Raw genomic sequence first — 115,343 nt, forward strand, 5'->3', positions numbered from 1 at the left:
CAATACGCGCAGAAGTTTGTCAGTACCGAAGGTAAGAAAGACGGTTTGTACTGGCCACTCACTCCAGGTGAAGCGCCCAGCCCACTGGGTCCAAGCTTCAGCCCAGCGCAACCAGGCATGGGGTATCACGGTTATCACTTCCGTATTCTTACAGCGCAAGGTCCAGACGCACCGGGTGGTGAGAAAAACTATATTTCAGACGGGAAAATGGTAGACGGCTTTGCGTTAATTGCCTGGCCTGTCGAGTATGGAGAAACGGGCGTCACCACCTTTATGGTAAATAACCAAGGGACGGTTTATCAGAAGGATTTGGGTGAGCAAACGGCTGAAAAAGTGATTGAGATAAAACATTTCAACCCAGACAAAAGCTGGGAAGAAGAGCAGCAATAATCCAATAAAAAAAGCGGCCTAAGCCGCTTTTTTTTATTACCATCAAGCGATTACTTCTTTTTCGCTTTCGGGTTTGGCAGGTCGGTGATGCTACCTTCGAAGATCTCGGCAGCCAGACCTACTGACTCGTGCAGAGTCGGGTGCGCGTGGATAGTGAGCGCGATATCTTCTGCGTCACAACCCATTTCGATAGCCAGACCGATTTCGCCCAACAGCTCACCGCCGTTAGTCCCGACAATCGCACCACCGATAACACGGTGAGTTTCTTTGTCGAAAATCAGTTTGGTCATACCGTCTGCGCAATCGGAAGCAATAGCACGGCCAGAAGCAGCCCACGGGAAGGTGGCGGTTTCGTAGCTGATGCCTTTTTCTTTCGCTTCTTTCTCGGTCAGACCCACCCATGCAACTTCTGGTTCGGTATAAGCAATAGAAGGAATCACTTTCGGGTCGAAGTAGTGCTTCATGCCAGCGATAACTTCCGCTGCAACGTGACCTTCGTGAACACCTTTGTGCGCAAGCATTGGCTGGCCAACGATGTCGCCGATAGCATAGATGTGCGGCACGTTAGTGCGCATTTGCTTATCGGTACGAATGAAACCACGGTCATCAACTTCAACGCCAGCAGCGCCCGCATCCAGCAGTTTACCGTTAGGTACGCGGCCGATGGCAACCAGAACCGCATCATAACGCTGTGGTTCAGCTGGGGCTTTTTTGCCTTCCATCGTGACGTAGATACCATCTTCTTTGGCTTCTACCGCGGTCACTTTGGTTTCCAGCATCAGGTTGAATTGCTTGCTGATACGTTTGGTGAAGACTTTCACCACGTCTTTGTCGGCAGCCGGGATAACCTGGTCAAACATTTCAACCACGTCAATATCTGAACCCAGCGCATGGTAGACGGTACCCATTTCCAGACCGATGATACCGCCACCCATAACCAGCAGGCGTTTCGGTACGGTTTTCAGTTCCAGTGCGTCGGTAGAATCCCATACGCGTGGATCTTCATGCGGAATGAATGGCAGTTCGATCGGACGGGAACCCGCCGCGATAATGGCGTTATCAAAGGTGATGGTCGTTGGACCATTTTCGCCTTCAACAACTAAGGTGTTAGCGCCGGTAAATTTACCCAGGCCGTTCACCACTTTAACTTTACGACCTTTCGCCATACCCGCCAGGCCACCAGTCAACTGGTTGATAACCTTTTCTTTCCAGGTACGGATTTTGTCGATGTCAGTTTTCGGCTCGCCGAAAACAATGCCATGCTCAGCTAAAGCTTTCGCTTCTTCGATAACTTTAGCAACGTGCAGCAGGGCTTTAGAAGGGATACAGCCAACGTTCAGACAAACACCACCAAGGGTGCTGTAACGCTCTACAATGACGGTCTCCAGACCTAAATCAGCGCAACGGAATGCAGCAGAGTAACCTGCCGGGCCTGCCCCAAGTACGACGACCTGAGTTTTGATTTCAGTACTCATCATGACCTCTTAATTTATTTCCGGCGGTCCCTGGTCTTTAACGCCCATTGCCACCGGGACGTTCTATCCGCCCGCAGTTTACAAAATTGTTAACAAATTTGAAACAACAAACGGCAAACGATTTGTGTTTGGCACCTGATAATCTCAAACAGCATCATGAGATTACCAGAAAAAAGCCGACCGATTGGCCGGCTTTTTGACTTACATCACCAGGCGGCGAATGTCGGCCAGCATGTTGTTGATGATGGTGATGAAGCGCGCACCATCAGCACCGTCAATCACACGGTGGTCGAAGGAAAGAGACATTGGCATCATCAGACGCGGCGTGAACTCTTTACCATTCCAGACTGGCTCCATAGAAGACTTGGAGACACCCAGGATTGCCACTTCTGGCGCGTTAACGATTGGCGCGAAGTGAGTCGTCCCGATACCGCCCAAGCTTGAGATAGTGAAGCAACCGCCCTGCATTTCGCCAGCAGTCAGCTTGCCATCGCGAGCTTTCTTCGAGATAGCCATCAGTTCGTGAGACAGCTCAACGATGCCTTTCTTGTTCACGTCTTTGAAGACCGGAACAACCAGACCGTTTGGCGTATCAACCGCAACACCGATGTTGATGTATTTTTTCAGCGTCAGCTTCTGGCCATCTTCGGACAGAGAGCTGTTGAAGCGTGGCATTTGCTCAAGAGCGGCAGCAACAGCCTTCATGATGAAGACAACTGGCGTGATTTTAACGCCCAGTTTCTTCTTCTCGGCTTCTACGTTCTGTTGTTTACGGAACGCTTCCAGCTCAGTGATATCGGTTTTGTCGAAGTGCGTAACGTGCGGGATCATCACCCAGTTACGGCTCAGGTTAGCACCAGAGATTTTCTGGATACGGCCCAGTTCAACTTCTTCGATTTCACCAAACTTGCTGAAGTCCACTTTCGGCCATGGCAGCATACCAGGAAGACCGCCGCCGGTTGCAGCAGCAGGTGCAGATTCAGCACGCTTAACCGCGTCTTTCACGTAAGTCTGAACGTCTTCGCGCAGGATACGACCTTTACGGCCAGTCCCTTTCACTTTCGCCAGGTTCACACCGAACTCACGCGCCAGGCGGCGAATCAGTGGCGTTGCGTGAACGTAAGCATCGTTCTCAGCAAACTCAGTTTTGCCGGAAGCCTGCGCTTGCGCTGCCGCTGGTTTTTGTGCTGCAGCTGCAGGAGCCGGAGCTGCTGCTTCTTGCTTAGCAGCAGGAGCTTGTGCAGCGCCTTCCACTTCAAAGACCATAATCAGAGAGCCGGTAGACACTTTGTCGCCCGCTTTGATTTTGATTTCTTTAACTACACCCGCGAACGGAGCCGGGACTTCCATAGAAGCTTTGTCGCCTTCTACGGTGATCAGTGATTGTTCAGCGGCAATTTTATCGCCCACTTTAACCATCACTTCAGTCACTTCAACTTCGTCACCACCGATGTCTGGTACGTTGACTTCTTTAGCAGCTGAGGCTGCTGGCGCAGCTGGAGCCGAAGCCTGTGCTGGAGCGGCAGCCGGTGCAGCACCCGCCACTTCGAAGACCATAATCAAGGAACCGGTAGACACTTTGTCACCAGTATTGATTTTGATTTCTTTAACGACACCCGCGAACGGAGCCGGGACTTCCATAGAAGCTTTATCGCCTTCTACGGTGATCAGGGATTGTTCAGCGGCAACGGTGTCGCCCACTTTAACCATGATCTCAGTCACTTCAACTTCGTCACCGCCGATGTCTGGTACGTTGACTTCTTTGGCCGCGGCAGCCACAGGAGCGGCCGCTGGCGCTGCTTCTTTCTTCTCTTCAGCCTGAACAGGAGCCGCTTGCGCGGCACCTTCGGCGGATTCGAAAATCATAACCAGTTTGCCGGTTTCAACTTTGTCACCTACCGCAACTTTGATCTCTTTGACCACACCTGCTTGCGGAGAAGGAACTTCCATTGAAGCCTTATCACCTTCCACGGAGATGATGGACTGGTCAACTTCAACCTTATCGCCCACTTTCACCATGATTTCGGTGACTTCAACTTCGTCTGCACCAATGTCCGGTACGTTGATTTCGATAGCCATTTTATTCTTTACCTCTTATGCCAGACGCGGGTTGACTTTATCTGCATCGATGTTGAATTTGGTGATAGCGTCAGCCACCACTTTCTTATCGATTTCGCCACGTTTAGCCAGTTCGCCAAGTGCTGCAACAACCACGTAAGATGCGTCCACTTCGAAGTGGTGACGCAGGTTTTCACGGCTGTCAGAGCGACCGAAGCCGTCGGTACCCAGTACACGGTAATCATCAGCCGGTACATAAGTACGAACCTGCTCGGCGAACAGTTTCATATAGTCAGTAGATGCCACTGCCGGAGCGTCGTTCATCACCTGAGCGATGTAAGGAACGCGCGGAGTTTCCAGTGGGTGCAGCATGTTCCAACGCTCACAATCCTGGCCATCACGCGCCAGTTCAGTGAAGGAAGTCACGCTGTACACATCGGAACCGACACCATAGTCGTTTGCCAGAATCTGCGCTGCTTCACGGACATGACGCAGGATAGAACCGGAGCCCAGCAGCTGAACTTTACCTTTGCTACCTGCAACTGTTTCCAGTTTGTAGATACCTTTACGGATGCCTTCTTCCGCGCCTTCTGGCATGGCTGGCATGTGGTAGTTTTCGTTCAGCGTGGTGATGTAGTAGTAAATGTTCTCTTGCGCTTCACCGTACATACGCACCAGACCGTCATGCATGATGACAGCGACTTCGTAAGCGTAAGATGGGTCATAAGAGATACAGTTAGGGATAGTCAGAGACTGAATATGGCTGTGACCATCTTCGTGCTGCAGACCTTCACCGTTCAATGTAGTACGACCGGAAGTCCCGCCGACCAGGAAGCCACGCGCCTGTTGGTCACCCGCTGCCCAGCACAGGTCGCCAATACGTTGGAAACCGAACATGGAGTAGTAGATGTAGAACGGGATCATTGGCAGATCGTTGGTGCTGTAAGAGGTCGCAGCAGCCAGCCAGGATGAACCTGCGCCCAGCTCGTTGATACCTTCTTGCAGGATCTGGCCTTTCTCGTCTTCTTTATAGTATGCAACCTGCTCACGGTCCTGCGGGGTGTACTGCTGGCCGTTCGGGCTGTAAATACCGATCTGACGGAACAGACCTTCCATACCGAAAGTACGCGCTTCATCGGCAATGATTGGAACCAGACGGTCTTTGATAGACGGGTTCTTCAGCATCACGTTCAGTGCACGAACGAAAGCGATAGTGGTGGAGATCTCTTTATTCTGCTCTTCTAACAGAGAGCTGAAGTCAGCCAGGGTAGGCAGATCCAATTTCTCGGTGAATTTTGGCAGGCGAGACGGCAGGTAGCCGTTCAGTTTTTCACGCTGGCCATGCAGGTATTTGTACTCTTCGCTGCCTTCTTCGAACTTAATGTATGGCAGTTTTTCGATTTCAGCATCGGTCACCGGCACATTGAAACGGTCACGCACATAACGTACGCCGTCCATGTTCATTTTCTTAACCTGATGAGCGATGTTTTTACCTTCGGCAGTTTCACCCATGCCATAACCTTTAACGGTATGGGCCAGGATGACAGTTGCTTTGCCTTTGGTTTCTTGTGCATTTTTCAGTGCAGCGTAGATTTTCTTCGGATCGTGGCCGCCACGGTTCAGAGCCCAAATCTCGTCATCGGACATATCTTTAACCAGTGCAGCAGTTTCTGGATAACGACCGAAGAAGTGCTCACGAACGTAAGCGCCATTTTTGGATTTGAAGGTCTGGTAGTCACCGTCAACGGTTTCGCCCATCAACTGCAACAGTTTGCCGCTGGTATCTTTACGCAGCAGAGCATCCCAACGAGAGCCCCAAATCACTTTAATCACGTTCCAGCCAGCACCCGCGAAGATACCTTCCAGTTCGTTAATGATTTTGCCGTTACCGGTTACTGGGCCATCCAGACGCTGGAGGTTACAGTTGATGATGAAGCACAGGTTGTCCAGTTTTTCACGGGTAGCGATAGTGATCGCACCTTTGGATTCTGGCTCATCCATCTCACCATCGCCCAGGAACGCGTAAACGCGCTGTGCGGAAGTGTCTTTCAGACCACGGTGCTCCAGGTATTTCTGGAATTTAGCCTGATAGATTGCACCGATTGGACCCAGACCCATAGATACGGTCGGGAACTGCCAGAATTCTGGCATCAGTTTAGGGTGCGGGTAAGAGGACAGACCATTACCGTGAACTTCCTGACGGAAATTGTTCATCTGCTCTTCAGTCAGGCGGCCTTCAAGGAAAGCACGTGCATAAACGCCTGGGGAGATGTGGCCCTGGAAGTACACCAGATCGCCGCCATCTTTTGCATTGCGAGCGCGGAAGAAGTGGTTGAAACACACGTCATACACGGTTGCAGAAGACTGGAAAGAGGACATATGGCCGCCCAGATCGAGGTCTTTTTTAGACGCACGCAGGACAGTCATGATGGCATTCCAACGGATAGCAGAACGAATACGGCGTTCCAGCTCCAGATTCCCCGGGTATTCCGGTTCATCTTCAACGGCGATGGAGTTTACGTACTGGCGGGCAGCAGAACCTTCTGCAACTTTTACTCCACCTTTACGGGCTTCGCTCAGTAACTGATCAATCAGGTACTGTGCGCGCTCAACACCTTCTTCACGGATGACCGATTCGATCGCCTGTTGCCAGTCGCGAGTTTCGATCGGATCCACGTCATTTGGGAAACGTTCTGACATGGGTGGTATTCCTTATCTGTGTCTAATACGTTGATTATCTGGAACCTGTCTAATTGTGCTTTCCTTGAAAAAACACAATAAGACAGGTTCTGCGTTTAGTTGCCGCGCTCTAAATAGTGGCGCTTAAAAGAACCAGAAATTTCGGGTTCTCATTCCTTACGTTGCTGTAAGCGCCGCAGAGAACGTTCTCGACGACTCTGTTCGCGGCTGCGATCCAGCAATATTTCTTCAATAAATGCCAGGTGACGGTGCGACGCTTCGCGCGCCTGCTCCGGCTGGCGAGCCATAATCGCCGCAAAAATGCTGGCGCGATGGCTGCTCACTTGCGCCAGCATTTCCCGGCGCGCATAGAGCAATTCAAAATTCTGACGAACGTTTTGTTCGAGCATCGGTGACATACAGCGCAACAAGTGTAGTAGCACCACATTGTGGGCGGCTTCGGTAACAGCGATTTGATACTGCATGACCGCATCGGATTCAGCATCCAGATCGCCGGACTCTTGTGCTTTTTGAATGGCTAAATGGCAGTCGCCAATACGTTTGAGATCTTCGTCCGTACCACGCAAGGCAGCGTAATACGCAGCGATACCTTCAAGTGCATGGCGGGTTTCAAGCAGATCAAACTGGGATTCAGGATGGTCAGACAACAGTTCGACCAGCGGGTCGCTTAAACTTTGCCAAAGGCTGTTTTGGACAAAAGTACCGCCGCCCTGACGACGAAGCAGGAGCCCTTTCGCTTCGAGACGCTGAATGGCCTCGCGTAGTGAAGGACGAGAAACGTCGAACTGTTTTGCCAATTCACGCTCTGGTGGGAGTTTTTCGCCGGGACGCAAGGTTCCCTCGAGGATGAGAAACTCCAACTGCTGCTCAATCACATCGGATAGTTTTGGTTGGCGGATTTTGCTGTAGGCCATTTATTCCCTGTCTCTGCCATTAGCGCTTATGCCCTTCAAACGTTACATCATTCGGGGCAAAGTCAATTGGTATGACCAATTTCACATTCTTGACGCTAAAGTAACAAAGTATTCACCTTCTGTCCATATTGGTTTTGATTGAAATCATTAAACCCGGCACATTTTAACAAGATTACAGAAATGATGTTTCAAGGTTGTAACTTTGCACAAATGTCACATTTACTCACACCCAGATGCATTTAACTTTTACGAAACAGTAAAAAATGGATTTTCTTGCAAATTGAACCGATTCATCAGTTTAAAATATGAATATCAATTCACTGATTATGCTTAGGCTGTAGAAATAAATGCAGAAGTAAAAGAAATGCACAGAATCAAACTGCTTTCTTTTTATTCAACTGGTCACGCCAGTAATAGAAAGCAGGTGCAAACATTTGCGCTTACCACTATTCTTTGCGCTGCGGTAGTCCACTACGCAAAATACTGGAATTAAAAACCGTAAAATAATTACTACACAATGCGGAATTACAAACTTACAGAGGCGCGTTCAGCGCCCTGAAAATAACCACACACGAGGTTAAATTATGGAAGGTCAACAGCAAGGCGACACGCTGAAACGCGGCCTTAAAAACCGCCATATCCAGCTCATCGCGCTGGGTGGAGCTATCGGAACAGGGCTGTTTTTGGGCAGTGCGTCTGTCATCCAATCCGCCGGGCCGGGGATTATTCTTGGCTACGCGATTGCAGGTTTTATTGCCTTTCTGATCATGCGCCAGTTGGGTGAAATGGTTGTTGAAGAGCCTGTAGCAGGTTCTTTTAGCCACTTTGCTTACAAATACTGGGGTGGATTTGCAGGTTTTGCGTCTGGCTGGAACTACTGGGTACTGTATGTACTCGTAGCGATGGCAGAGCTCACCGCGGTTGGTAAGTACATCCAGTTCTGGTATCCCGAGATCCCAACCTGGGCCTCTGCCGCCGTCTTTTTTGTCGTGATCAATGCCATCAACCTGACTAACGTAAAAGTGTTCGGTGAAATGGAATTTTGGTTCGCGATCATTAAAGTTATCGCCGTTGTTGCCATGATAGTGTTTGGCGCCTGGTTGCTGTTTGGCGGCCATGCAGGCCCACAAGCGACTGTTCGTAACCTTTGGGAGCAAGGTGGATTCTTGCCACACGGCTTTACCGGGTTAGTCATGATGATGGCGATTATCATGTTCTCCTTCGGCGGGCTTGAGCTGGTCGGTATTACTGCTGCGGAAGCCGATAACCCAGAAGTCAGCATTCCTAAAGCGACCAACCAGGTTATCTATCGTATTCTGATTTTCTATGTGGGCTCACTGGCTGTTCTGCTGTCTCTGATGCCATGGACTCGCGTGACTGCTGATACCAGCCCGTTCGTACTGATTTTCCACGAACTGGGTGACACCTTCGTAGCAAACGCACTTAACGTTGTGGTTCTGACCGCTGCACTGTCTGTTTATAACAGCTGTGTTTACTGTAACAGCCGTATGTTGTTCGGTCTGGCACAGCAAGGCAACGCGCCAAAAGCGTTCCAGAAAGTGGATAAACGCGGCGTGCCGGTAAATACCATTCTGGTTTCTGCACTGTTCACCGCGTTGTGTGTACTGATTAACTACTTTGCCCCGGCAGAAGCATTCGGCCTGCTGATGGCGTTGGTGGTTTCTGCACTGGTGATCAACTGGGCGATGATTAGCCTGGCACACATTAAGTTCCGCAAGGCTAAGCAACAACAAGGTGTTAAGAGTAAGTTCCCTGCCCTGTTCTATCCGTTGGGTAACTATGTTTGCCTGCTGTTTATGGCGGCTGTTCTCGTCATTATGGCAATCACCCCGGGCATGGCCATCTCTGTGTGGCTGATTCCGGTGTGGATCGTGATTCTGGGTATTGGTTACTTCATCAAACAACAGAACCTGAAGAGCGTTAAAGCTTAACGACCTTCTGCTTTGATAAGCGCCTCGGTTCGCCGGGGCGCTTTGTTATCTGCTTCACACTTCCTTTACAACGACAGTATTGTCCATCTCTGCGACGGTTTCCTGACACGCAAAATATTTCCAATGGCCCAATACTCTTGTCCATATTCAGGTCAGGAGCATTTCCAATGGAAAACAGCAAATTATCAGTTAAAGAAAAGATCGGCTATGGGATGGGTGACGCCGGATGCAACATTATCTTTGGCGCCATTATGTTGTTTGTTAACTATTTTTATACTGACATCTTTGGTCTGGCTCCGGCACTCGTGGGCGTTATGCTGCTTTCAATCAGGGTTATTGATGCCATTACCGACCCTATCATGGGCGCTATTGCCGACAGAACCCAAAGCCGCTGGGGGCGTTTTCGTCCATGGATTTTATGGATGGCAGCCCCTTTTGCCTTCTTCAGTTACCTGATGTTTACCACGCCTGACTGGGCTTACAGCAGCAAAGTTATCTATGCCTTCGTCACTTACTTCCTGCTCTCGCTGACCTATACCGCCATTAACATTCCCTATTGTTCCTTGGGAAGCGTGATTACAAACGACCCGAAAGAGCGTGTTGCTTGTCAGTCCTATCGCTTTGTCATGGTCGGTATTGCAACGCTTATCCTTTCACTCTCCTTGCTGCCAATGGTTGACTGGTTTGGCGGCGGTGATAAAGCGAAAGGCTACCAAATGGCGATGGGCGTTCTTGCGGTCCTCGGCATGTGTATGTTCCTGTTTTGCTTCTCGACTGTCAGAGAGCGCGTACGCCCTGCCGTACCCAGCAATGACGATTTAAAATCTGACCTGAAAGACGTGTGGAAAAACGACCAGTGGGTGCGGATTTTACTTCTGACACTGTGTAACGTGTGCCCAGGGTTTATCCGCATGGCTGCAACGATGTATTACGTCACCTGGGTGATGGGTCAAAGCACCAGTTTCGCCACTCTGTTTATCAGCCTTGGCGTGGTTGGCATGATGGGCGGCAGCATGTTGGCAAAAGTGCTGACCGACCGTATTTGCAAACTGAAAGTGTTCTTCTGGACCAACATCGTATTGGCAATATTCTCATGCGGTTTCTATTTCCTCGATCCGCACGCGACCACACTCATTGTTGTGATGTATTTCTTGCTGAACATTCTGCACCAGATCCCTTCACCGCTGCACTGGTCGTTGATGGCCGATGTTGATGACTACGGCGAGTGGAAAACCGGTAAACGCATCACCGGCATTAGCTTCTCTGGTAACTTATTCTTCCTGAAATTGGGTCTGGCGATTGCAGGCGCGATGGTCGGTTTCCTGCTTTCCTGGTACGGCTACGATGCGGGTGCAAAACAACAAAGCCCCGAATCCATCAACGGCATTGTGATGCTGTTTACCATCATTCCTGGCGTTGGTTACCTGATCACTGCAGGGGTCGTACGTCTGCTGAAAGTTGACCGTGAAATGATGCAGCGTATTCAGACAGACCTTGAAAAGTGCCGTCTTAACTATCGCGAATTGAACGAATATCACGACAGCAAACCCGCTGAAGCCAAATGATAAGGAAAGCGTTATGAATCAGGAGCAATGGCCTAATCCCTTTATCGAGCAGCGTGCCGACCCGTTTATTTTGCTGCATGAAAATGAGTACTACTTTGTTGCATCAGTACCCGAGTACGACAGACTGGAAATCCGCCGGGCGGCAACAATAAGCGAACTGCCAAATGCCCAACCCGCCGTGGTGTGGCGCAAGCCAAACCACGGCCCGATGAGTGAACTGATCTGGGCACCAGAGCTGCATCACATTGACGGAAAATGGTACATCTACTTTGCTGCTACCCACACACAAGCGCTGGACGAGCTCAATATGTTCCAGCACCGAATGTTTGTCCTGGAGTGTGCCGATGCCGACCCGCTAACGGGTGAGTGGGTAGAAAAAGGTCAGGTAAAAACGCAGTTCGATAGCTTCTGTCTGGATGCCACTACTTTCAGCCATCAAGGGAAACAGTGGTATTTATGGGCGCAGAAAGACCCCAGTATTGCGGGCAACTCAAATTTGTATCTCAGTGAGCTGGAAACACCATGGACGATTAAAGGCAAGCCCGTGTTGTTAAGTAAACCTGAACTGGATTGGGAATGCCGGGGTTTTCTAGTCAATGAAGGGCCCGCGGTATTGGTTCACGGCGACAAACTGTTTGTCAGCTACTCAGCAAGCGCCACCGACGAAAACTACTGCATGGGGTTGCTGTGGATCGACTTAAACGCCGATCCGACGAAAGCAGCAAACTGGCATAAATCTTCACAGCCGGTATTTACCACCAGTTATCCGAACAAGCAGTTCGGGCCAGGGCATAACAGCTTTACTAAAACCAAAGACGGGAAATATGTGCTGGTGTACCACGCACGTAACTACACGGAAATTGAAGGCGATCCACTGTATGACCCAAATCGTCATACACGTCTGAAAACACTCGAATGGGACGAAAACGGTATGCCACTGTTTGGCATACCGCCTGCTGACAACCGCTAACCTAATGCGGTGCTCTGGTTATTTTGCTTAAACCAGAGTGCCGTAAATAGTCAGTAACGCCACCACCACCAAAATCACCAAAGACGTTTTCTTTGCCATCATTACGGCAGCTTTTGGTGTTTTCACTTTATCCAGATGCGGCTCGCGTGCTAGCGAAAACTGCGCCAGCTGAGTCAACACCTGATATTGCGAAGTATGGCGGTCAGCCAGTGATGCAAACCATGCAGGAAGAGCTCGCTCACCGTGGCCCACCAGCGCATAAACCACGCCAACCAGACGCACCGGAACCCAATCCAGAACATGCAGAATCGCATCGATGCCAGAATGTAAACGCTGTTGCGGTGAATGATGGCGAGCAAGCCAGGTTTGCCATGCGCGCAGGAACGCATAACCTGCCAGCGTTACTGGTCCCCAAACTCCACCGACGATAAACCAAAAAAGCGGTGCGAGGTAAAATCGAAAATTTATCCACAAAAGCGCGTTTTGCAGCTCTTTCAGGTATTCACGTTCGTCGCAATCTGGCGGAACCCCATGGATTAGCGTCAGCTCACTCGCCATTGCATCACGTGCATGGCTGTCATCGTGGCTCGCAGCCTTTAGATAAGAGTGGTAATGCAAACGAACCTGGCCTGCGCCCATGCACAAAACGCCGAGGGCAATCCAGAACACCAACAACGGCACATTAAAGAACAAACCTTGTAGCGCACGAATCCCCAGGAAAACCACCAGCATGCACAGCGCAGTCATCAAGATCGTACGAAGCAGAGAAAAACTTTTTACCCGCCGAAAGAAAACTTCAAGGCGGTGATCCAGCTGCCAGTGCTCGCCCAGCTTGAACAGCCGTTCCCAAATCATCACCAGCAGCAACGTAAACAGCGTCATTTCATCTCCTTATTTGACGTTACCTCAACCGAGTGGCGAAAACGCGGCCAGTCAAAAACAGGACCTGGGTCCGTTTTGCGCCCCGGGGCTATATCGCAATGCCCTGTCATATGGTCTGCAATAGCCGGATAAGCCTGAATTAGTGTGTCAGTAATCACAGTAAGCTGTTGATATTGCGCATCAGTATAGGGGAGCGTATCAGTCCCCTCCAACTCAATACCAATTGAAAAATCGTTACAACGCTCACGTCCCTGATATAAAGAGATTCCTGCATGCCAGGCGCGTTTATCGAAAGGAACATACTGAACGATTTCACCGTCACGGCGAATCAAACAATGTGCGGAAACACGCAAATGAGCAATTCCCTCAAAATAGGGATGGGCGTGCGCATCAAGTGTTCCGGTAAACAGCGCATCAATCCATGGGCCACCAAACTCTCCCGGTGGCAAACTGATGTTATGCACCACCAGTAGCGAAGGTGTCTCATCCTCCGGTCGGCAATCAAAATGTGGGGAAGGAACTTGCTTAACACCCACCAGCCAGCCGTTTTTTAGCTGCATCCGCGGTCTCCTTTGAGTGGTACTTGACGTCGCATCAATGTAGCATGTTTCGACATTAACTAAGCCATTTCGGAGTTTTATCATGCCGCCTCGCCGTTATAACTCAGACCGCCGACGTGACGAGCTTCTCGACCGTATCAACCTTGATATTCCACAAGCTGTTTCGCAGGCTTTGCGCGAAGATCTTGGTGGCGAGATCGATCCTAATAACGATATCACCGCGCAATTACTGGATGCAGATCATCGTTCGCATGCCGTTGTGATCACCCGTGAAGACGGTGTGTTCTGTGGCAAACGTTGGGTCGAAGAGGTATTTATTCAGCTTGGCGGGGATGTCAAAGTCACCTGGCATGTTGAAGATGGCCAAACCGTAGTGGTAGACCAGCCTTTATTCGAACTGACAGGGCTTTCACGCGTGCTGCTCACTGGTGAACGCACCGCGCTGAACTTTGTACAAACCTTGTCAGGCGTTGCCAGCGAAGTTCGCACATATGTTGATCTGCTGGCGGGAACCAATACGCAACTGCTTGATACGCGTAAAACTCTACCAGGCCTACGTACGGCACTGAAATACGCGGTGCTATGCGGTGGTGGCAGCAACCATCGCCTGGGCCTGTCGGATGCTTTTTTAATTAAAGAAAACCACATCATATCTTCAGGTTCTATTCGCCAGGCGGTAGAAAAAGCATTCTGGTACCACCCTGATGTGCCTGTGGAAGTTGAAGTTGAGTCACTTGAAGAGCTGGAACAAGCACTGCATGCCGGCGCTGACATTATCATGCTCGATAATTTCAATGTTGAAGATATGCGCAAGGCTGTCGTGCTCACTAATGGCAAAGCACGTCTGGAAGTTTCCGGAAACGTGACGAAAGAAACCATCCGTGAATTTGCTGAAACCGGTGTCGACTTTATCTCTGTGGGCGCGCTGACTAAACATGTCCGCGCACTCGATCTCTCTATGCGCTTCCGCTAATTTCTGCCAGGCAGATGGGGTGAAACTCATCTGCCTTTTTCTTTCCCTTGCGTCAATGCTCGCATTTTCATTGTTGCTCCGTGCAAACTTCACAGAAATGCTGGAAAGCCCCTTCCTGAAGCTATAACTCACTCTCGCCTGTCTGTTTTTTACAGCGCAAAGTGCCGCCATCCCAATCAGGAGTGGCATATGAACAAACAACGTGGATTTACACTTATCGAGCTGATGGTAGTTATCGGCATTATCGCGATACTGAGTGCCATTGGAATTCCCGCCTATCAGAACTACCTGCGAAAAGCGGCACTTACCGACATGTTACAAACCTTTGTTCCCTACCGTACCGCCATTGAACTTTGCGCGATTGAACGGGGTGGGATCAGTCAGTGTAATGCGGGTAGTAACAGTATTCCTTCGCCTAAAACGACCCGTTATATCAGCGATATGAGCGTTGCAAACGGCATTGTCACGCTGACAGGGCAAGAAAGCCTGAACGGTCTTACCGTTTCGTTATCTCCACGATGGAGTGACGGTGAGGGTGTAGAAGGCTGGAGTCGGACCTGTGCCACCACCGATGGCGCTTCGCTAAAGCAGAGCTGCGAAGAAGTTTTCCGTTTTGATAATAACTCTGCGAGTCACTAAGCCATGGAAAATCGACAAATCCTGGCTCTGTGCAACCAGTATCAGGCGGTATTACTTTCTGAAGATCCCATACTGCACATCGCTATTGCTCCGAATCCATCCGCTCAGTTTTTTGAAGCATTGCGTTTTATCTGCGATACGGAAGTAAACGTTGAATACTGGTCGGCTGAACAGTTAGAAAAAGCACGGCATTCTGGTGTTTTGGTAAACACAGATGAGCAGCATGAAAACACCGCTCCCGTGGTTCAACTACTACAGGAAACGCTTCACAAAGCGATTCAGTTGCGCGCATCGGACATTCACTTTGAGCCGATAGAGCAAGGCTACCAGATTCGTTTTCGGGTCGATGGAGTACTGCAACTGCAACCTCTGCTTCCAGCTCATGTGGCCGCTCCGTTAACGGCACGACTAAAAGTACTGGGGAATCTGGATATTGCGGAGCGACGCCTGCCGCAGGACGGACAAATGGAGATTGAAGTCGAACAACATAAATGTTCATTTCGCATTGCTACGTTACCGGTGTATCACGGTGAAAAAGTTGTTTTACGTTTAATGACCCAGACCGAACAAACTTTTGAGCTTTCGGATTTAGGCATGTCACCAGATGATTGCATCCGCTTTCAGCATTGTTTAGCCAACCCGCAAGGTATGATCCTGGTCACCGGCCCCACCGGGAGCGGAAAAACCATCACGCTTTACAGCGCACTAAAAATACTAAACCAGGTTTCCAGCAACCTCCGTAGCGTAGAAGATCCTATAGAGATCCCAATGCGTGGGCTCAATCAAACGCAAATAAACAGCAAAGCAGGGCTGAGCTTCCACAGTGTATTACGCGCCTTACTGCGCCAGGATCCCGACATCATCATGGTGGGTGAGATTCGGGACGGCGATACCGCAGAAATTGCCATTAAGGCGGCACAGACCGGGCATCTTGTTCTTTCAACTCTGCACACCAACTCGACGGCTGAGAGCGTCGTTCGCATGCAACAAATGGGAGTAGAGCCCTGGATGTTAGCTTCTGCGTTGAACATGGTGGTCGCACAGCGTCTGGTTCGCAAACTCTGCCCTCACTGCAAGCAGTTGCAACCCGATGACATCCTCCTTCCGACATCACTGTGGAAACGCGCGTTACCACACTGGCAGGCGGTGGGGTGTGAACGTTGCTACGGGGGTTATTATGGAAGAAGCGCATTGTTTGAAATCCTGCTTGTTGACCCCGCCATACAGTCAGCCATTATCAAGGGGATAGCGGCTCACGAGCTCGAAACGCTCGCTCGTCATCATGGCATGATGACGCTATTCGAAAGCGGTTGCCTGGCTGTTGAACAGGGTCTGACCACGCTTGAAGAACTGTATCGTGTGCTGGGTGTGCCTCATGGCTAAATTTTTGCTCTGGCACTGGAAAGCGGTCGATCAATTCGGGCAACTCCAGAAGGGAACGTTAATTGCAGAAGATACCGCATCCGTTACCGATCAATTGTTCAATGCGGATCTTCAGCTTTTACATCTGCGCAAAACGTCGCGAACCCGCCGGGGTTGTTGGAATATTCAGCAAAAAATTCAGGTATTCCGCCAGCTGTCCACATTACTTCAGGCCGGAATTTCTTTGTCTGATGGGCTGTTGCTTATCGCGCAGCAGCATCCCTTTGAAGAATGGTCTGCATTACTAAAAGACATAGAAAAACGTGTTTCGAGTGGTACGCCATTTTCAGCCGCATTAAGCCAATGGCCGAAGATTTTCCCCGCATTGTTTATTGCCCTGATTCATATTGGTGAGTTAACGGGGAAGCTGGACGAATGTTGCAAAAGGCTGGCTGACCAACAAGAAAAACTGTATCAACTACATAAAAAGGTCATGAAAGCCTTACGTTACCCACTGTTTATTATGGCTGTCGCTCTGCTTGTCACTATCGGGATGATGGGATTTGTATTGCCGGAGTTTGCCAATATCTATCGGTCTTTTAACGCTCCTCTGCCTGCTATAACACTGGCAGTAATGGCGATTTCAAACTGGGTAACAACACACGGGTTGGGGTGGTTACTGGTGTGTACCCTCCTCTTTGCTTGCGGGTATTTTCTTCGGCAACGAAAACCCCACTGGCAAGAGCATGAACAAAATCTACTGCTCCGCATCCCTCTGGTTGCCCCGCTATGGCGCGGACAAGTTCTCAGCCAAATCTATACCACTCTTTCACTATCCCAACAGGCAGGGATCCCTTTGCTGCAAGGGCTTAGTGCAGTGGAGACAACCCTCACCTCACTGTTGTGGAAGAAGGTGATTTCACACATTAGTACCAAAGTAATACAAGGCGTCCCGTTTTGGCTTGCACTCACTGAGAGTGAGCGATTAACGCCATTGTGCTGTCAGTTGGTACGCGTGGGAGAGGAGTCAGGTGCTTTAGATTTAATGTTAGAAAAACTGGCGAGCTGGCATCACAACAATACGGAAGAGCGGGCTGATAACCTGGCCGCTGCGCTAGAACCGATAATGATGTTAATCGTTGGAGTCATTATTGGGACGTTGGTGATTGCGATGTACCTACCTATTTTCCAGCTAGGAGATGCAATGAGTGCTGGATGACGGTGCAGCGAGTGCCGCACCGTATGCGTGTATAGCTTAGAGGCTATTGAAAACGCGGTTTTCCTGCTCATTCACACGGATGAACGTAGTACGTTTGGTCAACTCTTTCAGGCGAGAAGCTCCCACATAGGTACATGCAGAACGCAATCCACCCAAGATATCACGGGCAGTGTTTTCCACAGGGCCACGTAATGGCAGTTTTACCGTTTTGCCTTCCGCTGCACGGTATTGTGCTACACCACCCACGTGGCGAGTCATTGCAGATTCAGAGCTCATGCCATAGAACAGCATGAATTTCTCACCGTTTTCTTCAACGATTGTGCCACCGCTCTCGTCATGACCTGCCAGCATACCACCCAGCATCACGAAATCTGCGCCACCGCCGAATGCCTTAGCAACATCGCCAGGCATGGTACAGCCGCCGTCGCTAACAATTTGTCCACCGAGGCCATGAGCCGCATCAGCACATTCGATAACAGCAGAAAGTTGCGGGTAGCCCACGCCAGTTTTCACACGAGTAGTACAGACAGAACCTGGGCCGATACCGACTTTAACGATGTCGGCACCAGAAAGGATAAGCTCTTCGCACATTTCGCCAGTGACAACGTTGCCTGCACAGATAACTTTATCCGGCCATGCTTCACGCGCTTTAGACAAGAACTGAGTGAAGTGTTCGGAGTAGCCGTTAGCCACGTCGATGCAGATAAATTGCAGTGCAGGATGAAGAGAAAGAATCTGCTTGGTTTTCTGGAAATCAGCGTCTGATGTACCGGTTGAAACCATAACGAACTTCAGGATGTCGTCTGACACAGACTTAACGAAGTTGCCCCACTCTTCCACAGAGTAGTGTTTATGGACCGCAGTCAGGATATCAAACGAGGCTAACGCCTGAGCCATACCGAATGTACCAACGGTGTCCATGTTAGCCGCAATGATCGGAATGCCTGACCATGCAATACCGGAGTGTTTGAAAGTGAATTGGCGCTCAAGCTCTACATCAGAGCGGCTTTTAAGAGTGGAACGTTTTGGGCGAATAAGAACGTCTTTAAAACCTAACTTCAAATCTTCTTCAATACGCATGTTGCAGATTCCTGGGTCGAATGGCGAAGGACGCGTGAACGCAATTGGCTATTTAGGCACCAATTCCAGTGACGTTATCATACGCACTATTAATGCCGCTGCAAGACTGCGAAAACACTCTTTTTTGCGCTACAATCGTTAAAATTTACCTGAGAAACAGGAAATCGCTATATGGGGTTCATTTTTCCAATGCCTCCGCGCCTTCCTGCAACATACCAGGTATAAGTTAACTTTTTATATCCTTGATAAAACGTAGATTTAGGGTCTGGTTTTTATGGTTTATACGGTGGCATTAACGGGCGGGATTGGCAGTGGTAAAAGTACTGTCGCCGATAACTTTTCCCGATTAGGTATTACCGTTGTAGACGCTGACGTGATTGCTCGTCAGGTTGTTGAGCCAGGGCAGCCTGCTCTCACCATAATCTCTGACCATTTTGGTAAAGAAATTCTTCTTCAGGACGGCTCTCTTAACCGTCGGGTTCTTCGTGAAAAGATCTTCTCCTCCCCAGAGGAAAAACAGTGGCTCAATGCGCTGTTACATCCACTTATCCATCAACGAACCCGAATTGAAATCAATCAAGCCGTTTCTCCCTACGTTTTGTGGGTTGTTCCGTTGCTAATTGAGAATAACCTTCAGCAGATGGCCGATCGCGTGCTGGTTGTGGATGTCTCGCCAGAGGTGCAAATCGCACGTACTATTGCGCGCGATAAAGTCAGTTGTGAACATGTGCAACAAATCCTTGCGGCACAGGTGACACGCGAGGCACGCTTGAGCGTTGCCGATGATGTAATTAATAATGATGGTGCCGCCGAGCAGGTGGCAGCACATGTTGACCGTCTGCACCGCCAGTATCTGGAACTGGCGGCCCAGGCCGCACAGCAGGAAAATGAATAATGAGCACCCAGATTCTTTTTGAGCACCCACTGAATGAAAAAATGCGCACCTGGTTGCGTATCGAGTTTTTAATCCAACAACTCGAATGTTCATTACCGGTAGATGAGACTTCCAAAGCCCTTCATTTTTTTCGTAATGTCGGTGACCTGCTGGACGTCTTTGAGCGCGGCGAGATCCGCACAGATATTCTCAAAGAGCTGGAACGCCAGCAGCGTAAACTATTGAACTGGGCCGAAGTTCCTGGTGTAGATATGCAGCTTATTGATTCGCTGCGTAGCCAACTTAAAGAACGCGGCAGTGTTTTAATGGCAGCACCGCGCCTCGGGCAGTCTTTGCGTGAAGATCGTCTGATTGCCCTTGTTCGTCAGCGTCTGAGTATTCCAGGTGGTTGCTGTAGTTTTGATTTACCGACTTTGCATATCTGGCTTTATTCGCCACAAGAGCAGCGCAATGCGCAAATTAATGCCTGGCTGACGAGTTTACAGCCGTTGAAACAGGCATTGGATCTGCTACTGGATATTATTCGTAATTCTGCACCATTCCGTAAGCAAACCAGCCTGAACGGTTTTTATCAGGACAATGGTGATGATGCTGATTTGCTGCGTTTACAGCTCTCTCTCTCTTCACAGCTTTATCCTCAGGTGTCCGGGCATAAAAGCCGTTTTGCGATCCGTTTCTTACCGCTTGATAGCGAAAATGGAATTATCCCTGAGCGTCTCGATTTTGAGCTGGCATGCTGTTAAGGAGCGCATATGTCTGAACCTACAAAAGTAAACTGCCCCGGTTGTGGCAAAATCGTTATCTGGAATGAAACCAGCCCGTACCGCCCGTTTTGCAGCAAACGCTGTCAGCTCATTGACTTAGGTGAATGGGCCGCCGAGGAAAAACGTATTCCTAGCAGCGGCGATTTATCAGAGAGTGATGACTGGAGTGAAGAAGACCTGCGTTAACTCTGCAGTAATTTGCTGATAATCGGTTCATTTGCTGGTGGGAAATCTGCTGCCACCAGCGAATTTTGCGCAATCCATTGGCCCGGTTGCCCTTCTTTACCCCACGGCTCGCCTTCCCAGCTTTCCACCATGAAAAACCACAAAGTGATAAACCGATCCGGGAACTGATAAGAAAGTTTTTCATACAGTGCAAACTGGTTCGCTGTAATGCCCGTCTCTTCCTGTAGTTCACGAACTAATGCTTGTTCTGGCGTTTCACCGGTTTCGATTTTCCCTCCGGGGAATTCCAGTTTATTTGCCATATGAGCGTCGGCAGCTCGTTGCGTGATAAAAATCTCCCGCTGAGAGTTGCGAATAATACCGACGGCAATTTCTAGTTGTTTCATTTTTGTGCAGGTGCTCCATAGAAAAAAGGCGCAGCAAGCTGCGCCTTCGTCGACAATACTGTTCTTAGCTTAAACGGCCATGACATTGTTTGTATTTTTTACCAGAACCGCATGGGCAAGGATCATTACGACCTACTTTGCGCTCACCCGTTTCTGCTGCCAGTGATTCTGCAGCCAACGTGTCGTCATCCTGATGGCTCAACTGTTGCATCTGTGCCAAGCGCTCAGCTTCTTCACGACGCTGTTGCTCCATTGCTTCGACTTCTTCAGGCATACGCACCTGAACTTTGCTCAGCGTACTGATCACTTCATATTTCAGCGCTTCGAGCATAGAAGCAAACATGGCAAAAGATTCACGCTTGTATTCTTGCTTAGGATCTTTTTGCGCGTAGCCACGCAAGTGAATGCCCTGACGCAAATAGTCCATTGCCGCCAGATGCTCTTTCCACAATGAATCCAGAGTCTGTAGCATCACGCCTTTTTCGAAATGACGCATCATTTCAACACCAACCACTTCTTCCTTACGCTTATACACTTCAGCAGCGTTCTGCAGAATACGCTCACGCAGAGTCTCTTCATGCAGCTCAGGTTCTTTATCCAGCCACTCTTTGATTGGCAGATCGAGGTCGAAGTCGTTTTTCAGGCGCTCTTGCAGGCCTTCAACATCCCACATTTCTTCCAGTGACTGCGGAGGAATGTGTGTATCGATAGTCACTTTAAAGACATCTTCACGGATGCTGTTGATGGTTTCACTGACGTCACTCACATCCAGCAATTCGTTACGCTGGCTGTAGATAGCACGACGCTGATCGTTTGCAACATCATCGTATTCAAGCAGTTGTTTACGGATATCAAAGTTGCGGCTTTCAACTTTACGCTGTGCGTTAGCAATCGCCTTAGTCACCCACGGGTGCTCAATCGCTTCGCCCGGCTTCATCCCCAGTTTACGCATCATGCCTGAAACACGATCCGATGCAAAAATACGCATCAGGGAATCTTCCATAGAGAGGTAGAAACGAGATGAACCCGCATCACCCTGACGACCAGAACGACCACGTAGCTGGTTATCGATACGACGAGATTCGTGGCGCTCAGTACCAATGATATGCAGACCACCCGATGCCAGAACCGCGTCATGGCGAACCTGCCAGTCTGCTTTAATCTGAGCGATTTGTTCTGGAGTTGGATTTTCCAGTTCAGCAACTTCTGCCTGCCAGCTACCACCCAATACGATATCCGTACCACGACCCGCCATGTTAGTCGCAATGGTCACTGCGGCTGGATAACCCGCCTGGGCAACAATCCCTGCTTCATTCGCGTGGAACTTAGCGTTAAGAACATTGTGCTTGATACCGGCTTTGGTCAACTCAGCAGAAACCACTTCAGATTTCTCGATGGAGATTGTCCCCACCAGCACTGGCTGGCCGTTCGCTGTACGCTCTTTAATATCTTCAATAATCGCAGTAATCTTGTCCGCTTCAGTCATATAGACCAAATCAGGCATGTCTTTACGGATCATTGGGCGGTTAGTTGGCACAACGATGGTATCGAGTTTATAAATTGAGCTAAATTCAAACGCTTCAGTATCTGCAGTACCCGTCATACCCGCCAGTTTTTCATACAGGCGGAAGTAGTTCTGGAAGGTGATGGATGCCAGCGTTTGGTTTTCGTTCTGAATGTCTACGCCTTCTTTGGCTTCAACAGCCTGGTGCAAGCCATCAGACCAACGGCGACCTTGCATAGTACGGCCGGTATGTTCATCAACGATGATGACTTCGCCATCTTTCACGATGTAGTCAACGTCACGGGTGAACAGCACATGTGCGCGCAATGCCGCTGTTACGTGGTGCATCAACATGATATTGGATGGAGAGTAAAGTGATTCACCTTCATCCATGATGCCTTCACGAACCAACAGTTCTTCGACCAATACCAGACCGCGTTCGGTAATGTTTACCTGACGAGATTTTTCGTCTACTGAGAAGTGACCTTCGCCCTGGAAAGTATCAGAATCTTCTTTTTCCTGACGAATCAGGCTTGGGATGATTTTGTTTACTTTTTTATACATCTCGGAGCTGTCTTCAGCAGGGCCAGAGATGATAAGTGGGGTACGCGCTTCATCGATAAGGATTGAGTCAACCTCATCCACCAACGCGTAGTGCAGTTTACGTTGAACACGTTCTTCAGGGCTGAATGCCATGTTGTCGCGCAGGTAGTCAAAACCATATTCGTTGTTAGTGCCGTAAGTAATATCTGCAGCGTATGCTTCGCGTTTTGCAACGGCTGGCATGTTAGGCAAGTTGATGCCCACGCTTAAACCCAGGTATTCGAACAAAGGACGGTTGTTTTCAGCATCACGCTGCGCCAGGTAGTCGTTCACGGTAACCACGTGAACACCGCGGCCGCTCAGTGCGTTCAAATACGCAGGCAGAGTTGCAGTCAGTGTTTTACCTTCACCTGTACGCATCTCTGCGATACAGCGGTCGTTTAGAACCATACCGCCAAGCAGCTGTACGTCGAAGTGACGCATACCGAATACACGCTTACTCGCTTCACGAACAACGGCGAATGCTTCAGGGATCAGATTTTCAAGCACTTCACCTTTCTCAAGACGTGCGCGAAACTCATTGGTTTTTGCTTTTAATTCGTCATCGGAAAGTTTTTCAATTTCCGGTTCCATGCTGTTGATCAGAGTAACAACTTTACGCATACGACGCAGGGTGCGGTCGTTACGGCTACCGAAAACTTTAGTTAATAATTTGATTAGCATAATAAATTCTCAAACGCCTGCCGTCAGAGCAGAGCTAAAAATAACGTTATAATTTAAGGAAATGGTTTTAGCTGAGGCGTTGCGGACCGGCGCGGATACCGTAAACCTGGCTAATCCAAATGGCAGGACTGAAAGTCTCAACCGCAGGGGATTGCCAAAGCGCAGTATGGCGCACAATTACAGGGGGTTTGCTTTCCTGAGTGAGGAGCGCCGTGAGCGTATCCAGCAAAGCAAGTTTGTGTGCCTGAAGTGGCAAGCTCTCTTGTGCTGCTGGCAACGTCTGGGGTGCCATAGCAAATGAAAGATGGCGAATGACTGTGCGAATGGCATGTTGATGCCAGTAATCGACACTAAATGATGGTCGCCGGGTACTTTCCTGCAATAATGCCAGACTATTGAAGCTGACCTTATTCAGGTAGTCATGACTGCTGGTAGACGTTTCAGCGGGTGCTGTTGGCTCAGTATTTTGGCTGAGCGCAGGCATGCCAAAACTCGCCGCGACCATCCCCAACAGGAGATGCGGCCAGAAATAACGTCTGCCAAACTGTCGCCAACGATTTAGAATACCAATCACTTTATCCGCCGGAGCATTATGTATGCGTGATAGTCGCCCACAATCTTTAGATCATTTGTTCGATGATGCTGGTGCCGAAAGCGTGCTGCAAAACGTGCAACAACGCGCAACTGCGCTACTTAAGCTCAACAGGGCGGTGAAAGGGATATTACCCGCTCAACTGCATCCCTGGTGCCGGGTAGCAAATTTCCGACAAGGCATTCTCGTACTTGAAACCGCGAATGCTAGCTGGCTGATGCGCTTACGCTATGAACAAGCCACGCTACTGAGTGCATTACGCGCACAAATATTACCATCATTGACATCAATCGACATCAGGATTAATCCATCACTGGCTGCTATTGGGCAAGAATCAGTACAAGAAAACAGCATTCAAACGATGAAAGGTAAAACTGAAGGGGTAAACAGAGAATTGAGCCAGCAAAGTGCTCAGGCATTACGGATGGTGGCTGAACGTAGCCCAGAGAAATTAAAGGCAGCAATAGAACGACTGGCATCATTGGCCGGAGAGAGTACCAATGAAACCAGTCGCAATAAATAATTCTGGTGTTAAGCCAGAACCATTTTCGGTGCTTTGAACGCTAACGGAAGTTCGGCATCGTTCTGGAAGGTTGCCCATTCCCAGGCTTCTTGCTTCGCCAGAACCGCTTGAAGCAATTTATTATTCAGCGCATGGCCAGACTTATAGGCAGTAAACGCACCAATAATGTTGTGGCCGCACATGAACAAGTCGCCAATCGCGTCGAGCATTTTGTGACGAACGAATTCATCTTCAAAACGCAGGCCGTCTTCGTTCAGTACGCGATAATCGTCAACAACGATGGCACAATCGAAGCTACCGCCCAGGCACAAACCACGGGACTGCAGATATTCGATATCACGCATAAAACCGAAGGTACGAGCACGACTAATCTGGCGCATAAATGCTTCCGCAGAGAAGTTCATGCTGTAGCGTTGGGTGCTGGCATCAATCGCCGGATGGTTAAAGTCGATGGTGAAATCCAACGAGAAACCATTATACGGTTTGAATTCAGCCCATTTATCGCCATCTTCAACGCGAACTGTTTCTTTGACGCGCACAAATTTCTTCGCACAGTTTAATTCGTCAATCCCGGCATCAAGCAGCAGGTAGACGAATGGCGCTGCACTACCGTCCATGATTGGGATTTCTGGGGCATTGACTTCAATAATGATGTTATCAATACCTAATCCCGCAAGGGCGGCATTTAAATGCTCAACGGTAGAAATCCGCACATCGTGCTCGTTCACCAGGCAAGTACAGAGCATGGTATCACGCACAGATTTGGCATCTGCCGGAAAATCTACCGGAGGATTCAAGTCGGTGCGACGATAGATGACCCCGGTATTTGCCGGCGCAGGGCGCAACGTCAGTGTGACTTTCTTGCCGGTATGTAAACCGACACCAGTCGCCTGAACGATACGTTTAAGTGTCCTTTGTTTGATCATCGTATAATCTCGCCAAATTACCTATCCAACCGAAGTGTATATCACAATCGGTGGACCAGTTTAGCACAAAGAGCGGAGATCCCCAACTTCCGGTTTATTCTTAATCAGCTTGCTTGCGCAAAAACGCTGGAATATCCAGATAATCAGGCTCTTTCGTTGTTTGTGGCGTATTGTCATTCACTACTTTAGCAACTGGCTTTTGCTCTTGTTGAAGCGGAGCCATTCCGTGCTGCTGGTAGCGATCCATTACAGGTTGCTGAGTTTGCTTGTTGGTCACCAGAGTGATTTCTGGACGTTTGTCCATACCAATACCGGTTGCAACAACGGTCACACGCAGTTCGTCGTTCATCTCTGGATCCAGAGATGTACCGATAACTACCGTGGCGTTATCAGATGCAAACGCACGAATGGTGTTACCCACAGTCTCGAACTCATCCAGACGCAGGTCGAAGCCAGCGGTGATGTTGACAAGAACGCCACGCGCTCCAGACAGGTCGATATCTTCCAACAGTGGGCTGGAAATCGCCATTTCTGCCGCTTCTTCTGCACGGTCTTCGCCACTTGCCACACCGGAACCCATCATGGCATATCCCATTTCGGACATTACGGTGCGCACGTCAGCAAAGTCGACGTTCATCAGACCCGGACGGGTAATCAATTCAGCGATACCCTGCACTGCGCCTTTCAGTACGTCGTTAGCTGCGCCAAAAGCGTCAAGCAAAGAGATACCGCGGCCCAGAACTTTCAGCAGTTTGTCATTCGGGATGGTGATCAATGAGTCAACATGCTTAGACAGTTCGGCAATACCCTGCTCCGCGAATGCCATGCGCTTCTTGCCTTCAAAGTTGAAAGGCTTTGTCACAACAGCTACGGTCAGGATGCCCAGATCTTTAGCGACTTCTGCAACTACAGGTGCCGCACCTGTACCTGTACCGCCACCCATACCTGCGGCGATAAATACCATGTCTGCGCCTTCCAGTGCAGCACGTAATGCATCACGGTCTTCTTCCGCAGCAGTACGGCCCACTTCAGGGTTAGCCCCAGCACCCAGACCTTTGGTAATACCATTACCAATCTGAATAGTCTGGCCTACCGCAGTTTTACGTAACGCTTGAGCGTCAGTATTCACTGCAAAGAATTCAACACCTTCGATGCGTTCGCGCACCATGTGCTCAACGGCATTGCCGCCGCCACCACCGACGCCGATGACTTTAATCACCGCGTCGTTGGTCAGTTCCATAGGTTCAAACATAGTTTCTCTCCGTTTTGTGCCTGTCGCCTGAGACCACTAATTTTGTCTGGTCTCTTATAAAATTTAAAACTCTTTTCTCAGCCAGCTGTTGATTCGCTTAATCCATGAGCCGACAGAGGTCCTTTTTTCCACTTCTGCTTCACCACTGAGATGTGTTTCTTTCCCGTAGTGCAGCAAGCCGACTGCTGTGGAGTAATAAGACTCCTGGGCATAATCAGTCAGGCCAGTAATATTTAACGGTTGTCCGATACGCACTTGCGTATGGAATACACGTTGCGCACAGGCTGCCAGGCCTTCAATTTGCGCCGCGCCACCCGTTAGCACAATCCCCGCCGCCAGGTGGTGCTTCACACCTTGCTGGCGAAGTTGCTCTTGTAATTGCAAAATCTCTTCGTTTACCAGGTTCAACAATTCGGTATAACGAGGCTCGATAACTTCAGCGAGCGTCTGGCGTTGCAGGCTACGTGGTGGACGTCCACCGACGCTTGGCACTTCAACGTTTTCATCTTTGCCAACAATCGAACCTAGTGCGCAGCCATGGCGTACTTTAATAGCTTCGGCATCACTCGGCGGTGTGCCGAAGGCATAAGCGATGTCACTGGTCACCACGTTCCCTGCATATGGGATAACTTTGGTGTGGCGCAACGCGCCTCCAGTGTAGACCGCGATGTCCATAGTACCACCACCGACATCGACTACGCAGACACCTAACTCACGTTCATCTTCGGTCAATACTGCGTAGCTTGCCGCAAGCCCTGCAAAGATCAGTTGGTCAACTTTAAGGCCGCAGCGTTCAACGGCTTTAACGATGTTTTTCGCCATATCGTTATGGCAGGTAATCAAATGCACCTTAGCCTGCATGCGGACACCCGATAAACCTACAGGATTTTTGATGCCTTCCTGGTAGTCAATTGCATATTCTTGCGGGATAACGTGTAAAACACGATGCTCGTCACGTACACGCACCGATTTCGCGGTGTGAACGACGTTTTCAACGTCTTCCTGCGTCACTTCTTCTTCAGAAATTGGCACCATGCCAATCTCGTTTTGACAGCTAATGTGCTTACCTGACAGCGCAAGGTAGACCGAAGAAATCTGGCAATCAGCCATTAATTCGGCCTGGTCAATCGCGCGCTGAACGCATTTCACGACTGACTCGAGATCGTTTACGCCACCTTTGTCCATACCACGCGATGGGCAACTGCCCACGCCAATAATATTGACCATACCGTCAGGCAGAACTTCCCCTACTAAAGCGGCAACCTTTGCGGTACCGATCTCCAGTCCTACTACCAGTTTTCTGTCCGTCGCCTTGATCATTGTTATTCTGCCTGTGCCTGATTCTGTTGCTGATTAGGATTAGGTTCTTCTACGGGAGCAGGTTGCCATCCCACTGCTGCACCTGAGTCGTAACGCAAATCGACATAGCTAATCCTTTTATTGTCGGCTTGCTCTTGCTGCTGCAGAACAGGGTAAAGCTCCACAAAGCGACTCAAGCGTTTCATCGTATCGCCCCGGCCCAAGTTAAGCTTAATGCCATTATTCAACGTCAATTGCCAGGAACGACGAGCGGTCATTGCCGCTTCTTTCAATGTAAATTTATCCTTTGCCAGCACATCGCCCATTGCGCGAAAGCCTTGCAATACTTCACCTTCACTGCCTTCCGGCCCAGATAACATAGGTAAAGTCTGCTTTACAGCACGTTCGGCTGGAACACTGAACGCATTTCCTTGCGCATCAATCATATGCTGATCATTCCAGCGCGCGATGGGCACATATTCAACCAGATGAATCTTCAATTCATCAGGCCACTGCTTTCTAACACTCGCCTGCTTAATCCATGGCAAACGTTCAATTTGCTGTTGGATAATATTCACATCCTGGGTCATAAAGGTGCCAGGCGGACCCAGTGCCAGAATTGACTGACGAATATCATCGTTACGGGTGTAATGCCGTTCACCAGTAACCACCAACTTAGACAGTGGAAGGCGCTGCGCATCCTCCATCCAGCCTACGACAATCCAGCCGCCAATAAATACCGTAAACAGTACTGCGCTCAGGAAAATTATCCCGGCCAGTCGCCCACCGTTACTGCGACGAGAACTGGTTTCTTCTTCTTCCTGGCGATTACGCGTATTCAGAGCTGCTTGCGACATATCAGTCTGCCAACTCCAGAATACGCACAACCAGTTGAGAGAATGTCATCCCAGCCTGACGAGCTGCCATCGGCACCAGGCTATGGCTGGTCATGCCTGGAGAGGTATTAACCTCCAGCAGGTAAAACTGTCCGTCGCTATCTAACATGACATCTACACGTCCCCAACCACTGCAACCCAAAACTTGCCAGGCTTGCAGCACTAAAGCCTGCAATTCTTGCTCGCGCTGCTCAATTAAACCGCTTGGGCAAAAATACTGAGTCTCATCAGAGAGATACTTCGCCTCATAATCATAGAAAATTCCGGCGGGTTGGATACGAATAGACGGTAAAATTTCTTCGCCCAGGATAGCGACTGTGTATTCAGGGCCGCTTAACCATTTTTCGATCAACACTTCGTCATCATGCTTGAAGGCAAGTTCAAGTGCTGCGGGCAGTGCCGCAACATTGTCGACCTTCGACATACCGACGCTTGAGCCTTCGCGACTAGGCTTAACGATGACTGGCATCCCCAGGCCTGCAATACGTTCTACCGTGGCTGCACAGATGCCCGCTTCCACATCACGTCGCGTTAATGCGACCGATGGAGCCACAGGTAAATTTGCACCTTGCCACAGCAATTTAGTACGCAGCTTATCCATGGTGATAGCTGAAGCCATCACGCCACTACCGGTGTAAGGCAGTTTTAGGAAATCCAGCAGCCCTTGAAGGGTACCGTCTTCACCGCCACGACCATGTAAGGCAATAAATACTTTGTCAAAACCCTGTGCTTTTAGCTCTGTAACCGGCGTATTTTTCGGGTCGACTTCATGTGCGTCAATTCCAGCTTCTCTCAGGCCAGCCAGAACCGCAGCACCTGATTGCAAAGACACCTCACGTTCAGCGGAAGTTCCGCCCAGCAGGACAGCAATTTTATCAGCCATGTTGGTCTCCTTCCTTAGTGTGAGACTGCAATCTATATTCAGCCAGGTTTCTGGCAACTTTCCCAACATTTCCTGCACCTTGCACCAGAATCAGGTCATTTCCAGACAAAACCGGTGCTAAAACATCCGCAATCTGACTTGCGTCAGGAACCAGAATTGGGTCGACTTTTCCACGCCCACGAATCGTGCGGCACAGTGAACGGCTATCAGCACCAGGAATCGCCGCTTCGCCAGCAGAATAAACATCCAGCATCAGCAAAGAATCAACTTGTGACAATACGTTAGCAAAATCATCGTACAAATCACGAGTACGAGTGAAACGGTGTGGCTGGAAAATCATAACCAGATTTTTATCCGGCCAGCCCGCACGTGCCGCTTTAATGGTGGCATCCACTTCAGTTGGATGGTGACCATAGTCATCAACCAGCATGGCGGTGCCTTCTTTGCCATTCACTTCGGCAAGCGGATACTCGCCGAGGAAATCAAAGCGACGCCCTGTACCCTGGAAGCTCTCCAGTGCACGCAAGATGTCAGCATCATCAATGCCTTCTTCTGTCGCCACTGACACCGCCGCAGCAGCGTTTAATGCATTGTGGCGACCTGGCGCATTCAGCGTGACTTGCAATGCAGGCTTGCCCTGACGCGCAATAGTGAAATGCCCCTGCGGTCCTTTCTGGTGATAATTTTCTACACGAACGTCAGCATCTTCGCTAAAACCGTAAGTGGTAGTTTTACGGCCAACACGTGGCAGTAGCTCACGGATAACCGGATCGTCCACACACATGACCGCCAAACCGTAAAACGGCAAGTTGTGCAGGAAGTTAATAAACGTCTGTTTTAAATTTTCGAAGTCGCCCTGGTAGGTATCCATATGATCGGCTTCGATATTCGTCACCACGGAAACCATTGGCTGCAGATGGAGGAATGATGCGTCACTCTCATCAGCTTCAGCAATCAGGTAACGACTATTACCTAAACGAGCATGCGTTCCTGCGGCTTTAACCAGGCCACCGTTAACAAAAGTAGGATCAAGACCTGCTTCTGCATAAATACTAGAAACCATCGCCGTGGTTGTGGTTTTACCGTGCGTACCGGCAATCGCGATGCCATGACGAAAACGCATCAACTCTGCCAGCATTTCAGCACGACGGATAACAGGGATGCGCGCTTCGTGAGCCGCGACAATTTCCGGGTTATCCATGGAGATTGCGGTAGAAACCACCACAACACTCGCATCAAGCACGTTTTCCGGGCGATGGTTGAAATAAATCGTGGCGCCCAGCGCCGACAACTGCTGAGTAACCGGGTTCGGAGCCAAATCAGACCCGCTGATCTGGTAACCTTCGTTAGCTAAAACTTCGGCAATACCGCCCATACCGGCGCCGCCGATGCCAACAAAGTGAATGTGCCGGACGCGACGCATCTCGGGCACGATAGAACGCAGTTTCGCCAGTTGTTGTGTATTCATTCTCTAACCTGCAGCGTCAAACGCCATTACTTCAAATATTCATGGGCAAAACAGCCACCCACAATGATTACGCCAGTGCTGCGGCGCTCACTTCTTTTGCTACCCGCTCTGTGGCATCGGGAATGGAAACAGCACGCGCACGTTCGGCCATTGCCAATAACGTTGCTCTGTCCCACCCGGCGAGCGTTTGGGTAACGGCATCCACGGTAAACTGCGGTTGCTCCAGTATTTTTGCCGCTCCAGCTTTTTCCAGTGGCAGTGCATTCCAGTACTGCTGTCGGTCTTTATGCTGGAAGGGAACAAACAGTGCAGGTAATCCTGCTGCCGCGATTTCGCTTACGGTTAACGCGCCGGAACGACATACCACGACATCGGCCCACGCGTAAGCAGCGGCCATATCATCAATAAATTCAGTGACTTTATGCTGTGGCTGTGCGGCTTGTACGTAAGCCTGCTGCACCGCTTCCTGGCCACCTTTGCCACACTGGTGCCAAATGGTGACAGCGTCGCCCAGGCGACCAGCAACTTGCGGTATGGTCTGGTTCAGCACGCGTGCGCCCTGAGAACCACCGACAACCAACACCCGAACCGGACCTTCACGCCCCGCGAAACGTTCTTGCGGCAAAGGCAGAGCCAACACATCGGTACGAACCGGGTTGCCTACTACATCAGCATTCGGGAATGCACCTGGAAATGCCTGCATCACTTTTTTGGCAATTTTTGACAACCATTTGTTGGTCAGCCCAGCAATCCCGTTTTGCTCATGCAGCACGACCGGAATGCCAAGTGACCAGGCCGCCAGCCCGCCAGGGCCAGAGACATAACCGCCCATCCCCAGAACAACGTCAGGGCGATAAGCCTTCATGATTGCACGAGCCTGGCGCCAGGCGTTGAAAATCCGCACGGGGGCCAGCAACATGGCTTTAAGGCCTTTACCACGCAAACCTGAAATACGAATAAAATCGATCTCAATTCCATGTTTAGGAACTAAATCTGCTTCCATACGATCAGCGGTTCCCAGCCAGCGTACTTGCCAGCCCTGAGCCATTAAGTGATGCGCTACGGCAAGACCCGGGAACACATGCCCACCGGTCCCACCAGCCATCACCATTAACCGCCGGGTTTGATTACTCATCGCACACCTTTCGTAAACGCCTGAGCTTTAGCCAGACGTGTTTCATAATCAATACGCAGCAACATCATGATTGCTGTAGACATAATTAACAGACTTGAACCACCGTAACTGATTAGGGGTAATGTCAGACCTTTGGTTGGTAACATCCCCGCCGCAGCACCCACGTTTACCAGCGCCTGGAAACTAAACCAGACCCCGATGGAACAGCCTAAGAAACCAGCAAAGCGCTGGTCCATTTCGAGCGCCCGCTTACCGATGGACATCGCACGAAAAGCCACGAAGAATACCATCAATAATGCCAGCACCACACCGATATATCCCAGCTCTTCTCCGATAATTGAGAAGATGAAGTCGGTGTGAGCTTCCGGTAAATATTCGAGTTTTTGTACCGAATTGCCCAACCCCTGCCCCCACAATTCACCGCGACCAAATGCCATCAGAGATTGTGTTAGCTGGTAGCCGCTACCAAACGGGTCATCCCACGGATTCCAGAAGGATGTTACGCGGCGAATACGATAAGGCTCAGCAAGGATTAACAGCACAACTGCGGAAATGCCCATACCTATGATGGCGAGGAACTGCCAGAGTTTGGCACCCGCCAGGAACAACATCGCCAGCGTAGTAACAAACAGTACAACTACCGTACCAAGATCGGGCTGTGCCAGCAGTAACACGGCCAGAACCAGGATAACACCCATCGGTTTGAGGAAGCCACGAAGGTTATTGCGCACCTCATCAACCTTACGAACCAGGTAGTTAGCGAGATAACAGAACAGCGACAACTTAGTGAACTCGGCGGGCTGAATACGCAATGGACCAAAAGCAATCCAACGTGACGCACCGTTAACAGAGCTACCCACAACCAACACAATCAACAACATAGCAATAGATAACAGCAACAGCGCGGTACTGTGACGCTGCCAGAAATCCATCGGCAAACGCAGGGTGAACAACGCCAGCACAAACGCCAGAATGATGTACAGACCGTCACGCTTAGCAAACAAGAATGGGTCATTCGCCAGACGTTGCCCGACAGGCATTGACGCGGATGTCACCATAATAAAACCAACCGCAGCTAGCCCGAAAGTCAGCCATAGCATGGTGCGGTCATACATTACGATGTTATTTGAGTCGGCCTCGCGGGAGCCCATCACCCAGCCTTTAATTGCTGACGCAAGCCAACTCAGGACGGCAAATCCCGGAAATCTTGGCATACGCAGACGAGGCAGAGAGAAGCGCATCAGCCAAGCTCCTTCGCAAGTAAGGTGAATTGGTCACCGCGTTGCTCAAAGTTTTTGAACTGATCGAGGCTAGCGCACGCCGGAGAGAGCAGAACCATGTCGCCAGGTTGCACACGAGCGGCAATTAATTTCATCGCCTGCGCCATCGTTTCAGTTTGCTCAGCAACGTCAGGACGCAACGCAGCAAGCTCCGCACCATCACGACCGAAACAATACAGCCGAATCGCTGGCCCTTGCAGGTATTGAGCAAGTGAGGAGAAATCAGCAGATTTACCGTCACCGCCCAACAGCAGGTGCAGTGTCCCTTCGACCTGCAAACCGTTCAGCGCCGCTTCAGTGCTACCCACGTTGGTCGCTTTGGAATCGTTAATCCAACGTACGCCGTTACGCTCCCAAGCAAGCTGGAAGCGGTGAGCAAGACCGGTGAAGGTCGTCAGGGCTTTCAGACTGCTGGAGCGTGGTAGTTTCACCGCATCCGCTAACGCCAATGCAGCAAGTGCGTTGGTGTAGTTATGGCGACCCACCACTTTCATCTCTTTGGTGTTCAGGATTTTCTCACCTTTCACCCGCAGCCAGGTATCGCCCTGCTGATGGTTGAGATGATAGTCACCGACATCTACGCCGAAGCTAACGCAACGATCGTCTGCACCACGTACTGGCATCGTCAATGCGTCATCCGCGTTCACGACACACACCGCAGCGTTTTCATAAACACGCAGTTTGGCCGCACGGTACTGCTGCAGACCAAACGGATAGCGGTCCATATGATCTTCAGTCACGTTGAGAATGGTTGCTGCCGCTGCTTTCAAGCTATGAGTGGTTTCCAGTTGGAAGCTGGAAAGCTCCAGTACATATAGCTCGCAGTTTTGATCAAGCAGCATCAAGGCAGGCAAGCCGATATTTCCGCCTACGCCTACATTTACGCCCGCCATTTTGGCCATTTCACCAACCAAAGTGGTGACAGTACTCTTACCGTTCGAACCGGTGATCGCCACAATCGGTGCTGTCGCTTCACGGCAGAAGAGTTCGATATCACCGATTATCTCAACGCCCGCATCTGCAGCACGACTCAGCGCTGGATGGGCAATAGCAATACCAGGGCTGGCAATAATCAAGTCAGCCGTTAACAACCAATCTTCATTGAGTGAGCCAGTATGTCGTTCCACCGCTTCTGGCAGTTTTTCAAGCCCAGGCGGTGTCAAGCGGGTGTCCATCACGCGTGGCGTCACACCACGTGCAAGGAAGAAATCCACGCAGGAAAGGCCGGTGAGGCCCAACCCGATAATAACGACTTTTTTACCCTGGTAATCAGCCATGGTTAACGCACCTTCAGGGTAGCCAGGCCAATCAGGACCAGCATGAGCGAAATAATCCAGAAGCGCACAATGACTCGCGGCTCCGGCCAACCTTTCAATTCATAATGGTGATGAATCGGGGCCATACGGAAAATGCGCTGCCCGCGCAATTTGAATGAGCCAACCTGCAAGATGACCGAAAGTGTCTCAACAACAAACACCCCGCCCATAATCACTAACAGGAATTCCTGGCGCAGCAATACGGCGATAGTCCCGAGCGCACCGCCCAGTGCCAGAGAGCCAACGTCGCCCATAAACACTTGCGCTGGATAGGTGTTGAACCATAAGAAACCAAGCCCAGCCCCCACGATCGCCGTACAGACGATAACCAGTTCGCCGGAGTGGCGCAGATAAGGAATATGCAGATATTCAGCGAACTTGATGTTACCTGTTGCCCAAGCGACTAGCGCAAAACCGGATGCCACCAGCACAGTAGGCATGATAGCCAAGCCATCGAGGCCATCGGTCAGGTTTACCGCATTGCCGGTGCCGACAATAACGAAATACGCCAGCAGCACATAAAACAGGCCAAGCTGAGGCATCACGTCTTTAAAGAACGGCACAACCAGCTCGGTGGCTGGCGTTCCTTTCCCTGCGCTGTACATCGTGAAGGCCACTGCCAACGCGATGACGGACATCCAGAAATACTTCCAGCGGGCAATCAAGCCTTTAGTATCTTTGCGCACCACTTTACGGTAATCATCGACAAAGCCAATCGCACCATAGCCGACCAGTACGAACAATACGCACCAGACATAAGGGTTGGACGGGTATGCCCACATCAAGACAGAAATCACGATAGAAGTCAGGATCATAATCCCGCCCATCGTTGGTGTTCCGCGCTTACTGAAATGGGATTCAGGACCGTCATTACGCACGACCTGACCGAAAGAAAGTTGCTGCAAACGGGCAATCATACGCGGCCCCATCCATAACGAGATGAACAGAGCAGTCAGCAGGCTGACGATGGCGCGAAACGTCAAATAGGAAAAGACGTTAAAGCCGGAATAATATTTGACCAAGTGTTCGGCCAGCCAAACTAACATGTTCCATTCTCCTGTAATGCGCGTACTACCTGTTCCATGGCGGCACTACGTGAACCCTTCACTAAAATAGTCATCATTGAATGCTCGGCGAGTAACGCCTTCAAGTGAGCGATTAAAGAGGGTTTATCGGTAAAATGTTGCCCTACTTCAGAGGACAGACTGATTATTTCGCTCAGCGTGCCCACGCTCAGTACGCAATCAATGCCGGACGCTTTCGCGGCTTCGCCAACCTGACGATGGCACTCTACAGATTCATCACCAAGCTCAGCCATATCCCCAACAACCATCACGCGGAAACCCGGCATTTCTGACAGTACCTGTGCTGCAGCGGTCATCGACCCCACATTGGCGTTGTAACTGTCATCGAGCAGAAGTTGGTTTTCAGAAAGTTGAATCGGGAACAAACGTCCAGGAACAGCTTTTAAGTCGGCAAGACCGGCTTTAACCGCTTCAAGCGAAGCACCTACCGCCATTGCAAGTGACGTTGCCGCCAGTGCGTTAGCAATGTTATGCCGTCCAGGTAGCGGTAAATTCACATCAATGTCGCCAGTTGGCGTTTTGATGGTGAACTCTGTGCCATGGGCAGTGATATGCACATTGGTCGCGGTGAAATCGCTGCCCGTTGCATTGGGTGAGAAGCGCCAGGTTTTGCGCTCACCAATAATCTTTTGCCAGTTCAGCCAATCATTATTATCGGCATTGAGAATGGCGATGCCGTTTGCAGGCAGACCGGCGAAAATCTCACCTTTTGCTTTCGCGACACCGGCAAGCGAACCAAAGCCTTCAAGGTGAGCTGCCGCCAAATTGTTGACTAATGCCGCTTCCGGGCGAGTCAGACCCACCGTCCAGGCGATTTCACCTTGATGATTTGCACCCAGTTCGATGACCGCATACTCATATTCTGGTGTGAGGCGTAATAACGTCATTGGCACGCCAATATCGTTATTCAGGTTTCCGGCTGTATATAAAGTGCTACCGCACTCGCGCAGAATCGCGGCAGTCATCTCTTTTACGGAGGTTTTGCCAGAAGAACCGGTCAACGCAACAATACGCGTCGGAACCTGTTGACGAACCCAGGCAGCCAGTTCGCCGAATGCTTGATGTGTATCGGCTACCACGAGCTGTGGAACATTAACATCCAGCTTACGGGAAACCAGCAGCGCCCCTGCCCCACCGCTGACCGCATCTTGCGCAAAATCGTGCGCATCGAAGCGTTCACCTTTTAATGCAACAAACAGGCAGCCAGGGGTTAATTTGCGCGTGTCAGTGGTGACATCAATGATGTCGGCATCAGCCCCGTGCAATTCACCCTGCAAAACAGTGGCGAGTTGGCTTAACGAAACGCGGATCATGCCACAACCCCCAGCAAGCGGGCGGCAGTGACACGGTCGGAGTAGTCCAGACGGCGAACCCCAACAATCTGATAGTCCTCGTGGCCTTTACCTGCCAGCAGAACGACATCATTTTCTTTCGCCTGCATAATTGCGTTAGTTACCGCTTCAGCACGGCCTGCAACCACATGCGCACGGCCTGCATCCAGCATGCCAACCAAAATGTCAGCCACAATCGCACCTGGCTCTTCGGTACGCGGATTGTCATCGGTGACAACCACAACATCAGCATACTGTTCAGCAATACCACCCATGATTGGACGCTTGCCTTTATCCCTGTCACCACCACAGCCGAAGACGCACCACAGCTTACCGCTGCAATGTAAACGCGCCGCTTGCAGTGCTTTTTCCAGAGCATCCGGCGTGTGGGCATAATCCACCACTACCGTCGGTTTACCCGGTGCGCTGAAAACTTCCATACGCCCACAAACGGGTTGCAGGCTCGGTGCCGTTTTCAGCAGCTCCTCAAGGGGATAATCCAGCACTAACAGGGTTGCCAATGCTAACAGCAAGTTGCTGACGTTAAATGCGCCCATCAGGCGGCTTTCGATTTCACCATCGCCCCAGGAAGAGCTAAAGCGAATGGTCGCTCCGCCATCGTGATACTGCACATCGGTTGCTTTCAACCAACGGCCACGACAACCAGGCTGTAAATTATCTTCCATCGTGACCGCAACGGCGTCAGGTAAACGCGTTAACCAATTGCGTCCGACTTCATCATCAGCATTGATGATGGCATTGCCGTAATCGTGTTCAGAAAACAGCAGCCATTTGGCCGCTTCGTAGCCTGCCATATCACCGTGGTAATCGAGGTGGTCACGACTTAAGTTGGTGAACACGCTGGCGGCAAATTTCAGAGCGGAAACACGATGCTGTACCAGACCATGTGAGGAAACTTCCATGGCGGCGAAGCTCGCCCCTTGATCTGCAAGGTTAGCAAGCACTTGCTGTACATCAACGGCAGAACCGGTGGTGTTTTCAGTTGGTTTCACGTTGCCGAGCAGGCCATTACCCACAGTGCCCATCACGGCACTGGTTTCGCCTAACAACTGGCTCCATTGGGCAAGCAGTTGCGCAGTCGTGGTTTTACCGTTAGTCCCGGTCACACCAACCAAACGTAATGCACTTGAAGGCTCGTTGTAAAAACGCCCTGCGAGAGCAGAAAGACGTTGATGCAATTGGCTCAGATAAATAACCGGCACACCGTGCATTTCACGGACTTCGCCATCCGTTGCTTCGCCTTCAGCTTCAGCAACGACAGCGGCTACGCCTTGCGCTATTGCCTGCGGGATATATCGACGCCCGTCCGCCTGATGACCGACTACAGCCACAAAAAGGTCGCCCGATGCCGCCACGCGACTATCGAGTGTCATTTCTCGCAGAGCTCTCGCAGGTAGCGCTGGTACCCACGGAGCGAGAAGGTCGCGCAAATTACGATCTGCCACCTGATCCCTCTTTTTGATTAATTACAAATTCACTTTTTTCACCTGTCGCCAGAGCATCCGGTTCGATATTCATGGTGCGCAGAACGCCGCCCATGATGGCACCGAACACAGGTGCAGAGACGGCACCACCGTAATATTTACCTGCTTGAGGATCGTTAATTACCACTACCAATGCGAATCGCGGATTACTGGCTGGTGCTACGCCTGCGGTATAAGCAATGTATTTGTTAACATAACGTCCATCCGGACCGACTTTTTTCGCAGTACCGGTTTTAATTGCGATGCGGTAGCCCTTGATAGCCGCTTTCACGCCACCACCACCAGGCAATGCCACACTTTCCATCATATGAACGACGGTACGAACCAACGGTTCAGGGAAAATACGCTCGCCTGGAACCGGAGGATCAACCTTCGTAATCGACAGCGGGCGATATACGCCGTAGCTGCCTATCGTTGCGTAGACACGCGCTAACTGTAACGGCGTTACCATTAGCCCGTAGCCGAAAGAGAAGGTGGCCCTCTCTATGTCAGACCACCGTTGTTTTTGCGGATATAAGCCACTGCGTTCTCCGACCAACCCCAAATTGGTCGCTTTTCCCAATCCAAAACGTGAGTAAGTATCTACCAACGCTGAGGAGGGCATCGCTAACGCCAGTTTGGAAACCCCGACGTTACTCGACTTCTGTAGTACCCCGGTAAGGGTCAATTCGCTGTAGCGCGCCACATCTTTGATCTCATGACCATTGATGCGGTACGGCACGGTATTCAGGACAGTATTTTCACGCACGACGCCACGTTGCAGCGCCGTCATGACCACCATTGGCTTAACTGTTGAACCCGGTTCGAAAACGTCCGTAATGGTACGGTTTCGCATGATGTCTTTCGGGGTTCCACTTAAATTATTTGGGTTATAGGACGGGCTGTTTGCCATCGCCAATACTTCACCGGTATTCACATCTACCAGTACCGCACTGCCCGATTCGGCCTTGTTGAAAGCCACGGCGTTGTTTAGCTCACGATAAACCAGTGCCTGCAGGCGCTCATCAATGCTCAAAGCCAGGTTATGAGCGGCCTGGCTGTCGGTTGAGGAGATATCTTCGATGACGCGACCAAAGCGGTCTTTACGTACGATTCGCTCGCCAGGTTGACCGGTCAGCCATTTATCGAAGCTTTTTTCAACACCTTCAATCCCCTGACTATCGACGTTCGTGAAGCCAATAAGATGAGCGGTGACTTCGCCAGAAGGATAGTAGCGACGAGATTCCTCGCGCAGATGAATCCCTGGGAGTTTGAGTTTTTTGATGTAGTCGCCAATATCTGGATTCACCTGACGCGCCAGATAAATAAAGCGACCTTTAGGGTTGCTGTTCACACGGGAAGCGAGCTGATCAAGAGGGATTTTCAGTGCATCGGCCAGCGCTTTCCAGCGGTTATCCAGCGTAATACCACCCGCGTCATGCAATTCTTTCGGATCGGCCCAAATGGCTTTAACCGGCACACTAACTGCCAATGGTCGGCCCGCGCGGTCACTAATCATGCCTCGAGAAGTCGAAACTTCCTGCACACGCAAGGAACGCATATCTCCCTGACGTACCAACATGTCCGGCGCGATGATTTGCAGCCAGGCAACGCGCCCCAACAGGAAAACCAGCGCCAGCAAAATGCAACCGCAAAGCAACGCAAAACGCCAACTTACAAAGTTGGCCTGTTCTTCCTGGCGTTTCGGTTTAAGCGTTTTTGCCGCTGCTCTCATCTGTCACGCGATTCCTTATTGCTGAACTACGATGTTTTCCTGCGATGGGTCAACATGCTGCAATTGCAGCTTTTCCGTCGCGACCCGCTCCACCCGGCTATGATCGCCCAGTGCGTTTTCTTCCAGAATCAGGTTACGCCACTCGATATCTAACGCATCACGCTCCACCACCATTTGCTCACGCTGTGCGGTGAGCAGACGGGTATGGTGCGCGGTCGTTACAACGAAAATGGCTGTTACGATAATGGCGGTAAACAAAATCAGTGGCATTTTCCCATGACGCAACAAGTCACCACCAATTACTGCTGGTAGTGCATGGCGTTCGCCACTGCTCAATTGGCCAGTAACTTTAGTGAGGGCTTCTGCCACTTTGTTGATCATGCGTTTGTCCTTTCAGCGATGCGCAGTACCGAACTACGCGCGCGCGGGTTTTCCGCCACTTCTTCTTCACCAGGCATCATTTTGCCAATGGATTTTAAATACCTGCCGCCGAGCTTATTCAGTTGTGCTTCAGTCATTGGCAGCCCCGCAGGAACTTGCGGCCCACGGGTGTTTTCACGCATAAAGCGCTTAACAATTCGGTCTTCTAAAGAGTGGAAACTGATGATCGACAGACGACCACCTGGTGACAGTGTTGGAATTGAACCTTTGAGCGCCTGTTCAATTTCTTCAAGTTCACTGTTGATCCAGATTCGGATAGCCTGAAACGTACGCGTCGCCGGGTGTTTGAACTTGTCTTTGACCGGCATTGCCGCAGCTACAACCGTTGCCAGTTCTTTGGTACGCGTCATTGGCTGTTCACGGTTACGCTCGATAATGGCGCGCGCAATACGTTTGCCGAATTTTTCTTCACCGAAGGTTTTGATAACCCAGGCGATATCCGCTTCATCAGCGCTAAGCAACCATTCTGCCGCAGATTGGCCGCGAGTCGGGTCCATGCGCATATCCAACGGGCCATCACGCATAAACGAGAAGCCACGCTCGGCATCATCTAGCTGAGGCGAGGAGACACCCAGATCCAAAAGAATACCGTCAATTTTGCCCAGCAAATCGCGTTCGCTTGCGTATTGAGCTAATTCAGAGAAAGGTCCATGAATGATGGAGAAGCGCGGGTCATCAATTGCTTGTGCTGCTGCAATGGCTTGCGGGTCACGGTCGATAGCCAGCAGGCGTCCTTCTGGTCCCAGTTGGGAAAGAATCAATCGAGAGTGTCCGCCACGACCAAACGTGCCATCAATGTAGATGCCATCCTGACGAATGTTGAGACCATTCACGGCCTCATCAAGCAGCACCGAAGTATGTTTAAAATTTTCCATCATTATTTATAGTGACAAGTCCTGCAGCCTATCCGACAACGTAGTCGTCGTGGCCTGCTCAGCGTCGATGTCTTCCTTGACCTGTTGATGCCAGGTTGTTTCATCCCACAGTTCAAACTTATTGAACTGCCCAACCAGCATCACTTCTTTGGTTAGCCCGGCGTGTTGGCGTAAAACAGGTGCCAATAACAAACGCCCGGCACTATCCATCTGACATTCACTGGCATGGCCCAATAACAGTCGCTGCACGCGACGTTCTACAGGGTTCATACTCGACAGACGAGCTAGCTTTTGTTCAATAATTTCCCACTCGGGGAGGGTATAAAGCAGCAGGCATGGGTGATGGATGTCGATGGTACAAACCATCTGACCTTCAGAGGTTTCGACAAGCGCATCCCGGTAACGGGTAGGTACGGCGAGCCGCCCTTTGCTGTCGAGATTGACTAATGTTGCCCCACGGAACATGCCAGCCTCACCCTTAAAATCCCCTTTCCACCACTTTCACCCACAAAATCCCACCTAAAGGAGTTTACGGAGCGGAGGAAAACCTTGTCAAGCAAGCTACAACGCTGATGGAAATAATTTTCATCTCATAAGCGATTGATAAATGACTGGCGTGAAAAGGCGCTACATTCACGATGCAAAATTAACGTTATGAATATTTGAAAGAAAAATGGTCAATAAGCATAAATATCGTTAAATCGACTGAAAACCTGACAGGTAAAATATGAAGTGTTCAGTTTGCGACGCGGTCGGCATTTTAAGGTATTTCTTGTCAGGATAACAGCGTCAGATGCAGGCGAAGCGCGGGCTGGAGGGAAGTTTGATTCTTATCAGATAGCTATTGTTTAATTATCCGGCATTTTTACACAATGCTATGTAACAAAATAATTCTGAAGTAGTCTTATATCGATTAAGGAATTAAAGATTCATCTTTTACCAAAGAAAAATAATTACCTGAATAACCAATAAAAATAAAGCGAGAATATTCTTAATTAAGAATGGCAGCCGTAACTGCCATCTCTTGTTAGTGGCGACTTAAACTTCCGCGGCGGTATAGATTACGGCGAATACGGGTCAGGCCTGCTTTCGGCTTACGTGGCTCATCAAGACTGGCAAGAACGAGTTCCAGTACACGTTCCGCAACGTCACGGTGGCGCTGCGCGACTGCCAAAACTGGGCATTGCAGGAAATCGAGCAGTTCATGGTCCCCGAAGGTGGCAATCGCCAACTCAGTCGGTAATCGCCCTTCACGTCGCAACGTGACATCCATAACACCTTGTAATAATGCAAATGAAGTGGTGTACAGAGCCTGCGGCATTGGATGGGTTTCCAGCCATTTATCAAACAACTGCGCTGCGGCTTCGCGCTCGTAGCTGTTGGCATAAAGGAAATGTACTTCACGAGGGTCGTCTTTCCATGCACTGCGGAAACCTTGCTCACGCAAATAGCTGACGGAAAGTTCCGGCAACGCACCAAGGTAAAGTACGGTTTCGGCTGGGAAAGTACGAAGCTCACTGGCCAGCATTTCCGCGTCTTCCTGATCCGCACCGACGACGCTGATGAAGTTTTCACGGTCTAAGGCACGATCGAGCGCAATGATTGGGAAGGAGTCGTTCGCCCAACGCTGGTAGAAAGGGTGCTCAGGCGGCAGTGAAGTGGAAACAATGATGGCATCCACCTGGCGTTGCAAGAGATGTTCTATGCAGCGCATTTCATTATCTGGCTGATCTTCAGAACAGGCAATTAGCAGCTGGTATCCGCGCTGACGGGCCTGCCGCTCAAGATAGTTAGCAATACGGGTATAACTCGTGTTCTCAAGGTCTGGAATAACTAATCCGATAGAACGCGTACGCCCGGCCCGCAACCCTGCGGCCACCGCATTCGGGTGGTAGTTATGCTCGCGAACAACCGCCATGACTTTCTCAACGGTTTTATCGCTGACACGATACTGCTTTGCCTTGCCGTTGATGACGTAGCTCGCCGTGGTGCGCGAAACTCCAGCCAGGCGCGCGATTTCATCCAATTTCACAGTAGCCCCTTAATTTATAGGATTGCCATATCCATACTCTGGTCATGGTTTCATTTTTATCATCTAAGCGCAGAATAATAACTCGGGCAACCGCTTTTACTGGCAGTTGTTGTGTGATTTGCAAAAAAAAACCCGGCACGAGTTAACCGGGTTTATTATTTAGCCACCTTTCAAGGCTAACGCATAATCTTGTCACCGCGTGAAACGCCCACGATCCCAGAGCGCGCCACTTCGACAATTTTTGCCACTTCACGAATGGTATTCAGGAATGCGTCCAGCTTATCACTGGTTCCTGCCAACTGAACCGTGTAGAGCGTAGGAGTCACGTCAATGATTTGCCCGCGGAAGATTTCTGCGTTGCGCTTCACTTCTTCGCGCCCATAACCACTCGCCTGAATTTTTACGAGCATGATTTCACGCTCAACATGCGCACCCTGCCCCAGTTCGCTCACCCGCAGCACATCCACCAACTTATGCAGTTGCTTCTCAATCTGTTCAAGGACTTTCGCGTCCCCTACCGTCTGGATAGTCATACGTGAAAGCGTTGGATCTTCAGTCGGCGCCACAGTCAGGCTTTCGATGTTGTAACCACGCTGAGAGAACAAACCAATAACACGGGACAGCGCCCCGGACTCATTTTCGAGTAATACAGATAATATCCGGCGCATAATCAGGTTCTCTCCGTTTTACTTAACCACATCTCATCCATACCGCCGCCACGGATCTGCATTGGGTACACATGTTCAGTGCCATCAACTGTGACATCAACGAAGACCAGGCGCTGATTACGCACCGCTTCCAGTGCTTCAATCAGTTTGCTTTCCAGCTCTTCAGGTTTGCTAATACCAATCCCTACGTGCCCATAAGCTTCTGCGACGCGCACAAAGTCAGGCAACGATTCCATATAAGATTGGGAGTGACGACCGGAATAGATCATGTCCTGCCACTGCTTAACCATTCCGAGATAGCGGTTGTTGAGGTTTAACACCAGCACCGGCAATCCATACTGCAGCGCTGTGGAAAGCTCCTGGATATTCATCTGAATACTGCCATCACCGGTGACACAGACGACGGTTTCGTCCGGTAATGCCAATTTCACACCGAGTGCCGCTGGCAAACCAAAGCCCATGGTGCCCAGGCCGCCGGAGTTAATCCAACGCCGTGGTTTATCAAAGGTGTAATAGAGTGCGGCAAACATCTGATGCTGACCGACATCCGAAGTGACGTAAGCTTCGCCTTTCGTCAGTCGATAGATTGTTTCAATAACCGCCTGTGGCTTAATTTTATCGCTGGTTCTGTCAAATTCGAGGCACTGGCGTGCACGCCAATGCTCAATCTGTTGCCACCAGTCACGAATGTCATCACAAGACTGCGGCGTATCTTCCTGCTCGAGCAGTTCCAACATTTGCTGTAGAACCTGTCGCGCATCACCCACAATTGGGATATCCGCACCGACGGTTTTGGATATAGAAGTCGGATCGATATCAATATGCAGCACGGTCGCGTTCGGGCAGTACTTCGCCAGATTGTTGGTGGTGCGGTCATCAAAGCGCACACCGACGCCGAAAATAACGTCAGAGTTGTGCATCACCATATTGGCTTCGTATGTGCCGTGCATGCCCAGCATGCCTAATGCCTGTCGATGTGTTCCAGGAAATGCCCCCAATCCCATCAAGGAAGAGACAACGGGAATATTGAGTTTCTCCGCCAACTCGCGTAATTCGTCATGGCAGGCAGATGTAATCGCACCACCGCCAACGTACATCACCGGTTTTTTCGCGGCCAGCAAAGTTTGCAGTGCGCGTTTAATCTGCCCTTTGTGACCCTGAGTGGTGGGATTATAAGAGCGCATGCTAACGGATTCAGGGTAGCTATACGGCAGTTTGTTAGCCGGGCTCATGATGTCTTTCGGTAAATCCACCACAACCGGCCCTGGTCGACCACTTGCAGCGAGCCAGAAAGCTTTTTTGATAATGGCCGGAATATCTTCCGCCTGCTTGACTAAAAAGCTGTGCTTCACGACCGGGCGAGAAATTCCCACCATGTCGCATTCCTGGAAAGCATCGTAACCAATGAGGGACGTCGCGACCTGGCCTGACAGCACCACCATCGGAATTGAATCCATATAAGCTGTGGCAATACCGGTGATCGCGTTTGTGGCCCCTGGACCTGACGTTACCAGTACGACACCCACTTCCCCCGTCGCACGTGCCAGACCGTCGGCCATATGCACTGCTGCTTGTTCATGGCGCACCAGCACATGATCAATGCCGCCAATAGTATGAAGCGCATCGTAAATATCGAGTACCGCGCCTCCGGGATAACCGAATACATGTTTAACGCCCTGATCGATAAGCGATCGGACGACCATCTCGGCTCCTGACAACATCTCCATGGTTTGCCTCCAGGCTTACGTGTTTGACCGACCGCTGAAATCATTTCGGCTAAGTCGTTGAGGCAGGTTGTTGCGCCCTGCATATCTCTTTTTATTTTTGATAGTCCGCCTAACATAACCGTTGAAAATCAGGCAATCAATTGTCAATCTTCAACCGTCATTACGCGGATTCCTTACGAACACTACAAAACCCTTATCTGGCAAAGTAAAACTCTAAGCATAAGGAAATAGTATGATTGGAAATGTTATAAAAAGATGTTTTGCAGGTTAAATCTAATTCGCGGGAGGGTTCATTGATTCACTCGGTGATTAAGAGACAAATCAATAACAGCTGAAAAAACTACAAAATGAAAAAAATGAAGAATAACCGGATGGTTTTCACCACCCGGATGAATCAAGGCTAACAGTCTGTATCTATTTACTACATACCGTGGTCAAAAGTTTTTCCATCCACTGATGCCCTTTATCCCGCCCGGCAGCTTCATGCCATGATAAATAGCAGGTCGCTATATTATCTTTTAGCGGTAATGCGAAGGTTTGCAAATGAAGTGAATCAGCAAACTCTTCAGCTAACCAACGTGGCGCGATAGCGACCAAGTGAGTTTGTGACACGACATTTAAAACACTGGTCAATGCCATTCCCTGATAAGCAATGCTGGCTTGCTTTTCCGGAGTTTGATACCACGGTGCACTAAATGATGCAAAACGCTCAAGAGAGACAACCGCATGTTTTTCGTTATAGACGTCTTCTTCGGTTATCGGTTTAATTAAACGTGGATGTTTCTGATTAGCCACCAGCACCATTTCATCTTCAAACAATGGGATACAAGTGAACTCTGGACGACGAAATTCACTGTAACTAATAACAAACTCGGTCTCCTGATAACGCAGTTGATGTTCAATGTCTTTATTTAAAGCTGATTTAAACAGTAATTGAATACCCGGAGCAAAGCGCTTCATATTATTGAAAATGACTGAGGTCAACATATTATCTAAAGGGCTACTGACGCAGATGTTAAATACTCTTTCACTACTACCTGGGTCGAAGCCTGCTCCAGGTAATTCATTCTGCACCAATTGCAATGCCTGGCGAATTGCACCAAACAACTGAAACGCACGCGCTGTAGGCTGGATACCCCGCCCGTAGCGAACAAACAACTCATCGTTGAACATCACTTTCAGTCTGGCTACTGCATTACTCACTGCGGGTTGAGACATTCCCAGGGATTGAGCGGCACGGGTAATATTCTGCATTTGCATAACCGCATCAAATACAGTTAATAAATTTAAGTCAACAGAACGCAGTTGAGGTTTAAACCCATCATGTACTGCCGGTTGTTCTACATAATCTTCAGACATGTCAGACTCCACTAAGATTGCATTTCCTTCTTCGCAGATTAACTCTGCGAGCTTCCCCTATTATCATTTGCTAAGCAGAACATGCTGATTACTGCAATTAAAAACGTTATTTAAACAATTTGAATATAAATCAATAAACTTACGTTTTCTAATGTACCAACACGACTTCAGCTACTGACAAGTCTGATAAATCTATAAAATTCATATGATTTTATTTCGTCAGTTGACTTCTGGATCGTGCTAATCAAATCACAAAATGACTTAACACACAATGATTCGCCAAATGAATAATATATTAAGTATGGATAACATATCCTATTCAGAAACAGCCGACTTACTAAAAAAACCCCAATAAAAAAAGAGGCCAAATTCCTAAAAAACAATCCAGATAATGAATAACCCTGCCAAATCATAACCATGATGAATACTACATATAATAAACATCATATTTATAATTGTTTCTGATGATTTCATTTCTACATGCAAGGGTAAACAATCCTTTTTCATACTTTTTATATATATTATGAATCCTCCGTATACCAGCATGATTTGCTACGACATAACCCAGACTGACTCAGCATTGCCTCTATCTAAAAGAATCGAGTGTTGACACAGCAGGGCAGATCAAGTACCAATAAATGCATAACGAATTTACTTGGGACTTGAAACATGATTCGCACCATTCGTCTACTAGGTCTACTACTAAACGCAACTTCATTGCGCGGTAGACTGGTGGGCGAAATCAAGCGTTGATTCAAGCCTCCAGACAAAAAACCCGCGCCACTGCGCGGGTTTTTTTTTGCTCGTAGCAACGGCCCCCAAGACAAGAAAGGACCACAACATGAGCCAACAAGTCATTATTTTCGATACGACCTTACGTGATGGTGAGCAGGCGTTACAGGCAAGTCTGAGTGTTAAAGAGAAACTGCAAATTGCGATGGCACTGGAACGTATGGGTGTTGACGTAATGGAAGTGGGTTTCCCAGTCTCCTCCCCTGGTGATTTCGAATCTGTACAAACCATCGCCCGCAATATCAAAAATAGCCGTGTGTGTGGCCTCGCTCGTTGTGTGGATAAAGATATTGATGTTGCCGCGGAAGCGTTGAAAATTGCCGAAGCGTTTCGTATCCACGTTTTCCTGGCAACATCCACCATGCACATCGAAACCAAATTGCGCAGTACCTTCGATGATGTTTTAGCCCGTGCAGTTCATTCCGTAAAACGCGCCCGTCAATACACCGACGACGTTGAGTTCTCTTGTGAAGACGCTGGCCGAACCCCCATCGACAACTTGTGCCGCATTGTAGAAGCTGCGATTGGTGCGGGCGCGACAACCATTAACATCCCTGACACTGTGGGCTACACCACCCCAGTCCAATTCGGTGGCATCATCCAGACGCTGTACAACCGTGTGCCAAACATTGATAAAGCCATTATCTCCGTTCACTGCCACGACGATTTAGGGATGGCGACCGGAAACTCCATCGCCGCAATTCAGGCTGGTGCACGCCAGGTTGAAGGCACGCTGAACGGCATCGGCGAACGCGCCGGTAACACTGCGCTGGAAGAAGTCATCATGGCGATTAAAGTACGCAGCCAAATGCTGGGGGTGCATACCAATATCAATCACCATGAAATTTACCGTACCAGCCAAATTGTCAGCCAGTTGTGCAATATGCCCATTCCGGCCAACAAAGCGGTTGTTGGCTCCAATGCTTTCGCTCACTCCTCTGGTATTCACCAGGATGGCGTGCTGAAAAACCGCGAAAACTACGAAATCATGACCCCGGAAACTATCGGTCTGAATCAGGTGCAGCTGAACTTAACTTCACGCTCAGGTCGTGCGGCCGTGAAACACCGTATGGAAGAGATGGGTTATAAAGAAGACGATTACAACCTGGATTCTTTGTACGACGCCTTCCTGAAACTGGCAGACAAAAAAGGTCAGATCTTCGATTACGATTTGGAAGCGCTGGCCTTCATCGGTAAACAACAAGAAGAGCCAGAACATTTCCGCATGGAATATTTCAACGTGCAATCCGGTTCAAGCGTGATTTCTACCGCTTCCGTCCAGTTGCAGTGTGGTGAAGAAACACAGTCTGAAGCGGCAACAGGCAACGGCCCGGTCGATGCGGTCTACCAGGCAATTAACCGCATCACAAATTACGATGTTGAGCTGGTTAAATATCAGCTGTCTGCGAAAGGCCAGGGTAAAGACGCGCTGGGTCAGGTAGATATCGTCGTGACTCATAAAGGTCGTCGCTTCCATGGTGTAGGTCTGGCGACCGATATTGTGGAATCTTCTGCGAAAGCGATGGTAAATGTGCTGAATAACATCTGGCGCGCAGGCATCGTCGAAAAAGAATTGCAACGCAAAGCTCATAATAAAGAAAATAATCAGGAAACCGTGTGACATGTCAAAAACTCATCATATAGCAGTATTGCCGGGTGACGGCATTGGCCCAGAAGTTATGGCTCAGGCGCTGAAAGTGCTGGATGCAGTTCGTACGCGCTTCGATATGCGTATTACCACCAGTCAATATGACGTGGGCGGTATTGCTATTGACCGTCACGGTAACCCGCTGCCACCGGTGACTGTTGAAGGCTGTGAACAAGCCGATGCGATTCTGTTCGGCTCCGTCGGTGGTCCAAAATGGGAACACCTGCCGCCCGCTCAACAACCTGAACGTGGTGCGCTGTTGCCACTGCGCAAGCACTTTAAATTATTCAGCAACTTGCGCCCAGCGCGCTTGTACCAAGGCCTGGAAGAGTTTTGTCCACTGCGCGCTGACATCGCAGCTAACGGCTTCGATATTCTGTGCGTTCGTGAATTAACTGGCGGTATCTATTTCGGCCAGCCAAAAGGCCGCGAAGGCTCCGGCGCGCACGAGAAAGCGTTTGATACTGAAGTCTATTACCGCTTCGAGATCGAGCGTATTGCGCACATAGCCTTCCAGTCAGCGCGCAAACGTCGCCATAAAGTGACATCGATTGATAAAGCCAACGTATTGCAGAGTTCTGTGATGTGGCGCGAAATCGTGGGTGAAATCGCGAAAGAATATCCGGACGTTGAGTTGTCCCACATGTACATCGACAACGCCACGATGCAGCTGATCAAAGATCCATCCCAGTTTGACGTACTGCTGTGTTCCAACCTGTTTGGCGACATTCTGTCAGATGAATGCGCAATGATCACAGGCTCAATGGGCATGCTGCCATCCGCCAGCCTGAACGAACAAGGTTTTGGCCTGTACGAACCTGCTGGTGGTTCTGCACCAGATATCGCAGGTAAAAATATTGCTAACCCAATTGCGCAAATCCTGTCTTTGGCTCTGTTACTGCGCTACAGCCTGGATGCTGAAGAGGCCGCTCAGGCTATCGAAAACGCTATCAACCTTGCGCTGGAAGAAGGCTTCCGTACTGGCGATTTAGCGCGTGATGGCAACGCAATCAGCACCGATGAAATGGGCGATACCATTGCTCGTTTTGTTGCAGAGGGGAAATAATCATGGCGAAGACGTTATATCAGAAATTGTACGATGCCCATGTCGTCTACGAAGCAGTGGATGAAACTCCTCTGCTGTATATCGACCGTCATCTGGTGCATGAAGTCACCTCTCCGCAGGCATTTGATGGCCTGCGCGCGCATAAGCGCCCGGTGCGTCAGCCAGGCAAAACATTTGCCACCATGGACCACAACGTTTCTACGCAGACCAAAGACATCAACGCCTCCGGCGAGATGGCCCGCATTCAAATGCAGGAATTAATGAAAAACTGCAAAGAATTCGGCGTTGAGCTGTATGACCTGAACCATCCATTCCAGGGTATCGTCCACGTGATGGGCCCTGAGCAAGGCATTACTTTGCCGGGCATGACAATCGTTTGTGGCGATTCCCACACCGCGACTCACGGCGCATTTGGTGCACTGGCGTTTGGTATTGGGACTTCTGAAGTTGAGCATGTTCTGGCCACGCAAACCCTGAAACAGGGCCGTGCCAAAACCATGAAAATTGAAGTCACAGGCCACGCAGCACCCGGCATCACGGCGAAAGATATTGTGCTGGCGATCATCGGCAAAACCGGCAGCGCTGGCGGTACCGGGCATGTCGTGGAATTCTGCGGTAGCGCGATTCAGGCGCTGTCGATGGAAGGACGAATGACGTTGTGCAACATGGCAATCGAAATGGGTGCCAAAGCCGGTATCGTTGCGCCAGACGACACAACCTTCAACTATGTGAAGGGCCGTCTGCACGCTCCGAAAGCTGCCGATTGGGACGATGCGGTTGCGTACTGGAAAACCTTCAGCACAGATGAAGGAGCAAAATTCGATACCGTTGTCACCCTGGATGCGGCAGATATCGCACCGCAAGTGACCTGGGGCACAAACCCAGGCCAGGTGATTTCAGTGACTGAAAACATCCCAAACCCTGAATCCTTCTCCGACCCGGTAGAACGTGCATCCGCTGAAAAAGCACTGGCGTACATGGGCTTGAAACCAGGGATCCCGCTGACCGAAGTGGCTATCGATAAAGTATTTATCGGATCTTGTACTAACTCACGCATTGAAGATTTGCGTGCTGCGGCTGAAATTGCCAAAGGTCGTAAAGTCGCCCCCGGCGTTCAGGCGTTAGTCGTTCCAGGATCTGGTCCGGTTAAAGCGCAGGCTGAAGCTGAAGGCCTGGATAAAATTTTCATCGAAGCAGGTTTTGAATGGCGCTTGCCTGGCTGCTCTATGTGCCTGGCGATGAACAATGACCGTCTGGAGCCAGGCGAACGTTGCGCCTCCACCAGCAACCGTAACTTTGAAGGCCGTCAGGGCCGTGGTGGTCGCACGCATCTGGTGAGCCCGGCAATGGCCGCCGCCGCTGCTGTTTCTGGTCATTTTGCTGACATCCGCACGTTGAAATAAGGGAAAACACCATGGCAGAGAAATTTATCCAACATACCGGCCTGGTCGTTCCGCTGGATGCCGCAAACGTTGATACCGACGCAATCATCCCTAAGCAGTTTTTGCAGAAGGTGACGCGCACCGGTTTTGGCGCACATTTGTTTAATGACTGGCGTTTTCTGGACGATGCAGGCCAAAAGCCGAATCCAGAATTTGTGCTGAACTTCCCGGAGTTTAAAGGTGCTTCTATTTTGCTGGCACGTGAAAACTTTGGCTGCGGATCTTCACGCGAACACGCGCCGTGGGCGTTAACCGATTACGGTTTTAAAGTGGTTATCGCACCAAGTTTTGCAGATATCTTCTACGGCAACTCATTCAACAACCAGCTGCTGCCGGTGACGTTGAGCGAAGAAGAGGTGGATGAACTGTTCAAACTGGTCGCGGCAAATCCGGGGATTACGTTCGTTGTCGATCTGGAAGCGCAAACGGTGAAAGCGGGCGAGAAAAACTACTCGTTTAACATCGATACCTTCCGCCGCCACTGCATGCTGGAAGGGCTGGATAGCATCGGCCTGACGCTGCAACACGAAGGTTCAATTTCTGCTTACGAGCAGAAACAACCGGTGTTTATGCGTTAAAACCATGGCGGGTTCGCATTTCGCGCACCCGCTATTTTATTACTTTAACGTTCCAACCAATTCTTTACGCTGCCCTTCCAGCGTCACCACTTTGCTACAAACATCGTGACCAAACTGCTCGAAATCTTGTTCCTGATTCTTCCACTCTTTTTGGATAGCTGTCTGTAACCCACCGAGGCTACCCAACACGCCTTGCAACGGATTGCCGCCACCTTTCAGAACGGCTTTAGCACCCATTTCATTGATGCTGTCCTGCAAGATGCCACCCATTGCCTGATTCACCAGTTGTTGCCCATCGGCACGAACCTGATCAATCGCTTTATAGTGGAACGTTAAGCCATCCTGACGCGTTTCAATAATGCGGCTCATTTGCTCTTTAAGCTGTGCGTCGAGTTTAGTCAGACGGCCACGCATATTGCTGCTCTCACCGACTTCCTGAGCGATGATTTTATCCAGCGCGACACGGCCTTTTTCCACGCGAGTCAGCGCGCCGTTGTTGATCCACGGCAGGTCAGTGCGTAACGCTTGTTGATAATTCACCGCCAACTGGCGCTGAGTTGCGTTTAAAGTATGTGGCTTGCCGTTAAATTGCAGGCTGCCATCCGGGGCAATGACCAGATTGCCGTTCTCGCCCACAACCTGAACCGATTGCGGGCTGATGACCACGTCATCGCGAGGCGTGACGCTGCATTTATAGTCAGCTTGCGCCTGCATCGCGGTAAGCAGCAAAACGCCCATTAGAGCCTTACGAATCATATTTATTCCTATAAAAAAGGCCGGTTTTCACCGACCTGTTTATGCTGCAAATATCAATCCCACCAAACATCAAACAAATCGCTGGTGCGAATGTCTTCAGCTTTGTGTTCTTCGAGCCATTTGCGCACCAGAGCCTGATGCTCCTCGGTGCATTTACCGATTTCCTGCATGCAGATCAAACCTTCCCAGGAAAGGTGGCCGCCGCCATCAAAAGCCAGACCGTTTTTATCGATAACATCGTCAATAAACGCATCAACGATTTTATCAATTTGTTCTTCGGAGGTGCCTTCCGGGAAACGCCATGCAACAGAGAACCCCAACTCCTGGAATTCGTCGATGTGCATTTTCTTACGCAAACGACGGCTACGATTTTTTGCCATTACTTTATCCTCTCGAACATTAAGTCCCATACGCCGTGACCAAGACGATGGCCACGTTGTTCAAATTTGGTCACCGGACGTGAATCCGGGCGCGGTACGTAGTCGTTACTCTGCGACTGGTTTTGATAACCGTCGATAGAGGACATCACTTCGAGCATGTGTTCTGCATAAGGTTCCCAGTCGGTTGCCATATGGAACACACCGCCCAGTTTCAATTTGCTTTTCACCAACTCGGCAAACGGCACTTGAACGATACGGCGTTTATTATGACGTGCTTTGTGCCATGGATCAGGGAAAAAGAGCTGAACCATAGATAAAGAATTGTCAGGAATCATTTTTTGCAACACTTCTACTGCGTCGTGACACATGACTCGCAGGTTCTCAACGCCCTCTTCATGGGCTGTCGCGAGACATGCCCCGACGCCTGGCGAGTGTACTTCAATACCCAAAAAATTCTGCTGTGGATTTGCCTGTGCCATTGCAACAAGCGACGTCCCCATGCCAAAACCAATTTCCAGCGTGACTGGCGCTTCGCGACCAAATAGTGCTGCAAAATCAACAGGTGCGGTTTCATATTCAACGCCCATCACCGGCCAATAGTTTTCCAGTGCGAACTCTTGCCCCTTAGTCAGGCGGCCCTGGCGGCGCACAAAACTACGAATCCGGCGCATTGCGCGGCCTTCTTCATTAAATTCCGGTGAGATGACGTCATTTTTCATGGTGTTCAGGCTTTGAGTTAGTGTTCGGGAAACGGGCATTATCCAAAGTTAATGATGAGAAGCAAGCACCAGAAAGTTCCGGTTTACAGCACGGAGCCGTCTGTGCTGGAATCAGCCCCCTAAATCACACATTTATCGGATGCTGGGCAACAATGATACAAGCGCCGCAATTCGCCAACCAGGTTCTTGACTGGTATCAAAAATACGGGCGCAAAACCCTGCCATGGCAACTCGAAAAAACGCCTTATAAAGTATGGCTGTCTGAGGTGATGTTGCAACAAACGCAAGTTGCCACCGTCATTCCTTACTTTGAGCGCTTTATGGAGCGCTTCCCAACGGTAACCGATCTTGCCAACGCTCCACTGGATGAAGTTCTGCATTTGTGGACCGGCCTGGGCTATTACGCGCGAGCCAGAAACCTGCACAAAGCTGCGCAAATGGTGGCAAACCAGCACCACGGCGTGTTCCCGGAAACCTTTGAAGAAGTCGCGGCACTTCCCGGCGTTGGGCGTTCTACCGCAGGTGCCATTCTTTCACTTTCACTCGGCAAACATTTCCCTATTCTGGATGGCAACGTCAAACGCGTGCTCGCACGTTGTTACGCAGTCTCTGGTTGGCCGGGTAAAAAAGACGTAGAGAAGAGGCTTTGGGATATAGCCGAACAAGTCACGCCAGCGCAAGGTGTTAGCCAATTTAACCAGGCGATGATGGATCTGGGCGCGATGGTTTGTACCCGCTCGAAACCCAAATGCGAACTGTGCCCGGTTAATAATATTTGTCTGGCATATGCCAATAATAGCTGGGCGAACTATCCAGGAAAAAAACCGAAGGTGACAATACCGGAGCGTACTGGCTATTTCCTGATGATGCAGCATCAGCAAAGTATTTTGCTATCCCAGCGCCCTGCCGTTGGTCTTTGGGGCGGTTTGTATTGCTTCCCACAGTTCGAAACCGAAGCTGAGTTACGCGACTGGTTAGCACAACGCCAAATCCCTGCGGAAAATCTCACGCAATTAACCGCCTTCCGCCATACATTCAGCCACTTCCATTTGGATATTGTTCCAATGTGGCTCCCGGTGCTTTCGTTTAGCGGGTGCATGGATGAAGGAACCGCTCTCTGGTATAACTTAGCGCAGCCTCCGTCCGTAGGACTGGCCGCTCCGGTAGAGCGTTTATTACAGCAATTACATGCCGAGCCGGTGGTATTGAAACCCGCCCGCATCGTTGAAGAGGAATAATGATGAGCAGAACTATTTTTTGTACTTACCTGCAACGTGACGCAGAAGGCCAGGATTTCCAGTTTTATCCGGGTGAACTGGGCAAACGTATTTACAACGAGATCTCTAAAGAAGCCTGGGCGTTGTGGCAAACCAAACAAACCATGCTGATTAACGAACGTAAAATGAGCATGATGAATCCTGAGCACCGTAAAGAGCTGGAAGCTGAAATGGTTAACTTCCTGTTCGAAGGCAAAGAAGTCCATATCGAAGGCTACACGCCGCCAGAAAAATAAAAATACAGGGGCCACTGGCCCTTTTGCACAACACATCACGCACAACACATACACGGAACGATGAAAAAATTTCTCGCGCTAGCTCTGGTTGTCCCCTTGCTCATTTCATGTTCGAGCAAAAAAGACGATGCCTATAACGAGGCTTTTGTTAAGGACACCAATGGCTTCGATATCTTGATGGGGCAATTTGCTCATAACATCGAAAATATCTGGGGCATGAAGGAAGTGTTGATTGCGGGTCCAAAAGACTACGTAAAATATACCGACCAATACCTGACCCGTAGCCACATCAACTTTGACGACGGTACGATTACCATCGAAACCATTGCCGGCACTGAACCTGCCGCGCACTTGCGTCAGGCTATTATCAACACCTTACTGATGGGTGACGATCCGGGCTCTATCGATCTTTATTCTGATGCCAACGATGTGGTTATCTCCAAAGAACCGTTCCTGTATGGTCAGGTTGTGGATAACACCGGCCAGCCCATTCGCTGGGAAGGGCGTGCGTCAAAATTTGCTGATTACCTGCTGCAAACACGCATGAAAAGCCGCAGTACCGGGCTGAAAATTGTTTATAGCGTGACCATCAACCTGGTCCCCAACCACCTTGATAAACGTGCGCATAAATACCTTGGCATGGTGCGCAAAGCATCGAAGAAATATGGCGTCGATGAATCCCTGATTCTGGCAATTATGCAAACCGAATCAAGCTTTAACCCGTATGCAGTGAGCCACGCTGATGCACTGGGTCTGATGCAGGTTGTACAGCACAGCGCAGGGGTTGATGTCTTTAAATCGCAAGGGAAATGGGGCAAACCGAGCCGCAGCTTCTTGTTTGATCCTGAAAGCAATATCGATACCGGTACGGCTTATCTGGCAATTTTGCAAGAGAGCTATTTGGGCGGAATTGATAACCCAACCTCACGCCGCTATGCAGTGATCACCGCGTATAACGGTGGTGCGGGTAGTGTGCTGCGTGTGTTCAACAACGACAAGAACCGCGCCTTCAGTATTATCAACAGCATGACGCCAGGTGATGTGTATCAGGTACTGACAACACGCCATCCTTCAGCGGAATCACGTCATTATCTGTACAAAGTGAATACCGCTCAGAAGAGCTATCGTCGGCGTTAACTCTCTGTTTGTTGTCTCTCCTGCCACTCTTTTTGGCGGTGGGAGAGACAACTCCCTTCTGCTTTCACATTTCAACACCCAAAAAATGCAACCCAGGTCACTATTTTCGAATGTAACTTGAGGATGTTTTCATTTATTTGCTGAATGTACCAAAAATTACCCCGCAGCACTGCTAATGTTACGATTACAACATATCGAAAGAGATATGTTAGAAATGCAACATCCGATAATAAAATCCTGTGAGGTAATTTTCATGAACCTTAAGCTGCAGCTTAAAGTACTTTCGTTTCTGCAGTTCTGCTTGTGGGGAAGCTGGCTGACTACGCTCGGCTCATATATGTTCGTCACCCTCAAGTTCGATGGTGCGGCCATTGGCGCGGTCTACAGTTCATTGGGTATTGCTGCGGTATTTATGCCAACGCTGCTTGGTATTATTGCGGACAAATGGATTAGTGCGCGCTGGCTCTACGCGGCCTGTCATCTGGTAGGCGCCATCACATTGTATTTCGCAGCACAGGTTACCTCACCCAGTGCGATGTTCATTGTGATCCTGCTGAACTCGCTCGCCTACATGCCAACACTTGGACTGGTTAACACGATTTCTTACTATCGCCTGCAATCCGCAGGGATGAATATCGTCACCGACTTCCCGCCTATTCGTATTTGGGGAACCATCGGCTTCATCTTCGCCATGTGGGGCGTAAGCTTCTCAGGCTTTGAACTCAGCCATATGCAGCTTTATATCGGTGCAACGCTGTCAGTCGTGTTAGCGCTTTTCACCCTAACACTGCCACATATTCCAGTCGCCAATGCACAAAAAAATCAGAGCTGGAGCTCAATGTTAGGACTGGATGCTTTCGCACTGTTTAAAAACAAGCGCATGGCTATTTTCTTCATCTTTTCCATGCTGTTAGGTGCAGAACTGCAAATTACCAATATGTTTGGTAATACCTTCCTTCACAGCTTTGATCAGAATCCATTGTTCGCCAGCAGCTTTATTGTCGAACATGCGTCAGTGTTGATGTCTATTTCGCAGATTTCTGAAACCGTATTTATCCTGACGATTCCGTTCTTCCTGATTCGCTACGGCATCAAGAACGTGATGCTTATCAGTATCGTCGCGTGGATGCTGCGTTTTGGATTGTTTGCCTACGGCGACCCAACACCAATGGGCACAATACTGCTGGTATTGTCGATGATCGTCTACGGTTGCGCCTTCGACTTCTTCAACATCTCCGGTTCTGTGTTCGTGGAACAAGAGGTGAAACCAGAAATTCGCGCCAGCGCCCAGGGTATGTTCCTGATGATGACCAACGGGTTTGGTTGCATCCTGGGTGGGATTGTCAGTGGGAAAGTGGTGGAAAACTACACGACGGCGGGTGTAACCGACTGGCAAACAGTGTGGCTGATTTTCGCCGGTTATTCACTGGTTCTGGCCTTTGCGTTTGTCGCACTCTTCAAATATAAACACGTCAGAACACCAACGGCAGCCCAGCCAGCAGCCTGATAGTTAATATTCCCCGTTTCACCAGAAACGGGGAATATTTGTTTAGGCCTTCACCATATAGCCGTACAGTCGCTTAATCCCGTCCGCATCCGTTTCGCTATAAACGCCCTGCAATTCCGGCGAGAACCCCGGCAGCATGTTCACACCTTCTTCCAGTGCGAGGAAATAACGCTGCGCAGCGCTGCCCCACACTTCCCCCGGCACCACACATAACACGCCCGGCGGGTATGGCAACGCGCCTTCAGCAGCAATACGCCCTTCAGACTCACTCAAACGCACCAGCTCGACGTTACCGCGAATAAACTCACTGTTTGCATCCTGTGGATTCATTGCAACGGCAGGCAGGCTGGCACTGCGGAACATCGCTTTTTGCAGATCCTTCACGGCAAAGCTGACGTAAAGATCGTGCATTTCCTGGCAAAGTTGACGCAGCGTGTAGCCGTGATAGCGCTGTGAATGCTTCTGATAGATTGACGGCAGTACGTCCGCCAAAGGCGCATCGTCTTCAATATGCCGCTCAAACTGCGCCAACATCGCGACCAGATGCGCCATTTTCTCAGTACTTTCCGCAGGAGTGAGCAAGAACAGAATCGAATTTAGATCCGACTTCTCAGGCACAATGCCGTTCTCACGCAGATAGTTTGCGAGGATCGCCGCAGGCACGCCAAATTTCGTGTAGTGACCGGTTTGTGGATCAATGCCCGGCGTGGTCAGCAGCAGTTTGCAGGGATCAACAAAGTATTCATCTGGTTCATAACCTTCAAAACCATGCCATTTTTCGCCCGGCTCAAAGCTAAAGAAACGGCGTTCCTGCGCAATGACATCCGTTGGATGTTCCTGCCACGGCTTACCCGCAACCACGGGTGGAATAAACGGTTTGATCATCGTGCAACGATTGATAATCGCTTTGCGGGCTTCAATCCCCTGCACCACGCATTCAGCCCACAAACGGCGGCCACTCTCCCCTTCGTGAATTTTCGCATTCACATCGAGTGCAGCAAAAAGCGGATAAAACGGGCTGGTTGACGCATGCAGCATAAACGCATTGTTCAGGCGCTTATGCGGGCAAAAACGCGCTTGACCGCGCAGATGGTTATCTTTTTTGTGGATCTGAGAGGTCTGTGAGAAACCCGCCTGCTGTTTATGCACCGATTGCGTCACAAAGATCCCCGGATCGTTCTCATTGAGATCCAACAGCAGTGGAGAACAGTCTGCCATCATCGGGATAAATTGCTCGTAACCCACCCATGCGGAATCAAACAGGATGTAATCGCAAAGATGACCGATGTTATCCACCACCTGACGCGCGTTATAAATCGTGCCGTCATAAGTGCCAAGCTGGATAATGGCGAGACGGAACGGACGTTTTTCCTGCGCACGTTCAGGTGCAACTTCCGCAATCAATTCACGTAAATACGTTTCATTAAAACAGTGCGCATCTATCCCGCCAATAAAACCAAACGGATTGCGAGCCGCCTCAAGATAAACCGGCGTCGCGCCAGCCTGAATCAACGCGCCATGATGGTTGGATTTATGATTGTTGCGGTCAAAAAGCACCAGGTCGCCACGAGTCAGCAGCGCGTTGGTAACGACTTTGTTCGCCGCCGAGGTGCCGTTTAAGACGAAATAGGTTTTGTCGGCGTTAAAGACTTTGGCTGCAAACTTCTGCGCATGTTTGGCAGAGCCTTCATGAATCAGCAAATCACCGAGTTTTACGTCCGCATTGCACATATCCGCGCGGAAAAGATTCTCACCGAAGAATTCATAGAACTGACGTCCTGCCGGGTGCTTTTTGAAAAACTCACCGTGCTGGTGCCCCGGACAAGCAAAGGTGCTGTTTTCCATCGCCACATACTTCGTCAGCGTATCGAAGAACGGCGGTAGCAGACCTTCTTCATAGCCAGAGGCCGCCGTTTCCAGCTCCAGATAATCCTGCGCATTACCCGTTATCAGCCCTGCGATACCTTCTTGCTCACTTGACCCGCTTTCAGCCACTAAAAAAACAGGAATCGAAAAGCCTGTGCGTTTAAGTAACGCCAGAATGCCGCTACGGCTATCCGCCACAGAAAGGACAACGGCAGCAATATCGGTAAAGTCAGTGCTATCAAGCGCAACCACTTCACGATGTGTTTCTAGTGTGGCAACCACATCGTGGCTGGCGGCAATTTTCAAAGATTTCATATGCACAAATCCCAGAGGTCAAGGATGAGTGGGTGCCTTGTGGCACGGCAAAGGGAGCATTCCCCGGCGAATGTGTCTTGATGGTCTGATGGATGATACCCACTCCGACCGCCAGACATCAGTAAAACCAGGCATCACCTGATTTTACTGTTGTCCTGCAGTGAGCATGCGTTGCCCTCACCGCATGGTGAGCAAGGGTCTTCGGGATACAGCAGAAAGGTGAACGAGCGCCATCGAGAGATGTCGGTGAACATTGACTGTAAACATCAATAAGCGCCCCGTTTCGGATGAGTGAAATTTCGCGCAATCATGGCACCTTCTGCATGACGGTTCAAGGCGATGCTGCTACCTGGAGCACATTATTCGTGCAAACGCACGGCTTATTAATACAAAACCATTGACGCCAAACGGCCTTTACGGTTTAATGCGCCCCGTTGCCCGGATAGCTCAGTCGGTAGAGCAGGGGATTGAAAATCCCCGTGTCCTTGGTTCGATTCCGAGTCCGGGCACCACTATTTAGAAAAACCAGCCTTAGGGCTGGTTTTTTGCTTTCTGGCGTTCCGGTAGATTTCTAGTTGTGCTGACCATTGATGTCGCTGCCCTACCTCTTCCATCCAGCCTGAGCATTTCCCTTCACCATCAATTCAGGGGACTACTTTTCCCAAATCTGGTTTATACAACAACGCCTTATTCTCCCTCACTCATACTTTCTTTGCTGTGAATGAACCGGAGCGCCAAATAGAGGTCTGGCGCCAGAATAATGTCATCATCTTTCATTGTTGGCCGACTTTCCTTAAACCAGCGTGTTAATTCCGTTTTCCTGCCTGCAAGGATTAACTTAATTTGTCGACCTTTCAGGTCACGCTTCAACTCATTAATTGTTGCTAAGACGCTTATATCTGAATAGGTAAAGCAAGCAACGGCATCAATAACCACCCATTTCGGTTGTAGCGCTGCACCATCGACTAAATTCAATACGCGGCGCTTAAAATAAGCCACATTAAAATAGGTCAGCGGGGAGTTAAATCGATACATCAGCACGCCGGGGATCATTTTTACATTGGTGGTATTACCTAATGAGTGAATCATTCCATTTTCGTCAGTTCCCAACAAGTGTTCAGAGGGACGAAAGACTGTGCGCAGGAACTGTAACAAGCCAAGCAACACCGCAAGGCCGATCCCCTGGATAACACCGATAATTAAAACACAGCCAAAAGTGAAGAAGGCCAGGCGAAAAGCTGATTTATTTCTTCGCTTCAGACTCCAGAGCCCACGTAAATCAATCAATGACCACGATGCATAAATTAGAACAACACCTAATGCAGATACCGGAATAAATTGTAATGGCTGTGTGAAAAATACCACAACTATTCCAATGATTAAGGCTGCGACAACGGAAACCAGCTGGCTTTTCCCCCCTGTGGAATCATTAACCGCAGTCCGGGAATCGGCTCCACTAATCGCAAACCCCTGAGATAATCCAGACATGAGATTCGCAATACCCAGAGCTCTGAACTCAGCATCAGCATTAATTTCATATCCATTTTTCGCGGCGAAACTGCGAGCGGTCAGCATCAGACTGACAAAACTGACCAAAGCCAAGTTCAGCGCGGGGATCACTAAATCACGCATCAGACCAAGTTGGAATTCTCCCCAGTGAACGACGGGTAAACCAGACTGGAAGCCTGCTGCTCCCCCAATAGTGGCAATACCATACTGTTGCGCAGATGTGCCCCATACCAGTGCCGTTGTTATCACAATGGCAATCAACGGTGCTGGCCATTGGCTGCGAAACGTTTTGATAACCATTAAAATAACTAGCGTTAAGACTGATATCCCTAAGGTTAATAAATGGCTGTCTGAGATTCGGCCTGGCAGCGCAATGATTTTCTCGATGACTTGCTCTTCATTAAGCGTAATCCCCAATACTTTACCTAATTGCCCGACAATAATCGTCACGGCAACGCCGTTAAGCAAACCAGTAAGAATGGGATGGGAAAGCAAGTCGGCAAGAGCGCCCAGGCGAAATTTACTGGCAAGCAGGCACCATCCTCCCATCATCAATGTCATGACAATAGTCAGTTGCCAGTGAAGTTCTGAATTTCCAGCAGACAGAGGAACCACAACGGCCGCAATAACCGCGCAGGTCGTTGCATCAGGGCCAACAATAAGCTGACGGGAAGAACCAAACAGCGCATAAGCTATCATCGGTAAAACGCAGGAATAGAGCCCTACGATAGCCCCTACACCCGCCAACTCGGCATAAGCAATAGCAACCGGAAGTGCTACGGCTGCAACGGATAGCCCAGCTTTAACATCGTGTTTTAACCAGCTTTTATCGTACGCTAGTAGATTTTTTAACCCTGGCATGTAGTTTAATAAAATTTTTCCGAACACTTTATTCTCCGGATATACCCTTAATCAGAGATAAAGGTACACGGAACCGCCGCGGCAGATCCTAATATTTTCGGGGTAAAAAAGGATATTCAGACGGAGTGTAAAAGGGGTTGAGCCGAAAGGCTGGTTTCTTGCTTTCTGGCGTTAAAATATTAACGCTTCCCCGTATTCACTACTTGTCCAAACCCCTTCCCTTCAAGTTCTGCATCCGGTGCGGCGAAGAAATCGATATTGAAATAAGTATCTTCTGTTAGCAATTCAATGCGATGCCAGTACTGCGGCGGGCTAACTCCAAAGCGCCCTTCTTCGATAATCACTTCGATTTCAGCAACCGTGTCATTTTCATTTTTAAAACCGATGTATTTGACCGCGCCGCGCATCACAGACAGGCGCCCGTAAACATCTTTTTTGGTGTTGTGATGCGTGAGCAGTGCTTTTGGAACGGAGTCTTTGTTCCAGAAAGGTGTGGAACGAGTGTGTTTGTAATCAGCCGGGATGCGATGTGCCATGATGTTCTCCAGATTTAAAAGTGTCTGGGTTAGATAGAGCAACATACATGCCAGTTATTTATTATATTGTTATTTAAGCACTTATAAGAATTTAGTTAATCTTATAAGTCATTATGACAATACAAAAAACAGTCAAAACGACAACGTAATGTCATTTTGACTGTTTTAATCATTAACTACTGCGCCACCTGAATAACCTCTTCAGACTCTTTATGCGCAGTTACCTCGTCATGAGTTAGCCACAGTGGTTTACGACCAAACGTTTTATACATCTCAAGCTGATCGCGATAATGCTTCGCAGGTGTACCGTCAGGTGCGATGAACCCACTTTGCCCAGGCGCAACAACATCCCACGCTTGTACTTCCTCACCCTGCGCACCAAATACAATCATATCGTTTTCGGTACCCCGGTTTTGATACTCCGCCTGGTGCACGGCTTCATCGGCGTTTGCCTGTGGGACACCAAAGAAGTTGTTCGCTCTAAAGGTCAGCGGCATCGCCGGAGTTTTCCAGCTTCCCGGTTCGGTTCCGTAACGTTGTGAGAGTTGCTGCCAGGATTCTTCCAGAGCGTTTCTGACAACTTCATCCGGTGACTTTCCGCCAAAGATATCGACCGCCTGCGGAACTGGCGAACGCGAGCCTTGTAATGCCTCATACAGAATTTTGGCTCCCACGCTGATATTCAGTGACCCCGTCGGGCCATCTTGCGTAGTTTCATAACCGCTTGCGCTGTACCACTTGTTAAACGGCGCCGGAACGGCTGCGACAACGGTTTGCTTCAGCATGCTGGTCAGCCAGGCGTTTAATATCGCAGAGCCTGGATGTTGCCAGGTTTTGTCATCTGCATTCATTTGATTGCTGCCATTCCAACTTGCAAGCATGTCAGCAAGCTGGCGGCGAGGATCATTGCCAGGCAATTCCTGAACCGCATGTTGGATCGACGGCAAGAACAAACGCAAATTCAGATCCTGGCGGCTGGTCTTCGCAATAATACCCCACGCCTGTTCATGGGTGAGTTTCGGCTGTTCATCGATAAGCTTTTTGATCTCATCAACGCGATCTGCACCGCCCCACAGGAAAGCAAAAAGATCCGACGCCGGATAACCCTCTTCTGGCGCATTGTTCCAGTTTGCAATGTATCCCGATTTTGGATTGTAGATTTGTGGATTGCTGGAGAAAGGCAAGATGCCATCCCAGTCCCATTCACCCGTTCCTGGGACCGGCAGACGAGGATCGTGACCAGGCTTGCGCTGCGGATATGCACCAGTGTGGACATAACCGATATTTCCTTCTTTATCGGCGTAATACCAGTTGATGGTTAGAGCCTGATTGGCTGCTTGATGAGTCCACTGCGACCAGTTTTTTGCCTGCATCTGATGCGTCCAGGCCAGCAATGAAGCGACTTCTTTGCCTTCCCAGGCGCGGGATTTTGCATATGCGGTGGAGGTTTGCAGATCATTTTGGATGACGTTGCCGTGAACGGTCCGGTAGAAGGTCATCGAAACCGGTGCCGCATCTTTCACATTGAAAGTCTCGGTGCGGCTGAGCATTTTCACCCACTGACCTTGATGCTGGTAATAATCAGGCCGTTTGGGATCGATTTTCTCCGCGAAGATATCTACGTCATCCCCAAACCCTGCAGTTGCTCCCCATGAAATCGTGCCGTTGTGCCCAAACACCAGGCCGGGATAGGCAAATGGTGTATTGCCGACAACATCATATCCCGCTCCGTGCAGGCCAATACCGTAGGTGTATGCAGGTGCGTACCAGCCAAACTGCGGTCCGTTAACCATAATCGACTTTGCATCCGCAGCTTTTGCTTTGCCAATTACCCACATATTACTGGTGGTTGGAAAACCCGCGAGGCCATTCGCGCCACTTCGAGCAAATTGTTCTTCGATAACCTGCTTATTTTGCTCACGACTCAGCGCAAGCAAGGCACCATCATTGCCTTTCGCCAGCCTTTCAAGCATCGGTGGGGTTTGGTCGTAACGCGGTAAATTATAGGCAAGCTGCGTGGCCTGATTGGTAAGCTTATACGGATAGCGATGCTCTGCGGGTTCGATGGTTGTTGCCGCCGAAGGGTTAACTAACCATTTGATTTGGTTAAACACCCCCATCCCCTGCTTTTCACCATATTTATCTTTCAGCGCGTTATACAGCGCAAGGTTATCAATCTCACTGGTGCTGTCAGAGAAGCGGTTAGCCATCGTGCCAACAAAGATCATCGCCACATCAAAAGGTTGCCAGTGCTGGGGTTTAAAGCCGAGCGTGGAAAACTCTTTTGGCAGAAGTTTGCCAGGCTCGGCGTTGATCTTATCGATCCAGGCGTTCATGCCATCAGCATAGCCCTGAAGAATCGCTTTTTCTTCGGCAGGTAACGCTTCAATCTGAGCATGAATACTGGCAGGCCAGTAGTTAAGTCGGATGTCCTTATCAAAATCGAGATACTTTTTGCCCAGCACTTCCGCGACGGTTCCCTGCGTGCTGCGGCGCGCCATTTCCATCTGAAAAAGCCTGTCCTGTGCCACGACGTAGCCATAGCCATAAAACAGGTTTCGAGTGTCATTGGCATAAATATGGGGAACCCCATATTCATCACGAATGATTTTTACCTCCTTGCTTTGTTCCGCTGCCATCCCTTGTGCACTCCACAACGCAGCCGCTCCTGCCATAAAGCAACTCACAATAAGGCCATTTTTATTTTTCATTGTATCCTCTTACGGGTGAAAGACTCGCAAAACGATACTAGCAACGGAGCGAGTAATATCCATTTACAGTACCCAGTTTTAGATAAAATCGTGAGCGTGGTAACTAAATTTGTCATTCATATTTTTTAATTTATAGAATAAATATGAATCATTAATTTTTGTTCCTGACGAGAAATTCTGTCATTTCTGGATATGTCGTACTTGCGCCTGGTGGGCTATATATTGGGTGGAGTGATTAACGGAAATCCCCCCATGATGCGGCTTACGATGATCCTGCTTGGCGTTGATTTTCTGCGTTCCCATTGGCGTGGGCTACGCCGTTTCGGTTGGATTACACTGATTGCCGGAGTGGTCGTTATTGTTGATGCTTTAGACGACTCGCTGTTTTTCCCTCTCGAACCATTTGCCTGTCTGTTGCTTTTAGAAGGCGCGGCCACATTGATGGTGGCCCACAGTGGCATGGGTGGCCAACGCCTGTTGCGCTACGTTAAAGGCGCGGCATTTACCGTTGCGGCGCTATTGATTCTGGCGGGTCATCACCACGGTAACTTCGTGTTGTCGATGATCTTTGGTTTGTTGTTTTTATTCGATGGCGCTTTGCAAATCGCTTCAGCCGTGGTCGTACGTTATCGACGATGGCGACCTGCTTTATGGGGAGGTATTGTCGAAATTTTACTGGCGATATTTTTCTTCCAGCCATGGCCTACATACTATGAAGGGACGGTTCCTTATTGCCTGGGTTTAGGTTTAGCATTTGCGGGCTGGAACCTGTTTATTCTCGCCAATCGCGTTAAAAATGCCGCAGAAAATCCAGGTCTCAAAGGCGCTGTATTTATGGAAGAAGCCGATCATCTTCCACCTGACATTGTGGAGTGGGACGGTCCGCCGGACGACGACGAAAAAGCGCTGACGGTGCATGTCTGGACTCCCGTAGGCTCGGCACCCGGTGAGACGCTTCCCCGTCCCGTCATTAACCGCTATATCGCAGCGGTAGACCGCAATGGCGTTATCTCGACGGGTCACGCGGCACTTGAGTCCCCAGGGGGCATTTACATCAGCCTCTATCCTGCTGAACTCATTGATCAGTCTCCCGATGAGTTCGCTCGCCTGTTACGGGCTACGCCAGAAAACAATGTCCCGGGAATTTTCCAACCGGATTATGCGACCGAGGCCGCAAAGTGGTGCCCATCGACAAGGAAGGTCCGCATTCGCAATTACAGCGAAGCACGGCTTAAAGATTTTTGGGAAACCTATCGGCAGAATGAATCCTACAACTTGACCCACAGAAACTGTTCGAGCAGCGTGGCGCGTGCATTAGAAGCGGCGCTTGAGGGTGCGGTTGGCAGGCTGTGGCATAAACGTGGGTTCTGGGCTGCGATGGGAAAACTGATGTCGACACCGGAGCTTTGGGTCGCGTTGCAACTTCGTAAACGCGCCGAAACAATGGCCTGGACGCCGGGTCTGGTACTGGATTATGCCCGCGCTCTGAGCATGCTCGCCGACCCACGCCCAACCGGTTGGTTAAATACCACAGGCCGAGCGGTGAAAAAAATGCTCCATCGCCGCATTGCGTGGGGAAAAGGCAAAAGCGGCGAAGACGTGGCAAAAGATTAGCGTTAATTATCAGCCCATCACTTTAAGGCGGCGTGCCGTTTCGTAATGATCAACCCAATAATGATTTGCCAGCGATGACATCGTCACACCTTCACTGCTCGACGCATGGATAAACTTATTATCCCCCACGTAAACCCCTACGTGTCGCTGCCCTGGGGACGTTTTAAAAAAGACTAAATCACCAGGCTTGAGCGTTTCCTTACTGACCTGCTGGCCATTATGAATTTGCTGTGTGGTCGTTCTTGGCAGCGACTGACCAAATGAAGCACTGAATATTTTCTGCATCAACGCTGAACAATCCACACCATTGTGCGTCGTTCCGCCAAGGTGATAACGCGTTCCTTTCCAGTTTGAATATTGCGACAATATTGCCGAGCGTATATTTTCTGTATCACGAATATTATTGTTATTCATAAATTTGTCGTTTTCAGAAAAACTATTTCTGTGAGAAACAGTCTTTATTCCCAATGATGCAAATTCCTTTGGCATATTAAAAGCAAAGGAATTTGTACTAACAATTAAAGGCGAGAAAAGAAATACCAGGGCAATGATTTTTTTAAAACGAGGCATAAGTCATATCTTTCAAATTCGGGCAAACAAACCATTGCCTGATTAATGGCAACGGGACGAACAACTCCTTTTGGGTGAGCAAATAATAACCACTGAGTGAAATTTATCCAACGTTCATTCGGTCCAATAATAGACCTTGATTTTTTAACCTTAAAAACAGCTTGATAGGGATTCAAGCTACTTGTCAAAATGCTTACACGTTGGCCAGATCGACTTCGGGACGTTGATAATGCGGCCACACCAAAGCCACCAACTCTGGATAAGCATGATGACTGAACTCATCGAAGCACTGGCGTAAATTCAGGACTTCAATATCAGCAAACGGTACTTTTTCACCTTCAGCGCAGCGTTTGCGCAGGTTATCGTAGTAACGATAAATGGCGGAGTTTAAGTCACTGCAACGCCGCTGGGCATTAAACAGTTCACGATTCGCACTCAGCTCATCGATTCGCATCTGCTTAATCGTGGCATAGGCGAAATCAACATATTCATGACTCACTCGCCAATAATAGTCCGGGGTAATTTTCGAAATGAGCGTTGCAAAGTAATCTTCACGTTCGTCATTGTCAGAGAAATTTAATTTAGGGGAAACGGGTGGGATTGGATTCACTCTGGCGCGGGATTTCTCACGCATTAACACTAATACGCCGCACAGCAACAACAGTATTAATACAATAGAATAAATGACGCTTTGCATGGAGGCTCCTGTTTTTTTTATAGTAATTTTGAGGCAATATATTGTCAACGTCACACGTCGTTTCTATAAACTTCATTCTGTTGATTTAAAAGGATATCGTTAATGCTGCCCAACAACCTGGTGCCAGTAATCCTCCCTGTTCTACAGGTTGAAATTACTCCACCAGCAGAAGATAGCGCCCTAACTCCAATTCCTCGGGATAATCTTTTAGATCTAGAGAAAACGATTCTCAGCGCCAATCATTACGCTGGGCAGGCAAAAAACACCCTGCTTGAAGAAAACGATCGCCATTTAAAAGACCATTTATTTTGTGCGGTAAAAATTGAAGCAATGGTGACTGTGTTAAATGAACTCATAGAACAAGAAAAAATCAGCCCTGCCGATTTGCAAATGCTAATAGAAGATAAAAAATTGCAGATAAGTCAGCATTCACAGCAAATCTGGGTCAATCAGTTAACCCAGGAAAAAAGCTGGCCGGTATTTTATTCCCTCGACGAGTAAGCTCAATGTCAGATGTACAGCAACCCACTCAGCACGATACCGCTGCTTCGAATGATGCATCACCTGAGAACACGTTATTGCGTGATAATATCGCTGCTCTGGTGGCCATAAAAAATGAAAATATTGCTCGTTTCACCGAAGGGAAAATTAACATTACTTCAGCGCTGGTTGAGCAAAAGTGGCACAACCGCCATCAAATGTTTCCTTATCGCATGAAAGAAGAAATTTACGGCTCTGTACTCAGTGAAATTCTGGCCCATCAACCGCGGATGAAAAATGTGATTCTTGCCCGGCTGGAGGCGGTTTATCAGCAACTGAGAAATGAGGAAGCCCAAACGCTGTCGCGGACTCGTGCCCTGCTGGAAAACAGCTATAAAACACCGAATTTGTAATGAAAAGCGGCCTGGTTAGTACAACTAACAGGCCGCTTAAAAATAGTGATATTTGACGAGGTTACTGAGGTTTCGTGACTTCTTGCCCAACCAGACCAATCTTCAGATACCCTGCCTGATGCAGCGTATCCATCACATTCATCATCGTTTCGTAATCAACCGATTTGTCTGCGCGGAAGAAAATCGTCGTGTCTTTCTTACCTTCGGTCGCCGCCATCAACGCATTGATCATACTTTCTTTGGTCACTTCATCGTTGCCGATAAACATAGTGCGATCGGCTTTGACAGAAAGATAGACCGGCTTTTCAGGACGCGGTTGTGGTTGGCTTGAAGAGGCAGGAAGGTTAACCTTCACATCGACTGTTGCAAGCGGCGCGGCCACCATGAAGATAATCAGCAGCACCAACATGACATCGATAAACGGTGTCACGTTGATTTCATGCATTTCACCGTTATCGTCGAGATTTTCGTTAAGACGCAAAGCCATGGTATCAACCTACACGCAGTTTCTGAGCCGTACGTACCGGGCGAGCGTGAGAACTGGCTTCTAAATCCAGGTCACGGCTTTGCAGCAGTAAAACTTGAGCCGCAACGTCACCCAGAGAAGCTTTATAGCCGCCAATCACACGGGCAAACACGTTGTAGATAACCACCGCAGGAATCGCTGCAACCAGGCCGATAGCCGTTGCCAACAATGCTTCCGCGATACCCGGTGCAACAACAGCAAGGTTAGTGGTTTGCGATTGTGCAATACCAATAAAGCTGTTCATGATGCCCCAGACCGTACCAAACAGACCGACGAACGGCGAAATTGCACCGATGGTCGCGAGAAAACCGTTACCGCGTCCCATGTGTCGACCCACCGCCGCAACGCGACGCTCAAGGCGGAAACCGGTACGCTCTTTTATGCCTTCGTTATCTTCGCTGCCAGTGGAAAGCTCAAGCTCATTCTGCGCTTCATTAATCAGCATCGTGCTCAGGCTTTTCGCATCAAACGCTTCAGCCATATCACTGGCTTCATCCAGAGAGCGGGCATTAGCCAGTTGCTGCTGCTCACGCTTCAGACGGCGCTTTTGCGACATCAACTCAACACTTTTGCTAAAGAAGATGGCCCAGGTGACGACAGAAGCCAGAATCAGGCCGATCATCACAATTTTTACCACGATGTCAGCATGCTGATACATGCCCCAGACAGAGAGGTCTGTCTGCATCAAATTATTCGTCACTCTTACTCTCCACCACGAAATAATACAAAAACTGTGCGCAATAATATCAAAACGACATCGAATTGATAGTAGTTCTCATTAGTATTTAAAGAGTGCCTGAAATTGTCCATGGATTCCTTGCGCTTACGCAGCAAAAGCATGATAAGTTAGTTTTGGACATCCAGATGGGTAAATAGGGCAACGTGAAGATGACTAAAAAACACATTGAAACGGCGCTGGTGAATGCCGGGCGCGATAAGAAATTCACTCAGGGTTCTGTTAACAGCGTCATTCAACGCGCTTCATCATTGGTTTTTGAAACTGTCGAAGCGAAAAAACACGCCACCGCCAACCGCGCAAAAGGCGAGCTGTTTTATGGCCGTCGTGGCACCCTCACCCATTTCTCGCTGCAAGAAGCGATGTGCGAACTGGAAGGCGGCGCGGGTTGCGCACTTTATCCTTGTGGCGCTGCAGCCGTGGCCAATGCGATTCTGGCTTTTGTTGAGCAGGGCGATAATGTGCTGATGACTGGCACCGCCTATGAGCCGAGCCAGGATTTCTGTACCAAGATCCTCGCAAAACTCGGCGTCAGCACCACCTGGTTTGACCCGATGATTGGCGCGGACATCGCTCAACTCATTAAACCCAATACTAAAGTCGTATTTCTGGAATCCCCTGGCTCACTCACAATGGAAGTACATGACGTCCCCGCCATAGTTCAGGCGGTGCGCAGCGTTGCTCCAGAAGCCATCATCATGATTGATAACACTTGGGCTGCTGGGGTTTTGTTTAAAGCGCTGGATTTCGGCATTGATATTTCGATTCAGGCAGGAACCAAGTATTTGATTGGCCATTCTGACGCAATGGTCGGAACGGCGGTGTCAAATGCCCGTTGCTGGGATCAATTGCGTGAGAATTCTTATCTGATGGGTCAAATGCTGGATGCAGATACTGCTTATATGACCAGCCGCGGGTTACGTACTTTAGGGGTACGCCTGCGCCAACATCATGAAAGCAGCCTGAAAGTAGCCGAATGGCTGGCACAACATCCGCAAGTTGAACGCGTCAATCACCCTGCATTGCCCGGCAGTAAAGGCCATGAATTTTGGAAACGAGACTTTACAGGTAGCAGCGGTTTGTTCTCATTCGTGCTCAAAAAACGCTTAAGTCATGATCAGTATCAGCACTACCTGGACAATTTTAACTATTTTAGTATGGCCTATTCATGGGGAGGGTTTGAATCACTGATCCTCGCCAACCAGCCGGAAGAAGTGGCAGAGATTCGCCCGGCAGGGGGAGTTGATTTCTCCGGTACGTTAGTTCGGCTTCATATCGGCCTGGAGAATGTTGACGATTTGATTGCCGATCTCGATGCAGGTTTCCAGCGTATTGCCTGAATTTTCCAGAAGTGGATACCTGAAAGGACAGTTTTTCTAAATTCATGATGATTAGTTGAGCCTGTGATCAAGGTGTCGCAGGCCATTTAGCGTTACACTATGCTTTCAAAAAAAGGTACGCCGAGAAATTAAGGTGTACCTAATCTAACTACTATAGATTTAGACGCGCCGAATAAAGCGGTTCCACAGGATTTGCCATGGCTGTTATACATCATATCGTTCAGGCGCTTTGGCAACATGACTTTGCTGCACTCGCGGACCCTCATGTTGTTGGAGTGGTTTATTGCGTCATGTTTGCGACGCTGTTTCTCGAAAATGGATTACTGCCCGCCTCATTTTTGCCGGGCGACAGTCTTTTGTTACTCGCGGGAGCGCTGGTGGCAAAAGGGGTCATGAATTTTGTCCCGACATTACTCATTCTCACGACAGCGGCAAGCCTTGGCTGTTGGTTAAGTTATGCGCAAGGTCGCTGGCTCGGTAATACCAAAACAGTTAAAAGTTGGCTGCAACAGTTGCCGCCGCAATATCACCAACGTGCGACGCATATGTTTGACCGACATGGGTTATTTGCCTTGCTGGCCGGGCGTTTTTTAGCATTTGTCCGCACTCTGCTGCCAACCATGGCGGGTATTTCAGGTCTCAGCAATCGCCGCTTTCAGGTGTTTAACTGGTTAAGCGGGCTGTTATGGGTGGGTAGCGTGTCCAGTCTGGGCTATGCCCTGAGCATGATCCCGTTTGTAAAACGCCACGAAGATCAGGTGATGACTTGTCTGATGGTATTGCCGATGGTGCTTCTGGTGGCAGGCTTAATCGGAACGTTGTTTGTCCTCATCAAGAAAAGATTAAATCCTGCATAAGTAAAGACCGCCTCTTAAAGAGCAACCCTGGGTAGCCATTTCTGAGCACTACCCAGGGGCAAAATGGCAAATACAACCCCCTACACCCGCATCCGCGCGGCATCCTCCCCCGGCGTAACGCCAAAGTATCGCTTAAACTCACGGCTAAACTGCGACGCACTTTCATATCCGACACGAATTGCCGCAGTACTGGCTTTAATCCCATCGTGCAAAATCAGCATGCGCGCTTTGTGTAAACGGTAGCTCTTGAGATATTGCAGCGGCGAGGTGCTGGTCACCGATTTAAAGTTATGGTGAAACGCCGAAACACTCATGTTCGCTTCCGCAGCGAGTTGGTCTACAGAAAGGTTTTCTGTGTACTGTGTTTCAATGCGCCTGAGCACGCGGCTTATCAGGCTGAAATGTGTCTGCCGGCTGACCAGTGCTAAAAGCGCGGCACCGCACGACCCCATCAGAATGTGATAGAGGATTTCGCGGATAATTTGCTTGCCCAAAATACGCGCGTCGAGCGGGTTTTCCAGCACGTCCAGTAAACGCTCGGCAGCACAGAGGATCTCTTCGGATAGCTCAGCGGAGTTAATCCCGGTTGAGCAGGTTTGCGGGTGCGATACATCATCTTCGCCGATATCCATCAGCAAGTCCTGAAGCTGCAAAATATCGATCTTAATGCGCAGTCCAGCCAACGGCACTTCAGGTGTGGCAAAGGTTTCACATTCAAAAGGTAGCGGCACGGTCAGCAACAGGTACTCGTTGGCATCGTAGCGAAACACACGATCGTTCAGATAACCCGTTTTATGCCCGGAAAAGAGAATAATGATCCCCGGCTCATACATCACTGGCGTACGCGCATAGGGTTGGGTGCCATACAGCAAACTGACATTAGGCAGTGAAATGAGGCCACTATTTTCTTTTTGTATCAGATAATTAATCTTGTTAGTTAACTGCTGACAAATCGCTTTCCGCTTCATTTTCCCGCTCTCTTGCTGACTTTACTGACGATCTCAGTGTGCATTGAATCTTTTCATTTCTCCAGCCCCCTGGAGGAATAGGCAAGATAAAGGCAGGAATAAGCATTGAGCGATAGCCACCCTGAGCCGACAATGGCTACCATCAAATGCGATAAGCAATGTTATTAATCACCCACAAAACGGGAATCCGATAATGAACAATTTCAACCTACACACCCCGACCCGCATCCTGTTTGGTAAAGGTGCCATTTCCGAACTGCGTGCTCAAATCCCAGCAGATGCTCGCGTGCTGGTTACCTACGGCGGCGGCAGCGTGAAGAAAAATGGCGTGCTGGACCAGGTTTATGCCGCGCTTGAAGGTCTGGATGTTCTGGAGTTTGGTGGTATCGAACCTAACCCGACTTACGAAACGCTGATGAAAGCGGTTGACGTGGTTCGCCAACAGAAAGTGACTTTCCTGTTAGCGGTAGGGGGTGGTTCAGTGCTGGATGGTACTAAGTTCATCGCAGCAGCAGCTAATTACCCTGCCGATATCGACCCATGGAATATCCTGCTGACTCACGGTAATGACGTGAAAAGCGCCATCCCAATGGGCTCTGTTCTGACTCTGCCAGCAACCGGTTCTGAATCCAACAAAGGTGCCGTCGTTTCTCGTCGCGCTACCGGTGACAAACAGGCGTTTATGTCTGAGCACGTGCAACCGGTCTTCGCTGTTCTTGATCCGGTTTACACCTACACCCTGCCACCACGTCAGGTCGCAAACGGTGTTGTGGACGCGTTTGTCCATACCGTTGAGCAATACATTACTTATCCGGTGAACGCAAAAGTCCAGGATCGTTTTGCTGAAGGCATTCTGTTAACACTGGTTGAAGACGGCCCAAAAGCGTTGAAAGAACCGGAAAACTACGATGTGCGTGCCAACATCATGTGGGCGGCGACCATGGCGTTAAACGGCCTGATCGGTGCTGGCGTACCGCAAGACTGGGCAACGCATATGTTGGGCCATGAACTGACCGCGATGCACGGTCTGGATCACGCGCAAACTCTGGCGGTAGTGCTGCCATCTTTGCTGAATGAAAAGCGTAACGAGAAACGCGGCAAACTGCTGCAATATGCAGAGCGCGTGTGGAATATCACAGAAGGCAGCGAAGAAGAGCGTATCGATGCCGCAATCGCTGCGACGCGTAATTTCTTCGAGCAAATGGGTGCACCAACTCGCCTCTCCGCCTATGGTCTGGATGGCAGTTCTATCCCGGCATTACTGGTGAAACTCGAAGAGAAAGGCATGACGCAATTAGGTGAACACCAGGACATTACTTTGGACGTTAGCCGTCGTATTTACGAAGCTGCACGCTAAGTAATTTAGTCATTTGGTTCTCGTTTTTGAGTATTTGGTCCAGACTTAAACCCTAAATTATTCAAGTTGCAGGAAAGCCAACGCCCCTGCAATTTGAATTTTTCGGGTTTAATCATTAAGGAGGAATACATGACAACTCCAACTGTAATCAAGCTCCAGGATGGGAATGTAATGCCGCAATTGGGCCTCGGTGTCTGGCAAGCCAGCAACGAACAGGTCCAGATTGCAATCGAAAAAGCGCTGGAAGTCGGCTATCGATCTATCGATACCGCTGCCGCGTATAAGAATGAAGACGGCGTAGGCAGTGCGCTAAAAAGCGCGGGCATCCCGCGTGAAGAACTGTTTATCACCACTAAACTGTGGAACGACGATCAGCAACGTCCACGTCAGGCGCTTGAAGACAGCCTCGAAAAACTCCAACTGGATTATGTTGATCTCTATCTAATGCATTGGCCCGTGCCGAGCAAAGATCATTATGTTGAAGCCTGGAAAGGGATCATTGAGCTGCAAAAACAGGGCCTGGTCAAAAGCATCGGTGTGTGTAATTTCCAGCTCAACCATCTTCAGCGTTTGATTGATGAAACGGGTGTCTCACCGGTTATCAACCAGATAGAACTCCATCCATTACTGCAACAACGCCAGCTTCATTCCTGGAATGCCACACACAAGATTCAGACCGAATCGTGGAGCCCGTTGGCTCAGGGCGGTGAAGGCGTGTTTGATAAGAAAATCATCCGCGATCTGGCCGACAAATACGGCAAAACACCGGCACAAATTGTGATTCGCTGGCACCTGGACAGCGGCCTAGTGGTTATCCCGAAATCGGTGACGCCATCGCGTATTGCTGAGAACTTTAACGTGTTTGATTTCCGTCTTGATAAAGACGAGTTAAGCGAGATTGCGAAGTTGGATAGCAATAAGCGTCTGGGACCAGACCCGGATGTTTTTGGTGCGTAATAGCTAAAGTAGCCCTCACCCCGACCCTCTCCCTCAGGGAGAGGGAGAAAACCAGGCAATCCCCTCTCCTGTGGGAGAGGGTTAGGGTGAGTGCATTACTACCTTACAACGCCCATTAAACCGGGCGTTTTTTCGTCGCAGGTTTCCCGGCCTTTTTCTGTGCGGCATTCGCTACTACTGCCGGTTTTGCCGTACTTTTCGCGCCCGCAGGAGCCGGTTTACGCTGATGCGCAATCGGCGTGTGTTTCGTCAAAGCCGGACGAGCCCCACGATTATAGCGACGCGCTTCACGCATCTCTTCAAGCGTTGGCGAAGGCACCAGACATTCACGACGGCCACCGATCAGGTGTTTTTTACCCATCTCTTCCAGTGCTTCACGAATCATCGGCCAGTTAGCCGGATCGTGATAACGCAACAGCGCTTTATGCAGACGACGCTGGCGGTCACCTTTCGGCACCACGACATCTTCACTCTTATAGCTAATCTTACCGAGCGGGTTTTTACCGGTGTAATACATGGTGGTGGAGTTCGCCAGCGGCGATGGATAGAAGTTCTGCACCTGATCCAAACGGAAGCGGTTTTTCTTCAGCCACAGCGCCAAATTCACCATGTCTTCATCACGCGTACCTGGGTGTGCGGAGATGAAATAAGGAATCAGATACTGCTCTTTGCCAGCCTGTTTAGAGTAGGTATCAAACAGCTCTTTAAAGCGCTGATAGCTGCCCATTCCCGGCTTCATCATCTTAGAAAGTGGCCCTTCTTCGGTATGTTCCGGGGCAATCTTCAGATAACCACCTACGTGGTGCGTCGCCAGCTCTTTGATATAACGTGGATCTTCCACGGCGATGTCGTAACGAACACCGGAAGCGATGAGGATCTTCTTAACGCCTTTGATCTCACGGGCGCGGCGATACAAGTTAATCGTCGGCTCATGGTTAGTGTCCATGTGCGGGCAAATGTCCGGGTAAACGCAAGACAGACGGCGACAAGTTTGTTCTGCACGTGGCGATTTACAGCGCAGCATATACATGTTGGCTGTTGGGCCACCCAGATCCGAAACCACGCCGGTAAAGCCTGGAACGGTGTCGCGCATCGCTTCAATTTCGCTGATGATCGAGTCTTCTGAACGACTCTGAATAATGCGCCCTTCGTGTTCGGTGATAGAACAGAACGAGCAACCACCAAAGCAGCCGCGCATGATGTTCACCGAGAAGCGGATCATCTCATATGCAGGGATACGCGCCTTACCATATGCGGGATGTGGAACGCGCTTATAAGGCAGCGCAAACACGCTATCCATCTCTTCAGTGGAAAGCGGAATCGCTGGCGGGTTGATCCAGATGTAACGATCGCCGTGTTTTTGCATTAATGCACGCGCGCAACCCGGGTTGGTTTCGTGGTGCAGAATACGTGATGCGTGCGCGTAGAGAACTTTGTCGTTTTTAACTTTTTCATACGACGGCAGCAACACGTAGGTTTTTTCCCACGGCTTCATTGGCGCAGGCTTCACCACGATGGCTTTCGCTTCATCCACAGGCTTACTTGGCTTGCCGGTTTCTGCACACGGTAAATCTTCACCGTATGGGTGTGGAATCGGGTCGATACGGCCAGGCATATCCAGACGCGTAGAATCCACACCAGACCAGCCTGGCATCGCTTCTTTACGCATCATCGCGGTGTTACGCACATCGCAAATTTCGTCGATTTTCTCACCCATCGCCAGGCGATGAGCCACTTCCACCAGCGGGCGTTCGCCGTTGCCGAAAATCAGCATGTCGGCTTTGGCATCCACCAGAATGGAGCGACGAACGGTATCAGACCAGTAATCGTAGTGCGCAGTACGACGCAAGCTCGCTTCAATACCACCCAGGATCACCGGCACATCACGCCAGGCTTCTTTACAACGTTGGGTATAGGCAAGCGAGGCACGATCCGGGCGTTTACCCGCTACGTTATCAGGCGTGTAGGCATCGTCATGACGCAGTTTACGGTCCGCGGTATAACGGTTGATCATTGAATCCATATTGCCCGCAGTCACACCGAAGAACAGGTTCGGTTTACCCAGACGCATGAAGTCTTCTTTGCTGTTCCAGTCAGGCTGAGCGATGATCCCCACGCGGAAACCTTGCGCTTCCAGCATACGGCCACAAATCGCCATACCAAAACTTGGATGGTCAACGTAAGCATCTCCCGTAACCAGAATGATGTCACAGCTGTCCCAGCCTAATTCGTCCATTTCCTTGCGTGACATGGGTAAAAACGGTGCCGGGCCAAAACAGGCTGCCCAGTATTGTGGCCACGAAAAGAGTTCGCGATCGGGCTGGATCAGGCTAATAGAGCTCATAATGCTTCCGAAAAAATGAATATACCCATCGACCTTCAGGATGCAGCCAGGCGGCTTCCCGAAGTCACATGGGTATAAAAAATGATTTAAAAATAACCAAAGCCGGCGATTATACGCTGGTATTGGGTCAAAAATGAAGTGTTATTGCAATGTTAAAACCCAGGCCCTCACCCCGGCCCTCTCCCTCAGGGAGAGGGTTAGGGTGGTTTATGGCGCGGGTTGAACCAACAATTGCCCAATAGAGCCACGGTCCGCCATTTCCAGTGTTTGGCTGGAATAGAGGAACGGGAAATGTTCCCAGGAAGGCTGGCCAAAGTACACGAGTAGCTCGACTTGCCCATCAACCCAAACGGTATCTTTCCAGCCACGGTCCTCACCAAACGGTGCCGCGCCATTAACGTTTTTAATCAGGAAGCTCACACCTTCGATATGGAAAGATTGCGGCATATCCGCTCGCACTGTCCAACGCTCCCAGGTGCCTTGCTGAGTCTGAATATCAATACGCTTCATATCCCAGAGTTGGCCGTTAATCCCGGGGTCATCGCCAAGCGCAATATCACGGCTGCGCGACGGATTGCCGCTGATAATTTCCTCCGGCAGCAAGCGCATTGGCAGGGTATCTGTCACCAAAGGCAGCAGCCCGGTGGCCCGCAGCGTGAGTACCAGCGTAGAGACAAGAATGCTCGAAGGTTCAAAGAAGCCACGGATCCTGTCCATGATACCCGCAGCCTCACCGCAGGTTATCGACACTTCTTTGCCGTCGGTCATATCCACCAGAATCTCGCGACGCTCACCTGGCGCCAGGGATAATTGCTTCACGGAAACAGGTGCAGGAAGGAAACCCTGGTCGCTTGAAATCACGTGCATCGCCCGACCATCGCTCATTTGCAGCAAATAGCGGCGCGAGTTAGAGGCGTTGAGCAAACGCAAACGCACCCAGCCGCGTGAAACCTCGACATACGGCCCCTGCACACCATTCACCAGCAGCGTGTCACCGACAAAGCCACCGCTACCCGGTTCTTCATATTCAGGCGCACCGAAGTTATCCAGGCGCTTATCCTGAATGATGACCGGGAAGTCATCGACACCATAATGATTTGGGATCGGCAACGACTTACTGACTTCATCTTCGATAAGCCACATACCCGCCAGGCCGTTGTAGACCTGTTTCGCGGTACGGTTTGGGGTATTGGCGTGGTACCACAACGTAGCGGCCTGCTGGCGTATCGGCAGAACGGGCGCCCAGTCAACATTAGGAGACATCATGCGCGCCGCGCCGCCCATGAGCGGGCCGGGCACCTGCAATCCGGCAATTGTCATAGCGATGTTTTCTTGCAGACGATTACTGTAAATCATCTTCACATCATCGCCGCTCCACACGCGAATGGTCGGCCCAAGATAACGCCCGTTGAAGCCCCAGACTGGTGCCTTAGCGCCGCCAGTAAATGACCAGTGCGCCCGTTGTAACGTCAGGAACAAAGGCTGGCCACGGCGAGATTCCAGTAACGGAGGAACGGGTAAAGGTTGCTGCATTCCTGCGGCATTTGCCCTCAGTGGCACCGAGCCTGCACAAAGTGCGACTCCGGATGCCTGTAGAAACTGACGCCGACTGAGTGACATATAAACTCCATGTGAAACTGACTAACGTGGGGCTGCACAAAACGTACCGCCAAAATAAAAGCGATTAATTCGCTTGCTTGCTTTCAACTCGACCGGAGGCTTCGCGCTCCGCGACTTCTTTATTTAGTTCGTCGATTTTTGCCATCATAATTTCACGGCAATCAGTGGCAAGTTTACGCACCTGGTCTTTGCCGTAATGGCTGATATCAATCGGCGGCAACATTTCTACAATGACTAAACCGTTATTCAAACGGTTGAGTTTAATTTTATTACTGGTATTCGAAACGCACACCGGAATAATTGGGACGCCCGCAGCAATTGCGGCATGGAATGCACCCGTTTTAAATGGCAACAGGCCACGGCCACGGCTACGAGTCCCTTCCGGGAACATCCAGACCGACACATTACGTTTCTTAATTTGCGTCACAACCTGGGAAATGGTGCTAAGCGCTTTGGAACGGTTATCACGATCGATAAGCATATTCCCGGTTAACCAATAAATTTGGCCAAAGAACGGGATCCACAGCAGGCTTTTTTTCCCGACGGTGACCGTTGGCGGCTGCACAATATTCGCAGCAGTCACCATGTCGTAGTTATTCTGGTGATTACAAATATAAATCGCCGTTGGATGATTTTCGGCACCCTCAGGTAAACGGGTTTCAACTTTCAAACCGAAGACGGGTGCAAGACGCCCAAAGAGATGACCAAACGTCGCAACATGGCGTGGGTTGCGTGGGCTGAACAGGCAATAAATGCAGCCAAAAATGCACACCAACAGGCAATAAATTACAACGATTATAAAACGTACGATGGATAGCATAACAACCTCAAAAACCAAAACCGCTGATAATTATATATAAAACACGCCAGTCTGGCGGCATTACTGCCGCCAGATTTCAATTACTCTTCGCTGTCACCTGCACTGGCACGAAGCGGTGAATCCACTTCAACGCGATCAATACGTTGCAAACCACGCATCAGCGTACCGCGACGGCCACGCTCACCGGTGATTTTCTGCAACTCTTCCGGGCGGAGTTTAATTTTGCGTTTACCCACGTGCAGAGTCACGGTGCTTTGCGGCGGCAAGACAAACAAATGCGCCAGTTTGTCTTCGCCTTTTGCCGCTTCCGCTGAAGGAATCGAGATGATTTTATTCCCTTTCCCTTTGGAAAGTTGCGGCAAATCAGCCACCGGGAACATCAACATTCGCCCTGCCGCGGTAATGGCCAACAGCATATCGTCAGCGCTTGAGATTTCCATCGGCGGCATCACTTTCGCGTTTTCCGGCAATGAAATAAGCGTTTTACCCGCACGGTTACGGGCAACTAAATCATTGAAGGTACAAACGAAACCATATCCTGCATCAGAAGCCATCAGCAGTTTTTGGTCATCTGGTGCCATTAAGACGTGTTCAACAACAGCCCCCGGCGGCGGCGTAAGTTTGCCCGTTAGCGGCTCGCCCTGCCCACGCGCCGATGGCAACGTAATAGGGTCAAGCGCGTAACTGCGCCCGGTGGAGTCGATAAACGCCACTGGCTGGTTGCTCTTACCTTTGGCAGAACCCAGATAATTGTCGCCCGCTTTGTAGTTAAGCCCTTGTGCGTCAATGTCATGGCCTTTGGCGCTACGCACCCAACCCATTTGTGAGAGCACAATGGTGACCGGTTCAGACGGGGTCATATCATGTTCGCTCATGGCTTTCGCTTCGCCACGCTCACGCAATGGTGAACGGCGATCGTCGCTATAAGCATCTGAATCAGCCTGCAATTCTTTCTTCAGCAACGTATTCATTTTGCGTTCGGACGCCAGAATACCCTGCAATTGGTCACGCTCTTTTTCCAGTTCGCTCTGCTCGCCGCGAATTTTCATCTCTTCGAGTTTTGCGAGGTGGCGTAATTTCAGCTCGAGGATGGACTCGGCTTGCGTTTCGCTTAATTCGAAGCGCGACATCAGCACCGGCTTCGGCTCATCCTCGGTACGAATAATATGAATCACTTCGTCAATGTTGAGGAACGCCACCAGCAAACCTTCGAGGATATGCAGGCGTTTGAGCACTTTCTCCAGACGATAACTCAGGCGACGGCGCACCGTTTCACGACGATAAACCAGCCATTCAGTCAGAATTTCCAGCAGGTTTTTCACCGATGGACGATTATCCAGACCGATCATATTGAGGTTAATACGATAGCTTTTTTCAAGATCGGTGGTGGCAAACAGGTGGTTCATCACCTGCTCTACGTCGATACGGTTAGAACGTGGAACAATCACCAGACGGGTCGGGTTTTCGTGGTTCGACTCATCACGCAAATCTTCAACCATTGGCAGCTTTTTAGCTCGCATTTGGCTGGCGATTTGCTCAAGCACGCGAGCCCCGGAAACCTGATGAGGCAATGCGGTAATAACCACATCGCCATCTTCTTTTTTCCATACTGCGCGCATGCGCACAGAGCCACGACCATTCTGGTAGATTTTACGAATCTCAGCACGCGGGGTGATGATTTCGGCTTCGGTTGGGTAATCCGGTCCCTGAACGATATCCAGCACTTCATCGAGCGTGGTTTTCGGGTGGTCAATCAGGGTCATTGCCGCTTGCGCTACTTCGCGCAAGTTGTGCGGAGGAATGTCTGTTGCCATCCCGACCGCGATACCGGTGGTGCCATTGAGCAGAATATTCGGCAGACGCGCAGGCAGCATTTTCGGCTCCTGCATCGTGCCGTCAAAGTTCGGCACGTAATCGACCGTCCCCTGCCCTAACTCACCCAGCAAGACTTCTGCGTATTTTGACAGTCGCGATTCGGTATAACGCATCGCGGCAAAGGATTTCGGGTCATCCGGTGCACCCCAGTTCCCCTGCCCGTCAACCAACGGATAACGGTAAGAGAACGGCTGTGCCATCAGCACCATCGCTTCATAACAGGCGCTGTCGCCGTGTGGATGGTATTTACCCAGCACATCACCGACGGTACGGGCTGATTTTTTGAATTTAGCGCTGGCGCTTAATCCCAACTCTGACATCGCATAGACGATACGACGCTGTACGGGCTTTAACCCATCACCAATGAACGGCAGCGCGCGGTCCATAATGACGTACATGGAATAGTTGAGATACGCATTTTCTGTGAATTCGTGCAGCGCAAGGCGTTCTGCACCATCATGAGTTAAATCACTCATTAATTATTCATCCTCAAACTGACGAGCCGGGTCTAGTCATAGACGGCGTAATTGCCGCCGATAGTACCTTATCTGGCCTTCGTAGTCACAGAGGAGTGAGTATCTTTAGGAAGTGAGGAGATATGAAATGAGCCGCAAATTGCGGCTCATTGAGGGGGTTATTTTACGAGGGTAATTTGCTTCACATCGATTTCAACGGAGTTCCAGTCTTTGTCGACTTCACCTTGAATTTCAACGGTGTCTTTCGGTGTGATGGTCTGCCCATTCCAGCGTTTATGATCGATATCGACATTAATCGTGCCGGCTGCATCACGGAAAATGTAGTGATCTCCGCCGATACGCGATTCAATCTTACCGCGCAAGGTCACCCACGTGTCGTCAGAAAGTGATTTCGCTTGTGCCGTGGTTGTGTTGCTACCACTTGGTCCAACAAAACCACCAGCAGTCTGAGTTGGGGTGGTTTGTGCGGCTGGAGCATTAGGATCCGAGAATCCACCTTGTTGTGCAGCCAGTGCTGGGGCTGCGGTAATTGCAAGAATAGTCAGAATAGCGGCTATTTTTTTCATCGTTAATTTTCCCTATATGAATGAACGTTTTCTGAGTGCTATTTAACTCGAGAGATCTTAACGCGATCTTAATTTTTCACCGTAACAACGTATATTTTATAAAAATGCCATTCAGCATCAACCCCGGCATTTTTCCTCTGTACAAGGCGGTTGCAAACGTTATTTACTTGCCGGTAATGGTCAATGGAAAGGCAACAATATGCGCATATTACTGATTGAGGACGATAAGCTCATCGGTGACGGATTAAAAGCCGGGTTAACCAAAATGGGATTTATCGTCGACTGGTTTACCGATGGCCTTCAGGGCCAGGCGGCGCTGAGCCTGGCACCTTATGATGCTGTGATACTGGATTTAAGCCTGCCGGGAATCGACGGGCTGGATATTCTAAAAACCTGGCGTCGTAACGGCCAAACCGAACCCGTGTTGATTCTCACCGCGCGTGACGCGCTGGAACAACGTGTCGAGGGGTTGCAACTCGGTGCAGATGATTATTTGTGTAAACCCTTTGCGTTAATAGAAGTTGCCACCCGGCTTCAGGTTTTAATTCGCCGTAATCATGGGCAGGTTCAATCGACATTGAATCACGCGGGGGTAGAGCTTGATCCCATTAAATTAACCGTGACTCGCGAGGGTGAAGCGTTGCACTTAAAACCCAAAGAGTTTGCGCTACTGGAATTATTTATGCGTAACGCCGGGCGTGTATTACCGCGCTCGCTTATCGAAGAAAAACTCTATAACTGGGATAACGATATCTCCAGAAATGCGCTGGAAGTCCATATCCACCATTTGCGCCGTAAACTCGGCAGCGGGTTTATTCGCACAGTGCACGGAATTGGTTATACGTTGGGCGAAGAATGATAAAAGCACTGACTCAAAGTTTACGCGCCAGATTAATTGCCGGATATGTTTTGCTGACGCTGTTGGCATGGGTTGGCGCAAGCGTCGCAGCCTGGCATCAAACCAGCAAAAACCTCAACAAACTGTTTGATACTCAGCAGGTGCTGTTTGCCAAGCGTCTGAGTGCATTAAAGCTGGATAATATGCAGGGGGAAACGGAACTTCCGCGTACTAAAAGCCTGATTTCCCATCATCGCGGCAAACAAGACGACGATACGCTGGCTTTCGCCATTTACACCGCCGATGGAAGACTGTTACTCAATGATGGCGACAATGGCCGCAACCTCACTTATCGCTACCAACGCGATGGTTTTACCGACGGTAAACTTGCGGGCGACGACGATATGTGGCGCATGGTGTGGGTCACCACGCCGGATGGTAAGTACCGCATCGTCGTCGGCCAGGAATGGGAGTACCGGGAAGATCTGGCACTGGATATTGTGTTGTCGCAGCTCACACCATGGCTTATCGCGCTACCGCTTATTTTGCTACTTCTGGTGTGGTTGGTGAGTCGCGCCCTCGCCCCGCTTCACAAGCTGGCGCACCAATTACGCAGCCGCAAACCTGACGACGGCAGCGAACTGCCAACACAAACGCTGCCGCAGGAAATTCGCCCATTGGTCGTCGCGCTCAATCAGCTATTTTCTCGCACCGGGGAATTAATGCAGCGCGAGCGACGTTTTACCTCTGACGCTGCACACGAACTACGCAGCCCGCTTGCCGCGTTAAAAGTGCAGGCCGAAGTGGCACAACTTGCGCAAAACGACGAGCCGGTACGCGATCATGCTCTCAATAATCTCAGTGCGGGTATCGATCGTGCCACGCGTCTGGTCGATCAGTTACTGACGTTATCACGCCTGGATTCTTTAGCTGGTCTGGATGATGTGCAGGAAGTCGAACTTCAATCATTACTGCAAAATGCCGTGATGGATGCGTACCACGAGGCGCTGCGCGAAGGCATCGATATTCGTCTTGAGGTAAAAAATGCGGATGTGAAACGCCAGGGGCAACCGTTACTACTGAGTTTAATGGTGAGAAATGTGCTGGATAACGCCGTGCGTTATAGTCCGCGTGGCAGCGTGGTAGATGTCGTTTTGCAAAGCCGGGAAATAACGATTACCGACAACGGCCCAGGGGTCGGCCCGGAGTTTTTAACGTCGCTGGGTGAGCGATTCTTCCGCCCGCCAGGACAGGAAAAAACCGGCAGCGGATTGGGGCTGTCCATCGTACGACGCATTGCCGCTTTGCATGGGATGCAGGCGCTATTTTTGAACAGCGACCAGGGCGGTTTCCAGGTCAGGATTCGTTGGTGAATGCTCACTTATTCATTCGATTATTGCAGCTGGAGCAAAAGTCTTTGCCCGTTTATGGCATTTAACCGTGATGGCATTCACATTAAACTTCGCGCCAGACGCAATAATTCGAGAGTTAACTATGAGCAACATCCTGATTATCAATGGTGCGAAAAAATTCGCCCACTCTAACGGCCAACTTAATGACACCCTGACCGACGTCGCGGAAAGCTTTTTGCGCGACCTCGGGCATGATGTTCTGGTCACCCGAACCGACAGCGAGTACGACGTAAAAGAAGAAGTCGAAAAGTACCTGTGGGCCGATACCGTGATTTACCAAATGCCAGGTTGGTGGATGGGCGCACCGTGGACCATGAAGAAATACATCGATGATGTGTTCACTGAAGGTCATGGTTCGTTGTATGCAAGCGATGGCCGTACCCGCTCAGACGCTGAGAAAAAGTATGGCTCCGGCGGTTTGATTCAGGGCAAAACCTATATGCTTTCCCTGACCTGGAACGCCCCACTGCAAGCCTTTGAAGATAAAGAACAGTTCTTCCATGGCGTGGGTGTTGATGGCGTTTATCTGCCATTCCATAAAGCGAACCAGTTCCTTGGAATGGAAGGTCTGCCGACCTTTATCGCTAACGATGTGATGAAAGTGCCTGACGTTCCACGTTTTATCGCAGAATACCGCGAGCATCTCGGCCAGATTTTTGCTTAACTGTTAAGTAATTATCGAAAGGAGTAAGTCATGCTAACAGTGATAGCTGAAATTCGTACCCGTCCAGGTGCGCATCATCGCCAGGCGGTTTTAGATGCCTTCGCAAAAATTATTCCTACCGTGCTGGAGGAAGAAGGCTGCTTCGGTTACGCGCCATTAGTCGACCATAACGCACAAGTGGCGTTCCAGACGACAGCACCCGCTTCCGTATTTATGCTGGAAAAATGGGAGAGTGTTGCTCATCTCGAAGCTCACCTTCAAACCCAGCATATGAAAGATCACAGTGCTGCTGTAAAAGACGATGTGCTGGATGTGCATATCCATATTCTGGAAGACGCAATCAAGTAATCGGTTTGCGGAAAAACAAAAGGGAGCGGTGTAAACATCCGCTCCCTTTTTTTATGGATAAAATTCATAGTCATTAAACGCTGCTAAACTACTCTTTACTCAGAGTTTTCACCGGGAGTAAGAGATGGCAACGAATATGGTTTCCGATAAGGTTTTAAAACTTTCCAGTTTTAATCTTAATTTGCTAACCACATTCTGTTTGATCTATTCCACTCGTAGCATCACCGAAGTCTCTGAGATTCTGGATGTTACCCCGCCTTCTATTAGCCATTCCCTGCGCAAACTCCGCCTGCACTTTGAAGACCCTTTATTTATCCGTCATGGAAATACGATATCGCCAACGGTATTTGCTGATGATCTTTATCTACAGTTAAAGCAAACGCTGGAAATAATGAGTGATTCAATAGACACGAGTCATAAAAATCGCCATCGGGAAACGCTGGTAATCTATTCCCCATTTTCAGTGGCAGTACATGATTTGTCTGTCACATTATTAAAAATAAAATCTGAAAACATTAATTATAAAATAAAGTATATCGAAACCAATCTGGATATTCCTGATGCGGTCGAATTACTTAACTTACGCAAAGCAGATATTGTTTTTTCCGCCACGCCCATCACCAATGCAAGTCTGAGCTGTATTTTGCATCATCAATTAACCCCAACGCTAGTGTGTCGCCAGGATAACCCACTACTGCAAAGTGAAGTCAGTATTGAGCAGTTAAAGTGCCTTGATATGGTCAGCCATTTAACTGCCGATGAGATGATCCACCAGAAAAAGCAGACCCTACATGCCACAATGAGAAAAACGCCCCCAGCGTTTGAAACGAATTCATTACTGATGCTGCTCACTGTTTTGTCAGAAACGGACAGCGTTGGGTTCATTTCACATGAGGCTTTTAACCGCTACGAACACGCTTTCGGGCTGCGAAAACTCACGCCATTATTCCCGGTACAACAACTGAGTGTGTATCTGATCTACCGAAAAGAAATGGAACAAAAAACCAGTTTCAGACAATTTCTGGCGACCATTCTCGACAATTAACCGCCCTCTGCAATAAAACTAAATCCGCACTTAGGCCTGAGTAATAGGCAGGTCATTATTTACCCGTACAATATTTAAACGCACAAGGCAGTTAAACGTTATAAATTATATTTACACCACGTCACATAGTGATCTTATATTTCCTGAAGAGTTAGCTGCCTCTGCGATGAATAAACATATTCACGTTATAGAGGCTTCAAAATGAAAATCATTAAGATATCTCCCCAACATAATCAATACAATCGTCGCAAAATAATTCTTAAAACCTCAGCGGGAATAGTTGCAGGTGTATTGAGTTTTGGCTGCGTGGATGCAAATGCAGAGAGACTGGTCAACACCGCGGGAAGCGTGGGTATTTGCACCCGTGGTACTTACTCAGATGAAACGATAAAAATGAATGTGGCAAATACTGCCGGAATAAAAATCGGCGATGGGGGAACCATCACCCTGAGCCGGGGCAGTATTAAAAATAATGCCGTGTCCGGCGCAGGCTCTAAAGACCAGTTCGGTGTACACGTCTCTGGCGGTAGCCGCGTTGAGTTGTATGAAGTGGAAGTTGCTCTCGATCCAAAAACAGGAGCCGGGGTTGCTATAACAGCCAGTGATATGACGGGGATGTTCGTAGAGTCAGGTGGATCACTGTCACTGAAAAATACCGAGCTAACCGTTGGCGGCAATGCTAAGGGAAATAATAACCGTGGAATTGTGGTATCAGGCGATCACTCCCAGGTCTCTCTGGATAATTCCAGCGTGCAGACAAACTCCTGGGGAGCGGTGGGTATTTCCGCGACACAAGGCGGCAAAATAGACCTTTCGAAAAATACAAAAATCGAGACGGTGGGAGCCAGAAGCGCCACTACTGGCGGAAGCCACGGTGTTTATGTTAGTGGAGAGAGCAGCGCCCTTAATTCAGATAACGCCACAATTCGCACCACTGGCGCTTCAGCTTACGGAATCAAAGCAGAAAACGGTGGCAAGATAATTTTAAAAGAGACAGCCGTCGAGACGACCGGCAGTTACGGGCATGGCTTATTGTTAGATGGCACAACAACTGACGGCGACATTTCCGGCGGTTCGATTCTGACGTCGGGTAAAGGGGCCGTCGGGGTCTGGGCCCGCAATGGCGCGAGCGTATCGCTGCAAGATGGAACAACCATAAGCACCTCAGGTGCTGGATTATCATCAGCCTCACCGCTGGATAATGAAAAAACATTGAGTTTAAGTCACGGATTACTGGCCAGTGATAGCGCAACGTCTATTCGCGGGAAGAATCTGCATTTGACCACTTCTGCGCTAAGTGCCAGCGCTGCGAGAGCGGAGAATAGCGCACAGATTGATCTACAAGACAGCCAAATAGACAGTACCGGAGGGGCCGCCAGCACGGCTTCTACCGCCGCCCTTCACGCGCTTTCAGGTGCCGCCATTACGGGCAACAATCTTACGATTAACGTATCGGGAAATTATCAGGGGGCTGTCCGGGCAGAAGGGGCTGGCAGCTTACTTTCATTTGATAACAGCAAATTTGATGTCAGCGGAGCAGGCAGCGCGGGTGCCCTATCAACGGCGGCCAGAGCAATAGACGGAGCATCCCTTGCCTTAAAACGCTCAACAATACTGGCAACGGGCATGCAAAGCCACGGCGTGTCAGTTGAAGGCCTGGGCTCTAACGCTCAACTGGACAACGTCGCGATTGAAACCCGTGGAGCACGCAGCTCTGGGGTCAATATTATTAACGGCGCAACCGCCAATATCCTCTCCAGCCAAATCAAGACCATGGCTCCCGATAACGCCGTTGGCCCATGGGGGCCGGGCATCTTGCTTCAGGGGACGGGATCTTCGCTCACACTCACAGACAGCGACGTCACCACTACGCAAAAATCCAGCCTCGGTATCAGCGCGACCAACGGAAGTCATCTGCTGGTCAGCACCTCGGATATCACGACATCCGGCAACTACAGCACAGGAATTGCCACCGCCAATTCAACGGCTTCGATAGCGAATAGCCATATCAAAACCTCTGGTGATGATAATGCGATGGGCATCGTTGCCGACGTGGGTGCCATCGTTAATGTTATAGGAGGAAGCGTCACCACAACGGGAAATGGATCGCCGGTTCAGAGCAACCTCACCTTCCCACATGCGCTGGCTTCACGTAATGAAGGCTCACTGCTCACAGTGGAAGGAACCACTCTGCTGACACAAGGAAATCAAGCTTACGGTGCCGCCGCCGATGACGGAGGAAATATCATCCTGAAAAATTTGTCGGTCAAAACCGAGGGCGTGAGTTCAACCGGTTTATATGCAGGAATTGGCGCGGCAAAACCGGGCAGTGTCAGTCTGAGCGCGACCAATGTTTCGGTTGAGACGATTGGAGATAATGCGACTGGCGCGTTCGTTGGGCGCAAATATAAAACCGAAACGGCTGAGATGGCGCTGGATAGGGTCACGCTTACGACTCATGGTGATAATTCCCGAGGGCTTTGGGCAGAAGCGGGGGCTGAGCTTAGGGTCGAAGACTCGGTGATAAAGACCGATGGCGCACAATCTCACGGCATACTCGCCAGTAACGGAGCGCTGGTTCAAGCCAATAATGTGGTTGCCTCAACGCACGGCGATAACGCGGCAGCATTGGCCGTACAGGGCACGGCTGCGTTTACGGGGCAGGCAAATTTAAATAACAGTATTCTTTCAAGCGAGCATGGTCACGGTATTGAAACCACCGGCTTCGCCGATGTTGAACTGCAAAATAGCCGGGTTAGCGGAGAAAAGCAGTGGTTGCAGGTGCAAAATGGCCCCGCTGCTTCACAAGGTAATGCCAGCGTAAATGTGTCGGCGAGCATCGTTTCCGGCGCAGCGCTAACGGAAGCCAATGCCTACTCTGACGTTTCGTTAAGCAAAACCAGTCTGTGGTTTTTGACCGGCAATTCTGTTCTTAGCCAATTAACGAATAATCAAAGCCTTATCAATTTCAGTGCGCCGGAAAGTCATCAGTACAAAACGCTGAAAGTGAATAATTACCACGGCGATAACGCAACGATTGCGTTAAATACTCACTTACATGCCGACAATTCCCCAACCGACCAGCTCGTTATCGACGGTGGGCATGCCGATGGTTCCACCAGCCTGAAAATCACCAATACCGATGGCCAGGGCGCACTAACCCAAGGCAATGGCATTAAAGTGGTGGATGCGATAAGCGGGGCTACAACAGAAACTGAAGCCTTCAATTTGCTTAACAAGGTAAAAGCGGGGCCATACGTATATTCACTTTACCGATCAAGTCTCGATAACAGCAATGAAGAAGCATGGTATCTGCGTTCTCACAAAGTGGTTGCGCCGGAAATTGATGATAACGAGCTAACACCGCCACCCGATCCAGATCCACAGCCGGGCGTTCCTCCTGTCGATGAGCCTCCTGCGATTAATGAAGCTGATAATGCTCCACCCGCAACGCCAGCGCCTTCTCAACGACCTGTCGCTGTGCCTGATTATCGGGCAGAAACGTCGCTGTATCAGGACATCCCTCAACTGGCATTACTGTATAGCCGGATGCTGGTTGATAGCCTGCATGAGCGTACCGGGGAACAATTTGCCAGCCCGGAAAAAATCACAGCGGCAACACAATCGCCGCATATGAGCTGGGGTCGGGTGATTGTTAAAAACGGGAAATCTGATTTTGATGGGCCGCAATCGCGTTTTTCACTGAATGCCATTCAGCTCGGCATTGATTTGTACCGCGAGAGTCAGGATGACGGGAGCTCTAATTTTGCCGGCGTGCTAGGGAACATCGGTAAAATTGACAGCAAAGTCACCCATACCGATGGTGAAAATGCAGGCCGCAATACCGTGAAATCGTGGGGCCTGGGCGGTTACTGGACGCACTTTACGCCAGCGGGAAGTTATCTTGATGCCGTCGCCCAGTACAACCGGTTGTATGTGGAATCCAGCCCCACCGATCTCAGCCCAATGAAAACCAAAGGCTATGGTTTAAGTGCTTCACTGGAGGCGGGTTATCCGTGGCAGCCGGATACTGACGTTCAGCGCTTTATCGAACCTCAGGCGCAGTTGATCTACTCAACGGTGAAACTGGACAACACTCATGACGAGGCATCTGCAGTTAAATTCAGCAATGCAGATTCCCTGACTGGCCGCCTCAGCCTGCGTATCCATCAGACCTGGAATCATGATGACGAGAAAAAAGTGAAAGAGGAACGCACCAGAACGACCGCCTGGTTACGCCCGGGGATCTTGCATGAGTTCAGAGGAGACAGCAAAACAGCCTTCTCTTCTCAGCAAGGCGACATACCGTTTGTCACCAACAGCGCTGGAACATGGGGGCAATTAAATGCGGGCGTTGACCATCAGATCAATAAGTCAGTTTCGATTGCCGGTTCGTTAAGCGTTGAAAAGTCGTTTGTAGGTGACAGCATCAATTACGGCGGGATTGTCGGTTTGAAAATTAAGTTCTGATTTGTTGTTTGCACTCCGTCTAATGCCGCTAACGCGGCATTATTTTGCAATATTTAGAGCATCCATCGTGCGCAGTTTACTTTCGCGAGCCTGTTCTGGTGCGGCTTGTACCAGCAAGGTGTAGAGCAAATCCAGCACAAATAACTGCGCGGTTTTTGTCCCGATCGAATCCCCTTGTAGCATGCCCTGACGGTTGCCGTTGATCAGACTAAAGTCGGCAACTTCACACAGTGGTGAGCCCAAATTATGGGTGAGTGCCACGGTGGTTGCCCCCGCTTGTTTGGCAAGCTCAAGTGCATGGACCGTTTCTGGGGAATGCCCGGTGTGGCTAATAGCAAAGGCGACATCACCTGATTTTAATAAGGTGGCCTGCATATACATAAAGTGATTATTGGTGACAGCGTCAACCCGCATGCCAATACGCATCAGTTTATGCTTCATATCTTCGGCAGTAATCCCGGAAGAACCCACACCAAAAATATACACCGAGTTACTGGTACGTAGCGCCTTAACCACTTCACTGACCTGGCTCATGTCCAGTAAATTTAGGGTTTCGGACAGCACGTTATTAATGGTGCTTTGCAGCTTCAACCCGATGGTATGCGCATCATCAGACTCGTTAATCTCCCCTTCTAACAGCGGGCTGTTGTTATCGGACTCCGCGGTGGCAAGCTCAATGGCTAAATCCATTTTAAAGTCCTGGAAACCTTTGTAGCCAAGCGTGCGACAAAAACGAATCACGGTCGCTTCGCCAGCCTGCGTTTCGCGCGACAGCTCAGCGATAGAGAACTGAGTCACCTGCTGTGGTGAGGTCAAAATATAGTGTGCGATACGCTGAGAGACACGCGTCAGGCTATTTTGCATCGCACCAAGGGTATCGAGGATTTTACCAGGTTTAAGGCGTAGCGCTTGAGGCTGCATAAATTTCCGCTTCTTTATTTCATAAAAAATTGAAAAGAGTTTACCCCTGCAAAAGTCGGTAATGCACTTTTATCACTGCCTTGCTAATCGTCTGTGCCGTTTCACTGATGCAACCTGGTTTATGCGGTTCCCCAGGAAGAAAGATTGCAAACATACCCGGTTGTAAATGCAGTGTCTGGCAAGGGGATACGGCATCACACAGCAAATAATCATCACCCTCATGGTAAGTATCCGGTGCAATTACTGACCCAAGTGGACCAAAATCGATGCGCTCTTGCCCATTGAGTAGCACTTGAACGTCAAGATATTCGCGATGTTGCTCGTAACGTTTGCTTTGCGGATCTGCGGTATCAAACGCCATAACATTCATAAAGATATCGTCACCGTCGATCTCATGTCGGCCGGGGCTTAAGGTTTCTGGATGCAATGATAGCGCCTGCTTGATGATGGCCAGTAGTTGAGGGGCGATACCGGTCTGGGTCGTGAGCTCCGAAATTCGTCCTAAAATCATAGTGTCACCTTATATTCACGTGTTTTATCAAGTTTCAGGCTGAATGGTTTTCAGACCAGAGTGCCGCGCCCATTAACCCCGCATCGTGTTGATAATGCGCGGCATAAATCGGGATCTGGAACGCCGCAGGAGATTGTGCGAGCTGCTGCTCCACCTGTTGGCGATAACCCTGAGCCAGGCCAACACTGCCGCCAAGCACGATGCATTCGGTATCCAGCAGAGCTTTGATATTGGCGATTAGCTGGCAAATTGCCTGTGCTGAACGCGTCATTAACTGCTGAGCCTGCACATTCCCTGATTGAGCCTGAGCGAAGATTTCGCGAGTGTTTTTACCCTCAAGTTCATGTCCGGCTGCGGCGGCAATCGCACGCCCCGAAGCAATCGCCTCGACACAACCAACGCGTCCGCAACCGCACAGTGGGCCATTGGGATCGGCCTGTATATGGCCAATATGACCTGCAAATGCATACGGGCCGGTTAATAACTCACCATTTACCACAACGCCACCACCGACTCCCGTGGAAACCGTGATAAAGGTGACATGTTTAAACTGAGCAGACAGATAGCAATACTCAGCCCAGGCCGCAGCCTGCGCATCATTAAGAACAACACACGGCAGCCCCGTGAGTTTTTCAACCGTCGCCTGCAAGGGAAAATGATTCAATCCGCCCAGGTTATCGGGATTAAGCGCGGTAAGAATGCCCTTGTCGATAATCCCGGTGGATGCCACCGCCACCCGCTGAGCTTGTCCCTGATAAACGTCAACCAACCGGGCTAACGCTTGCTCAAGGGCTTGCGGCGCGGCATTTGCAGGTGTGGAAATTTCGGTACGTTGGAAAATTTTATGTTCATCGTTGATAAGCGCTGCGGCCATTTTGGTGCCGCCGATATCAATGGCAAGTGTGTTCATTGGTTTCTCCGCGCTTATTGGCGTCGCTGAAACAGTAGCTGGGGCCTGTAAATTCCCCACAATCACGCACACGTTGTTCTAACCTGGCTAATAGTGACATTTTGCTCCGCCTTATAAACCTCAATGAAGTTTAACTCCAAAAAAGAGTAGCGGACGGAGTATGAGCCATTCAAGTGACAAACTGGAAAAATGTGAAGGGAGTCAGGAATTGCGAGAAGGAACATGAGGGTTTTGCAAAGCGGGAAAATGTGATCAACGGCTGAATCGCGTTGATCACATTTATCCGAAAGCGGTAATTAGACTTCAATATCCGCCATATCGCCTTTATCTTGCAGCCAATTGCGACGATCTTCAGAACGTTTTTTCGCTAACAACATATCCATAATTGCCATGGTTTTGTCGTTATCTTCATCGTCGATCGTGAGCTGAACAAGACGGCGAGTGTTAGGATCGAGCGTGGTTTCACGTAATTGCAGCGGGTTCATTTCGCCCAGCCCTTTAAAGCGCTGCACGTTCGGTTTCCCTTTCTTACGTTTAAGTTGCTCAAGCACACCCGCTTTCTCTTCTTCATCCAGCGCGTAGTAGACTTCTTTGCCAAGATCGATACGGTACAACGGTGGCATCGCAACATAAACGTGACCACCGCGAACCAGCGAGCGGAAATGACGTACGAACAACGCACACAGCAAGGTTGCAATGTGGAGACCATCGGAGTCCGCATCCGCAAGGATACAGACCTTGCCGTAGCGCAACTGGCTCAGATCTTCGCTGTCAGGATCGATGCCGATCGCCACCGAGATATCATGCACTTCTTGCGAAGCAAGCACTTCATCGGAGGAGACTTCCCAGGTGTTAAGGATCTTACCTTTCAGCGGCATGATCGCCTGATATTCACGATCACGAGCCTGTTTAGCAGAACCGCCTGCGGAATCCCCTTCGACCAGGAACAGTTCAGTACGACTCAAATCTTGCGCGGAGCAGTCAGCCAGTTTTCCGGGTAATGCCGGGCCGCTGGTCAGCTTTTTACGCACCACTTTTTTGGCGGCACGCATACGGCGCTGAGCGCTGGAGATCGCCAGTTCTGCGAGTTGTTCCGCAATTTGAATGTTCTGGTTCAGCCACAAACTGAAGGCATCTTTCACCACACCGGAAACAAAGGCTGCGCACTGACGTGATGACAGGCGTTCTTTGGTTTGCCCAGCAAACTGCGGATCCTGCATTTTCACCGACAACACGTAGGCGCAACGTTCCCAGATATCTTCTGCGGAGAGTTTCACGCCGCGCGGCAGAATGTTGCGGTACTCGCAAAATTCACGCATCGCATCAAGCAACCCCTGACGCAGACCATTGACGTGGGTACCGCCTTGCATGGTTGGGATCAGGTTAACGTAGCTTTCTGTCAGCAGTTCACCGCCTTCTGGCAGCCATAACAGCGCCCAGTCAACTTGCTCAACCTCACCCGCGTAGTTTCCAACAAAGGGTGATTCCGGCAGTGTAGCCAGGCCGTTTACCGCTTCGCTCAAATAATCTTGCAGGCCATCCTGATAACACCAGCGCTGCTCGGTATTGTTCACTTTGTCAGTAAAAGTGATTTCAACACCCGGGCATAAAACCGCTTTGGCTTTCAGCAAATGGCTTAAACGAGAAACGGAAAAACGTGGGCTGTCGAAGAACGAAGCGTCAGGCCAGAAGTGAACGCTGGTGCCGGTATTACGTTTGCCACAGGTCCCGACGACTGCCAGTTCCTGTACTTTATCGCCGTTTTCAAACGCGATGCTGTAAACCTGCGAATCACGGCGAACCGTCACTTCAACACGTTTTGACAAGGCGTTGACGACCGAAATACCCACGCCGTGCAAGCCACCAGAGAACTGGTAGTTTTTGTTGGAGAATTTACCGCCCGCGTGCAGACGACAAAGAATGAGTTCGACAGCCGGAACGCCCTCTTCCGGATGGATATCAACCGGCATGCCGCGCCCGTCATCAATGACTTCTAATGACTGATCGGCATGGAGAATAACATCAACACGCTTCGCATGGCCTGCCAGCGCCTCATCCACGCTGTTATCAATGACTTCCTGGCCCAAATGGTTTGGACGGGTGGTGTCTGTGTACATCCCGGGACGGCGGCGAACAGGCTCAAGCCCGGTGAGTACCTCAATGGCATCGGCGTTATAACTGGATTGCGTCATGGTTTATTCGTTCAGATTGCGAAACAGGAATTCGACATCAGGCCTTAATGCAGGCCAAGGAAGTCGACGATCTGTGTGAAATAATCTTCGAAGCCTACAAAGGCGTGATTGCCACCGGACTCTACCGTCTGCCGACAGGGGGTGTAGTACGCCACTGCCTGGCGGTAATCAAGCACTTCGTCACCCGTTTGTTGTAACAACCAGATGAGATCTGGCGATTCTAACGGGTCAACTTGCATGACTTTAAGATCGTAAATATGGCGTGACTCTAGCACATATTGCTGCCCGGTGTAGGGGTTCTCGTTCTGGCCAAGATAATCGACGAGCAATTCAAAAGGCCGTACCGCTGGGTTTACAACGACCGCCGGTAGCGTAAAACATTGCGACAACCAGGTGGCGTAATAACCCCCTAAAGAGGAGCCCACAATTCCCAACGGTTCACCGCCATGCTTGAGTACCAGCGACTCCAGCAACTCTGCCGCATCGGCAGGATACGGCGGGAGTTCCGGGATAATCATATTGATATGCGGATGATTCTGCGCAAGCCAAGCCTGAAGGCTGGTGGCCTTAGCGGAACGCGGCGAACTATTAAAACCGTGTAAGTAAAGTAGCGTTGACATCAATACCCTTCTGAAGCGGTATCTGGGTTGAACACCGCACCTTTCAGGCGGCAAACCTCAGTGGTGACTTCGCCATTGGGATGGAGTTCCAGCCAACGCCAGCCTGGCTCAATGGTGTCGAGAGTGAAGTTGGAGCAATGCGGCTTAAATTGCACACATGTGGACGGTGTTGCCAGCATTCGTCTGCCGTTCCAGTCCAGATCCAACTCCTGATGAATATGACCACACACCAGCGTTTTCACTTTCGGGAATTTTTGCAAAACGTCATCCAGCTCTGCGGCATTGCGCAGGCTATGTTGGTCCAGCCAACTACAACCCGCGGGTACAGGGTGATGATGCAACAGTAATAGCGTATGCCGTTCAGGCGCACCGGCGAGCTTACGCTCCAGCCAGTCGAGCTGATAGTCGCTCAGTTCACCATGTGGGACGCCAAAGACCTGGCTGTCGAGCAGTAATATTTGCCAGTTGTCTCCGAGGAAAACTTGTTTGGCCGGGGAGATCCCCGCTTCAAGCAACGAGCTAAACATCGCAGGTTGGAAATCGTGATTGCCTGGCAGCCAAACGCAAGGCGCAGGAATCTCCGCAATGCCCTCAACAAAATGTTGGTAGGCCTGCGCACTGTGGTCCTGGGCGAGATCCCCAGTTGCAACGATAAGGTCATACTGACGCTGCTCGGCGAGGATGGCGGCAATAACAGCCTGATAGCTCATCCAGGTATTGATACCAAGCAGCGTTTCGTTCTTTCCAGAGAACAGGTGGGTATCTGTAATTTGCAAGATCCTGATCTGGCCCCCACCGGCCACAGGAAGATTTAACAGGCTTTCCAAATGGTGTCCTTAGGTTTCACCCTCACTAACAAACCGGAACCGCCATCGCTCCATGCGCCAAACAATATCGCAGCCAATCGGCTAGAAACTGATTAATTTGATGCTTTTCGTCACGTTGATGCAACTTTTTATTAGGATAATCATATCGTGCTTTGAAACGAAAGATCTGCTGACTTGAACACACTTCCGCGACCATGGCGTCATGATAAAGCCTGACCGACATCGATGGTAGGCTCCAGTAGCTGATCGCCGGGACAGTTTGTTCGATTTGTACAAGTGTGGTGTAACGAGTCGACTCAAGGATAGAGAGTCGATATTGAGCGCTAGTGACCTGATAAGTGACTTTTTCGCCCACTTCGTCATTACGAGGAAGCAGGCGTCGTAGTTGGGCGAAATTGGTTTCGCACAGACGCATCATTTCAGGGAAGTCAGGTGTATAGCGCTTCATGTTTAGTTGTTCCACTCTTCTCTTAATTTCTCATGATGCAATTGCAGCCAAAGCATTGCGATGACTGAAGCCGCGTTGTCGATTTTCCCTTCTTCTACTAACTGATAAGCCCGTTCCCGGCTCACGACATGAACACGAATGTCTTCGTTTTCATCTGCCAGACCATGTATGCCCTTCGCGGTTGTTGCGTCGACTTCCCCAACAAGAATCGATAAACGCTCGCTGGTTCCACCAGGGCTTGCCAGGTAGTTGATGACCGGTTTAGTGCGACCGACAATCACTCCTGCTTCTTCAACGGCTTCGCGGCGAGCAACGTCCTCGACACTCTCACCTTCTTCAATCATCCCCGCAACCAGTTCGAGCAACCACGGGCTGTCGCTGGTGTCATACGCGGCAATTCGAATCTGTTCGATTAAGACGACTTCATCTCGCACAGGGTCATAGGGTAGCAGTACTGCAGCGTGCCCGCGTTCTAAAATTTCGCGACAAACCTCACCACTCATTTCGCCATTAAACAAGCGATGGCGGAATCGATAAAGATCCAGCGAAAAAAAACCACTATAAAGTGTTTCCCGTGCAATAATTTCAACATCGTTTTTGGCTAATGTGACGAGTTGATCGTTTTGCTTAGTCATAATGATTTCCTGATTTTAATGGTTATGAAATGGGCAATTTCAAGCCAGTTTGTCTGCCGTTTCATTTCCTATGTGATAGATTGATGAAAATTAAGGGTCAATGGCACATTACGCCAAGCGCCCCTGCTGGCGGACTCTGCTAAAATCGGCGATCATTTCCGGCTCTTGTCAGCGCTAACAAATTATTTCTGCTTCACAACAAGGAATGCAAATGAAGAAACTGCTCCCAATTCTTATCGGTCTGAGCCTAACGGGTTTCAGTGCCATGAGCCAGGCAGAAAACCTGATGCAGGTTTATCAGCAGGCACGTTTAAGCAACCCGGACTTGCGCAAATCCGCTGCTGACCGTGATGCCGCATTCGAAAAAATTAACGAAGCACGTAGCCCGTTACTGCCACAACTCGGCCTTGGTGCTGATTATGAATACACCAATGGTTATAGTGATGCGAATGGCATCGACTCCAAAGCGGCGAGTGCCTCTTTGCAATTGACGCAAACCATTTTTGATATGTCGAAATGGCGTGCATTGACCCTGCAAGAGAAATCAGCAGGTATTCAAGATGTCACTTATCAGACTGATCAACAAACCCTGATTCTGAATACGGCAACAGCCTATTTTAATGTGCTGAGCGCCATTGATGCACTGTCCTTCACAGAAGCACAGAAACAGGCTATTTATCGTCAGTTGGATCAAACCACTCAGCGTTTTAACGTAGGTCTGGTAGCCATTACCGACGTACAGAACGCCCGTGCGCAATACGATAACGTATTGGCAAACGAAGTCACTGCACGAAACAATCTGGATAACGCGGTAGAAACGCTGCGCCAGGTGACGGGCAATTACTATCCGTCTTTGGCATCGCTGAATGTTGACGGCTTCAAAACCAACAAGCCTGATGGCGTGAATAATCTGCTGAAAGAAGCAGAAAAACGTAACCTGGCATTGTTGCAAGCACGCTTGTCTCAGGACCTGGCTCGCGAGCAAATTCGCTTCGCAGAAACTGGCCACATGCCAACCGTAGGTTTGACTGCATCGACGGGTGTTTCCAATACCACCTACAGCGGTTCTAAAACCAATAGCTCTCAGTACGATGACAGCGATATGGGCCAGAATAAAATCGGCCTGAACTTCTCCTTGCCGTTGTACACCGGTGGTTCGGTGAACTCTCAGGTGAAACAAGCGCAATACAACTTTGTTGGCGCGAGTGAGCAGCTTGAAAGTGCGCATCGTAGCGTAGTGCAAACCGTCCGCTCTTCGTTTAACAACGTGAATGCGTCAATCAGTACCATCAACGCCTATAAACAAGCGGTTGTGTCTGCACAAAGCTCTTTAGATGCAATGGAAGCGGGCTATTCCGTTGGTACTCGTACCATCGTTGATGTGTTGGATGCGACCACGACTCTGTACAACGCTAAACAACAGCTCTCCAGCGCTCGTTATAACTACCTGATCAACCAGCTGAATATTAAGTCAGCACTGGGTACGCTTAACGAACAGGATCTTGTTGCGTTGAATGCAACTCTGGGTAAACCCGTATCAACGACTGCAGACAATGTCGCTCCAGAAACGCCAGACCAGAATGCTCGTGCAGATGGTTATTCAGCGGATACCGAAGCAACAACTGCTACTGCAACACCTGCTAAAGCGACTCCAGCTTCAGCGACCAGCAGCAAATCAGCTAACCCGTTCAGTAACTGATGACATTATTTGGGGGCGTGACTCTACGCCCCCATCACAACTTGAGCCATTTAACGTAAGGCAACGTAAAGATCGCCCTCCTGGTGCCCGTCATCGCTTTAATTTCAACCATTCATCCCCTATTCTAAGCACAATATTAGCTTCATTCCTTTGGGCTCAGGACAGATAAATGAAACGGACAAAAACCATAAACCACGCATCGTTCCGCAAAAGCTGGAACGCCCGCCATTTGACGCCGGTTGCATTGGCGGTTACCGCTGTGTTTATGCTTGCCGGTTGCGAACAAAATGACGAAACAGTCTCTATGTATCAAAACGCAGATGACTGTTCTCAAGCCAACCCAGGCAAAAGTGCCGAATGTACGACTTCCTTCAACAACGCGCTGAAAGAAGCAGAACGTACTGCGCCTAAATATGCATCGCGTGAAGAATGTATTGCTGAATTTGGTGAAGGCCAATGTCAGCAAGCGCCTGCTCAAGCCAATATGGCAGGTGAACAAGCTCAGGCTCAACCTCAACAAAGCGGCAGCTTCTGGATGCCATTGATGGCCGGTTACATGATGGGCCGACTGATGGGCGGCGGCGCAGGCTTTGCGCAGCAACCTCTGTTTACCTCAAAGAATCCATCAAGCCCTGCTTACGGTAAATATGCCGATGCCAGCGGTAAGAGCTACGGCGCAGCCACACCAGGCCGCACAACAACCGTGCCGAAAACAGCTATGGCACCTAAACCTGCGACCACCAGCACGGTGACACGCGGCGGTTTCGGTGACTCTGTCGCTAAACAATCGACTATGCAGCGCAGCAACAGCGCAACAGGTTCTTCTCGTTCCATGGGTGGCTAATAAATTATGGAAAGAATTGCGATTACTGAGCGCCCGGATTGGCGCGAGAAAGCCACAGAATACGGTTTCAATTTTCACACCATGTATGGCGAGCCTTACTGGTGTGAAGACGCTTATTACAAGCTAACGCTTCCACAGGTTGAGCGGCTGGAAGAAGTCACTGCTGAATTGCATCAGATGTGCCTGAAGGTTGTAGAAAAAGTGGTGAGCAGTGATGAGCTGTTAGCTAAATTTCGCATTCCTAAACACACCTGGGAATTTGTGCGTCAATCATGGCGTACCCAGCAGCCGTCGCTTTACTCACGCCTGGATATTGCATGGGATGGCGTTGGCGAACCAAAGTTGCTGGAAAACAATGCCGACACGCCAACCTCTTTATATGAAGCCGCGTTCTTCCAGTGGATTTGGCTCGAAGATCAGATCCAGTCTGGAAATCTGCCAGCAGAAAGCGACCAGTTCAACAGCCTTCAAGAGAAGATCATCGAACGTTTTGCCGAGCTGAAGCAGCAACACGGTTTCAACCTGGTGCATTTCGCTTGCTGTCAGGATACGGAAGAAGATCGTGGTACGGTTCAGTATCTACAGGATTGTGCCGCAGAAGCAGAAGTGGCCAGCGAGTTCGTATACATGGAAGATATCGGTCTGGGCGAGAAAGGCCAGTTTACCGATCTGCAGGATCAGGTGATAAGCAACCTGTTCAAACTGTACCCGTGGGAATTCATGCTGCGTGAGATGTTCTCCACCAAGCTGGAAGATGCTGGCGTACGTTGGCTGGAACCGGCCTGGAAAAGTATCATTTCAAACAAAGCGTTGCTGCCAATGCTGTGGGAAATGTTCCCGGATCATCCAAACTTGCTGCCTGCTTATTTCGCCGAAGATAGCTATCCGCCGATGGATAAGTATGTCGTGAAGCCAATCTTCTCGCGCGAAGGTGCGAATGTGAAGATCATCGAAAACGGCCAGGAAATTGCGCGTGTCGATGGCCCTTACGGTGAAGAAGGCATGATCGTCCAACAGTTCTATCCACTGCCAAAATTTGGTGACAGCTACGTGGTGCTCGGAAGCTGGCTTATCAACGATCAACCGGCAGGCATTGGTATTCGTGAGGATCGTGAATTAATCACCCAGGATCTTTCGCGTTTCTATCCGCATGTGTTTGTAGAGTAATCGTTTCTCCTTCTCCTTCTCCTGGGGGAGAAGGTTGGGATGAGGGCGAATTGATGTCGAATCCCCCTCACCCTGGCCCTCTCCCTGAGGGAGAGGGGAAAAATAATAATTAACCGATTTGCACCGAAAGCATACTCAACGATCCCATTTCTATGCCATCTACTGGCAACGTAATTGGTTCCTTACCGTCCCACGCCCCCAAAACATACAGCAACGGCAGATAGTGATCCGGCGTTGGGTTAGATAACGAGCCGCCTTCGTGTTGTAAATAGTTTACCAGCGGGTGATCTGCAACCGGCCCAAGCCATGTGAGATTGTCTTTAACGTATTGGTTAAACGACTCAGCCCATGGATATGGCGTGTTTTCACCGTGCCAGCGGGCGGTACGCAGGTTATGGACCACATTGCCGCTGGCAATCAGCATGATGCCTTGATCGCGCAATGCAGCAAGCTTACGCCCTATTTCAAAATGCCAGGCTGCCGGTTTGGTGCTATCGATACTGAGCTGTACCATTGGGATGTCAGCATTCGGGTACATTTTGATCAATACGCCCCAGGAGCCATGGTCAAATCCCCAGGCTTCTTTATCTTGCATCACCGGAACAGGTGCCAGCAGATCAACCAATTGCTGAGCCAGTTCAGGCGAACCCGGTGCCGGATAATGGGTATCGTAAAGTGCCTGCGGGAAACCACCAAAGTCATGAATAGTTTTTGGTGTTTCCATCGCCGTAACACCCGTGCCTTTGGTGAACCAGTGCGCAGAGACCACCACAATGGCTTTTGGCCGCGGTAAGGTCTCTCCCAAATGACGCCAGGCTTGGGTATAGTGATTATCTTCCAGCACGTTCATTGGACTACCGTGTCCGAGGAACAGCGCAGGCATTCGTTGAGTTGTCATGGTGGTGTCCTTTATCGGGATATTCAGTTTATGTACACCACATTACGCGCTTTTGCCGCATGAAGAACTCAGATAAGCATGATGAAGATCTTCAGGAAATTTGAATGTAAGCGATGTGTAAAGCTACTCATCTGGCTCTCGATTTTTATCACGTCGCCCATTAATATAAATGAGAATCATTATCAAAAGGAGCAATGAATGTCAGTACCCTTGATTCTGACCCTGTTAGCAGGGGGAGCCACTTTTATTGGTGCTTTTCTTGGCGTTATCGGCCAGAAACCATCGAACCGTGTACTGGCATTTTCTCTCGGTTTTGCAGCAGGAATTATGCTGCTTATCTCGTTAATGGAGATGCTACCCGCAGCGCTTCATACCGAAGGGATATCGCCAGTATTGGGCTATGGAATGTTCATGTTGGGTTTGTTGGGTTATTTCGCACTTGATCGCGCCCTGCCCCATGCACATCCGCAAGATTTGATGGACAGCAAACCACAGCCTCGTAATTTACGACGCACCGCGTTACTGCTGACGCTCGGCATTAGTTTGCATAACTTTCCGGAAGGGGTCGCAACCTTCGTCACTGCCAGCAGTAATATGGAATTAGGGATGGGTATTGCTCTCGCCGTAGCGCTACACAACATTCCGGAAGGATTAGCAGTTGCAGGCCCGGTGTATGCCGCAACGGGTTCGAAGCGCAAAGCAATTTTCTGGGCAGGGATTTCGGGACTCGCAGAAATTCTCGGTGGTGTACTGGCCTGGCTGATTCTCGGGTCAATGGTTTCGCCGGTCGTCATGGCGGCGATTATGGCTGCTGTCGCGGGGATTATGGTGGCGCTATCTGTCGATGAACTGATGCCACTCGCCAAAGAAATTGATCCTCACAACAACCCGAGTTATGGCGTACTTTGCGGTATGGCGGTGATGGGGTTTAGTCTGACGTTGCTACAAACAAACGGAATTGGATAATAACTCATCATACTTCAAGTTGCAGGGGTGTTGGCTGCACTCATTCACCCCAGTCACTTACTTGAGTAAGCTCCTGGGGATTCATTCTTTTGCCGCCTACCTGCAACTCGAATTATTTCGAGTTCAAGCGGCATGGAAACATTAAAAACGAGTCTTAGCTGGCTTTGCGTTCGTGAGTCTGGCGATATTCCACCAGATCTTCAATCGTCACTATAGCCATGTTGTGTTTGCGAGCAAAAGTGATGCACTCCGGCGCACGCGCCATGGTGCCGTCATCGTTGGTCAACTCACACAAAACACCCGCAGGTTTGAAGCCCGCAAGTGATACCAAATCGATAGTCGCTTCGGTGTGGCCACCACGGGTAAGCACGCCACCCGGTTGAGCGCGCAACGGGAATACGTGGCCCGGGCGGTTCAGGTCACTTGGTTTTGCGCCATCAGCAATCGCGGCACGAACGGTAGTAATACGGTCTGCGGCAGAAACGCCAGTGGTAACACCACTCGCGGCTTCGATAGTGACAGTAAACCCGGTGCCATAAGCACTGGTGTTGTTCTCAACCATCATTGGCAAATCAAGTTGTTTGCGGCGTTCTTCCGTCAGGCACAGGCAAACAATCCCGCTACCGTGGCGGATGGTCAGAGCCATTTGCTCAACGGTCATGGTTTCCGCAGGGAAAATCATGTCACCTTCGTTCTCGCGATCTTCATCGTCAAGAACCATTACCCCGCGGCCTTCGCGTAGTGCTTCAAGAGCATGTTCCACGCGCTGTGTAGGGGTGCCAAATGCAGAAAGGAGCGTCTGATTCATGGTAAAAAAACCTCATTAAAATTATGGTTACCAGAATCAGGGCAGTCTTAGGAGCTAAAAAAATAACGTGAGCAAGCTTATTAAAGCTTGTGCTTAGTCGTTACTCTCTCCCATCCGGACTATAACCGTCGGCTCCGGAATTACACCGGATCTGCTGACCTCCAGATTGCTCTGGAGCGCTCGCGGGCTTTCAGCGTTCGCTGATTTACCGCCGGTGGGGAGTTACACCCCGCCCTGAGAATAAGCAGACTTACTATAACGCCGATGATTTTCTCTGGCAACGCCAAACCTAATAACATTTCGGGTTTCTAAGGAGTCTCACAGGCATTACAATCAGTGTTAATCGCGTAAGACAATCCCGTAAGATTATGGAAGCCACTATGATTGACCCGAAAAAAATTGAACAGATTGCTCGCCAGGTCCACGAGTCAATGCCGAAAGGGATTCGTGAGTTCGGGGATGATGTCGAGAAAAAAGTACGTCAGGTTTTACAGGCTCAGTTAACCCGTCTGGATTTGGTTAGCCGTGAAGAGTTTGATGTGCAGACTCAAGTGCTGTTACGCACCCGTGAAAAACTGGCTTTACTGGAACAGCGTTTAACCGAGCTGGAAAATCGTAACACCCAGGCACCTGAAGTTACGCCGCCAACAGAACCACAGATGTAAAAAAACGCCCCAAATTTGGGGCGTTTTTTATTATCCGTAACTGCTTATGCGTCGTGGCTTTGAATCTTCTTAATGATGTTGGTTGTTGAGCAACCATCTTCAAAATTCAGCACCATCACTTCACCACCGTTGGCCCAGACCTCTTTACTCCCGGCAATATCATCCGGTTTGTAATCGCCGCCTTTGACCAGCAAATCAGGCAGAATCTCGCCGATCAGGCGCTGTGGTGTATCTTCTTCAAACAACACCACCCAGTCCACGGCTTCCAGCGCGCCGAGCACGATCATGCGTTGGTCCTGCGGATTCACCGGGCGAGTTTCGCCTTTCAGGCGTTTGGTTGATGCATCACTGTTGACCGCAACGATCAGGCGATCACCCAGTTTTCGCGCATTTGCCAGATAAGAAACATGGCCAGCATGAAGAATATCGAACACGCCGTTGGTCATGACGACCTTCTCACCGCGTTTACGCGCCGCAGCCACAGCCACTTTCAACTCAGCCTCGGTCATTACGCCAAAACCTGAATCAGCACGCCCACGCACCGCATTTTCCAGTTCGATAGGTGAAACGGTAGATGTACCCAGTTTACCCACCACAACCCCTGCTGCCGCATTCGCAAAGTAGCACGCTTCCTGAAGAGTGTTACCCGCCGCAAGCGTTGCCGCCAGTACGCCAATCACCGTATCGCCAGCACCGGTCACGTCATACACTTCTTGTGCCTGGGTTGGTAAATGGAACGGCTTAATGCCCGGCTGCAATAGCGTCATACCGTGTTCAGAACGGGTAATCAGTAGCGCGGAAAGTTCGTATTCAGCAATAAGCTTCATACCACGTTCCACCAGCTCTTCGTCGTTCTTGCATTTACCGACAACCGCTTCGAACTCAGACAGGTTTGGTGTCAACAGCGTCGCGCCACGGTAACGGTTAAAGTCAGTGCCCTTAGGATCAATCAGCACCGGAACATTGGCCTTACGCGCAAGGCTAATCATTTGCTGAACGCTCGCCAATGCCCCTTTTGCATAGTCAGAAAGCACCAACGCGCCAATGTGCGGCAGCGCCTGGCTAATGCGTTCATGAATGGGTTCTGGATCAACGCCTTCGAAACCTTCTTCGAAATCGAGGCGAATCAGTTGCTGGTTGCGGGAAAGTACACGCAGTTTGGTGATTGTCGGGTGCGTCGGCACCGAGACGAAATCGCATTTAACGTTTACGCCAGCCAGCGTTTGGCTGAGCGCACGCGCCGCATCGTCAATCCCCGTCAGACCCACCAGACGCGAATTCGCGCCCAACGAAGCAATGTTCATTGCCACGTTGGCAGCGCCGCCTGGGCGTTCTTCAATGGTATCGACTTTCACGACCGGCACCGGCGCTTCCGGGGAAATGCGGCTTGTAGGGCCATACCAGTAGCGATCCAGCATCACATCACCCACTACCATGACGCCTGCACGGCTGTATTCGGGCAGCGTTACTTTCATTCCTGACTCTCCAGAGAGGGATAAAATTTTGTCGCGAATAATATCACAATTAATCTTATGCGCGCGTTTGCGGCTCAATCAGCCACGTTTGCCAGCTTTTCATTACCTGCTCGCGCTCTTGAATGAACGTATCCATTGCCACATTTCCGGGCAGCTCTTGCAATGCAAGGTGATGAAGTTCATCACGTAACGTGACATAAGCATGTGTCAACGCTTTCGCTTCGTCATCACTCATAATGTCGTTTTGCGCCATTAATTCCAGAATGCGCACATTGTCAGACCAACGCGTCAGTTTTGGAGCCTGCGCCGCATAACGCAAAACCAGATACTGAGTGATAAATTCAATGTCGGTAATTCCGCCCTCATCGGCTTTGATATCAAAGCGTTCGCGAGTTTTACCGCCCAAATGCGCGCGCATTTTTTCACGCATTTCTCGCACTTCGGTCTGGAGCTTTTCGCTTTCACGCGGAACACACAAAATGCTGCGGCGAATAGCATCAAACTCCTGCGTCAATTGCGGATCGCCATAGACAATACGCGCACGAACCAGGGCTTGATGCTCCCATGTCCAGGCTTCATTTTGTTGATAATCGCCAAACGCTTCGGCAGTCGTGACCAACATGCCCGCAGCACCTGACGGGCGTAAACGCATGTCCACTTCATACAAAATACCTGATGAAGTTCGGGTGCTAAACAGGTGCACTACTCGCTGTGCGAGCCGCAAATAGAACTGACGACCATCAATTTCGCGCTCGCCATCGGTCATGACATCCGACGGGCAATCATGAAGGAAAACGAGATCCAAATCAGAGCTATAACCCAGCTCCCAGCCCCCGAGTTTCCCGTAACCGACCACGGCAAAACCACGCCCTTCACGATTCTGTAAGTGTTTCGGCTGACCATAACGCGCCACCATTTGCACCCAGGCCTGCTGGACGACAGCATCTATCATCGCTTCAGCAAGCCAGGTGAGGTGGTCACTCACTTTCATTACCGGTAATGTACCGGTGATATCCGCTGCAGCAACGCGTAGTAGCTGTGCTTGCTTAAACTGCCGCAATGCTTCCAGCTGTTGCTCTTCATCGTCATCCGGCACGCGCAGCAGATATTGGCGAAGCTCGTCACGATAGGCATCAGTAGCGGTAGGTTGGTAGAGGGTATTCGGGTCGAGCAGCTCATCAAGCAACAACGGGTAGCGCGCCAATTGGCTGGCAATCATTGGAGATGCTGCACATAACGTTATCAGATGCTTCAATGCCCCCGGATATTCTGTGAGCAGTTCAAGATAGGTCGTCCGCGTGACAATACCGAGCAGCAGCGGCGTTAAGCGTGACAACGGCAAAGGCGCATCATTGCGGGAGCAGGCTTCGCACAACAAGCGTGGCATGAGCTGATCCAACACCTGGCGGCCACGCGGGCCGATGGTGCGTTTGTCGGTATCCTGACGGAAATCGCTGATCAGGCGTAACACTTCGCTACGTGCTTCTGGCGTTAAATGTTCCAGAACCGGCGTGTTGGCATCTGCATCCAGCGCATCCTGCCACAGTTCACGCCACGCTTCAGAAAGCTTATCTTCACCTGGTTCAGGTTCATCGTCGCCGATTAATTCGTTAAACACCTGACGCACTGCATTCATATGCTGTTGCAGGGTGACTTGCAGAGAATCCCAGGTTGGCTCGTTCATGCCCCACGCAAGGCGCGCACGATTCAGTTCATCGCCAGGAAGCGTCTGAGTCTGCTCGTCATTGATGCTCTGGAGTAGGTTTTCGAGGCGGCGTAGATATAAATAGGCTGCATGCAATTTGGCTGCATCAGATTCCGACAGCAGATGTAATTGCTCAATTGCCTCAAGGGTTGGCAGTAACGAGCGGGATTGTAAAGCAGGCTCGCGGCCCCCGCGAATCAACTGGAATACCTGGACGATAAACTCAGTTTCACGAATCCCGCCCGCGCCGAGTTTAATGTTATCGGTCAATCCTCGGCGGCGAACTTCGCGAGCAATCATCCCCTTCATGTTTCGCAGCGACTGAATGACGCTGAAATCGATATAGCGGCGGAAAATAAACGGCCGCAACATGTTGCGCAGCTCCTGGCTCCACACGTCATCGGTATCACCCATAATTCGGGCTTTGACCATGGCGTAGCGTTCCCAATCGCGGCCTTGCTCCTGGTAATAATCCTCTAACGCGGCATAACTGAGCACCAGAGGGCCGCTGTCGCCAAACGGACGTAAGCGCATGTCGACGCGGTAGACGAAACCATCTTGCGTAGGCTGGTCGAGGACTTTAATCAACCGCTGGCCTAAGCGGGTAAAGAATTGCGCGTTATCCAGTTCGCGTCGCCCACCCTGTGTCGAACCGTTTTCCGGCCAGGCAAAAATCAGGTCGATGTCGGAGGAGAAATTAAGCTCGCCGCCGCCCAGTTTACCCATGCCAAGAATCATCAATGGCTGCGCGACGCCGTTTTGATTGCACGGCGTACCCCATTCGCGACAACACGCCGCATACAGCCAGTCACGGGCAGCAATAATGAGCGTTTCGGCTAGTACACTAAGCTGCTGAAGAGAGCTTTGAGTGGAGACCTTTTGCAGCGTTTGCGCCCAGGCAATTCTGACCATCATACGGCGACGGAACAGACGCAACGCGGCCATTAGCGCAGTTTCACTGTCCACACCCTGCAATTCTTCTTGCAGCCAGGTCGCATAGTGTTGCCATTCGTCGGCTTGCGGTGGGAACTGCTCGATTTCCGCAATCCATGCGGGGTAAGCCGCCATGCTGTCACAAACAAAATCACTAAACGCCAACACGGCTTGAGCCTCGAGGCTCAGCGTCTGGCCGTCAATCTCTTGTGGCAGACGCGCCAGCGCCGCCTGCAAATGCTGCTGTAAAAGTGGCGCTTGCGACATCATGGTCGTATCCCTTATTAACGATATCCCCTAATAAAACGACGGGGAAGATTATTTCCCGCTATGCAGCCAGAAAGGCGCCTGCGAGATAGCTTCATTGCGATAATGTTCAATTTCAACCTGTTGGCGTGTCACGATGGCATGACGCAGCCCTTGCCAGTTATCCAGCCATGGTTGTGTTTTCGTATCGTCGTAAACGCCCGCCAGCAGACGGATAGAACCGGTTTCTCGTGCCAGACGCGGCAGTTGATCGGCATAGCTATCACCCAACGGGCGTTGGAAAGTCTCTTTCAGTTCTGCCGCGTGACGGGAAAGATGAGTATCCGCAAAACGCTTAAACGAACCCGCCAGTTTGACGTTGGCTTTTTCGTCGGCGAATTTCTGCCACTGACGCCCAACCAGCCACTCAGTCAGCGCCAGTTTTGCCTGGCTGCTTTGGGCGCTGAACGCGAGTTCAGGCGCTTTTAGTTCTTGCGGCAGCATCGCTTCATACGTTGCCAACAATTCACGCAGTTCAGTGCTCGCTTTACGTGGGATGATACCACCGAACAGTGCCAGCGCGTGGCGCACCAGGCCAACCGCTTCCAGAACCTGAGCTTTCGCTTTGCCGTTACCACGCAACCACAACTCTTCGTGGTATTGCCAGTGGGAAAGCGCCAGTTCGACTGAACCTTCCAGCCCTTGCTCAACTGTTGCTTTCGCAGGTACTCGCAGAACCGTTAACGGTTTAATTTCTCGTTCGTTATTGCCCTGAGCCAGGTGGTAGCCGCGCGCCGCTTTGCTCAGGCAACCCTGGCGTAGTCCCGGTTGGGTAACCAGCTGTTTGGCAAAGGCCAGAACATCGGCTGTTTCACCTTCCAACAATTCAAGCTCCAGCTCGCACAAAGGTTCACTGAGTTCACCGGCTTTTACTTCACCGAGATCCAATGCCAATTCGATGCGGCTTTTACCGTGCTTCACAACCCATTTTTCACGTACAAAGTCAGTGCTAAATAAAGGATTCAGTTGTGCCTGCAACGCATCGGCAGAAAGATCTTCCGGCCAAACCTCTTGCGGGAATAGCGACAATGCCAGTTCCGGCCCGTTCAACTCGACATTGTATTCCGGACGCTGATGTAGCCCGCCCGTGACGCGGCCTGCGATTTTCATCGTCATTTCGTAATGACCGTTATCGCCACGGATGCGCAGTCCCATATCATGACGGCGCAGTTGGTTATCAGCGGTTTCATAATAGATGTTGAGTAGCTGGCGAGGTTCGCTGTGCTGACTTTCCAGCGAATTTAACGTGTTACGAAGGGAATCCAGTTCAGTTGGATTAACAATAAATTTGAGTTCGATTTCGTGGGTCATCGTCTTTTTACTTTTAGTTGGGTCAAACTGGGCTCACGCCCAGAGAACTTAATCGTTTAATGGGTGTCAGTAGATAATATTTTTCACCAAATTACCATGAGTGGCGCGCATTTCAGCGGGCCCTAAATCACGAGTAAGTGGTCAAATTCACACCAGGATGATTCTCATTCAGGTTTACGGATTGCACCGTCAGACTGATGCCACTACTATCGTTCCACTATTTATGACAATAATGACGAAATCATGCACAAATTCCGCCTAATTTGCCTTACTTTGCTTTCTCTTAGCGTTTCTGTTGTGGCCCATGCTGAGGAAAAACGTTATGTATCTGATGAACTCAATACCTGGGTGCGTAGTGGTCCTGGGGATAATTATCGCCTGCAAGGAACCGTGAATGCGGGCGAAGAAGTGGTTCTGTTGCAAAGCAACGAAGAATCCAAATATGGCCAAATCCGTGACAGCAAAGGCCGCACCTCATGGATCCCTCTGGCGCAGCTGAGCACCTCACCAAGCCTGCGCACCCGAGTGCCAGACCTGGAAAACCAGGTTAAGACCCTGACTGACAAGCTGACCAATATCGATACCACCTGGAATCAGCGCACTGCTGATATGCAGCAAAAAGTGGCCCAAAGCGACAGTGTCATCACCGGTCTCAAAGATGAAAATCAACAGCTTAAAAACCAATTAATCGTCGCGAAGAAAAAAGTTGAAGCCGCGAATGTTCAGTTGGATGACAAGCAACGCGCCATCATCATGCAGTGGTTTATGTACGGCGGCGGCGTTGCAGGTTTCGGTCTGCTGCTTGGCCTGCTACTGCCACACATGATCCCAAGCCGTAAGAAGAAAGATCGCTGGATGAACTGATCGCCAACCCTGTATCCTACACTTACGTATTATCGTAATTGGTTAACAGATGCAGGGGCTTTAAAGCGTGAAGATTTATCTGGTCGGTGGTGCAGTACGCGATGGGTTATTGAGATTACCGGTCAAAGATAAAGATTGGGTGGTTGTCGGTGCAACGCCACAAGAAATGCTTGATGCGGGTTTCCAGCAGGTTGGGAAGGATTTCCCGGTGTTCCTGCATCCGAAATCGCGGGAAGAATACGCATTAGCGCGCACCGAGCGT

Annotated in this window: 101 protein-coding genes, 1 tRNA gene and 1 riboswitch (2 of these 103 running past the window's edge); of the genes, 42 read left to right on the forward strand and 60 right to left on the reverse strand. The window is 50.0% G+C overall.

Annotated elements, in window-relative coordinates; translation table 11 throughout:
• Window positions 1–390, forward strand: the 3' end of a protein-coding gene (locus tag OH773_RS17850) for a DUF2950 domain-containing protein (protein ID WP_270140567.1). Its footprint begins 459 nt before the window's first position; only the last 390 of its 849 coding nucleotides appear in the window; the start codon falls outside the window, past its left edge; it ends in the stop codon at window positions 388–390.
• 50 nt (window positions 391–440) lie between these two features.
• Here OH773_RS17850 and lpdA read toward each other — a convergent pair whose 3' ends face one another.
• The 4 genes from lpdA to pdhR all read right to left on the reverse strand — a co-directional run bounded on the left by lpdA (window position 441) and on the right by pdhR (window position 7,537).
• The gene (gene lpdA, locus OH773_RS17855) at window positions 441–1,865 is read right to left on the reverse strand and encodes a dihydrolipoyl dehydrogenase (RefSeq protein WP_183272863.1); all 1,425 of its coding nucleotides are present in this window, start codon (window positions 1,863–1,865) and stop codon (window positions 441–443) included.
• Window positions 1,866–2,066: 201 nt separating this feature from the next.
• Window positions 2,067–3,944, reverse strand: a complete 1,878-nt coding sequence (gene aceF / locus OH773_RS17860; protein WP_270140570.1) for a pyruvate dehydrogenase complex dihydrolipoyllysine-residue acetyltransferase — start codon at window positions 3,942–3,944, stop codon at window positions 2,067–2,069.
• A gap of 15 nt (window positions 3,945–3,959) precedes the next feature.
• Entirely contained in the window at window positions 3,960–6,623 is a 2,664-nt protein-coding gene (gene aceE, locus OH773_RS17865) for a pyruvate dehydrogenase (acetyl-transferring), homodimeric type (RefSeq protein ID WP_270140572.1), read from the reverse strand.
• Window positions 6,624–6,772: 149 nt separating this feature from the next.
• Window positions 6,773–7,537, reverse strand: coding sequence for a pyruvate dehydrogenase complex transcriptional repressor PdhR (pdhR, locus tag OH773_RS17870; protein ID WP_064516235.1), 765 nt, complete (start codon window positions 7,535–7,537; stop codon window positions 6,773–6,775).
• 581 nt (window positions 7,538–8,118) lie between these two features.
• Between pdhR and aroP the strand changes: the two genes are divergently transcribed.
• From aroP to OH773_RS17885, 3 genes are all read left to right on the forward strand, one after another.
• The gene (gene aroP, locus OH773_RS17875) at window positions 8,119–9,489 is read left to right on the forward strand and encodes an aromatic amino acid transporter AroP (protein WP_183272862.1); all 1,371 of its coding nucleotides are present in this window, start codon (window positions 8,119–8,121) and stop codon (window positions 9,487–9,489) included.
• A gap of 167 nt (window positions 9,490–9,656) precedes the next feature.
• Entirely contained in the window at window positions 9,657–11,054 is a 1,398-nt protein-coding gene (locus OH773_RS17880; protein WP_270140576.1) for a glycoside-pentoside-hexuronide (GPH):cation symporter, read from the forward strand.
• A 13-nt stretch (window positions 11,055–11,067) separates the two neighbouring features.
• Window positions 11,068–12,024 carry a glycoside hydrolase family 43 protein gene (locus OH773_RS17885; RefSeq protein WP_270140578.1) on the forward strand — a complete coding sequence of 319 codons (957 nt, stop codon included), beginning with the start codon at window positions 11,068–11,070 and terminating at the stop codon, window positions 12,022–12,024.
• Window positions 12,025–12,051: 27 nt separating this feature from the next.
• On the opposite strand, the gene ampE is transcribed toward OH773_RS17885, so the two are convergent.
• Complete coding sequence (ampE, locus tag OH773_RS17890; RefSeq protein ID WP_270140581.1) at window positions 12,052–12,906, reverse strand: beta-lactamase regulator AmpE; 855 nt, start codon at window positions 12,904–12,906, stop codon at window positions 12,052–12,054.
• Window positions 12,903–13,466 (reverse strand): 1,6-anhydro-N-acetylmuramyl-L-alanine amidase AmpD, encoded by a 564-nt coding sequence (gene ampD / locus OH773_RS17895; RefSeq protein ID WP_183272789.1) that lies wholly within the window; start codon window positions 13,464–13,466, stop codon window positions 12,903–12,905. The genes ampE and ampD overlap by 4 nt, the downstream gene beginning before the upstream one ends.
• Window positions 13,467–13,548: 82 nt before the next feature.
• Between ampD and nadC the strand changes: the two genes are divergently transcribed.
• The 4 genes from nadC (at window position 13,549) to hofC (ending at window position 17,659) form a co-directional block, all read left to right on the forward strand.
• Window positions 13,549–14,439 carry a carboxylating nicotinate-nucleotide diphosphorylase gene (gene nadC / locus OH773_RS17900; protein WP_270140584.1) on the forward strand — a complete coding sequence of 297 codons (891 nt, stop codon included), beginning with the start codon at window positions 13,549–13,551 and terminating at the stop codon, window positions 14,437–14,439.
• Window positions 14,440–14,628: 189 nt separating this feature from the next.
• The gene (gene ppdD / locus OH773_RS17905; RefSeq protein WP_270140586.1) at window positions 14,629–15,078 is read left to right on the forward strand and encodes a prepilin peptidase-dependent pilin; all 450 of its coding nucleotides are present in this window, start codon (window positions 14,629–14,631) and stop codon (window positions 15,076–15,078) included.
• A gap of 3 nt (window positions 15,079–15,081) precedes the next feature.
• The gene (gene gspE / locus OH773_RS17910) at window positions 15,082–16,461 is read left to right on the forward strand and encodes a type II secretion system protein GspE (RefSeq protein ID WP_270140588.1); all 1,380 of its coding nucleotides are present in this window, start codon (window positions 15,082–15,084) and stop codon (window positions 16,459–16,461) included.
• Window positions 16,454–17,659, forward strand: a complete 1,206-nt coding sequence (hofC, locus tag OH773_RS17915; protein ID WP_270140590.1) for a protein transport protein HofC — start codon at window positions 16,454–16,456, stop codon at window positions 17,657–17,659. Before gspE ends, hofC begins: the two co-directional genes overlap by 8 nt.
• 36 nt (window positions 17,660–17,695) lie before the next feature.
• Here the strand turns inward: hofC and OH773_RS17920 are convergent, their stop codons facing one another.
• On the reverse strand, window positions 17,696–18,739 hold the full coding sequence (locus OH773_RS17920) for a GMP reductase (protein WP_270140592.1): 1,044 nt from the start codon (window positions 18,737–18,739) through the stop codon (window positions 17,696–17,698).
• 274 nt (window positions 18,740–19,013) lie between these two features.
• Between OH773_RS17920 and coaE the strand changes: the two genes are divergently transcribed.
• The 3 genes from coaE to yacG are packed head-to-tail and all read left to right on the forward strand — an operon-like array spanning window position 19,014 to window position 20,584.
• On the forward strand, window positions 19,014–19,634 hold the full coding sequence (gene coaE, locus OH773_RS17925) for a dephospho-CoA kinase (protein ID WP_270140594.1): 621 nt from the start codon (window positions 19,014–19,016) through the stop codon (window positions 19,632–19,634).
• On the forward strand, window positions 19,634–20,377 hold the full coding sequence (gene zapD / locus OH773_RS17930) for a cell division protein ZapD (RefSeq protein WP_270140596.1): 744 nt from the start codon (window positions 19,634–19,636) through the stop codon (window positions 20,375–20,377). Before coaE ends, zapD begins: the two co-directional genes overlap by 1 nt.
• Window positions 20,378–20,386: 9 nt before the next feature.
• A complete protein-coding gene (gene yacG / locus OH773_RS17935) occupies window positions 20,387–20,584 on the forward strand; it encodes a DNA gyrase inhibitor YacG (protein ID WP_270140598.1) in 198 nt (65 codons plus the stop codon).
• Here yacG and mutT read toward each other — a convergent pair.
• From mutT to secM, 3 genes are all read right to left on the reverse strand, one after another.
• Complete coding sequence (mutT, locus tag OH773_RS17940) at window positions 20,581–20,970, reverse strand: 8-oxo-dGTP diphosphatase MutT (protein WP_270140600.1); 390 nt, start codon at window positions 20,968–20,970, stop codon at window positions 20,581–20,583. The genes yacG and mutT overlap by 4 nt on opposite strands.
• Window positions 20,971–21,034: 64 nt before the next feature.
• On the reverse strand, window positions 21,035–23,740 hold the full coding sequence (gene secA, locus OH773_RS17945) for a preprotein translocase subunit SecA (RefSeq protein ID WP_270140602.1): 2,706 nt from the start codon (window positions 23,738–23,740) through the stop codon (window positions 21,035–21,037).
• Window positions 23,741–23,807: 67 nt separating this feature from the next.
• Window positions 23,808–24,314 (reverse strand): secA translation cis-regulator SecM, encoded by a 507-nt coding sequence (gene secM, locus OH773_RS17950; protein ID WP_183272778.1) that lies wholly within the window; start codon window positions 24,312–24,314, stop codon window positions 23,808–23,810.
• Window positions 24,315–24,336: 22 nt separating this feature from the next.
• On the opposite strand from secM, the gene OH773_RS17955 reads away from it, so the two are divergent.
• Window positions 24,337–24,855, forward strand: a complete 519-nt coding sequence (locus OH773_RS17955; RefSeq protein WP_270140605.1) for a DUF721 domain-containing protein — start codon at window positions 24,337–24,339, stop codon at window positions 24,853–24,855.
• Between the two features lie 8 nt (window positions 24,856–24,863).
• Here the strand turns inward: OH773_RS17955 and lpxC are convergent, their stop codons facing one another.
• The 20 genes from lpxC to leuO form a co-directional block, all read right to left on the reverse strand.
• Window positions 24,864–25,781 (reverse strand): UDP-3-O-acyl-N-acetylglucosamine deacetylase, encoded by a 918-nt coding sequence (gene lpxC, locus OH773_RS17960; RefSeq protein WP_270140607.1) that lies wholly within the window; start codon window positions 25,779–25,781, stop codon window positions 24,864–24,866.
• A 100-nt stretch (window positions 25,782–25,881) separates the two neighbouring features.
• Window positions 25,882–27,033, reverse strand: a complete 1,152-nt coding sequence (gene ftsZ, locus OH773_RS17965) for a cell division protein FtsZ (protein ID WP_064539921.1) — start codon at window positions 27,031–27,033, stop codon at window positions 25,882–25,884.
• A 63-nt stretch (window positions 27,034–27,096) separates the two neighbouring features.
• Complete coding sequence (gene ftsA / locus OH773_RS17970) at window positions 27,097–28,353, reverse strand: cell division protein FtsA (protein ID WP_034460940.1); 1,257 nt, start codon at window positions 28,351–28,353, stop codon at window positions 27,097–27,099.
• Window positions 28,354–28,355: 2 nt separating this feature from the next.
• Window positions 28,356–29,189, reverse strand: a complete 834-nt coding sequence (ftsQ, locus tag OH773_RS17975) for a cell division protein FtsQ (protein ID WP_183272775.1) — start codon at window positions 29,187–29,189, stop codon at window positions 28,356–28,358.
• Between the two features lies 1 nt (window position 29,190).
• Window positions 29,191–30,111 (reverse strand): D-alanine--D-alanine ligase, encoded by a 921-nt coding sequence (locus OH773_RS17980; protein WP_270140612.1) that lies wholly within the window; start codon window positions 30,109–30,111, stop codon window positions 29,191–29,193.
• On the reverse strand, window positions 30,104–31,579 hold the full coding sequence (gene murC, locus OH773_RS17985; protein ID WP_270140614.1) for a UDP-N-acetylmuramate--L-alanine ligase: 1,476 nt from the start codon (window positions 31,577–31,579) through the stop codon (window positions 30,104–30,106). The genes OH773_RS17980 and murC overlap by 8 nt, the downstream gene beginning before the upstream one ends.
• Window positions 31,580–31,646: 67 nt before the next feature.
• Entirely contained in the window at window positions 31,647–32,714 is a 1,068-nt protein-coding gene (gene murG, locus OH773_RS17990; RefSeq protein WP_270140616.1) for an undecaprenyldiphospho-muramoylpentapeptide beta-N-acetylglucosaminyltransferase, read from the reverse strand.
• A complete protein-coding gene (ftsW, locus tag OH773_RS17995; protein ID WP_270140619.1) occupies window positions 32,711–33,955 on the reverse strand; it encodes a cell division protein FtsW in 1,245 nt (414 codons plus the stop codon). Before ftsW ends, murG begins: the two co-directional genes overlap by 4 nt.
• The gene (murD, locus tag OH773_RS18000) at window positions 33,955–35,271 is read right to left on the reverse strand and encodes a UDP-N-acetylmuramoyl-L-alanine--D-glutamate ligase (RefSeq protein WP_270140622.1); all 1,317 of its coding nucleotides are present in this window, start codon (window positions 35,269–35,271) and stop codon (window positions 33,955–33,957) included. Before murD ends, ftsW begins: the two co-directional genes overlap by 1 nt.
• Before the next feature lie 2 nt (window positions 35,272–35,273).
• Window positions 35,274–36,356: a phospho-N-acetylmuramoyl-pentapeptide-transferase gene (gene mraY / locus OH773_RS18005; protein ID WP_183272769.1), complete on the reverse strand. Its 1,083-nt coding sequence runs from the start codon at window positions 36,354–36,356 to the stop codon at window positions 35,274–35,276.
• On the reverse strand, window positions 36,350–37,708 hold the full coding sequence (gene murF, locus OH773_RS18010; protein ID WP_270140624.1) for a UDP-N-acetylmuramoyl-tripeptide--D-alanyl-D-alanine ligase: 1,359 nt from the start codon (window positions 37,706–37,708) through the stop codon (window positions 36,350–36,352). The genes mraY and murF overlap by 7 nt, the downstream gene beginning before the upstream one ends.
• Complete coding sequence (murE, locus tag OH773_RS18015; RefSeq protein WP_270140626.1) at window positions 37,705–39,192, reverse strand: UDP-N-acetylmuramoyl-L-alanyl-D-glutamate--2,6-diaminopimelate ligase; 1,488 nt, start codon at window positions 39,190–39,192, stop codon at window positions 37,705–37,707. Before murE ends, murF begins: the two co-directional genes overlap by 4 nt.
• Window positions 39,179–40,945 (reverse strand): peptidoglycan glycosyltransferase FtsI, encoded by a 1,767-nt coding sequence (locus OH773_RS18020; RefSeq protein ID WP_183272766.1) that lies wholly within the window; start codon window positions 40,943–40,945, stop codon window positions 39,179–39,181. Before OH773_RS18020 ends, murE begins: the two co-directional genes overlap by 14 nt.
• Before the next feature lie 15 nt (window positions 40,946–40,960).
• On the reverse strand, window positions 40,961–41,326 hold the full coding sequence (gene ftsL / locus OH773_RS18025; protein ID WP_270140629.1) for a cell division protein FtsL: 366 nt from the start codon (window positions 41,324–41,326) through the stop codon (window positions 40,961–40,963).
• The gene (rsmH, locus tag OH773_RS18030; RefSeq protein WP_270140635.1) at window positions 41,323–42,264 is read right to left on the reverse strand and encodes a 16S rRNA (cytosine(1402)-N(4))-methyltransferase RsmH; all 942 of its coding nucleotides are present in this window, start codon (window positions 42,262–42,264) and stop codon (window positions 41,323–41,325) included. The genes ftsL and rsmH overlap by 4 nt, the downstream gene beginning before the upstream one ends.
• Window positions 42,265–42,267: 3 nt before the next feature.
• Window positions 42,268–42,726: a division/cell wall cluster transcriptional repressor MraZ gene (gene mraZ / locus OH773_RS18035; protein ID WP_064539946.1), complete on the reverse strand. Its 459-nt coding sequence runs from the start codon at window positions 42,724–42,726 to the stop codon at window positions 42,268–42,270.
• Between the two features lie 562 nt (window positions 42,727–43,288).
• A complete protein-coding gene (gene cra / locus OH773_RS18040) occupies window positions 43,289–44,293 on the reverse strand; it encodes a catabolite repressor/activator (protein WP_183272763.1) in 1,005 nt (334 codons plus the stop codon).
• Window positions 44,294–44,469: 176 nt separating this feature from the next.
• Entirely contained in the window at window positions 44,470–44,961 is a 492-nt protein-coding gene (ilvN, locus tag OH773_RS18045) for an acetolactate synthase small subunit (RefSeq protein ID WP_270140638.1), read from the reverse strand.
• A 2-nt stretch (window positions 44,962–44,963) separates the two neighbouring features.
• Window positions 44,964–46,688: an acetolactate synthase 3 large subunit gene (gene ilvI, locus OH773_RS18050; RefSeq protein ID WP_270140640.1), complete on the reverse strand. Its 1,725-nt coding sequence runs from the start codon at window positions 46,686–46,688 to the stop codon at window positions 44,964–44,966.
• A gap of 414 nt (window positions 46,689–47,102) precedes the next feature.
• Window positions 47,103–48,047, reverse strand: coding sequence for a transcriptional regulator LeuO (gene leuO, locus OH773_RS18055; protein ID WP_270140642.1), 945 nt, complete (start codon window positions 48,045–48,047; stop codon window positions 47,103–47,105).
• 669 nt (window positions 48,048–48,716) lie between these two features.
• Between leuO and leuL the strand changes: the two genes are divergently transcribed.
• The 5 genes from leuL to leuD all read left to right on the forward strand — a co-directional run bounded on the left by leuL (window position 48,717) and on the right by leuD (window position 53,573).
• Window positions 48,717–48,800, forward strand: a complete 84-nt coding sequence (leuL, locus tag OH773_RS22460) for a leu operon leader peptide (protein WP_183272861.1) — start codon at window positions 48,717–48,719, stop codon at window positions 48,798–48,800.
• An 88-nt stretch (window positions 48,801–48,888) separates the two neighbouring features.
• Complete coding sequence (gene leuA, locus OH773_RS18060) at window positions 48,889–50,460, forward strand: 2-isopropylmalate synthase (protein ID WP_270140645.1); 1,572 nt, start codon at window positions 48,889–48,891, stop codon at window positions 50,458–50,460.
• A gap of 1 nt (window position 50,461) precedes the next feature.
• The gene (gene leuB, locus OH773_RS18065; RefSeq protein WP_183272758.1) at window positions 50,462–51,553 is read left to right on the forward strand and encodes a 3-isopropylmalate dehydrogenase; all 1,092 of its coding nucleotides are present in this window, start codon (window positions 50,462–50,464) and stop codon (window positions 51,551–51,553) included.
• A gap of 2 nt (window positions 51,554–51,555) precedes the next feature.
• Window positions 51,556–52,956 (forward strand): 3-isopropylmalate dehydratase large subunit, encoded by a 1,401-nt coding sequence (leuC, locus tag OH773_RS18070; protein WP_270140648.1) that lies wholly within the window; start codon window positions 51,556–51,558, stop codon window positions 52,954–52,956.
• Between the two features lie 11 nt (window positions 52,957–52,967).
• Window positions 52,968–53,573 carry a 3-isopropylmalate dehydratase small subunit gene (leuD, locus tag OH773_RS18075; RefSeq protein ID WP_270140650.1) on the forward strand — a complete coding sequence of 202 codons (606 nt, stop codon included), beginning with the start codon at window positions 52,968–52,970 and terminating at the stop codon, window positions 53,571–53,573.
• A 39-nt stretch (window positions 53,574–53,612) separates the two neighbouring features.
• Here leuD and OH773_RS18080 read toward each other — a convergent pair whose 3' ends face one another.
• Genes OH773_RS18080 through trmB form a run of 3 tightly spaced genes read right to left on the reverse strand, consistent with a single transcriptional unit; the run spans window position 53,613 to window position 55,428 of the window.
• Window positions 53,613–54,329, reverse strand: coding sequence for a DUF2884 domain-containing protein (locus tag OH773_RS18080; protein WP_270140652.1), 717 nt, complete (start codon window positions 54,327–54,329; stop codon window positions 53,613–53,615).
• A 53-nt stretch (window positions 54,330–54,382) separates the two neighbouring features.
• On the reverse strand, window positions 54,383–54,709 hold the full coding sequence (locus OH773_RS18085; RefSeq protein ID WP_270140654.1) for a YggL family protein: 327 nt from the start codon (window positions 54,707–54,709) through the stop codon (window positions 54,383–54,385).
• Window positions 54,709–55,428, reverse strand: a complete 720-nt coding sequence (trmB, locus tag OH773_RS18090) for a tRNA (guanosine(46)-N7)-methyltransferase TrmB (RefSeq protein ID WP_270140656.1) — start codon at window positions 55,426–55,428, stop codon at window positions 54,709–54,711. Before trmB ends, OH773_RS18085 begins: the two co-directional genes overlap by 1 nt.
• A gap of 155 nt (window positions 55,429–55,583) precedes the next feature.
• On the opposite strand from trmB, the gene mutY reads away from it, so the two are divergent.
• The 4 genes from mutY to OH773_RS18110 all read left to right on the forward strand — a co-directional run bounded on the left by mutY (window position 55,584) and on the right by OH773_RS18110 (window position 59,585).
• Complete coding sequence (gene mutY, locus OH773_RS18095) at window positions 55,584–56,666, forward strand: A/G-specific adenine glycosylase (protein ID WP_270145946.1); 1,083 nt, start codon at window positions 55,584–55,586, stop codon at window positions 56,664–56,666.
• Window positions 56,667–56,668: 2 nt separating this feature from the next.
• Window positions 56,669–56,941: an oxidative damage protection protein gene (locus OH773_RS18100; protein ID WP_270140658.1), complete on the forward strand. Its 273-nt coding sequence runs from the start codon at window positions 56,669–56,671 to the stop codon at window positions 56,939–56,941.
• 60 nt (window positions 56,942–57,001) lie between these two features.
• Window positions 57,002–58,078: a membrane-bound lytic murein transglycosylase MltC gene (gene mltC / locus OH773_RS18105; RefSeq protein ID WP_270140661.1), complete on the forward strand. Its 1,077-nt coding sequence runs from the start codon at window positions 57,002–57,004 to the stop codon at window positions 58,076–58,078.
• A 253-nt stretch (window positions 58,079–58,331) separates the two neighbouring features.
• The gene (locus OH773_RS18110; protein WP_270140664.1) at window positions 58,332–59,585 is read left to right on the forward strand and encodes a nucleoside permease; all 1,254 of its coding nucleotides are present in this window, start codon (window positions 58,332–58,334) and stop codon (window positions 59,583–59,585) included.
• Window positions 59,586–59,627: 42 nt separating this feature from the next.
• Here OH773_RS18110 and OH773_RS18115 read toward each other — a convergent pair whose 3' ends face one another.
• Window positions 59,628–61,766 (reverse strand): ornithine decarboxylase, encoded by a 2,139-nt coding sequence (locus tag OH773_RS18115; protein WP_270140666.1) that lies wholly within the window; start codon window positions 61,764–61,766, stop codon window positions 59,628–59,630.
• Between the two features lie 436 nt (window positions 61,767–62,202).
• On the opposite strand from OH773_RS18115, the gene OH773_RS18120 reads away from it, so the two are divergent.
• Window positions 62,203–62,278, forward strand: a tRNA-Phe gene (locus tag OH773_RS18120).
• Between the two features lie 175 nt (window positions 62,279–62,453).
• Here the strand turns inward: OH773_RS18120 and OH773_RS18125 are convergent.
• The 3 genes from OH773_RS18125 to OH773_RS18135 form a co-directional block, all read right to left on the reverse strand.
• Window positions 62,454–64,163 carry a SulP family inorganic anion transporter gene (locus tag OH773_RS18125; protein ID WP_270140668.1) on the reverse strand — a complete coding sequence of 570 codons (1,710 nt, stop codon included), beginning with the start codon at window positions 64,161–64,163 and terminating at the stop codon, window positions 62,454–62,456.
• 152 nt (window positions 64,164–64,315) lie between these two features.
• A complete protein-coding gene (locus tag OH773_RS18130; RefSeq protein ID WP_270140670.1) occupies window positions 64,316–64,672 on the reverse strand; it encodes a DUF1971 domain-containing protein in 357 nt (118 codons plus the stop codon).
• Window positions 64,673–64,848: 176 nt separating this feature from the next.
• Entirely contained in the window at window positions 64,849–67,383 is a 2,535-nt protein-coding gene (locus OH773_RS18135) for a penicillin acylase family protein (RefSeq protein ID WP_270140672.1), read from the reverse strand.
• A 252-nt stretch (window positions 67,384–67,635) separates the two neighbouring features.
• On the opposite strand from OH773_RS18135, the gene OH773_RS18140 reads away from it, so the two are divergent.
• On the forward strand, window positions 67,636–68,997 hold the full coding sequence (locus OH773_RS18140; RefSeq protein ID WP_270140674.1) for an HdeD family acid-resistance protein: 1,362 nt from the start codon (window positions 67,636–67,638) through the stop codon (window positions 68,995–68,997).
• Between the two features lie 9 nt (window positions 68,998–69,006).
• On the opposite strand, the gene OH773_RS18145 is transcribed toward OH773_RS18140, so the two are convergent.
• On the reverse strand, window positions 69,007–69,411 hold the full coding sequence (locus tag OH773_RS18145; protein WP_442865692.1) for an NlpC/P60 family protein: 405 nt from the start codon (window positions 69,409–69,411) through the stop codon (window positions 69,007–69,009).
• Between the two features lie 349 nt (window positions 69,412–69,760).
• Window positions 69,761–70,264, reverse strand: coding sequence for an ESA_00282 family adhesion-associated protein (locus OH773_RS18150; protein WP_270140678.1), 504 nt, complete (start codon window positions 70,262–70,264; stop codon window positions 69,761–69,763).
• A gap of 102 nt (window positions 70,265–70,366) precedes the next feature.
• On the opposite strand from OH773_RS18150, the gene OH773_RS18155 reads away from it, so the two are divergent.
• On the forward strand, window positions 70,367–70,765 hold the full coding sequence (locus OH773_RS18155; RefSeq protein WP_270140680.1) for a hypothetical protein: 399 nt from the start codon (window positions 70,367–70,369) through the stop codon (window positions 70,763–70,765).
• 5 nt (window positions 70,766–70,770) lie between these two features.
• Window positions 70,771–71,157, forward strand: coding sequence for a cytoplasmic protein (locus tag OH773_RS18160; protein WP_270140682.1), 387 nt, complete (start codon window positions 70,771–70,773; stop codon window positions 71,155–71,157).
• Between the two features lie 61 nt (window positions 71,158–71,218).
• Here OH773_RS18160 and exbD read toward each other — a convergent pair whose 3' ends face one another.
• Window positions 71,219–71,644: a TonB system transport protein ExbD gene (gene exbD, locus OH773_RS18165; RefSeq protein WP_183272735.1), complete on the reverse strand. Its 426-nt coding sequence runs from the start codon at window positions 71,642–71,644 to the stop codon at window positions 71,219–71,221.
• 4 nt (window positions 71,645–71,648) lie between these two features.
• Window positions 71,649–72,383 (reverse strand): tol-pal system-associated acyl-CoA thioesterase, encoded by a 735-nt coding sequence (gene exbB, locus OH773_RS18170; protein ID WP_183272734.1) that lies wholly within the window; start codon window positions 72,381–72,383, stop codon window positions 71,649–71,651.
• Between the two features lie 188 nt (window positions 72,384–72,571).
• Here exbB and metC point away from each other — a divergent pair, with 188 nt between their 5' ends.
• Together metC and OH773_RS18180 are read left to right on the forward strand one after the other, a co-directional pair.
• Window positions 72,572–73,759: a cystathionine beta-lyase gene (gene metC / locus OH773_RS18175; protein WP_270140688.1), complete on the forward strand. Its 1,188-nt coding sequence runs from the start codon at window positions 72,572–72,574 to the stop codon at window positions 73,757–73,759.
• Between the two features lie 197 nt (window positions 73,760–73,956).
• Window positions 73,957–74,616, forward strand: a complete 660-nt coding sequence (locus OH773_RS18180) for a DedA family protein (protein ID WP_183272733.1) — start codon at window positions 73,957–73,959, stop codon at window positions 74,614–74,616.
• Window positions 74,617–74,696: 80 nt separating this feature from the next.
• On the opposite strand, the gene OH773_RS18185 is transcribed toward OH773_RS18180, so the two are convergent.
• Window positions 74,697–75,584: an AraC family transcriptional regulator gene (locus tag OH773_RS18185; RefSeq protein WP_270140691.1), complete on the reverse strand. Its 888-nt coding sequence runs from the start codon at window positions 75,582–75,584 to the stop codon at window positions 74,697–74,699.
• 193 nt (window positions 75,585–75,777) lie between these two features.
• On the opposite strand from OH773_RS18185, the gene yqhD reads away from it, so the two are divergent.
• Window positions 75,778–76,941 carry an alcohol dehydrogenase gene (gene yqhD, locus OH773_RS18190; RefSeq protein ID WP_270140693.1) on the forward strand — a complete coding sequence of 388 codons (1,164 nt, stop codon included), beginning with the start codon at window positions 75,778–75,780 and terminating at the stop codon, window positions 76,939–76,941.
• Between the two features lie 129 nt (window positions 76,942–77,070).
• The gene (gene dkgA / locus OH773_RS18195) at window positions 77,071–77,898 is read left to right on the forward strand and encodes a 2,5-didehydrogluconate reductase DkgA (protein ID WP_270140695.1); all 828 of its coding nucleotides are present in this window, start codon (window positions 77,071–77,073) and stop codon (window positions 77,896–77,898) included.
• 115 nt (window positions 77,899–78,013) lie between these two features.
• Here dkgA and OH773_RS18200 read toward each other — a convergent pair whose 3' ends face one another.
• From OH773_RS18200 to OH773_RS18220, 5 genes are all read right to left on the reverse strand, one after another.
• Complete coding sequence (locus OH773_RS18200) at window positions 78,014–80,242, reverse strand: YgiQ family radical SAM protein (protein ID WP_270140698.1); 2,229 nt, start codon at window positions 80,240–80,242, stop codon at window positions 78,014–78,016.
• A 207-nt stretch (window positions 80,243–80,449) separates the two neighbouring features.
• Window positions 80,450–81,862 (reverse strand): cell division protein FtsP, encoded by a 1,413-nt coding sequence (ftsP, locus tag OH773_RS18205; RefSeq protein ID WP_270140700.1) that lies wholly within the window; start codon window positions 81,860–81,862, stop codon window positions 80,450–80,452.
• Window positions 81,863–81,926: 64 nt separating this feature from the next.
• Complete coding sequence (locus tag OH773_RS18210) at window positions 81,927–82,682, reverse strand: 1-acylglycerol-3-phosphate O-acyltransferase (protein WP_270140702.1); 756 nt, start codon at window positions 82,680–82,682, stop codon at window positions 81,927–81,929.
• Window positions 82,683–82,762: 80 nt separating this feature from the next.
• Complete coding sequence (gene parC / locus OH773_RS18215; protein WP_270140704.1) at window positions 82,763–85,033, reverse strand: DNA topoisomerase IV subunit A; 2,271 nt, start codon at window positions 85,031–85,033, stop codon at window positions 82,763–82,765.
• A 158-nt stretch (window positions 85,034–85,191) separates the two neighbouring features.
• Window positions 85,192–85,599 (reverse strand): YgiW/YdeI family stress tolerance OB fold protein, encoded by a 408-nt coding sequence (locus OH773_RS18220; protein ID WP_270140706.1) that lies wholly within the window; start codon window positions 85,597–85,599, stop codon window positions 85,192–85,194.
• 199 nt (window positions 85,600–85,798) lie between these two features.
• On the opposite strand from OH773_RS18220, the gene qseB reads away from it, so the two are divergent.
• From qseB to OH773_RS18250, 6 genes are all read left to right on the forward strand, one after another.
• On the forward strand, window positions 85,799–86,458 hold the full coding sequence (gene qseB / locus OH773_RS18225; RefSeq protein ID WP_270140708.1) for a quorum sensing response regulator transcription factor QseB: 660 nt from the start codon (window positions 85,799–85,801) through the stop codon (window positions 86,456–86,458).
• Window positions 86,455–87,810: a quorum sensing histidine kinase QseC gene (gene qseC / locus OH773_RS18230; protein WP_270140711.1), complete on the forward strand. Its 1,356-nt coding sequence runs from the start codon at window positions 86,455–86,457 to the stop codon at window positions 87,808–87,810. The genes qseB and qseC overlap by 4 nt, the downstream gene beginning before the upstream one ends.
• A 121-nt stretch (window positions 87,811–87,931) precedes the next feature.
• Window positions 87,932–88,513, forward strand: coding sequence for an NAD(P)H-dependent oxidoreductase (locus OH773_RS18235; protein ID WP_064540084.1), 582 nt, complete (start codon window positions 87,932–87,934; stop codon window positions 88,511–88,513).
• A 30-nt stretch (window positions 88,514–88,543) separates the two neighbouring features.
• On the forward strand, window positions 88,544–88,861 hold the full coding sequence (locus OH773_RS18240) for a putative quinol monooxygenase (protein WP_270140714.1): 318 nt from the start codon (window positions 88,544–88,546) through the stop codon (window positions 88,859–88,861).
• 124 nt (window positions 88,862–88,985) lie between these two features.
• Entirely contained in the window at window positions 88,986–89,906 is a 921-nt protein-coding gene (locus tag OH773_RS18245; protein WP_270140716.1) for a LysR family transcriptional regulator, read from the forward strand.
• Between the two features lie 201 nt (window positions 89,907–90,107).
• Entirely contained in the window at window positions 90,108–94,376 is a 4,269-nt protein-coding gene (locus OH773_RS18250) for an autotransporter outer membrane beta-barrel domain-containing protein (RefSeq protein ID WP_270140717.1), read from the forward strand.
• Between the two features lie 39 nt (window positions 94,377–94,415).
• On the opposite strand, the gene OH773_RS18255 is transcribed toward OH773_RS18250, so the two are convergent.
• From OH773_RS18255 to nudF, 8 genes are all read right to left on the reverse strand, one after another.
• Window positions 94,416–95,297, reverse strand: a complete 882-nt coding sequence (locus OH773_RS18255) for a MurR/RpiR family transcriptional regulator (RefSeq protein ID WP_270140719.1) — start codon at window positions 95,295–95,297, stop codon at window positions 94,416–94,418.
• A 40-nt stretch (window positions 95,298–95,337) separates the two neighbouring features.
• A complete protein-coding gene (nanQ, locus tag OH773_RS18260; RefSeq protein ID WP_270140721.1) occupies window positions 95,338–95,808 on the reverse strand; it encodes an N-acetylneuraminate anomerase in 471 nt (156 codons plus the stop codon).
• A gap of 34 nt (window positions 95,809–95,842) precedes the next feature.
• Complete coding sequence (gene nanK / locus OH773_RS18265) at window positions 95,843–96,718, reverse strand: N-acetylmannosamine kinase (RefSeq protein ID WP_270140723.1); 876 nt, start codon at window positions 96,716–96,718, stop codon at window positions 95,843–95,845.
• Window positions 96,719–97,014: 296 nt separating this feature from the next.
• Window positions 97,015–98,910, reverse strand: a complete 1,896-nt coding sequence (gene parE, locus OH773_RS18270) for a DNA topoisomerase IV subunit B (RefSeq protein ID WP_270140725.1) — start codon at window positions 98,908–98,910, stop codon at window positions 97,015–97,017.
• Window positions 98,911–98,954: 44 nt separating this feature from the next.
• Window positions 98,955–99,530 (reverse strand): esterase YqiA, encoded by a 576-nt coding sequence (gene yqiA / locus OH773_RS18275; protein WP_270140727.1) that lies wholly within the window; start codon window positions 99,528–99,530, stop codon window positions 98,955–98,957.
• Window positions 99,530–100,357 carry a 3',5'-cyclic-AMP phosphodiesterase gene (gene cpdA, locus OH773_RS18280; RefSeq protein WP_270140730.1) on the reverse strand — a complete coding sequence of 276 codons (828 nt, stop codon included), beginning with the start codon at window positions 100,355–100,357 and terminating at the stop codon, window positions 99,530–99,532. The genes yqiA and cpdA overlap by 1 nt, the downstream gene beginning before the upstream one ends.
• 25 nt (window positions 100,358–100,382) lie before the next feature.
• Window positions 100,383–100,805: a DUF1249 family protein gene (locus OH773_RS18285; RefSeq protein ID WP_183272713.1), complete on the reverse strand. Its 423-nt coding sequence runs from the start codon at window positions 100,803–100,805 to the stop codon at window positions 100,383–100,385.
• Between the two features lie 2 nt (window positions 100,806–100,807).
• On the reverse strand, window positions 100,808–101,440 hold the full coding sequence (nudF, locus tag OH773_RS18290; protein WP_270140733.1) for an ADP-ribose diphosphatase: 633 nt from the start codon (window positions 101,438–101,440) through the stop codon (window positions 100,808–100,810).
• Window positions 101,441–101,651: 211 nt separating this feature from the next.
• On the opposite strand from nudF, the gene tolC reads away from it, so the two are divergent.
• The 3 genes from tolC (at window position 101,652) to OH773_RS18305 (ending at window position 105,150) form a co-directional block, all read left to right on the forward strand.
• Complete coding sequence (gene tolC, locus OH773_RS18295) at window positions 101,652–103,139, forward strand: outer membrane channel protein TolC (protein ID WP_270140735.1); 1,488 nt, start codon at window positions 101,652–101,654, stop codon at window positions 103,137–103,139.
• 169 nt (window positions 103,140–103,308) lie between these two features.
• Window positions 103,309–103,983: a DUF1190 family protein gene (locus tag OH773_RS18300; RefSeq protein WP_270140737.1), complete on the forward strand. Its 675-nt coding sequence runs from the start codon at window positions 103,309–103,311 to the stop codon at window positions 103,981–103,983.
• Between the two features lie 6 nt (window positions 103,984–103,989).
• Window positions 103,990–105,150 carry a glutathionylspermidine synthase family protein gene (locus OH773_RS18305; RefSeq protein ID WP_270140740.1) on the forward strand — a complete coding sequence of 387 codons (1,161 nt, stop codon included), beginning with the start codon at window positions 103,990–103,992 and terminating at the stop codon, window positions 105,148–105,150.
• Between the two features lie 109 nt (window positions 105,151–105,259).
• Here OH773_RS18305 and ygiD read toward each other — a convergent pair whose 3' ends face one another.
• Window positions 105,260–106,048, reverse strand: coding sequence for a 4,5-DOPA dioxygenase extradiol (gene ygiD, locus OH773_RS18310; RefSeq protein ID WP_270140741.1), 789 nt, complete (start codon window positions 106,046–106,048; stop codon window positions 105,260–105,262).
• Window positions 106,049–106,246: 198 nt separating this feature from the next.
• Here ygiD and zupT point away from each other — a divergent pair, with 198 nt between their 5' ends.
• A complete protein-coding gene (gene zupT / locus OH773_RS18315) occupies window positions 106,247–107,014 on the forward strand; it encodes a zinc transporter ZupT (protein WP_270140742.1) in 768 nt (255 codons plus the stop codon).
• Between the two features lie 154 nt (window positions 107,015–107,168).
• Here zupT and ribB read toward each other — a convergent pair whose 3' ends face one another.
• A complete protein-coding gene (gene ribB / locus OH773_RS18320; protein WP_270140743.1) occupies window positions 107,169–107,822 on the reverse strand; it encodes a 3,4-dihydroxy-2-butanone-4-phosphate synthase in 654 nt (217 codons plus the stop codon).
• Window positions 107,823–107,920: 98 nt separating this feature from the next.
• Window positions 107,921–108,068: riboswitch (FMN riboswitch) on the reverse strand.
• A 134-nt stretch (window positions 108,069–108,202) separates the two neighbouring features.
• Here ribB and ubiK point away from each other — a divergent pair.
• Window positions 108,203–108,487 carry a ubiquinone biosynthesis accessory factor UbiK gene (gene ubiK / locus OH773_RS18325; RefSeq protein WP_270140744.1) on the forward strand — a complete coding sequence of 95 codons (285 nt, stop codon included), beginning with the start codon at window positions 108,203–108,205 and terminating at the stop codon, window positions 108,485–108,487.
• Between the two features lie 44 nt (window positions 108,488–108,531).
• On the opposite strand, the gene hldE is transcribed toward ubiK, so the two are convergent.
• Genes hldE through OH773_RS18340 form a run of 3 tightly spaced genes read right to left on the reverse strand, consistent with a single transcriptional unit; the run spans window position 108,532 to window position 114,217 of the window.
• Entirely contained in the window at window positions 108,532–109,962 is a 1,431-nt protein-coding gene (gene hldE, locus OH773_RS18330) for a bifunctional D-glycero-beta-D-manno-heptose-7-phosphate kinase/D-glycero-beta-D-manno-heptose 1-phosphate adenylyltransferase HldE (protein WP_270140745.1), read from the reverse strand.
• A 55-nt stretch (window positions 109,963–110,017) separates the two neighbouring features.
• Window positions 110,018–112,870, reverse strand: coding sequence for a bifunctional [glutamate--ammonia ligase]-adenylyl-L-tyrosine phosphorylase/[glutamate--ammonia-ligase] adenylyltransferase (glnE, locus tag OH773_RS18335; protein ID WP_270140746.1), 2,853 nt, complete (start codon window positions 112,868–112,870; stop codon window positions 110,018–110,020).
• Window positions 112,871–112,918: 48 nt separating this feature from the next.
• Window positions 112,919–114,217, reverse strand: a complete 1,299-nt coding sequence (locus OH773_RS18340) for a CYTH domain-containing protein (protein ID WP_270140747.1) — start codon at window positions 114,215–114,217, stop codon at window positions 112,919–112,921.
• Between the two features lie 243 nt (window positions 114,218–114,460).
• Between OH773_RS18340 and OH773_RS18345 the strand changes: the two genes are divergently transcribed.
• Together OH773_RS18345 and OH773_RS18350 are read left to right on the forward strand one after the other, a co-directional pair.
• Window positions 114,461–115,081, forward strand: coding sequence for a TIGR04211 family SH3 domain-containing protein (locus OH773_RS18345; RefSeq protein ID WP_270140748.1), 621 nt, complete (start codon window positions 114,461–114,463; stop codon window positions 115,079–115,081).
• A 67-nt stretch (window positions 115,082–115,148) separates the two neighbouring features.
• On the forward strand, window positions 115,149–115,343 hold the 5' portion of the coding sequence (locus tag OH773_RS18350) for a multifunctional CCA addition/repair protein (protein ID WP_270140749.1). The gene runs 1,053 nt beyond the window's last position; only the first 195 of its 1,248 coding nucleotides appear in the window; the start codon lies at window positions 115,149–115,151; its stop codon lies off the right edge, out of view.

It is taken from the genome of Buttiauxella sp. WJP83, from assembly GCF_027594725.1.
Taxonomy (GTDB): domain Bacteria; phylum Pseudomonadota; class Gammaproteobacteria; order Enterobacterales; family Enterobacteriaceae; genus Buttiauxella; species Buttiauxella selenatireducens.

Coding starts and splice junctions, on each gene's coding strand:
- lpxC (WP_270140607.1), bottom strand. CDS start 25,781: ATGATCAAACAAAGGACACTTAAACGTATCGTTCAGGCGACTGGTGTC.
- OH773_RS17980 (WP_270140612.1), bottom strand. CDS start 30,111: ATGGCTGATAAAATTGCTGTCCTGCTGGGCGGAACTTCCGCTGAACGT.
- lpdA (WP_183272863.1), bottom strand. CDS start 1,865: ATGAGTACTGAAATCAAAACTCAGGTCGTCGTACTTGGGGCAGGCCCG.
- ppdD (WP_270140586.1), top strand. CDS start 14,629: ATGAACAAACAACGTGGATTTACACTTATCGAGCTGATGGTAGTTATC.
- OH773_RS18245 (WP_270140716.1), top strand. CDS start 88,986: ATGGCAACGAATATGGTTTCCGATAAGGTTTTAAAACTTTCCAGTTTT.
- OH773_RS18255 (WP_270140719.1), bottom strand. CDS start 95,297: ATGCAGCCTCAAGCGCTACGCCTTAAACCTGGTAAAATCCTCGATACC.
- OH773_RS18020 (WP_183272766.1), bottom strand. CDS start 40,945: ATGAGAGCAGCGGCAAAAACGCTTAAACCGAAACGCCAGGAAGAACAG.
- OH773_RS18340 (WP_270140747.1), bottom strand. CDS start 114,217: ATGACCCACGAAATCGAACTCAAATTTATTGTTAATCCAACTGAACTG.
- OH773_RS18145 (WP_442865692.1), bottom strand. CDS start 69,411: ATGAATAACAATAATATTCGTGATACAGAAAATATACGCTCGGCAATA.
- zupT (WP_270140742.1), top strand. CDS start 106,247: ATGTCAGTACCCTTGATTCTGACCCTGTTAGCAGGGGGAGCCACTTTT.
- aceF (WP_270140570.1), bottom strand. CDS start 3,944: ATGGCTATCGAAATCAACGTACCGGACATTGGTGCAGACGAAGTTGAA.
- OH773_RS17885 (WP_270140578.1), top strand. CDS start 11,068: ATGAATCAGGAGCAATGGCCTAATCCCTTTATCGAGCAGCGTGCCGAC.
- leuL (WP_183272861.1), top strand. CDS start 48,717: ATGATTCGCACCATTCGTCTACTAGGTCTACTACTAAACGCAACTTCA.
- parC (WP_270140704.1), bottom strand. CDS start 85,033: ATGAGTGATTTAACTCATGATGGTGCAGAACGCCTTGCGCTGCACGAA.
- qseB (WP_270140708.1), top strand. CDS start 85,799: ATGCGCATATTACTGATTGAGGACGATAAGCTCATCGGTGACGGATTA.
- nadC (WP_270140584.1), top strand. CDS start 13,549: ATGCCGCCTCGCCGTTATAACTCAGACCGCCGACGTGACGAGCTTCTC.
- leuD (WP_270140650.1), top strand. CDS start 52,968: ATGGCAGAGAAATTTATCCAACATACCGGCCTGGTCGTTCCGCTGGAT.
- leuC (WP_270140648.1), top strand. CDS start 51,556: ATGGCGAAGACGTTATATCAGAAATTGTACGATGCCCATGTCGTCTAC.
- murF (WP_270140624.1), bottom strand. CDS start 37,708: ATGATCCGCGTTTCGTTAAGCCAACTCGCCACTGTTTTGCAGGGTGAA.
- ftsP (WP_270140700.1), bottom strand. CDS start 81,862: ATGTCACTCAGTCGGCGTCAGTTTCTACAGGCATCCGGAGTCGCACTT.
- ftsZ (WP_064539921.1), bottom strand. CDS start 27,033: ATGTTTGAACCTATGGAACTGACCAACGACGCGGTGATTAAAGTCATC.
- OH773_RS18200 (WP_270140698.1), bottom strand. CDS start 80,242: ATGAGCTCTATTAGCCTGATCCAGCCCGATCGCGAACTCTTTTCGTGG.
- OH773_RS18250 (WP_270140717.1), top strand. CDS start 90,108: ATGAAAATCATTAAGATATCTCCCCAACATAATCAATACAATCGTCGC.
- tolC (WP_270140735.1), top strand. CDS start 101,652: ATGAAGAAACTGCTCCCAATTCTTATCGGTCTGAGCCTAACGGGTTTC.
- OH773_RS18155 (WP_270140680.1), top strand. CDS start 70,367: ATGCTGCCCAACAACCTGGTGCCAGTAATCCTCCCTGTTCTACAGGTT.
- OH773_RS18235 (WP_064540084.1), top strand. CDS start 87,932: ATGAGCAACATCCTGATTATCAATGGTGCGAAAAAATTCGCCCACTCT.
- mraY (WP_183272769.1), bottom strand. CDS start 36,356: ATGTTAGTTTGGCTGGCCGAACACTTGGTCAAATATTATTCCGGCTTT.
- leuO (WP_270140642.1), bottom strand. CDS start 48,047: ATGTCTGAAGATTATGTAGAACAACCGGCAGTACATGATGGGTTTAAA.
- dkgA (WP_270140695.1), top strand. CDS start 77,071: ATGACAACTCCAACTGTAATCAAGCTCCAGGATGGGAATGTAATGCCG.
- ftsQ (WP_183272775.1), bottom strand. CDS start 29,189: ATGTCGCAAGCAGCTCTGAATACGCGTAATCGCCAGGAAGAAGAAGAA.
- ftsW (WP_270140619.1), bottom strand. CDS start 33,955: ATGCGCTTCTCTCTGCCTCGTCTGCGTATGCCAAGATTTCCGGGATTT.
- yqhD (WP_270140693.1), top strand. CDS start 75,778: ATGAACAATTTCAACCTACACACCCCGACCCGCATCCTGTTTGGTAAA.
- mutT (WP_270140600.1), bottom strand. CDS start 20,970: ATGAAACAACTAGAAATTGCCGTCGGTATTATTCGCAACTCTCAGCGG.
- hldE (WP_270140745.1), bottom strand. CDS start 109,962: ATGAAAGTAACGCTGCCCGAATACAGCCGTGCAGGCGTCATGGTAGTG.
- OH773_RS17920 (WP_270140592.1), bottom strand. CDS start 18,739: ATGCGTATTGAAGAAGATTTGAAGTTAGGTTTTAAAGACGTTCTTATT.
- OH773_RS18130 (WP_270140670.1), bottom strand. CDS start 64,672: ATGGCACATCGCATCCCGGCTGATTACAAACACACTCGTTCCACACCT.
- exbD (WP_183272735.1), bottom strand. CDS start 71,644: ATGGCTTTGCGTCTTAACGAAAATCTCGACGATAACGGTGAAATGCAT.
- glnE (WP_270140746.1), bottom strand. CDS start 112,870: ATGATGTCGCAAGCGCCACTTTTACAGCAGCATTTGCAGGCGGCGCTG.
- mltC (WP_270140661.1), top strand. CDS start 57,002: ATGAAAAAATTTCTCGCGCTAGCTCTGGTTGTCCCCTTGCTCATTTCA.
- pdhR (WP_064516235.1), bottom strand. CDS start 7,537: ATGGCCTACAGCAAAATCCGCCAACCAAAACTATCCGATGTGATTGAG.
- yacG (WP_270140598.1), top strand. CDS start 20,387: ATGTCTGAACCTACAAAAGTAAACTGCCCCGGTTGTGGCAAAATCGTT.
- qseC (WP_270140711.1), top strand. CDS start 86,455: ATGATAAAAGCACTGACTCAAAGTTTACGCGCCAGATTAATTGCCGGA.
- aceE (WP_270140572.1), bottom strand. CDS start 6,623: ATGTCAGAACGTTTCCCAAATGACGTGGATCCGATCGAAACTCGCGAC.
- ampE (WP_270140581.1), bottom strand. CDS start 12,906: ATGACGCTGTTTACGTTGCTGCTGGTGATGATTTGGGAACGGCTGTTC.
- murC (WP_270140614.1), bottom strand. CDS start 31,579: ATGAATACACAACAACTGGCGAAACTGCGTTCTATCGTGCCCGAGATG.
- OH773_RS18100 (WP_270140658.1), top strand. CDS start 56,669: ATGAGCAGAACTATTTTTTGTACTTACCTGCAACGTGACGCAGAAGGC.
- OH773_RS18300 (WP_270140737.1), top strand. CDS start 103,309: ATGAAACGGACAAAAACCATAAACCACGCATCGTTCCGCAAAAGCTGG.
- mraZ (WP_064539946.1), bottom strand. CDS start 42,726: ATGTTCCGTGGGGCAACATTAGTCAATCTCGACAGCAAAGGGCGGCTC.
- ftsA (WP_034460940.1), bottom strand. CDS start 28,353: ATGATCAAGGCGACGGACAGAAAACTGGTAGTAGGACTGGAGATCGGT.
- OH773_RS18185 (WP_270140691.1), bottom strand. CDS start 75,584: ATGAAGCGGAAAGCGATTTGTCAGCAGTTAACTAACAAGATTAATTAT.
- murD (WP_270140622.1), bottom strand. CDS start 35,271: ATGGCTGATTACCAGGGTAAAAAAGTCGTTATTATCGGGTTGGGCCTC.
- nudF (WP_270140733.1), bottom strand. CDS start 101,440: ATGACTAAGCAAAACGATCAACTCGTCACATTAGCCAAAAACGATGTT.
- ilvI (WP_270140640.1), bottom strand. CDS start 46,688: ATGGAGATGTTGTCAGGAGCCGAGATGGTCGTCCGATCGCTTATCGAT.
- OH773_RS18135 (WP_270140672.1), bottom strand. CDS start 67,383: ATGAAAAATAAAAATGGCCTTATTGTGAGTTGCTTTATGGCAGGAGCG.
- OH773_RS18180 (WP_183272733.1), top strand. CDS start 73,957: ATGGCTGTTATACATCATATCGTTCAGGCGCTTTGGCAACATGACTTT.
- OH773_RS18150 (WP_270140678.1), bottom strand. CDS start 70,264: ATGCAAAGCGTCATTTATTCTATTGTATTAATACTGTTGTTGCTGTGC.
- OH773_RS18285 (WP_183272713.1), bottom strand. CDS start 100,805: ATGAAGCGCTATACACCTGACTTCCCTGAAATGATGCGTCTGTGCGAA.
- zapD (WP_270140596.1), top strand. CDS start 19,634: ATGAGCACCCAGATTCTTTTTGAGCACCCACTGAATGAAAAAATGCGC.
- ilvN (WP_270140638.1), bottom strand. CDS start 44,961: ATGCGCCGGATATTATCTGTATTACTCGAAAATGAGTCCGGGGCGCTG.
- secA (WP_270140602.1), bottom strand. CDS start 23,740: ATGCTAATCAAATTATTAACTAAAGTTTTCGGTAGCCGTAACGACCGC.
- rsmH (WP_270140635.1), bottom strand. CDS start 42,264: ATGATGGAAAATTTTAAACATACTTCGGTGCTGCTTGATGAGGCCGTG.
- coaE (WP_270140594.1), top strand. CDS start 19,014: ATGGTTTATACGGTGGCATTAACGGGCGGGATTGGCAGTGGTAAAAGT.
- hofC (WP_270140590.1), top strand. CDS start 16,454: ATGGCTAAATTTTTGCTCTGGCACTGGAAAGCGGTCGATCAATTCGGG.
- ubiK (WP_270140744.1), top strand. CDS start 108,203: ATGATTGACCCGAAAAAAATTGAACAGATTGCTCGCCAGGTCCACGAG.
- parE (WP_270140725.1), bottom strand. CDS start 98,910: ATGACGCAATCCAGTTATAACGCCGATGCCATTGAGGTACTCACCGGG.
- OH773_RS18085 (WP_270140654.1), bottom strand. CDS start 54,709: ATGGCAAAAAATCGTAGCCGTCGTTTGCGTAAGAAAATGCACATCGAC.
- metC (WP_270140688.1), top strand. CDS start 72,572: ATGACTAAAAAACACATTGAAACGGCGCTGGTGAATGCCGGGCGCGAT.
- ampD (WP_183272789.1), bottom strand. CDS start 13,466: ATGCAGCTAAAAAACGGCTGGCTGGTGGGTGTTAAGCAAGTTCCTTCC.
- trmB (WP_270140656.1), bottom strand. CDS start 55,428: ATGAAAAATGACGTCATCTCACCGGAATTTAATGAAGAAGGCCGCGCA.
- OH773_RS18080 (WP_270140652.1), bottom strand. CDS start 54,329: ATGATTCGTAAGGCTCTAATGGGCGTTTTGCTGCTTACCGCGATGCAG.
- yqiA (WP_270140727.1), bottom strand. CDS start 99,530: ATGTCAACGCTACTTTACTTACACGGTTTTAATAGTTCGCCGCGTTCC.
- ftsL (WP_270140629.1), bottom strand. CDS start 41,326: ATGATCAACAAAGTGGCAGAAGCCCTCACTAAAGTTACTGGCCAATTG.
- leuA (WP_270140645.1), top strand. CDS start 48,889: ATGAGCCAACAAGTCATTATTTTCGATACGACCTTACGTGATGGTGAG.
- OH773_RS18220 (WP_270140706.1), bottom strand. CDS start 85,599: ATGAAAAAAATAGCCGCTATTCTGACTATTCTTGCAATTACCGCAGCC.
- leuB (WP_183272758.1), top strand. CDS start 50,462: ATGTCAAAAACTCATCATATAGCAGTATTGCCGGGTGACGGCATTGGC.
- murG (WP_270140616.1), bottom strand. CDS start 32,714: ATGAGTAATCAAACCCGGCGGTTAATGGTGATGGCTGGTGGGACCGGT.
- OH773_RS18305 (WP_270140740.1), top strand. CDS start 103,990: ATGGAAAGAATTGCGATTACTGAGCGCCCGGATTGGCGCGAGAAAGCC.
- OH773_RS18240 (WP_270140714.1), top strand. CDS start 88,544: ATGCTAACAGTGATAGCTGAAATTCGTACCCGTCCAGGTGCGCATCAT.
- ribB (WP_270140743.1), bottom strand. CDS start 107,822: ATGAATCAGACGCTCCTTTCTGCATTTGGCACCCCTACACAGCGCGTG.
- ygiD (WP_270140741.1), bottom strand. CDS start 106,048: ATGACAACTCAACGAATGCCTGCGCTGTTCCTCGGACACGGTAGTCCA.
- OH773_RS17955 (WP_270140605.1), top strand. CDS start 24,337: ATGCGTGATAGTCGCCCACAATCTTTAGATCATTTGTTCGATGATGCT.
- OH773_RS18110 (WP_270140664.1), top strand. CDS start 58,332: ATGAACCTTAAGCTGCAGCTTAAAGTACTTTCGTTTCTGCAGTTCTGC.
- nanQ (WP_270140721.1), bottom strand. CDS start 95,808: ATGATTTTAGGACGAATTTCGGAGCTCACGACCCAGACCGGTATCGCC.
- OH773_RS18160 (WP_270140682.1), top strand. CDS start 70,771: ATGTCAGATGTACAGCAACCCACTCAGCACGATACCGCTGCTTCGAAT.
- OH773_RS17880 (WP_270140576.1), top strand. CDS start 9,657: ATGGAAAACAGCAAATTATCAGTTAAAGAAAAGATCGGCTATGGGATG.
- gspE (WP_270140588.1), top strand. CDS start 15,082: ATGGAAAATCGACAAATCCTGGCTCTGTGCAACCAGTATCAGGCGGTA.
- OH773_RS18345 (WP_270140748.1), top strand. CDS start 114,461: ATGCACAAATTCCGCCTAATTTGCCTTACTTTGCTTTCTCTTAGCGTT.
- OH773_RS18140 (WP_270140674.1), top strand. CDS start 67,636: ATGATGCGGCTTACGATGATCCTGCTTGGCGTTGATTTTCTGCGTTCC.
- OH773_RS18115 (WP_270140666.1), bottom strand. CDS start 61,766: ATGAAATCTTTGAAAATTGCCGCCAGCCACGATGTGGTTGCCACACTA.
- nanK (WP_270140723.1), bottom strand. CDS start 96,718: ATGAACACACTTGCCATTGATATCGGCGGCACCAAAATGGCCGCAGCG.
- OH773_RS18210 (WP_270140702.1), bottom strand. CDS start 82,682: ATGCTATCCATCGTACGTTTTATAATCGTTGTAATTTATTGCCTGTTG.